Source organism: Candidatus Symbiopectobacterium sp. NZEC127 (genome assembly GCF_025962675.1).
Taxonomy (GTDB): Bacteria; Pseudomonadota; Gammaproteobacteria; order Enterobacterales; family Enterobacteriaceae; genus Symbiopectobacterium.
Map to the genome: position 1 here is coordinate 519,045 of NZ_JAGFPG010000001.1, position 111,217 is coordinate 630,261.

132 protein-coding genes and 2 pseudogenes (2 of these 134 only partly in view) are annotated in these 111,217 nt (G+C 50.8%); 90 read left to right on the plus strand and 44 right to left on the minus strand.

What is annotated here, in order from left to right:
* Positions 1-227: the 3' end of a S9 family peptidase gene (locus J5069_RS02305; protein WP_264642327.1), read on the plus strand. 1,807 nt of this gene lie to the left of the window's left edge; 227 of the gene's 2,034 nt are visible here — the last part of the coding sequence; its start codon lies beyond the left edge, outside the window; it ends in the stop codon at positions 225-227.
* A 284-nt stretch (positions 228-511) separates the two neighbouring features.
* On the opposite strand, the gene J5069_RS02310 is transcribed toward J5069_RS02305, so the two are convergent.
* The gene (locus J5069_RS02310) at positions 512-742 is read right to left on the minus strand and encodes a DNA polymerase III subunit theta (RefSeq protein ID WP_264642328.1); all 231 of its coding nucleotides are present in this window, start codon (positions 740-742) and stop codon (positions 512-514) included.
* 364 nt (positions 743-1,106) lie between these two features.
* Between J5069_RS02310 and ftnA the strand changes: the two genes are divergently transcribed.
* Positions 1,107-1,613, plus strand: coding sequence for a non-heme ferritin (gene ftnA / locus J5069_RS02315; RefSeq protein ID WP_264642329.1), 507 nt, complete (start codon positions 1,107-1,109; stop codon positions 1,611-1,613).
* 57 nt (positions 1,614-1,670) lie between these two features.
* On the opposite strand, the gene J5069_RS02320 is transcribed toward ftnA, so the two are convergent.
* Positions 1,671-1,850, minus strand: coding sequence for a DUF2158 domain-containing protein (locus tag J5069_RS02320; RefSeq protein ID WP_264642330.1), 180 nt, complete (start codon positions 1,848-1,850; stop codon positions 1,671-1,673).
* 26 nt (positions 1,851-1,876) lie between these two features.
* A complete protein-coding gene (locus J5069_RS02325) occupies positions 1,877-2,827 on the minus strand; it encodes a YrzE family protein (protein WP_264642331.1) in 951 nt (316 codons plus the stop codon).
* 485 nt (positions 2,828-3,312) lie between these two features.
* Here J5069_RS02325 and J5069_RS02330 point away from each other — a divergent pair, with 485 nt between their 5' ends.
* Positions 3,313-3,693: a DUF4354 family protein gene (locus J5069_RS02330; RefSeq protein ID WP_264642332.1), complete on the plus strand. Its 381-nt coding sequence runs from the start codon at positions 3,313-3,315 to the stop codon at positions 3,691-3,693.
* A 315-nt stretch (positions 3,694-4,008) separates the two neighbouring features.
* Here J5069_RS02330 and J5069_RS02335 read toward each other — a convergent pair whose 3' ends face one another.
* Entirely contained in the window at positions 4,009-4,536 is a 528-nt protein-coding gene (locus J5069_RS02335) for a hypothetical protein (RefSeq protein WP_264642333.1), read from the minus strand.
* Positions 4,537-4,616: 80 nt separating this feature from the next.
* Positions 4,617-5,474: a phage repressor protein CI gene (locus J5069_RS02340; RefSeq protein ID WP_264643702.1), complete on the minus strand. Its 858-nt coding sequence runs from the start codon at positions 5,472-5,474 to the stop codon at positions 4,617-4,619.
* Between the two features lie 116 nt (positions 5,475-5,590).
* On the opposite strand from J5069_RS02340, the gene J5069_RS02345 reads away from it, so the two are divergent.
* The 12 genes from J5069_RS02345 to J5069_RS02405 all read left to right on the plus strand — a co-directional run bounded on the left by J5069_RS02345 (position 5,591) and on the right by J5069_RS02405 (position 13,953).
* Positions 5,591-5,995, plus strand: coding sequence for a hypothetical protein (locus J5069_RS02345; protein WP_264642334.1), 405 nt, complete (start codon positions 5,591-5,593; stop codon positions 5,993-5,995).
* 33 nt (positions 5,996-6,028) lie between these two features.
* Positions 6,029-6,538 carry a phage regulatory CII family protein gene (locus J5069_RS02350; RefSeq protein WP_264642335.1) on the plus strand — a complete coding sequence of 170 codons (510 nt, stop codon included), beginning with the start codon at positions 6,029-6,031 and terminating at the stop codon, positions 6,536-6,538.
* 12 nt (positions 6,539-6,550) lie between these two features.
* Positions 6,551-6,955: a hypothetical protein gene (locus J5069_RS02355; RefSeq protein ID WP_264642336.1), complete on the plus strand. Its 405-nt coding sequence runs from the start codon at positions 6,551-6,553 to the stop codon at positions 6,953-6,955.
* Positions 6,956-7,292: 337 nt separating this feature from the next.
* On the plus strand, positions 7,293-7,727 hold the full coding sequence (locus J5069_RS02360) for a tellurite resistance TerB family protein (protein WP_264642337.1): 435 nt from the start codon (positions 7,293-7,295) through the stop codon (positions 7,725-7,727).
* A gap of 237 nt (positions 7,728-7,964) precedes the next feature.
* Positions 7,965-8,141: a hypothetical protein gene (locus J5069_RS02365; protein WP_264642338.1), complete on the plus strand. Its 177-nt coding sequence runs from the start codon at positions 7,965-7,967 to the stop codon at positions 8,139-8,141.
* Positions 8,138-8,638: a replication protein B gene (locus tag J5069_RS02370; protein ID WP_264642339.1), complete on the plus strand. Its 501-nt coding sequence runs from the start codon at positions 8,138-8,140 to the stop codon at positions 8,636-8,638. Before J5069_RS02365 ends, J5069_RS02370 begins: the two co-directional genes overlap by 4 nt.
* Positions 8,639-8,704: 66 nt before the next feature.
* The gene (locus J5069_RS02375) at positions 8,705-8,947 is read left to right on the plus strand and encodes a DUF2732 domain-containing protein (RefSeq protein ID WP_264642340.1); all 243 of its coding nucleotides are present in this window, start codon (positions 8,705-8,707) and stop codon (positions 8,945-8,947) included.
* Positions 8,947-9,249, plus strand: a complete 303-nt coding sequence (locus J5069_RS02380; RefSeq protein ID WP_264642341.1) for a DUF5405 family protein — start codon at positions 8,947-8,949, stop codon at positions 9,247-9,249. The genes J5069_RS02375 and J5069_RS02380 overlap by 1 nt, the downstream gene beginning before the upstream one ends.
* Positions 9,250-9,252: 3 nt before the next feature.
* Complete coding sequence (locus J5069_RS02385; RefSeq protein ID WP_264642342.1) at positions 9,253-9,477, plus strand: TraR/DksA family transcriptional regulator; 225 nt, start codon at positions 9,253-9,255, stop codon at positions 9,475-9,477.
* A complete protein-coding gene (locus J5069_RS02390) occupies positions 9,474-11,738 on the plus strand; it encodes a replication endonuclease (protein WP_264642343.1) in 2,265 nt (754 codons plus the stop codon). The genes J5069_RS02385 and J5069_RS02390 overlap by 4 nt, the downstream gene beginning before the upstream one ends.
* A gap of 530 nt (positions 11,739-12,268) precedes the next feature.
* Positions 12,269-13,312, plus strand: coding sequence for a ParA family protein (locus tag J5069_RS02400; RefSeq protein ID WP_264642345.1), 1,044 nt, complete (start codon positions 12,269-12,271; stop codon positions 13,310-13,312).
* Between the two features lie 8 nt (positions 13,313-13,320).
* The gene (locus J5069_RS02405; RefSeq protein WP_264643703.1) at positions 13,321-13,953 is read left to right on the plus strand and encodes a HEPN domain-containing protein; all 633 of its coding nucleotides are present in this window, start codon (positions 13,321-13,323) and stop codon (positions 13,951-13,953) included.
* 88 nt (positions 13,954-14,041) lie between these two features.
* On the opposite strand, the gene J5069_RS02410 is transcribed toward J5069_RS02405, so the two are convergent.
* The gene (locus J5069_RS02410) at positions 14,042-15,052 is read right to left on the minus strand and encodes a phage portal protein (RefSeq protein WP_264642346.1); all 1,011 of its coding nucleotides are present in this window, start codon (positions 15,050-15,052) and stop codon (positions 14,042-14,044) included.
* Positions 15,049-16,818: a terminase ATPase subunit family protein gene (locus tag J5069_RS02415; RefSeq protein WP_264642347.1), complete on the minus strand. Its 1,770-nt coding sequence runs from the start codon at positions 16,816-16,818 to the stop codon at positions 15,049-15,051. The genes J5069_RS02410 and J5069_RS02415 overlap by 4 nt, the downstream gene beginning before the upstream one ends.
* A gap of 139 nt (positions 16,819-16,957) precedes the next feature.
* Between J5069_RS02415 and J5069_RS02420 the strand changes: the two genes are divergently transcribed.
* The 11 genes from J5069_RS02420 (at position 16,958) to J5069_RS02470 (ending at position 22,835) form a co-directional block, all read left to right on the plus strand.
* Positions 16,958-17,812 carry a GPO family capsid scaffolding protein gene (locus J5069_RS02420; RefSeq protein WP_264642348.1) on the plus strand — a complete coding sequence of 285 codons (855 nt, stop codon included), beginning with the start codon at positions 16,958-16,960 and terminating at the stop codon, positions 17,810-17,812.
* A 49-nt stretch (positions 17,813-17,861) separates the two neighbouring features.
* Positions 17,862-18,989 (plus strand): phage major capsid protein, P2 family, encoded by a 1,128-nt coding sequence (locus tag J5069_RS02425; protein ID WP_264642349.1) that lies wholly within the window; start codon positions 17,862-17,864, stop codon positions 18,987-18,989.
* Positions 18,990-18,992: 3 nt separating this feature from the next.
* Positions 18,993-19,655 (plus strand): terminase endonuclease subunit, encoded by a 663-nt coding sequence (locus J5069_RS02430; RefSeq protein WP_264642350.1) that lies wholly within the window; start codon positions 18,993-18,995, stop codon positions 19,653-19,655.
* A 91-nt stretch (positions 19,656-19,746) separates the two neighbouring features.
* Positions 19,747-20,250: a head completion/stabilization protein gene (locus tag J5069_RS02435; protein WP_264642351.1), complete on the plus strand. Its 504-nt coding sequence runs from the start codon at positions 19,747-19,749 to the stop codon at positions 20,248-20,250.
* On the plus strand, positions 20,250-20,453 hold the full coding sequence (locus tag J5069_RS02440) for a tail protein X (protein WP_264642352.1): 204 nt from the start codon (positions 20,250-20,252) through the stop codon (positions 20,451-20,453). The genes J5069_RS02435 and J5069_RS02440 overlap by 1 nt, the downstream gene beginning before the upstream one ends.
* Before the next feature lie 3 nt (positions 20,454-20,456).
* On the plus strand, positions 20,457-20,750 hold the full coding sequence (locus J5069_RS02445; protein WP_264642353.1) for a phage holin family protein: 294 nt from the start codon (positions 20,457-20,459) through the stop codon (positions 20,748-20,750).
* Positions 20,737-21,225 carry a glycoside hydrolase family 104 protein gene (locus tag J5069_RS02450; RefSeq protein ID WP_264642354.1) on the plus strand — a complete coding sequence of 163 codons (489 nt, stop codon included), beginning with the start codon at positions 20,737-20,739 and terminating at the stop codon, positions 21,223-21,225. Before J5069_RS02445 ends, J5069_RS02450 begins: the two co-directional genes overlap by 14 nt.
* A complete protein-coding gene (gene lysB, locus J5069_RS02455; protein ID WP_264642355.1) occupies positions 21,222-21,668 on the plus strand; it encodes an Rz-like lysis system protein LysB in 447 nt (148 codons plus the stop codon). The genes J5069_RS02450 and lysB overlap by 4 nt, the downstream gene beginning before the upstream one ends.
* Positions 21,553-21,795 (plus strand): Rz1-like lysis system protein LysC, encoded by a 243-nt coding sequence (lysC, locus tag J5069_RS02460; RefSeq protein ID WP_264643704.1) that lies wholly within the window; start codon positions 21,553-21,555, stop codon positions 21,793-21,795. Before lysB ends, lysC begins: the two co-directional genes overlap by 116 nt.
* A complete protein-coding gene (locus J5069_RS02465) occupies positions 21,758-22,213 on the plus strand; it encodes a phage tail protein (protein WP_264642356.1) in 456 nt (151 codons plus the stop codon). Before lysC ends, J5069_RS02465 begins: the two co-directional genes overlap by 38 nt.
* On the plus strand, positions 22,206-22,835 hold the full coding sequence (locus J5069_RS02470; RefSeq protein ID WP_264642357.1) for a phage virion morphogenesis protein: 630 nt from the start codon (positions 22,206-22,208) through the stop codon (positions 22,833-22,835). Before J5069_RS02465 ends, J5069_RS02470 begins: the two co-directional genes overlap by 8 nt.
* 38 nt (positions 22,836-22,873) lie before the next feature.
* Here J5069_RS02470 and J5069_RS02475 read toward each other — a convergent pair whose 3' ends face one another.
* Both J5069_RS02475 and J5069_RS02480 read right to left on the minus strand, forming a co-directional pair.
* Positions 22,874-23,191, minus strand: a complete 318-nt coding sequence (locus J5069_RS02475) for a BrnA antitoxin family protein (RefSeq protein ID WP_264642358.1) — start codon at positions 23,189-23,191, stop codon at positions 22,874-22,876.
* On the minus strand, positions 23,154-23,429 hold the full coding sequence (locus J5069_RS02480; protein ID WP_264642359.1) for a BrnT family toxin: 276 nt from the start codon (positions 23,427-23,429) through the stop codon (positions 23,154-23,156). Before J5069_RS02480 ends, J5069_RS02475 begins: the two co-directional genes overlap by 38 nt.
* 159 nt (positions 23,430-23,588) lie before the next feature.
* Between J5069_RS02480 and J5069_RS02485 the strand changes: the two genes are divergently transcribed.
* From J5069_RS02485 to J5069_RS02555, 15 genes are all read left to right on the plus strand, one after another.
* Positions 23,589-24,230, plus strand: a complete 642-nt coding sequence (locus J5069_RS02485) for a phage baseplate assembly protein V (protein WP_264642360.1) — start codon at positions 23,589-23,591, stop codon at positions 24,228-24,230.
* Positions 24,227-24,568: a GPW/gp25 family protein gene (locus J5069_RS02490; protein ID WP_264642361.1), complete on the plus strand. Its 342-nt coding sequence runs from the start codon at positions 24,227-24,229 to the stop codon at positions 24,566-24,568. The genes J5069_RS02485 and J5069_RS02490 overlap by 4 nt, the downstream gene beginning before the upstream one ends.
* Before the next feature lie 4 nt (positions 24,569-24,572).
* Positions 24,573-25,481, plus strand: coding sequence for a baseplate assembly protein (locus J5069_RS02495; RefSeq protein WP_264642362.1), 909 nt, complete (start codon positions 24,573-24,575; stop codon positions 25,479-25,481).
* Positions 25,474-26,085 carry a phage tail protein I gene (locus J5069_RS02500; protein ID WP_264642363.1) on the plus strand — a complete coding sequence of 204 codons (612 nt, stop codon included), beginning with the start codon at positions 25,474-25,476 and terminating at the stop codon, positions 26,083-26,085. Before J5069_RS02495 ends, J5069_RS02500 begins: the two co-directional genes overlap by 8 nt.
* The gene (locus tag J5069_RS02505; protein ID WP_264642364.1) at positions 26,082-28,037 is read left to right on the plus strand and encodes a phage tail protein; all 1,956 of its coding nucleotides are present in this window, start codon (positions 26,082-26,084) and stop codon (positions 28,035-28,037) included. Before J5069_RS02500 ends, J5069_RS02505 begins: the two co-directional genes overlap by 4 nt.
* A complete protein-coding gene (locus J5069_RS02510) occupies positions 28,037-28,666 on the plus strand; it encodes a tail fiber assembly protein (protein WP_264642365.1) in 630 nt (209 codons plus the stop codon). Before J5069_RS02505 ends, J5069_RS02510 begins: the two co-directional genes overlap by 1 nt.
* 163 nt (positions 28,667-28,829) lie before the next feature.
* The gene (locus J5069_RS02515) at positions 28,830-29,999 is read left to right on the plus strand and encodes a phage tail sheath protein (protein ID WP_264642366.1); all 1,170 of its coding nucleotides are present in this window, start codon (positions 28,830-28,832) and stop codon (positions 29,997-29,999) included.
* A gap of 14 nt (positions 30,000-30,013) precedes the next feature.
* Complete coding sequence (locus J5069_RS02520; protein WP_264642367.1) at positions 30,014-30,535, plus strand: phage major tail tube protein; 522 nt, start codon at positions 30,014-30,016, stop codon at positions 30,533-30,535.
* 59 nt (positions 30,536-30,594) lie between these two features.
* Positions 30,595-30,891 (plus strand): phage tail assembly protein, encoded by a 297-nt coding sequence (locus tag J5069_RS02525; RefSeq protein ID WP_264642368.1) that lies wholly within the window; start codon positions 30,595-30,597, stop codon positions 30,889-30,891.
* A 14-nt stretch (positions 30,892-30,905) separates the two neighbouring features.
* Positions 30,906-31,025: a GpE family phage tail protein gene (locus J5069_RS02530; RefSeq protein WP_264642369.1), complete on the plus strand. Its 120-nt coding sequence runs from the start codon at positions 30,906-30,908 to the stop codon at positions 31,023-31,025.
* The gene (locus J5069_RS02535; protein WP_264642370.1) at positions 31,018-33,843 is read left to right on the plus strand and encodes a phage tail tape measure protein; all 2,826 of its coding nucleotides are present in this window, start codon (positions 31,018-31,020) and stop codon (positions 33,841-33,843) included. Before J5069_RS02530 ends, J5069_RS02535 begins: the two co-directional genes overlap by 8 nt.
* Positions 33,844-33,845: 2 nt before the next feature.
* Positions 33,846-34,331: a phage tail protein gene (locus tag J5069_RS02540; protein WP_264642371.1), complete on the plus strand. Its 486-nt coding sequence runs from the start codon at positions 33,846-33,848 to the stop codon at positions 34,329-34,331.
* On the plus strand, positions 34,328-35,485 hold the full coding sequence (locus J5069_RS02545) for a phage late control D family protein (protein WP_264642372.1): 1,158 nt from the start codon (positions 34,328-34,330) through the stop codon (positions 35,483-35,485). Before J5069_RS02540 ends, J5069_RS02545 begins: the two co-directional genes overlap by 4 nt.
* A gap of 83 nt (positions 35,486-35,568) precedes the next feature.
* The gene (locus J5069_RS02550) at positions 35,569-35,787 is read left to right on the plus strand and encodes a DNA-binding transcriptional regulator (protein ID WP_264642373.1); all 219 of its coding nucleotides are present in this window, start codon (positions 35,569-35,571) and stop codon (positions 35,785-35,787) included.
* A gap of 139 nt (positions 35,788-35,926) precedes the next feature.
* Entirely contained in the window at positions 35,927-36,982 is a 1,056-nt protein-coding gene (locus J5069_RS02555) for a tyrosine-type recombinase/integrase (RefSeq protein ID WP_264642374.1), read from the plus strand.
* 314 nt (positions 36,983-37,296) lie between these two features.
* Here J5069_RS02555 and J5069_RS02560 read toward each other — a convergent pair whose 3' ends face one another.
* Entirely contained in the window at positions 37,297-37,641 is a 345-nt protein-coding gene (locus J5069_RS02560; protein ID WP_264642375.1) for a YebY family protein, read from the minus strand.
* 217 nt (positions 37,642-37,858) lie between these two features.
* On the opposite strand from J5069_RS02560, the gene J5069_RS02565 reads away from it, so the two are divergent.
* Complete coding sequence (locus J5069_RS02565; protein WP_264642376.1) at positions 37,859-38,548, plus strand: DJ-1/PfpI family protein; 690 nt, start codon at positions 37,859-37,861, stop codon at positions 38,546-38,548.
* Positions 38,549-38,595: 47 nt separating this feature from the next.
* On the opposite strand, the gene J5069_RS02570 is transcribed toward J5069_RS02565, so the two are convergent.
* Together J5069_RS02570 and J5069_RS02575 are read right to left on the minus strand one after the other, a co-directional pair.
* A complete protein-coding gene (locus J5069_RS02570; RefSeq protein ID WP_222160882.1) occupies positions 38,596-38,769 on the minus strand; it encodes a hypothetical protein in 174 nt (57 codons plus the stop codon).
* 168 nt (positions 38,770-38,937) lie between these two features.
* Positions 38,938-39,273 (minus strand): hypothetical protein, encoded by a 336-nt coding sequence (locus tag J5069_RS02575; protein WP_264642377.1) that lies wholly within the window; start codon positions 39,271-39,273, stop codon positions 38,938-38,940.
* Between the two features lie 396 nt (positions 39,274-39,669).
* On the opposite strand from J5069_RS02575, the gene J5069_RS02580 reads away from it, so the two are divergent.
* Entirely contained in the window at positions 39,670-40,734 is a 1,065-nt protein-coding gene (locus J5069_RS02580; RefSeq protein ID WP_264642378.1) for a malate/lactate/ureidoglycolate dehydrogenase, read from the plus strand.
* 39 nt (positions 40,735-40,773) lie between these two features.
* On the opposite strand, the gene J5069_RS02585 is transcribed toward J5069_RS02580, so the two are convergent.
* From J5069_RS02585 to yebS, 4 genes are all read right to left on the minus strand, one after another.
* Complete coding sequence (locus J5069_RS02585) at positions 40,774-40,965, minus strand: YebW family protein (protein WP_264642379.1); 192 nt, start codon at positions 40,963-40,965, stop codon at positions 40,774-40,776.
* A 74-nt stretch (positions 40,966-41,039) separates the two neighbouring features.
* Positions 41,040-42,518 carry a 16S rRNA (cytosine(1407)-C(5))-methyltransferase RsmF gene (rsmF, locus tag J5069_RS02590; protein WP_264642380.1) on the minus strand — a complete coding sequence of 493 codons (1,479 nt, stop codon included), beginning with the start codon at positions 42,516-42,518 and terminating at the stop codon, positions 41,040-41,042.
* Between the two features lie 108 nt (positions 42,519-42,626).
* Positions 42,627-45,254, minus strand: a complete 2,628-nt coding sequence (locus J5069_RS02595) for a PqiB family protein (protein ID WP_264642381.1) — start codon at positions 45,252-45,254, stop codon at positions 42,627-42,629.
* A complete protein-coding gene (gene yebS / locus J5069_RS02600; RefSeq protein ID WP_264643705.1) occupies positions 45,202-46,515 on the minus strand; it encodes a membrane integrity lipid transport subunit YebS in 1,314 nt (437 codons plus the stop codon). Before yebS ends, J5069_RS02595 begins: the two co-directional genes overlap by 53 nt.
* 368 nt (positions 46,516-46,883) lie before the next feature.
* Between yebS and J5069_RS02605 the strand changes: the two genes are divergently transcribed.
* The 7 genes from J5069_RS02605 (at position 46,884) to J5069_RS02635 (ending at position 53,699) form a co-directional block, all read left to right on the plus strand.
* Entirely contained in the window at positions 46,884-47,390 is a 507-nt protein-coding gene (locus tag J5069_RS02605; protein WP_264642382.1) for a GAF domain-containing protein, read from the plus strand.
* Positions 47,391-47,474: 84 nt separating this feature from the next.
* Positions 47,475-48,176: an RNA chaperone ProQ gene (gene proQ, locus J5069_RS02610; protein WP_264642383.1), complete on the plus strand. Its 702-nt coding sequence runs from the start codon at positions 47,475-47,477 to the stop codon at positions 48,174-48,176.
* A gap of 20 nt (positions 48,177-48,196) precedes the next feature.
* A complete protein-coding gene (gene prc / locus J5069_RS02615; protein WP_264642384.1) occupies positions 48,197-50,248 on the plus strand; it encodes a carboxy terminal-processing peptidase in 2,052 nt (683 codons plus the stop codon).
* 261 nt (positions 50,249-50,509) lie between these two features.
* Positions 50,510-50,758, plus strand: coding sequence for a FeoA family protein (locus J5069_RS02620; protein ID WP_264642385.1), 249 nt, complete (start codon positions 50,510-50,512; stop codon positions 50,756-50,758).
* A gap of 60 nt (positions 50,759-50,818) precedes the next feature.
* Positions 50,819-51,046, plus strand: a complete 228-nt coding sequence (locus J5069_RS02625; protein ID WP_264642386.1) for a FeoA family protein — start codon at positions 50,819-50,821, stop codon at positions 51,044-51,046.
* 79 nt (positions 51,047-51,125) lie between these two features.
* Positions 51,126-53,447, plus strand: a complete 2,322-nt coding sequence (gene feoB / locus J5069_RS02630) for a Fe(2+) transporter permease subunit FeoB (protein WP_264642387.1) — start codon at positions 51,126-51,128, stop codon at positions 53,445-53,447.
* Between the two features lie 30 nt (positions 53,448-53,477).
* On the plus strand, positions 53,478-53,699 hold the full coding sequence (locus J5069_RS02635; RefSeq protein WP_264642388.1) for a FeoC-like transcriptional regulator: 222 nt from the start codon (positions 53,478-53,480) through the stop codon (positions 53,697-53,699).
* Between the two features lie 45 nt (positions 53,700-53,744).
* Here the strand turns inward: J5069_RS02635 and potD are convergent, their stop codons facing one another.
* Genes potD through potA form a run of 4 tightly spaced genes read right to left on the minus strand, consistent with a single transcriptional unit; the run spans position 53,745 to position 57,562 of the window.
* Entirely contained in the window at positions 53,745-54,788 is a 1,044-nt protein-coding gene (potD, locus tag J5069_RS02640) for a spermidine/putrescine ABC transporter substrate-binding protein PotD (RefSeq protein ID WP_264642389.1), read from the minus strand.
* 11 nt (positions 54,789-54,799) lie between these two features.
* Positions 54,800-55,600, minus strand: a complete 801-nt coding sequence (potC, locus tag J5069_RS02645) for a spermidine/putrescine ABC transporter permease PotC (protein WP_264642390.1) — start codon at positions 55,598-55,600, stop codon at positions 54,800-54,802.
* On the minus strand, positions 55,597-56,457 hold the full coding sequence (potB, locus tag J5069_RS02650; protein ID WP_264642391.1) for a spermidine/putrescine ABC transporter permease PotB: 861 nt from the start codon (positions 56,455-56,457) through the stop codon (positions 55,597-55,599). The genes potC and potB overlap by 4 nt, the downstream gene beginning before the upstream one ends.
* Positions 56,441-57,562 carry a spermidine/putrescine ABC transporter ATP-binding protein PotA gene (gene potA / locus J5069_RS02655; protein WP_264643706.1) on the minus strand — a complete coding sequence of 374 codons (1,122 nt, stop codon included), beginning with the start codon at positions 57,560-57,562 and terminating at the stop codon, positions 56,441-56,443. Before potA ends, potB begins: the two co-directional genes overlap by 17 nt.
* Before the next feature lie 434 nt (positions 57,563-57,996).
* Between potA and pepT the strand changes: the two genes are divergently transcribed.
* Positions 57,997-59,232: a peptidase T gene (gene pepT, locus J5069_RS02660; protein ID WP_264642392.1), complete on the plus strand. Its 1,236-nt coding sequence runs from the start codon at positions 57,997-57,999 to the stop codon at positions 59,230-59,232.
* A gap of 99 nt (positions 59,233-59,331) precedes the next feature.
* On the opposite strand, the gene J5069_RS02665 is transcribed toward pepT, so the two are convergent.
* From J5069_RS02665 to rluE, 9 genes are all read right to left on the minus strand, one after another.
* Positions 59,332-60,699, minus strand: a complete 1,368-nt coding sequence (locus tag J5069_RS02665; RefSeq protein ID WP_264642393.1) for a hypothetical protein — start codon at positions 60,697-60,699, stop codon at positions 59,332-59,334.
* Between the two features lie 251 nt (positions 60,700-60,950).
* Positions 60,951-62,072, minus strand: a complete 1,122-nt coding sequence (locus tag J5069_RS02670; RefSeq protein ID WP_264642394.1) for a cupin domain-containing protein — start codon at positions 62,070-62,072, stop codon at positions 60,951-60,953.
* Between the two features lie 95 nt (positions 62,073-62,167).
* Positions 62,168-63,619, minus strand: a complete 1,452-nt coding sequence (phoQ, locus tag J5069_RS02675; RefSeq protein ID WP_264642395.1) for a two-component system sensor histidine kinase PhoQ — start codon at positions 63,617-63,619, stop codon at positions 62,168-62,170.
* A gap of 2 nt (positions 63,620-63,621) precedes the next feature.
* Positions 63,622-64,302, minus strand: a complete 681-nt coding sequence (gene phoP / locus J5069_RS02680) for a two-component system response regulator PhoP (RefSeq protein WP_195313029.1) — start codon at positions 64,300-64,302, stop codon at positions 63,622-63,624.
* Positions 64,303-64,519: 217 nt separating this feature from the next.
* Entirely contained in the window at positions 64,520-65,890 is a 1,371-nt protein-coding gene (gene purB, locus J5069_RS02685; protein WP_264642396.1) for an adenylosuccinate lyase, read from the minus strand.
* Positions 65,891-66,037: 147 nt separating this feature from the next.
* Entirely contained in the window at positions 66,038-66,664 is a 627-nt protein-coding gene (gene hflD, locus J5069_RS02690; protein WP_264642397.1) for a high frequency lysogenization protein HflD, read from the minus strand.
* Positions 66,665-66,667: 3 nt separating this feature from the next.
* Positions 66,668-67,774, minus strand: a complete 1,107-nt coding sequence (gene mnmA, locus J5069_RS02695; protein WP_264642398.1) for a tRNA 2-thiouridine(34) synthase MnmA — start codon at positions 67,772-67,774, stop codon at positions 66,668-66,670.
* A gap of 106 nt (positions 67,775-67,880) precedes the next feature.
* Positions 67,881-68,348 carry an NUDIX hydrolase gene (locus J5069_RS02700; protein WP_264642399.1) on the minus strand — a complete coding sequence of 156 codons (468 nt, stop codon included), beginning with the start codon at positions 68,346-68,348 and terminating at the stop codon, positions 67,881-67,883.
* Positions 68,341-68,967, minus strand: coding sequence for a 23S rRNA pseudouridine(2457) synthase RluE (gene rluE / locus J5069_RS02705; protein WP_264643707.1), 627 nt, complete (start codon positions 68,965-68,967; stop codon positions 68,341-68,343). The genes J5069_RS02700 and rluE overlap by 8 nt, the downstream gene beginning before the upstream one ends.
* A 131-nt stretch (positions 68,968-69,098) precedes the next feature.
* Here rluE and icd point away from each other — a divergent pair, with 131 nt between their 5' ends.
* Positions 69,099-70,352 carry an NADP-dependent isocitrate dehydrogenase gene (gene icd / locus J5069_RS02710; RefSeq protein ID WP_264642400.1) on the plus strand — a complete coding sequence of 418 codons (1,254 nt, stop codon included), beginning with the start codon at positions 69,099-69,101 and terminating at the stop codon, positions 70,350-70,352.
* 135 nt (positions 70,353-70,487) lie between these two features.
* On the opposite strand, the gene J5069_RS02715 is transcribed toward icd, so the two are convergent.
* The 11 genes from J5069_RS02715 to J5069_RS02765 all read right to left on the minus strand — a co-directional run bounded on the left by J5069_RS02715 (position 70,488) and on the right by J5069_RS02765 (position 77,525).
* Complete coding sequence (locus J5069_RS02715) at positions 70,488-71,627, minus strand: phage integrase Arm DNA-binding domain-containing protein (RefSeq protein WP_264642401.1); 1,140 nt, start codon at positions 71,625-71,627, stop codon at positions 70,488-70,490.
* Entirely contained in the window at positions 71,617-71,853 is a 237-nt protein-coding gene (locus J5069_RS02720; protein ID WP_264642402.1) for an excisionase, read from the minus strand. Before J5069_RS02720 ends, J5069_RS02715 begins: the two co-directional genes overlap by 11 nt.
* 131 nt (positions 71,854-71,984) lie before the next feature.
* Positions 71,985-72,734 (minus strand): hypothetical protein, encoded by a 750-nt coding sequence (locus tag J5069_RS02725; RefSeq protein ID WP_264642403.1) that lies wholly within the window; start codon positions 72,732-72,734, stop codon positions 71,985-71,987.
* Between the two features lie 329 nt (positions 72,735-73,063).
* Positions 73,064-73,477, minus strand: a complete 414-nt coding sequence (locus J5069_RS02730) for a hypothetical protein (protein ID WP_264642404.1) — start codon at positions 73,475-73,477, stop codon at positions 73,064-73,066.
* A 1-nt stretch (position 73,478) separates the two neighbouring features.
* Entirely contained in the window at positions 73,479-73,745 is a 267-nt protein-coding gene (locus tag J5069_RS02735) for a hypothetical protein (protein ID WP_264642405.1), read from the minus strand.
* A gap of 22 nt (positions 73,746-73,767) precedes the next feature.
* Positions 73,768-75,354 carry a YqaJ viral recombinase family protein gene (locus J5069_RS02740; RefSeq protein ID WP_264642406.1) on the minus strand — a complete coding sequence of 529 codons (1,587 nt, stop codon included), beginning with the start codon at positions 75,352-75,354 and terminating at the stop codon, positions 73,768-73,770.
* A complete protein-coding gene (bet, locus tag J5069_RS02745) occupies positions 75,351-76,190 on the minus strand; it encodes a phage recombination protein Bet (RefSeq protein ID WP_319801655.1) in 840 nt (279 codons plus the stop codon). Before bet ends, J5069_RS02740 begins: the two co-directional genes overlap by 4 nt.
* A gap of 12 nt (positions 76,191-76,202) precedes the next feature.
* Positions 76,203-76,349 carry a hypothetical protein gene (locus tag J5069_RS02750; RefSeq protein WP_264642407.1) on the minus strand — a complete coding sequence of 49 codons (147 nt, stop codon included), beginning with the start codon at positions 76,347-76,349 and terminating at the stop codon, positions 76,203-76,205.
* A 139-nt stretch (positions 76,350-76,488) separates the two neighbouring features.
* Positions 76,489-76,809 carry a hypothetical protein gene (locus tag J5069_RS02755; protein WP_264642408.1) on the minus strand — a complete coding sequence of 107 codons (321 nt, stop codon included), beginning with the start codon at positions 76,807-76,809 and terminating at the stop codon, positions 76,489-76,491.
* 65 nt (positions 76,810-76,874) lie between these two features.
* A complete protein-coding gene (locus tag J5069_RS02760; RefSeq protein ID WP_264642409.1) occupies positions 76,875-77,129 on the minus strand; it encodes a KTSC domain-containing protein in 255 nt (84 codons plus the stop codon).
* Positions 77,130-77,255: 126 nt separating this feature from the next.
* On the minus strand, positions 77,256-77,525 hold the full coding sequence (locus J5069_RS02765; RefSeq protein ID WP_264642410.1) for a hypothetical protein: 270 nt from the start codon (positions 77,523-77,525) through the stop codon (positions 77,256-77,258).
* Between the two features lie 90 nt (positions 77,526-77,615).
* On the opposite strand from J5069_RS02765, the gene J5069_RS02770 reads away from it, so the two are divergent.
* Positions 77,616-78,146, plus strand: a complete 531-nt coding sequence (locus tag J5069_RS02770; protein WP_264642411.1) for a hypothetical protein — start codon at positions 77,616-77,618, stop codon at positions 78,144-78,146.
* A 548-nt stretch (positions 78,147-78,694) separates the two neighbouring features.
* On the opposite strand, the gene J5069_RS02775 is transcribed toward J5069_RS02770, so the two are convergent.
* Positions 78,695-81,196: a toll/interleukin-1 receptor domain-containing protein gene (locus tag J5069_RS02775; RefSeq protein ID WP_264642412.1), complete on the minus strand. Its 2,502-nt coding sequence runs from the start codon at positions 81,194-81,196 to the stop codon at positions 78,695-78,697.
* 356 nt (positions 81,197-81,552) lie between these two features.
* Positions 81,553-82,266 (minus strand): XRE family transcriptional regulator, encoded by a 714-nt coding sequence (locus J5069_RS02780; RefSeq protein WP_264642413.1) that lies wholly within the window; start codon positions 82,264-82,266, stop codon positions 81,553-81,555.
* 100 nt (positions 82,267-82,366) lie between these two features.
* Between J5069_RS02780 and J5069_RS02785 the strand changes: the two genes are divergently transcribed.
* The 19 genes and pseudogenes from J5069_RS02785 to J5069_RS02875 all read left to right on the plus strand — a co-directional run bounded on the left by J5069_RS02785 (position 82,367) and on the right by J5069_RS02875 (position 92,953).
* Entirely contained in the window at positions 82,367-82,612 is a 246-nt protein-coding gene (locus J5069_RS02785; protein ID WP_264642414.1) for a transcriptional regulator, read from the plus strand.
* Positions 82,613-82,628: 16 nt separating this feature from the next.
* Complete coding sequence (locus J5069_RS02790; RefSeq protein WP_264642415.1) at positions 82,629-82,985, plus strand: hypothetical protein; 357 nt, start codon at positions 82,629-82,631, stop codon at positions 82,983-82,985.
* The gene (locus J5069_RS02795) at positions 82,982-83,197 is read left to right on the plus strand and encodes a hypothetical protein (RefSeq protein ID WP_264642416.1); all 216 of its coding nucleotides are present in this window, start codon (positions 82,982-82,984) and stop codon (positions 83,195-83,197) included. Before J5069_RS02790 ends, J5069_RS02795 begins: the two co-directional genes overlap by 4 nt.
* The gene (locus J5069_RS02800) at positions 83,175-83,351 is read left to right on the plus strand and encodes a DUF4222 domain-containing protein (protein ID WP_264642417.1); all 177 of its coding nucleotides are present in this window, start codon (positions 83,175-83,177) and stop codon (positions 83,349-83,351) included. The genes J5069_RS02795 and J5069_RS02800 overlap by 23 nt, the downstream gene beginning before the upstream one ends.
* Positions 83,348-83,638, plus strand: a pseudogene (locus J5069_RS02805) (helix-turn-helix domain-containing protein); the annotation flags it as partial. The gene J5069_RS02800 and the pseudogene J5069_RS02805, both read left to right, overlap by 4 nt.
* A gap of 47 nt (positions 83,639-83,685) precedes the next feature.
* Positions 83,686-84,669 (plus strand): replication protein 15, encoded by a 984-nt coding sequence (locus J5069_RS02810; protein ID WP_264642418.1) that lies wholly within the window; start codon positions 83,686-83,688, stop codon positions 84,667-84,669.
* Positions 84,666-85,418: a replication protein P gene (locus J5069_RS02815; protein WP_264642419.1), complete on the plus strand. Its 753-nt coding sequence runs from the start codon at positions 84,666-84,668 to the stop codon at positions 85,416-85,418. The genes J5069_RS02810 and J5069_RS02815 overlap by 4 nt, the downstream gene beginning before the upstream one ends.
* Before the next feature lie 9 nt (positions 85,419-85,427).
* Positions 85,428-86,327 (plus strand): annotated as a pseudogene (gene rdgC / locus J5069_RS02820) (recombination-associated protein RdgC); the annotation flags it as partial.
* A gap of 9 nt (positions 86,328-86,336) precedes the next feature.
* Positions 86,337-86,576 (plus strand): DNA translocase FtsK, encoded by a 240-nt coding sequence (locus J5069_RS02825; RefSeq protein ID WP_264643708.1) that lies wholly within the window; start codon positions 86,337-86,339, stop codon positions 86,574-86,576.
* On the plus strand, positions 86,573-87,238 hold the full coding sequence (locus J5069_RS02830) for a phage N-6-adenine-methyltransferase (protein ID WP_264642420.1): 666 nt from the start codon (positions 86,573-86,575) through the stop codon (positions 87,236-87,238). The genes J5069_RS02825 and J5069_RS02830 overlap by 4 nt, the downstream gene beginning before the upstream one ends.
* Positions 87,235-87,882 carry a DUF1367 family protein gene (locus tag J5069_RS02835; protein ID WP_264642421.1) on the plus strand — a complete coding sequence of 216 codons (648 nt, stop codon included), beginning with the start codon at positions 87,235-87,237 and terminating at the stop codon, positions 87,880-87,882. The genes J5069_RS02830 and J5069_RS02835 overlap by 4 nt, the downstream gene beginning before the upstream one ends.
* A gap of 5 nt (positions 87,883-87,887) precedes the next feature.
* On the plus strand, positions 87,888-88,187 hold the full coding sequence (locus tag J5069_RS02840; RefSeq protein ID WP_264643709.1) for a DUF1364 domain-containing protein: 300 nt from the start codon (positions 87,888-87,890) through the stop codon (positions 88,185-88,187).
* Positions 88,188-88,258: 71 nt separating this feature from the next.
* Complete coding sequence (locus J5069_RS02845; RefSeq protein WP_264642422.1) at positions 88,259-89,179, plus strand: hypothetical protein; 921 nt, start codon at positions 88,259-88,261, stop codon at positions 89,177-89,179.
* A 49-nt stretch (positions 89,180-89,228) separates the two neighbouring features.
* A complete protein-coding gene (locus tag J5069_RS02850) occupies positions 89,229-89,984 on the plus strand; it encodes a toll-Interleukin receptor (protein WP_264642423.1) in 756 nt (251 codons plus the stop codon).
* A 201-nt stretch (positions 89,985-90,185) separates the two neighbouring features.
* Positions 90,186-90,995, plus strand: coding sequence for a TIGR02642 family protein (locus tag J5069_RS02855; RefSeq protein ID WP_264642424.1), 810 nt, complete (start codon positions 90,186-90,188; stop codon positions 90,993-90,995).
* 1 nt (position 90,996) lies between these two features.
* Entirely contained in the window at positions 90,997-91,392 is a 396-nt protein-coding gene (locus tag J5069_RS02860) for a DUF6979 family protein (protein WP_413542195.1), read from the plus strand.
* Between the two features lie 166 nt (positions 91,393-91,558).
* Positions 91,559-91,771 carry a class II holin family protein gene (locus tag J5069_RS02865; protein WP_264642426.1) on the plus strand — a complete coding sequence of 71 codons (213 nt, stop codon included), beginning with the start codon at positions 91,559-91,561 and terminating at the stop codon, positions 91,769-91,771.
* 2 nt (positions 91,772-91,773) lie between these two features.
* Positions 91,774-92,325: a lysozyme gene (locus J5069_RS02870; protein WP_264642427.1), complete on the plus strand. Its 552-nt coding sequence runs from the start codon at positions 91,774-91,776 to the stop codon at positions 92,323-92,325.
* Positions 92,326-92,425: 100 nt separating this feature from the next.
* The gene (locus J5069_RS02875) at positions 92,426-92,953 is read left to right on the plus strand and encodes a hypothetical protein (protein ID WP_264642428.1); all 528 of its coding nucleotides are present in this window, start codon (positions 92,426-92,428) and stop codon (positions 92,951-92,953) included.
* A 14-nt stretch (positions 92,954-92,967) separates the two neighbouring features.
* On the opposite strand, the gene J5069_RS02880 is transcribed toward J5069_RS02875, so the two are convergent.
* Entirely contained in the window at positions 92,968-93,180 is a 213-nt protein-coding gene (locus J5069_RS02880; RefSeq protein ID WP_264642429.1) for a KTSC domain-containing protein, read from the minus strand.
* Positions 93,181-93,391: 211 nt separating this feature from the next.
* Here J5069_RS02880 and J5069_RS02885 point away from each other — a divergent pair, with 211 nt between their 5' ends.
* The 3 genes from J5069_RS02885 to J5069_RS02895 are packed head-to-tail and all read left to right on the plus strand — an operon-like array spanning position 93,392 to position 98,030.
* Positions 93,392-94,228 carry a terminase gene (locus J5069_RS02885; RefSeq protein WP_264642431.1) on the plus strand — a complete coding sequence of 279 codons (837 nt, stop codon included), beginning with the start codon at positions 93,392-93,394 and terminating at the stop codon, positions 94,226-94,228.
* Positions 94,229-94,242: 14 nt separating this feature from the next.
* Positions 94,243-95,907 (plus strand): terminase, encoded by a 1,665-nt coding sequence (locus tag J5069_RS02890; RefSeq protein WP_413542214.1) that lies wholly within the window; start codon positions 94,243-94,245, stop codon positions 95,905-95,907.
* Positions 95,907-98,030 carry a portal protein gene (locus J5069_RS02895; protein WP_264642433.1) on the plus strand — a complete coding sequence of 708 codons (2,124 nt, stop codon included), beginning with the start codon at positions 95,907-95,909 and terminating at the stop codon, positions 98,028-98,030. Before J5069_RS02890 ends, J5069_RS02895 begins: the two co-directional genes overlap by 1 nt.
* 2 nt (positions 98,031-98,032) lie before the next feature.
* Here the strand turns inward: J5069_RS02895 and J5069_RS02900 are convergent, their stop codons facing one another.
* Entirely contained in the window at positions 98,033-98,290 is a 258-nt protein-coding gene (locus J5069_RS02900) for a hypothetical protein (protein WP_264642434.1), read from the minus strand.
* A gap of 308 nt (positions 98,291-98,598) precedes the next feature.
* Here J5069_RS02900 and J5069_RS02905 point away from each other — a divergent pair, with 308 nt between their 5' ends.
* The 15 genes from J5069_RS02905 to J5069_RS02975 all read left to right on the plus strand — a co-directional run.
* Positions 98,599-99,654 carry a hypothetical protein gene (locus J5069_RS02905; RefSeq protein WP_264642435.1) on the plus strand — a complete coding sequence of 352 codons (1,056 nt, stop codon included), beginning with the start codon at positions 98,599-98,601 and terminating at the stop codon, positions 99,652-99,654.
* Between the two features lie 60 nt (positions 99,655-99,714).
* Positions 99,715-100,938 (plus strand): N4-gp56 family major capsid protein, encoded by a 1,224-nt coding sequence (locus J5069_RS02910; RefSeq protein WP_264642436.1) that lies wholly within the window; start codon positions 99,715-99,717, stop codon positions 100,936-100,938.
* A gap of 55 nt (positions 100,939-100,993) precedes the next feature.
* Complete coding sequence (locus J5069_RS02915; RefSeq protein ID WP_264642438.1) at positions 100,994-101,377, plus strand: hypothetical protein; 384 nt, start codon at positions 100,994-100,996, stop codon at positions 101,375-101,377.
* Positions 101,378-101,442: 65 nt separating this feature from the next.
* Positions 101,443-101,880, plus strand: coding sequence for a hypothetical protein (locus tag J5069_RS02920; RefSeq protein WP_264642439.1), 438 nt, complete (start codon positions 101,443-101,445; stop codon positions 101,878-101,880).
* Positions 101,880-102,461, plus strand: coding sequence for a hypothetical protein (locus tag J5069_RS02925; RefSeq protein ID WP_264642440.1), 582 nt, complete (start codon positions 101,880-101,882; stop codon positions 102,459-102,461). Before J5069_RS02920 ends, J5069_RS02925 begins: the two co-directional genes overlap by 1 nt.
* Positions 102,461-103,123, plus strand: coding sequence for a DUF6682 family protein (locus tag J5069_RS02930; protein WP_264642441.1), 663 nt, complete (start codon positions 102,461-102,463; stop codon positions 103,121-103,123). The genes J5069_RS02925 and J5069_RS02930 overlap by 1 nt, the downstream gene beginning before the upstream one ends.
* 241 nt (positions 103,124-103,364) lie before the next feature.
* Positions 103,365-105,029, plus strand: a complete 1,665-nt coding sequence (locus J5069_RS02935) for a colicin-like bacteriocin tRNase domain-containing protein (RefSeq protein ID WP_264642442.1) — start codon at positions 103,365-103,367, stop codon at positions 105,027-105,029.
* Positions 105,016-105,345 carry a colicin transporter gene (locus J5069_RS02940; protein ID WP_264642443.1) on the plus strand — a complete coding sequence of 110 codons (330 nt, stop codon included), beginning with the start codon at positions 105,016-105,018 and terminating at the stop codon, positions 105,343-105,345. Before J5069_RS02935 ends, J5069_RS02940 begins: the two co-directional genes overlap by 14 nt.
* 118 nt (positions 105,346-105,463) lie before the next feature.
* Positions 105,464-107,086, plus strand: a complete 1,623-nt coding sequence (locus J5069_RS02945) for a hypothetical protein (RefSeq protein WP_264642444.1) — start codon at positions 105,464-105,466, stop codon at positions 107,084-107,086.
* Complete coding sequence (locus tag J5069_RS02950; RefSeq protein WP_264642445.1) at positions 107,083-108,747, plus strand: phage tail tip protein; 1,665 nt, start codon at positions 107,083-107,085, stop codon at positions 108,745-108,747. Before J5069_RS02945 ends, J5069_RS02950 begins: the two co-directional genes overlap by 4 nt.
* Positions 108,748-108,795: 48 nt before the next feature.
* Positions 108,796-109,155, plus strand: coding sequence for a hypothetical protein (locus J5069_RS02955; RefSeq protein WP_264642446.1), 360 nt, complete (start codon positions 108,796-108,798; stop codon positions 109,153-109,155).
* A gap of 8 nt (positions 109,156-109,163) precedes the next feature.
* Positions 109,164-109,826 (plus strand): hypothetical protein, encoded by a 663-nt coding sequence (locus tag J5069_RS02960; RefSeq protein ID WP_264642448.1) that lies wholly within the window; start codon positions 109,164-109,166, stop codon positions 109,824-109,826.
* Positions 109,827-109,836: 10 nt separating this feature from the next.
* On the plus strand, positions 109,837-110,217 hold the full coding sequence (locus J5069_RS02965; RefSeq protein ID WP_264642449.1) for a hypothetical protein: 381 nt from the start codon (positions 109,837-109,839) through the stop codon (positions 110,215-110,217).
* Positions 110,217-110,597 (plus strand): hypothetical protein, encoded by a 381-nt coding sequence (locus J5069_RS02970; protein WP_264642451.1) that lies wholly within the window; start codon positions 110,217-110,219, stop codon positions 110,595-110,597. Before J5069_RS02965 ends, J5069_RS02970 begins: the two co-directional genes overlap by 1 nt.
* Before the next feature lie 9 nt (positions 110,598-110,606).
* Positions 110,607-111,217: the 5' end (the start) of a hypothetical protein gene (locus J5069_RS02975; RefSeq protein WP_264642452.1), read on the plus strand. The gene runs 682 nt beyond the window's last position; the window shows 611 of its 1,293 coding nt (coding positions 1-611); its start codon is at positions 110,607-110,609; its stop codon lies beyond the right edge, outside the window.

Consider the following 111,217-nt stretch of genomic DNA (forward strand, 5'->3'; position numbering starts at 1 on the left):
AAGCCTACCCGCACCTGTTGATTACCACCGGACTGCATGACTCGCAAGTTCAGTATTGGGAACCGGCCAAATGGGTGGCTAAGTTGCGTGAGCTGAAAACTGACGACAACCTGCTGCTGCTGTTGACGGATATGGATGCCGGGCACGGGGGAAAATCAGGTCGATTCAAACAATACGAAGACATTGCGCTGGAGTACGCATTTTTGCTGATGGTTGAAGAGAAGTAAAATACAGGGCTCGCGACTGGAGTAATCCCGCTGAGTGCGGGATTACCCGTTCAGCGTACTAAGGCATCAGCTCACCGTATCGGTTTGCTGGGCGCGTTTTGACCGTTTATCCGCCCGTTTTTCTGCTGCGGTCTTTGCCGGTTTTTTCTTGCTGTTCTTCTTGCTGTCCATGCCTTTACTCATTTGATTTGCCTCTCTCGGTAAAAGGTGGTGTGCCTCACCATTAACCGCCTGTTGGGCATAACATGCAAGCGAAAAAAGTGTTTTGGACAGCAGATTTCAGGCTATTTTGTCTTGGGTTCGTAGGGGAGGCGGGAGAACTGCAACGATCGTTGGCGGTAGAATGCGATGCGTTCACGAAAATAGTCACGCAGATGCTCCGGTTGCTCTCTTTCCACGATGTCTGGAATGACCGGCATATTGTACCGTTCCTTGAACGCCACGCCAGAGGCTGCGAGATCAACATTCACTCTATCCATCTCTTGCGCAGAAAGAGTAGCCAGATTATACGCCATTGTTCTTATCCTCAGGGCCGTCAGTGAGCGCGCATGATAGCATTTTTAGCCCAGCGGGCATACGCCGGTATTGCTCCACGACCTAATGCTAAAAAAGAATGATTATTTTTTATAAAATTAAAATGAAGCAGCGTTTTTTATAAACTGCCTGAAATGCACTAAGAGGAAATAAAAACCATTCTCAGATGAATGAAATGAATAACTATTTGATGAAATTGAAAATCGTTATCAATTAACTTATCTTGATGATTAATAATGATTTATTTTTTATGTTAATTATATTGATAATAAAATGTTTTTTATTTTTTAACAGCAAGGCATAATGAAAAAAATTGACTCACCTGCCAATCAGAGGGAATGAAAGATGCTCAAAAAAGAGATGATTCAACAATTAAACGACCAGCTAAACCTGGAGTTCTATTCTGCTAATTTGTACCTGCAAATGAGCGCATGGTGTGGCGATAAAGGTTTTGAAGGTGCGTCAGCATTCCTGAAAACACATTCGCAAGAAGAGATGGAACATATGCAACGCCTCTTCAACTATCTGGATGATACCGGCAGCATGCCCGTACTGGGCGCTATCGCTGCGCCGCCGGTCGATTTTGCTTCACTGTCTGACGTATTTGAACAGACCTATGAGCATGAGCAATTAATTACGCAAAAAATCAACGAGCTGGCTCATGCAGCAATGACGCAGCAAGATTATTCAACGTTCAACTTCTTGCAATGGTATGTTGCTGAGCAACATGAAGAAGAGAAACTGTTTAAATCCATTCTCGACAAGCTGGCATTGGTCAGTACGGCGCAGGGGGGTCTGTTCTTTATCGATCAGGACCTGAAAAAAATGACGACTGCACCGACCCAACAGTAACGCGTTATTACGTTCCCTTCAGGCTAAAAGAAGTCGTCAGCCTGAAGGGAATGGGCATTAACAGACGCCGAAATTGCCCTCCTCGCGGTAAAGCGAGACGCTATCAACGCTGATTTCTATTTCTTTCTCAACAGGATCGTCAATTCTCGCGCAGTAAAGCCTGCTGTCCTCTACGCTAAGCACTCGCATTCTTGGCCCACCGGTTTTACTTTGAACGATATCCCCTGGTTTAAACATCGCAGCCACCTTTTGCCTGAGTAATACTACACATGGCGCTTACTTTTCGCTCCCCAAGCGCCTGCAAGGGTACTGATTACGGCACCGAGCAGCAGTGCAAAAAATGACCACAGCGCGGCTTTTGCCGCTGCTTTTGACATTTGGTCAGCCTGCTCGACGGCCTGCTTTTTCCAGTCCTCATAACGCTGCTGAGCCTGCTGTATATTCTGTTGTGCTTGAGTAAGGCGCTCGCTCACTTCTTTCACCATACGATCGCGGGTACTGATAATGTTTTCGACCGCCCGGTCAGCCTCAGTTGGCGTGAGATCGGTGTTTTGCGTTAACGCACGCTTGATATCATCACGATTGATGCTGGCTGCAATCGTTTTACTTCGTTGCGCAAGTTTCTCGGTTAATTGGGCTGCAACCTGCTCACTCGGTTCTGTGCCAACGGCCATACGGCGCGCAGCCAGCATGATATCCTGTTTGGCACCTTGTAATTGCTGCTTGAGATAATCGGGTTGTAATGTGGGGATACCGGATTTAACTAACGCATTTTCCACTTCACTCTGCAAGCCATCACTTGAGAGGTGCGTATCAAGCATGATCTCTTCAAATAAATTTTGCCCCGCATCCCCCATGCGAGAGAGCCCATGCCCCAGCGCTTCGCCACCGCTGGAAATCATCGAACCTGTCGCAGATGCGATTGAGCCTAACGCACTTCCCGCTGTTTTTATTGACGAACTCACCAGCATGGCACCCAATACTGAAGCCACCAGTAACGCGCTGGCCCAATTCAAGAAGCCGTGAATCATACCATCGTAACCCGCCAATCGGCCTGCGATAAACGATCCTGCAAATAAACTGATGACAATGGAGAACACCGTCCATAGACCGACGGCCATACCTGCGCCATTTACCGGATCGTCTGACTTCGGCTCGACCATTGCAAAACCTAAACTGCTGCCCAGGGTAGACAATAATATAGATACGGCCATAACCGTCACTATACCTGCAATGATACTGCCCCATGATATTGTTTTAATGTCTTTCGCTTCATATGCAACGCTCATGATTTCTCCAGGATAGTGATGACGTTTTATGGATAAATATCAACGAGTATAGGTGAGGACAAATGAGGGCTAACGCTTTGGATTGAAATATGAAACTTCAGCGAAAATAAATAATTAGTTGGCTGCTTTAATTAACAGATGATCATCGCATGGTGCAAAGGTAGTAAAGTCCTGAGCGTAGACTGACGATTGCGCTAAGTAGCACCAGATTACGAACTTAACACTGAGATCGCGTGAGTGGTTTTTTCTATTTTCTATAAAAATTAATGGATTAGATTCGAAGCCCCGTATTCTTCAAATAGTAAAACATCCCTTTAATAATGGTTTAGGTTCGCTGATGTACTATTTCAATAGGCTGTATCTTGTATATGTACAGTAATCAAGACTAAAACCTACTGAAAGGATTGGATATGAAAGTTTCAATGATTGTTGCTTCTTTGACTCTGGCGGGCTTTAGCTTTTCCGCAAATGCATCGACGCCTGATAATATGGCAGTATATGCAACAGCACAGTCTAATGGTTCAATCTCCGTTGGGAATAAAATGGCTTACACCAAGAGTTTCGAGGTGGCAGTGGTTAAGCTATTTGGTGATGGTGTCGATTTGTCGAAGCTTTGCTTAAAAGCGTACTCTCCTGACAACAAGGCGTTCAGGCTCGATACGGTGGATGAGGCATTGACCACCGGTATCTTAAAAGAAGGCAAGTCTGTCAAAGGCATTGCCATGTTTGCCTCTGAAAACGCTGCTGTGTTCAACGCGGCTGTTGTGAAAATAACTGATGATTGTAAATAATCCGTATAGATGGCCGGAATAGATTTTTTTTTGAAAGTGTCTTTTCAGATTTAAAAGATAGCTTGTGAATTAACACACCAAAAAAAGACCGAATACTTGTCGGTCTTTTTAAAATCAATGAGTTAGGTTTGTTGGTGGCGATGGGGTGGCGGCATGATACGGATAGTGACGATAATCACCTTTGTTTATGTGTATTCGTTCAGGCTTGAGCTCGCCGTATTCTGTATTAGAACACAATTAAGCCTGATAGCTGGGACGGGTACGAGCGAAAAACGAGCCTGACAGTGTGTAGAGTAATTCATTATCCAATCACTATTAAGCTACGAAGTCAGGGCGCTGTGTTTCAATGCACTCAGAGACTTGTTTAATTAGTTCTAGACAATTTTTAATGAAAGTATCATCAACTTTTATAAGCCCCTCGATACCAGTAACATCACCTACTTCAAAGATTGGTGCAGTTGGAGTTTCTACCACGAAAGTAAGTGTATTAATGTTACTTACAAGATTATTGTAGCTTGCCCCGTCACCATGTTTCAATGCATTGATGGCAAGGTAACAATTATGAAAATCTTCTTTTAACGCCTGCTGGCCTGCCTGTTCAAGTATACTCTCAGCTTCTTTGAAACCATTCCCGCAATTAAGTCTTCGTTGTAAGTGTGCTTCAAAAATTGAAAACATTCCTACTGCATGAATCATTTTTTGTAGATTTAGTGCTTGTAGACTTTTTACGGAGGATGTAGAGCCGGTTTCCGACAGATCAGCCGCTATTATTTCATAAGCCTCATTTATTTTCATTAACGAAAAATGAGTACATCTAAGTGCAATTTCATGGAATTGGTGCATCTTTTAGTTCCTTATTGTAAATGCATTTAAGTTTTTTCGCATTGATATAAACGAAACTCATATCCATTGTCATCAACTCCCTAAATTATTTTTTTCAATACAACTGCAACTAAACCTTTCGCAATAACTTCATCCGCAGCGCAATCAAATTCACTATCATGACCGATGATTCTTAACTTATTGCCGGGGCGTCGTGATACTGAATACACATCTAAAACACCGTCGATATCTAACAACCATACTCCATTAGATATTTCAGACTCACCCATCTCTACCAACCACGCATTTTTACCAGACTGTACATAACACAGCTTTTCTACATTGACGTTTTGCGGTAAAAATGACCTATCGATAGAGCACGACATGCTCCCTTCCAATTTCCCTGCCAGAAGCGTTTTTTTATCAATCACTATTGAATCAGATGCATCTACTACTGAGTGATGATCGACGCTTGCTGTCCCTTTCCCTGTCGCCAACCATTCCAAAGAAACACCCGTATCGAGCGCACAAGCAATAACCACATCGCCAGGGAAGAAGTCACGACGCACCCAAGTGCTGATTGTAGCGGTTGATATTCCGAGTAAATCGCTCAGCTCTTTTTGTGTGCTGAATCCATAAGCATCCAACATCCTACGCAGAACAGCCTTTCCCCCGGAAGAGAGGATCTGATCGTATAGCGCCTTGCCTTTCAATCGTGTGTCTCGAATTTGCAAATTCGAATTTTCGAATTCACCTGTCACTAACCAATGAAGGTCAGCACCCGTATCAAGAGCGCATTTTATGATCGCGTTACCAGACACGCTGTCACGCTTGAGCCAGCCGCTTATATTGTTAGGAGCCATCTCAAGCAGTTCGGCTAACTCCTTCTGCGATGTAACCCCATAAGAAGAAAAGAGTCTTTCTAAAATTTCTGTGGCACTACTTTTAGTTGGGGTCATAAAAATTACCGAAAAGTCTAAAAAGTTATTTACCAAATAACCTTTGCGATCTACAGTAACTACACACCACATGTAACACCGTAGAACACAACCCGATTAACAGGAGATATTGCGTTATGTCTCAGGAGATTGCAAATGCATCCCCGCAATTTGATTCTGCAATCAGTCCAGAACTGGTTGCGGAGCTGGTGAAGGCACTGGCTCCAGAGTTTAATCGTGCCATCAAAGACGCTATCGAGCAGGTTGTATCGGTGCAAATGGCACCAACAATGACGAAACAAGAATTCGCCCGAATCAACAACCTAAGCCCTTCATTGCTGGAAAAATGGATTGCTAACGGCGTTGTGTTGCTGGCCCCGACGCCGACCAGTACGGTGACGCGAGCCAAGAAAGACAAGCAAACCGGGGAGGTCATCGGCAAAACTGTCATGACTAAACACGGCAACCCATTAATCAATCTTGAGGCTTGGCGTGAAAAGAACCGCCAACATGCTATCAAGTGTCGCTATATCAAACCCTGAATTCGATTATTCGAATTTTGAGAGATCCTAGCCATGTTTGATTACCAAATCGCTAAACACCCGCACTTTTACGATGCCTGCCGTGCGTTTGCCACCAAGCAAAATCTGGCCGAAGTAGCAAAAAGGGCAGGGATGAACCATCAGATGCTGCGTAACAAGTTGAACCCGGAACAGCCGCACCGGCTGACCTGTGATGATCTGTTAATTCTCACCGATGTAACTGAGGATTCTGCGCTGATTGATGGCTTACTGGCACAGCTTAAGTGTTTGCCAGCCGTTCCTGTGAATGAAGCGAAAGTGGAACGGTTAACCACCTATGTATTGCAGGCCACTGCCGCTGTGGGCGCGGTTGCTGCTGAAAGCGTATCTGACGAGCGGATGACATCGACCCGACGCAATAATGTTATTGAGAGTATCAACGCGGGTGTGCGTTACCTGTCACTTGTCGGCTTAACGTTGCAAACGCGTATTCAAGCTAACCCCGCGTTAGCGTCAACCGTCGATGCACTTAGCGGTATCGGTGCGTCGTTGAATATTGGGTAATTCGGAGTTCATATGTCATCAATTGTTTCTTATTTATACAACAGTCAAGAAGTGGATAGTATCAAAATTAGAAATCCCTCATCACCAATAGTTTATCGGGGTGATTTAGATGATGCAGATTTTATTGCATGGTTAAGGGAAGTTGCATCAGCTATTGAAGGAAAACAACGGTATGAGGTTGAAATTAAATTAGCGAAAAAATCTTTAAGAGATAAAGAAAATGAGCAAAAAAACGCATACGAATTTATCAATAGATTCGTTTATTTAGCACATGAAGATGTGGAGCTGGATAAGGGAAGATACAAAGCAGAGATAAATCACAATAAAAACGGCATGTCTATGGATGCCGTTTTATATTCAAATAAACCAATAGATGCTGATGATATAGATAAGGTTATTCAGCGTTACGTAGATTGATTTGTGAGCCTAATATCGAATGAAGCTCCTTAGCTTGTTCTAACGTTATTTGCAATGAAAGTATATCGTTAGTATTTAATTTCGTTTCAGCACTAATTGATATATGGATGTTAAAGAAATTGTCATTCTTAAGTCCATCAGATGTGATCTTTTCGGGGTGGATCTGAATAACGTTTCTTGTCATTAGTACGCTCCTTGAGTGGTTGGTTGTTTTTGGCGATTCAATCCTACCACAACACCATGCGCCGGGCATGGCTAAAACCCGGCATCTATTCGCAATCGTCTATCCGTGGGCGATTACTAATAGGCAATTTCATCAACAACAGGAGAGTTAAAAATGGCATTTTTCGGATTTGGAAAGAAAGTGGCAGCGGCAAAAGTTGAGCTGAAAAAGGTTGAGAATCGCGATCTGATGGAGGCCATCGTGGGCGGCTGTTTGTTGGTTGCTGCGGCGGATGGTGAAATTGAGAAAGAAGAGACGGATAAACTGGATCAGTTGCTGCGCTCTAACCCTCAGTTAGGACATTACGGTAATGAAATCACTCAGACTATCAGCCGATTCACGGAACAGCTTCAAGCCGGCTTTCGCGTTGGCCGCATGAACATTTTGCGTGAAATCGACGATATCAAAAATTCGCCAAAAGACGCCGAAGAGGTTTTCGTTAATATGCTGACGATTGCCGAAGCGGACGGGGAAATTGAGCCGGAAGAGCAGAAAGTGCTGGAAGAGGTAGGCCGTCGTCTCGGTCTGCGTATTGAAGATTATCTGTGATGAATAAGTTTCGTTTGGCTGTGGTTCTACTGTTGGCGTTCATGACCGTTGCAGTGGATTTTTCAAGTTACCTGCTTTCAGTTGTCAGTGACGCGTTATTCATCGGTGCATTGGTCTTTGTCATCTGGTCGCCGCTAACGGCTAGCACAGCAAAGAAATAAGCAGTAATGCCGGGTTCACCCGGCACTTATTCGCAACCGCCTATCCGTGGGCGGTTACTAATAGGAGGAGGAAACCATGCAAAAACCTATCTCAATCGCGCCGTTCCTCTGGTATCAGCAGGAAGAACAACGGCCTGATTTCACCATCACTCACGGCAAAGGCCGTAAAGGGATCATTATCCGCACTCGCCCGGTAAGCCTTACCCGTCGAGCTGTCCTGTTCATCAAATCAGCATTCAGGGGGAAAGCATGACCGCCTTTACTGTCAGCAGTATGCAAAATCTTCCGGTTGGCTTGCGTAGCGTGATCGGCAAACACTTTGCTGATAGCCGTTGGAAATCGACTTGTGATTACTTTAACAACCTGAGCGAGCGTTATCGCTTAACGCTGTGCTTTCATGCTCAGCTTAAGAAACGCCATTCGGTTTTCCGTCTGGAAGAAATGGACACCGAAGCGCGGGGCCGTATTGTTTGTGCAATGGATGAATTGCGTAGCGCGTTTTCCCGTCTGCGCAAACAAGGGGTAAATCATTCCACCTTTTTAAGTTGGCTTAATCTCAGTGAGCGCCGCACGTTATTTATGCATGCGGGACTATCCGAAGCTGAATTTAATCAGCCTTATTGGCGTATTGATGATGAATCCTGCCAATGGCGAGATAAGGTTATCAAAGCCATTAATGAATTAGTCTGCCTGTTTAACGATGCGCCGGAAATACTGACCGCCGTTAAACCCGAAGATTATCTGAATTAACTAACACCACTCATTTTTCAGGCGCTTTGTTGCGTCGGGGATTCTTTTATCTGGAGTTTACCGAGTATGTATAAAACCGTAGGGCAAGAAATTCGCCAAAGAGCAGAAAACGAGAGCATTCAATTGATGCTCAGTGAGGCACGCAATCAGGCAAAAGCGGATGCGCACTGCGCGTTTTCCTCCCGTCTGGACAGGCTGGCGACCGAAGCCAGTATCAACGAATTATCCAGCGTAGAAATTATCGAATTACTCCGTCAAGAGTCAGTAGCGTTTAATCATTCCAGTATCGATATTAAGGCGGTGATGTGATGGATAATCCCACTTATAACCGCGTCGATATCAATAGCAATTATGCCATTGCCAAAATTGGCTATGACTTTGCCTTGGGTGAAGTCAAATGTGAAAAAGAGGACGGTGCTCAACCTTACCTTTCAACGATGGCGGTTTATCAATCGCCTATCAAATTAATCAACGATTTTATTCACCGCTCAATCAGCACTGAAATCTGGCGCGGGAATATCACCGACACCACAACCCTGTTAACCGAAAGTCAGCGCTTTGCGGATATGTGCCAACGCGCATTTGACCGACTCAACAACATCAAGGAATAACCCATGCCGGATTTAATGGATCTGGTGCAACAGCGCCAGCAAGAAATGTTAGAGCACCACATTGCCAACGCCCGGAACACTCAACGCGGTGTTTCGGCCTTTGAGTGTGAAGACTGTGATCAGCCAATCCCCGAAGCGCGGCGCTTGGCTATTGTTGGTGTCACTCGCTGTGCTACCTGTCAGGATATTCACGAGCTTAAAGGTAGACATTATCGGGGTGCAGTGTGACCCCAACGCTACGGGGGCCATCCGCCCCCAGTTCCCCCGCCTATAAAGACACTCAATGGGCCTACCCATGGAACGCTCCACGCCCGGCCATCGTACCGGAAGAAAGACAGCTTACCCGTGAGGAATGGACTCAGGGGCAAACCGTTTTAGCGAAGATTGACCAGCAACCGCGCTTCCTGCGTGAAATCTGCCTGAGCCGCTACACATACCTGAAAAAGAACAAAGGCCAGCTAAGCGCCAATCGTTTTCTGGTTAACAGCTTTATGCAGCGCATGTGGCCGCGTATTGAGGCAATCAATACGCGCCATGCGATGAATCGCACCGCCTCCGAGCGTTTCCTGTCTGAATCTGACGCCTATCAATCGCTGCCCGGCATGAATGACAAGGCGCTGGGGCGCATGGCTGCGCGTATTTCCGGCCAGATATTCTTTGCCTATGAAGAACTCAGCGATGCTTTGATAGCGCAACACGATGGCAAGCAGGATGTGCTCTTTACTGATGCTGCACAGGCCGAGCTTTTCGGTCAAGTCGCCAGCATGGCACGCGCGTTCAACATCACCCCGCTTTTCTGGAAGAAATACCGCAAAGGTAAGCTGGATATGCGCAAAGCGCTATCTAGTATTCGTCGTCTGGTTGATGAGGCGTGGTGGACACGGCAACTAAAAGCACAGCGTACACGCTGGCGCGAAGCGCTAATGATTGCCGTTGGTCAGGTCAGCAAAAGTGCATCACCTTACGCCAGCAAGATGGCGATCCGTGATGTTCAGGCGCGCCGCCTCGCCAATATGGACTACCTGAAAAACTGCGAGTTGGAGAACGTCGAAACGGGCGAGCGTATCGACCTGATCGATAAGGTGATGGCCAGCATTTCTAACCCTGAAATTCGGCGCATGGAGCTGATGAGTACTATCGCCGGGATTGAGCGTTACGCCAGCGAACAGCGAGACGTAGGGATGTTTATCACTATCACTACCCCGTCGAAATATCACCCGACTCGCACTATTGGTAAGCGCGACAACGAGAAAGTCCAGTTTAATAGAAAATGGGACAATGAAGCCTTTACGCCCAAAGACGGTCAGCGTTATCTGGTCAAGATATGGGGCAAGGTGCGCACGGCGTTTAAAGATAACGATCTCAAGGTTTACGGCATGCGCGTTGTTGAGCCACATCACGACGGCACACCTCACTGGCATATGATGCTGTTTTGTAAGCGCGCACAGCGCCAATCGGTGATCGATATCATGCGCCGCTATGCCCTGAAAGAAGACGGCGACGAGCGCGGCGCGGCAAAGTATCGCTTTGAATGTAAGCACCTTAACAAAGGCGGTGCGGCTGGCTATATCGCTAAGTACATCGCCAAGAATATCGATGGCTACGCGCTCGACGGCCAACTGGACGATGAAACAGGAAAGCCGCTGCGTGATATGGCCGCAGCCGTCACCGCGTGGGCGTCAACGTGGCGTATCCCTCAATTTAAAGCCATTGGTATTCCCACCATGGGCGCTTACCGTGAGTGCCGCAGCGGCACGTTACGCAGCGTTAATCTTACTGACCAGTTCGATGAACAGGTCGAGGCGGTTCGTTGTGCCGCTGATGCTGGACAATTTGACGCATACATTACCGCACAGGGTGGCGCGAATGTTTCCCGCGAACTGCAAACGGTGCGTGTTGCGCGCCGGGTTTCGGACAAGCTCAACGACTATGACGAGGAAGTGCAAAAGGTTGTCGGGATTTTCGCCCCGCATCTGGGCGCAGGGCATGTTTTTGAAACCCGTACAACCGAATGGCGCATTGTTTCCAAGGTCGTTGACGTTGAGCCTTTGACCTTAAAAAGCGCCTCCGGCGCGCCTCGGAGTCCTGTCAATAACTGTGGGTTGCGTTCTCAACGGTCGAGTGAAAATGTCAAAAATCAGGCCGAAAACAACGCCGTAGCGACCACGTCAGAAACGTATAACCCACTGATTGACTGGAATGACGACGCGGCTGTCAGGGCGTTAGGAATGCGTCTGCGTGAGCAATCCGTCAGGAAAAACCATAAGCAACGTAATTTTGACCCCAATGCATTCCGCGATCCGGCACCGTCGGCTAGGTTGACGGGCGAAGAGCGGGAATGGATGCCCCGTATTCAGCGTGATTTGTCCCAGCGCGGTATCACCGCTCAACGCTGGGAGCTGGAAGCGCTGGCGCGTGGGGCAAAGATGAAGATTGATGGGGTTCAAGTTGAATACCCTATGGATGATGATTGGTCGACAGGGTGGTGATGAATTGGTAAGCGTTTGGTACAGAAGCGCTTACCTGTAGATTGACTCACATGTCATTTTGTAAAATACTGTATTTATATACAGCAATAGATGAAAGGGATACAACGTGGAAAGTGAGGAGTACCTACAGACAATTTTGTCTCGGGTTCAGTTTATTGCTGACGTTTCGTTAGTCGCTCAATGTGATGCGGATGAGTATAAAACAGCCCTGTCGTTAATCGCCGATTTGACTCATGGCACAATACCCACCACAGAACCGCACGAGAGACTTGAGGTGTCGGAATTACTGGAGTACCTTAAAAACTGTCTCGAAAAGAACATCTTGTAGCTATGCATGCATTGAGTGCATGGTTTTGCATGATGATCCTGCCCTCATTTTTCTCTGGAGACGTCAGCACCGGCGCGGATCGCGCCGGATCATGCGAGTGCATGAAAAGCGACACACAAAGCGGGCAGGCGTGGCGGGGATAGCATTGCGCGCGTTAGAAATTATCGTGTTCGATGACGCTAAACTTATATAAGGAATAATCATGGCAAAAATAATTTGTTTATTTAACCACAAGGGAGGTGTTAGCAAAACGACAACCACCTTTAATCTTGGTTGGAAACTTGCCGAAAAGGGATATAAAGTATTACTCGCAGACTGCGATCCACAATGTAATCTGACAGGAATGATTTTAGGCTACAAAGGTGTTGATGATTTAGACGGAATATATAAAGAACAACCAGCGAACAATATTAAAGATGCTTTATCTCCTGCGTTTGAATCAAAGCCTAAAGCTTTAGAGCCTGTTGAGTTGTTTCCTGTAAGTGGAAATGAGAATTTATTTCTGTTAGCTGGAAATATAGGGTTATCAGAATATGAAACAACATTGGGTGTAGCCCAAGAGTTAACCGGGTCGCTTTTGCCCTTAAGAAATCTTCCTGGCTCAGTGCGGTTTTTGTTAGATATTACGGCGGAATCCATTCAAGCTGATTATATATTGGTGGATATGAGTCCTAGTTTGGGGCCGTTAAATCAAAATTTATTGAGTACATCAGACTACTTTATTGTCCCATTACACCCTGACTATTTCTCTTCAATGGCGCTTAGGTCGCTGTCTAGAACCCTTCCCAGATGGAAGAAATGGGCTGATATGGCATATAAAGAAGATGTATTGAAGAACGCAAATTATCCGTTCCCCGAACCTAAGGCTCAGTTCATTGGTGCTATAGTACAAAAGTATAGACCACGGAATGGAAAAGCGTCTGGAGCATTCCAGAAATGGATTTCCGAATTGCAAACAGCGCTTGAGGAAGAGTTAATTCCTAAGCTTATTGATATTAAAATGCTCATGAAAGATAAGTTTATTTCTACGATTGGTATTGAACCTTCAGTTCCAATTATGGAGGTTTCTGACTTCAATAGCCTTATCGCATTATCCCAAGAGCATCAGGTGCCAGTTTATAAACTAACGCCAGAGCAAACACAGCAAACGGGAGCTGTTTGGGATCAAACACTAGAAAGTATGGGTGTTTTTTCTACGGCATTTGATGAATGTGCTAATAAAATAATTTCTCTTACTCAGGATTAAGGGTGGCCATGTTTTCCCCTAAACTCGTGTTTGATAATGCATGGTTAAGATGTGATGTGCTAGCAACCACTTATGCTTTTTCTTCTCGGCATATGACGAGGGTTTTTGAATCGGAGGAATTACTTAGAGCCGAATGGGTTGCTCGAATATCAGCTTTGGATTTGTATGTTCATGAGTTAATTTCACAGCAAATGTTGGAGGTTTTTAAAAACCAAAGAGCTATTACTCCTGCATATGAAAAATTTTCATTGCCCTTTAGAGTTATTGAGTCAATAAAAAACTCAGCTAATGATACAGAGGCAAACTCTTTTTTTGATCTAGAAGTTAGACGACAGCTTGGTTTTTTGACATTTCAGAATTCCAAAAGCATAGCTGATGGGATAAGATTGATTTCACAAAAGGAATTGTGGAAGGAAATAGCCATGCATCAAGGTGTTTCAAGAAGTTTGGTTGAAGCCAAAGCCAAGAGTTTAAAATTGCAATTAGATATCTTGGTTGATAGAAGAAATAAGATAGCTCATGAGGGAGATATGCAGCCAGTAACACCTAGAACACCGTGGCCAATTAACTCGGGTGATCTTATTGAGGTTAAGAAGTTTATCGGGGCACTAGTTTCCTCCATTGATAATGTAATTCCTTAATTCTGGGTGATTAATCAATGAATGGGGTTTATTGTAAATAATCCCCCATTCATTTTCTAAAATGTTCTTTCAATTTTTATCGGTAATATCATATAGAATATGATTGAAACGAAATTACCTCCGTCCCAATCCACCCATTAACCTCCCGCATCCGCTCCTGCAACGGTGTCAGCTCATTTTTCACAAACACCTTGCTCGCCTTTTCAACATCCCCAAACCCCCCGGTGTTATTCGGGATAATCCCCATCATCTGCGGCGGCACGCGGTGCGCACTTAACAAATCGTCGCGGCTGGCGTTCTTGATGTTAAAGAAGTCGTCTTTGGTCGCCACCTCGCTAAGCGGCACGATCTTGATGCCGTCCGGTTTACCGTTGGGCGCGTAGAAAAACAGGTTCTTAAAATTCCCCAGCCCTTTCGTATTGCTCATCGCAGCGCGTAGCTTATCAACGTCGGTGCCGCTTTGCGCCGCGTCGGTCACATACATGATGTAACCCGCGTGCGCGCCGTTCTGGTAATACTTGCGCCGGAACAGGGTCGCCGACTCGTTCAGCCATGCCGAGTTTAACGAGCTGATATATTCCGGCAGGCCGTACATTTCCTGATTGATATCCGGCTCAAGCAGATGAAACACGCTACCCGGTTCAAAGCGGTGCGGCTCCTTGAATGACTGCACGAACCAGTAAACATCATCTTCTACCCCGCGTCGGGTATATTTGGCCGGGCTGGAATCCAGCCGTAAGATGCCGCCGGTTCTGTTCAACCGCTTTTCCAGAAAGGCATTGCCAAATACCAAATAATCCAGCACAAAGCGGCTAAAATCCTGCTGACTTAACAGCGGGTGGGGGATAAAGGTACTCACCAGAATGTTACGTTTCACGTAGATCGGTGAGCTGTGGTGCACGGCGGCACGCAGGCTTTTTGCCAGACCGCTAAAGCTGATCGGCGGCTCAATCCATTTGCCGTTATGGATACACTCGGCATAGTCCAGAATATCGCGGCGATCGAGAACGGCGGACGGCTCACCGAAGGTGAATGCCTGCATCGGCTGTGGCTCATTGGCTGGCGCGGCTGTTGACTGGCGAAACTTACGTTTTTTCATTCGTTAATATCCAAAATGCTGACAGGGACATGGCCGTTAATCGCGGTCAGGGGTTCGTTTAACAGCGCGTGCATGGTGGCCCATGCCACATCGGCGTGACTGATTTCCTCGCTGCGACTCGCTTCATAGGTGGTGCGGTTACCGCTGGCCGTCATGGTTTTGCGGATCGCCATAAAAGACTGCGTGATGTCGGTGTGACTGGTGTCGTACTCCAGCCTTCCGCTGGTGATGGTGTTTTTCGCTTTCAGCACCATGGCGGTTTTAATTTCCGGTGAGTATTTGATCTCACGCGCTGCCGGGAAAAATCCGCGTACCAGTTGGTAAACACCCTGGCCGATGCCGGTGGCGTCAATGCCGATGTATTCGACGATGTATTTTTCCGTCAGCAGCTTGATGGCGTCGGCCTGTGCCTCGAAATCCATGCCTTTCCACTGGAAGCGCTCAAGAATGCGAAATTTACCGCCCGGTGCCTGTGGCGGTGCCAGCACCACACAGCCTGCGCTGTCGCCCGTGTGTGACGGGTCGTAACCAATCCACACCGGCTTATAGGCAAACGGGCGCATCGCGTAGGGGTTGAAGTCTTCCCATTCTTCCAGCGCATCGACCATGCAGCGCTGCAATTCCTCAAACGGGAATACCGACGCCTTATCATCAACAAACTCACACATCAGCAGGTTCTGATACTCTGCCGGGCTGTATTCCAGCGTGAGCTGGTCAAGGTCGAACAGGTTACAGCCTCCGGCCAGCGCATCTTCCACCGTGACTATCTGCCGCCACTGACCATCCCCGCACAGCACACCGCCGGACAGGTTCGCGTGGCTTAAATCCAGATGGATATGGTCGTCCTTGTTGCCCCGCCCCTTGTTGAACAGTTCACCCGACCAGAACGGATAGGCACTGTGTGCCAGACTCGACGGCGTGGAAAAATAGGTTGATCGCCATTTCTTGTGCAACGACATGCCGCTGGCGACCTTGCGCAGTTCCTGAAACTTGGGTATCCAGAAATATTCATCCAGATACAGATTGCCGGTGTAGCTCTGCGCGGTACGAATATTGGTGCCGAGGAAGAACAGGCGCGCGCCGTTGGGTAACACCATCGGATCGCCTTTCAGGTCAACGTCAACCAGTCGGGCAAAGTCGATGATGTAGTTTTTAAACACATGCGCCTGTGCCTTACTCGCTGACAGGAAAATCTGATTACGCCCGGTGGTCAGCGCATCAATCAGCGCCTCGCGTGCAAAATAGAACGTTGCGCCAATCTGGCGCGATTTCAGGATATTGCGGATACGGTGCTGTAGCCCGGCCTGATGCCAGCCGCGCTGGTAGTCAAAAATTTCACTGAGGAAAATATCGTTCAGCTTCTCAATGGCGGCGTCACTGAACAGGTTCTTTTCAGGTGCCTTGCGCTCGCCCTTGTTACGGTTGCGCACGTTGGGATTAAGATCCGCCTCATTGCCTGTCTGGCTGTAGCGGTTCACCCGCGCTAAACGCTCAATCTGTCGGCCTAACAGGTCAATCTCTTTGTAGTCGTGCCCCTCCTTTTTGGTCTTCATGATGAGCTGAATCAACCGTGCTTCCAGACTGGCTTCAACACGCGATACCGGGGCGATAGCGTCCCAGCCGTCGCGCTGTTTCCAGCTCTGCACGGTCGGCGTTTTCTGGTTCAGCATTTCCCCAATCTGACGCACCGAAAAGCCCTGCCAGTAGAGCAAAGCCGCCTGTCGTCGTGGGTCGCTGATGATAGTGGTATCGATGGCTGTATTCATGGCTGCAAGGCTACGTCACCGCCGCACCTTCCTGCCTTAAGTGCCTGTTGTGCCAGCGGTTAGCAAACCGTGATTGATGGCGCGCCGGATGTTCACGCCGGATACTCGCCCCGACTTCCCGCAAACAACGGACGAAAAAATGGCAAAGAAAGTTTCGAAGTGGTTCCGCGTTGGTGTTGAGGGCGACACCTGCGACGGGCGTGTGATTGACAGCAACGATATTCAAAACATGGCGGACACCTTTGATCCGCGTGTCTACGGTTGCCGCATCAACCTTGAGCACCTGAAGGGCATGCTGCCTGACAGCCCGTTCCGCCGCTATGGCGATGTGGTCGAACTGAAAGCGGAGATGATTGAGGATGACTCTGTGCTCAATGGCAAGCTGGCATTGTTTGCCAAAATCACCCCAACCGATGATCTGGTGGCGATGAATAAAGCCAGCCAGAAAATCTATACCTCCATGGAGATCCAGCCCAATTTTGCCAACACCGGCAAAGCCTATTTGGTCGGTCTGGCGGTCACCGATGACCCGGCCAGCCTTGGCACGGAAATGCTGGAGTTCAGCGCCAAAGCCAAACACAACCCACTGGCAACCCGCAAAGCCTCCCCGGAAAACCTCTTTTCAGTGGCTACCGAAGTGATGCTGGAATTTGAAGACCTGCCGGACGTTGAGCCAACCCTGTTAACCCGCGTGAAAGCCCTGTTTGGCCGCAAGCAGTCCAGCGACGATGCCCGTTTTAATGATGTGCATGAAGCGGTGGCCGAAGTCGCCGGACAGGTGCAGGCCAACGCCGACAGCGTGGAGCAGCGTTTTACCCAGCTTGAGCAGCGCCGACAACAGGACATTGCCACCCTGACGCAGAAGCTGAGCGCCAGTGAGCAGCAGTTCACCGACCTCAAAGCCACGCTTGACGGCACCGAAAGCCTGACCCAGACGCGCCGCCCGGTGGCGACAGGTGGAGACGGTGAAGCCTCATTGCTGACCAACTGCTAACCGGGGCGCGGCCCCGCTATACCCTTTTTCAGAAACAACAGGAAAACCCATGCGTAAAGAAACCCGTTTTAAATACAACGCCTACCTGACCCAGCTTGCCGCCCTCAATGGTGTTGACGTCGAAACGCTGAGTAAAAAATTCAGCGTCGAGCCGTCGGTCACGCAGTCGCTGATGGAAGTGGTGCAGGAGTCCAGCGACTTTCTGACCCGTATCAATATGGTGCCGGTGGCCGAGCTGACCGGGGAAAAAATCGGCCTCGGCGTGTCCGGGTCGGTCGCCAGCACCACCGATACCTCAAACGGCGATGAGCGCGAAACCGCTGATTTGCTGAGTCTGGAAGCGCGGCAGTACAAGTGCGAACAGATGAACTTTGATTTCCATATCCGCTACAACACCCTCGACCTGTGGGCGCGTTTTCAGGATTTCCAGTTGCGCTTGCGTAACGCTATCGCCAAACGTCAGTCGCTGGATTACATCATGGCCGGATGGCACGGCGTGAAACGTGCGGCGACCTCTGACCGCACCAAAAATCCACTGTTGCAGGATGTGGCGGTGGGCTGGTTGCAGAAATACCGTAACGAATCCCCTAAGCGTGTGATGAGTAAAGTCGTTGGTGAAGACGGCGCCGTGATTTCTGAGAAAATCCGCGTCGGTGAGAACGGCGATTATTTCAGCCTCGACGCGCTGGTGATGGACGCGACCAACACCATGATCGCCGAATGGCATCAGGAAGACCCGGATTTAGTGGTGATTTGTGGCCGCCAGTTGCTGGCTGACAAATATTTCCCGCTGGTCAACCAACAACAACCCAACACAGAAACGCTGGCCGCTGATGTGATTATCAGCCAGAAGCGCATCGGCAATCTGCCTGCGGTACGTGTGCCGTATTTCCCGGCCAATGCGCTGATGATCACCCGCCTGGATAATCTGTCGATTTACTACATGGACGACAGCCATCGCCGTCACATTGAAGAAGTCGCTAAGCGTGACCGTATCGAAAACTACGAATCCATTAAACAAGATTACGTGGTGGAAGATTACGGCTGCGGCTGCGTTATCGAAAATATCCAGCTCGGTGAATTCCCGAAACCGCCGGAAGTGAAGAAAGGCGCTGAGCCTGCCGCATCCGGTGATGAAAAACAGCCTGAAACCCCAGCCAATAACACCGGAGCCTAAACCATGTTAAGCCCCGCCCAGCGTCACATGATGCGGGTGTCGGCTGCTGAGGCATCGCAGCGGGAGAATGATCCGCTGCGACAGGCCACCGGGTACGAGCAGATGCTGTTCCGGCTTGCGGCTGACAAACGCACGTTAAAACAGGTGCGCTCAAAAGAGCGTAAGGCCGAGATAAAAAGCGGACTACTGCCCACGTATGCGCCGTGGGTGGCGGGTGTACTTGCCAACGGGCGCGGCGCACAGGATGCGGTACTGATGACCGTCATGGTGTGGAAGCTCGACGCCGGAGACATGCCCGGCGCGCTGGAGATTGCCCGTTATGCGCTGGCGCACAAACTGGTGATGCCGGAGGGCTACACCCGCCCGACGCCGTACCTGTTAGCCGAAGAGGTGGCCGATGCCGCGACCCGCGCCCATACCGCCGGGCAGGCAGTCACTATTGACCTGTTGATCGACACGCTGATGCTGACCGATGCGGAGGACATGCCCGACCAAGTGCGCGCCAAGCTGCACAAAATCATCGGTCTGGTGCTGCGTGACAGCGGCAAGCCCGAGCAAGCCCTGTTTCACCTGAAACGCGCCTTTCAGCTTGATAGCCGAAGCGGCGTTAAAAAAGACATAGAGCGGCTGGAAACGGCGCTGCGCAAAGCAGCGGCCAGCCGTTAACCCAACGCGCCCCGCGCCGGGCGGCACACAGGCCGGAACGGTTACCCGTTTTCTGTGCCTGTGTCCACCGCCCACCTATTCAGAGGTTGTCATGACGACAATGATTTTCAACGCGAACGCGGAGCCACGCCCGGATGCGGTGGTTATTCCGGTGCCTGCGGAACAGGAAGCCGTGATCAAAAATACCTTTTTTTGGCCGGACGTCGAGCTCGCAGCACTGCGCAAATTGATGCGACTGGAGAACACCGTCACGCCAGAGCGCCTGCGCCATGCGGCATTAACCGCGATTTCAGAAGTGAATGCCGAGCTGTTCGAGTACCGGAAAATGCAATGGGGGGCCGGATTTACCACGCTGGCCGAGGTTCCCGCCGAGCAGATCGACGGCCAGAGCGAGAAACTGCATCACTATCTGCGTGCGGTCAGCACCATTACCACGGCGACCCTGTACGAGCGTTACCGGGGCTATGACGCCAGCGCCAAAGGCGATCGTAAAGCGGATGCGCTCGACGGCACGATTGATGAGCTGTGGCGTGATGCGCGCTGGTCAATCAGTCAGTTACAGGATAAGCCCCACTGCATCATCGGGCATATCTGATGGAGGTTATCGCGCAGCAGGGCGACACGCTGGACGCCCTTTGCTATCGCCACTACGGACGCACACGGGGTGCGGTTGAGGCGGTGTTATCCGTTAATCCGGGTCTGGCCGACTACGGGACCATTCTGCCCCATGGCACCGCCGTGACACTGCCCAATATCGCTACCGCCCCGGTGCGTGAATCCGTTCAGTTATGGGAGTGAATCGTGAACGAACCCGATAAAAGCGTTTTGTCTCTGTTTTTGATTGGTGCGCTGATCGTTGTCGGCAAGGTGCTGGCAGGCGGCGAACCCGTCACGCTGCGCCTGTTCATTGGCCGCACGTTGTTAGGTGGCTTTGTCTCGATGGTGGCGGGGGTGGCACTGGTGCAGTTTCCCAACCTGTCGCCCGTCGCCATTAACGGCATCGGGGCCGCGCTCGGCATCGCCGGTTATCAGGCCATTGAGTTGCTGATTAAAAGCCAGTTGGATAAGCGGAGGAAAGATCATGGCGAACAATAAAAATCTGACCGCCTTTCTGGACATGTTGGCATTTTCTGAGGGAACGGCGACGCACCCGCTGACGCGCAATAACGGCTATGACGTGGTTGTCACCGGGCTGGATGGCAAGCCGGAGATTTTCACCGACTACCGCGATCACCCGTTCGCGTCAGGTCGCCCGGCCAAGGTGTTTAACCGTCAGGGTGAAAAGTCCACCGCGTCCGGGCGCTATCAGCAGCTTTATCGATTCTGGCCACACTATCAGAAACAGATGGCATTGCCAGATTTTAGTCCCGCTTCACAGGACAAACTGGCGGTGCAACTGATTAGCGAACGCCGGGCACTGGCGGACATTGAGCGCGGCGACATCGAGAGGGCAATATCGAAATGCCGCACTATCTGGGCCTCGCTGCCGGGTGCGGGTTACGGCCAGCGGGAACACCGCCTTGATACGCTGATTCAGGTGTACCAGCAGGCAGGAGGAACGCTGGCATGATGAGCCCATGGCTAAAGTTTATGGCGCTGGTCATTGCGTGTTTGCTCTGCATCGTGGCCGTCAATAAATGGCAACTTTCCCGCGCAGAGCGCACGGTAAGCCAGCAGGGGATCGCCCTGAGTCAGCAAAAAGATACGCTGCTGGCGCAGTCCGCCGCGATCGGTACGCTGCAAAGCAACGTCCGGCGTAATGAACAGGCGCAGGCTGAACTGCGCATCAAACTCTCGCAGGCCGGGCAACTGGCCGCTTCCCGCGATAACACCATCACGAGGTTACTCAATGAGAATGCCGATCTACGTCGTTGGTATGGCACTGCTTTGCCTGACGATATTAAGCGGCTGCACCGCCGCCCCGCCTTTGACGGCCCCGACGCTTATTTACGTTGGCTGTCCGAAAGTCACGAGTTGCCCGATACCGGGCAGCAACCCGCAAACCAACGGTGACTTGAGCGCCGACAATCGCCAACTGGAAGGTGCACTGGTGAGCTGTGCGCTACAGGTTGAAACCGTCAAACTCTGTCAGGAGAAACACGATGCTGAAACCCAGCAGCTTGCGCCGCGCCCTGAGTGATGCGGTGCCGGTACTGAAAAACAACCCGGACATGCTGCATATCTTTATCGACAGCGGCGCGGTGGCGTCAACCCTTGCCCGGTCGCTGTCCTTTGAAAATCAATACACGCTGAATTTGGTTATCACCGATTTTACCGATGATATTGACTGGTTACTGGTGCCGATCAACGCATGGCTGCGGGAGAATCAGACGGATATCACCAATGACCCTAAAGGGTTTACCTATCTTGCGGATATTAATGATAACGGCAGTTGCGATATCAGCATCAGCCTGAAACTGACCGAGCGGGTGATCGTTAAAGAAGTTGATAAGACATTGCATGTGACCCATGCGCCAGAGCCACCTTTACCAATCCCTGTCGAGCGCCCGGTGTCACTGTATATCAATGACAAGCTAGTGAGCACATGGCATGAATGAGCTGAAACCCTTTGATGATGAACTGGCGGGATTACTGGCTAAAATGTCTCCCGCTAGTCGCAAGGCGTTAGCAAGAGATATTGCTAACGATTTACGTAAAAACAATCAGACCCGTATCCGTAAGCAAAAAAGCCCAGACGGGACGGCGTTTACCCAGCGCAAAGCGCAGGTCATCACCGTTCAGCGGGGAATGAAAATCCTGTGGAACGGTGAAGTGCGAAGTCTGAAAAACTGGCGCAAGCGTAAGGCCCGATTCGGCACCTTATTTACCGGATATGACACGGATAGGAAAGCCATCCGCTCATTTTACATCAGTGATATTCAGCGCTTTATTGAAGTGAAAAAAGAGCGGGTAAATACCCGCTCAGGTAAGGCCAAAGCCCGGATGTTTCAACAGCTTGTGAAGAATAAATACATGCTGGCCGTAGCATCGCCCAACGATGCAACGATAACATTTGCTAATAAAGCGCGGCGGGTCGCTGAGATCCATCATTATGGACAAGCAGATAAACAGCGCGGACATAATAAAGAAATTCAGTATCCTGAGCGTCAGCTTTTGGGGATAACGCGCGCGGATAAAGAACGGGTGAGTGATTTAGTGATTCAGCATTTGAGTAAATAAATTCGGCCCCGCGAGAGCGGGGCGACAATAGGGTATTTTTATCTGCGAAAATCAGGATGAGCAGCCAGCCATTCTTTTAATGCCTCATTCATTCGCGTTTGCCAGCCGGGGCCGCTGGCCTGAAAGCGTTCAATCACATCAGCATCATAGCGGATGGTTTTAGCGATTTTTGTTGGTGCTTTCTGTAGTCCCCGTGTTCTCCCAATCACTTTACCGCCCACTTTCATCACCGCACCTGACCAGTCATCGGCGGTGGTGAGTGGGTTATCATCGTCATGGGCAATATCGCTATCTTTTATCGCCTGTAGACGTTTCAGATCAGTTTGGATAGTGGTTCCAGTAGAATTTTTGCTCATGTTTATCCGCCTTTCTCATTGAAATGATATGGTCATCGTCACCGCGTGGCGTGTGAGCAACCATCACAACCACCACGCCACCCAGCAGGCCAAGCGTCTGATAACGCAATTCGCCATACTCATAGCGGGTATCTTCACGGGTGATCGTAAAACCCTCAAACACATGGGGCGCATCCCTGAAATCAATGCCATGTTTTTCCAGATTAATTAAACGCTTATTCTCGTCGTAGCTGACCATCACCCCTCCCTTTATGATTAAATTGTAGTTACGATATAGTGCGGCGTCAACTTTTTTTGTAACTACAATATAAGGCGTACTATAACGCCTGTGTTGTCTGGCAGACCAGCAAACCGCATTGCATTGCCGCGACTTGTCCCCGGCGGCATCCTTTCCCTTATGAAAACACAAGCCACCCTTACTGAACTCCAGCGCCTGCTGCGCAATCTGATCCGTGTCGGCGTCGTGACACACGTCAACACCAAAGACGCCCTGTGCCGGGTGCAGACCGGAGACATGACAACTGACTGGTTGAACTGGCTGACCCGTCGCGCCGGACGTTCCCGCGACTGGTGGGCGCCGTCTATCGGTGAGCAGGTGTTAATTCTGTCCATCGGCGGTGAACTGGATACCGCCTTTGTGCTGCCCGGCATCTATTCAGACGATAACCCGGCGCCGTCGGCCTCTGCCGATGCGCTGCATATCAGCTTTCCCGACGGCGCGGTGATCGAGTACGAACCCGAAAACGGCGCGCTAACCGTCAGCGGCATCAAGACTGCCGACATCACCGCCTCTGAATCCCTTACTGCCACGGTGCCGTTGGTACTGGTGAAAGCTGATACCCGCATCACGCTGGATACGCCGGAAGTGGTCTGCACCAACAAGCTGACGACGGGCACGCTGGAAGTGCAAAAAGGCGGGAAGATGCACGGCACCATTGAGCATAGCGGCGGCGCGTTCACCTCCAACGGTGTGCAAATTGATGATCACGATCACGGTGCAGTACAGCGTGGCGGAAGCTGGACAGAGGGGACACGATGAGCAGTTACATCGGCATGAGCCGTGACAGCGGCCAGACCCTCGGCGACCTTGAGCACATTCGCCAAAGCGTGCGTGACATTCTGATCACACCGATAGGCTCGCGCGTGATGCGCCGGGATTACGGTTCGCTCTTGTCCGCCCTTATCGACCAGCCGCAAAGCCCGGCGGTGAAATTGCAGGTGATGGCCGCGTGTTACATGGCGCTGCTGCGCTGGGAACCCCGCATTACGCTGACGGGCATCACGCTTGAATCGACCTACGACGGCAAGCTGGCCGTCGATCTTGTGGGGGTGCTGACCGATGGCCCTGCCTTTTCTCTTTCTGTTCCTGTGAGCTGACACCATGGCGACGATTGATTTAAGCCAGCTTCCCGCCCCTGACGTGGTGGAAGCACTGGACTACGAGACGATTTACCTCGAGCGCAAAGCGGTGCTGCTGTCGCTCTACCCGGAAGAGGAGCGCGCCGCCGTTGCGCGCACGCTGACGCTGGAATCGGAGCCACTGGTCAAGCTGTTACAGGAAAACGCCTATCGTGAACTGCTGTGGCGGCAGCGCGTCAATGAAGCGGCGCGCGCGGTGATGGTGGCGTTTGCGCAGGGGGACGATCTCGACCAACTCGGCGCTGATTTTAGCGTTACCCGTCTGGTGATCACCCCGGCTGACGATTCGACCTTGCCGCCGACACCTGCGCTGCTGGAGTCCGACAGCGATTTTCGGTTGCGTATCCAGCAAGCTTTTGAAGGGTTAAGCGTGGCCGGGCCAGTGGGTGCCTACCAGTACCACGGACGCAGCGCCGACGGGCGCGTCGCCGATGTCTCGGTTATCAGCCCCAGCCCGGCCTGCGTCACTGTGTCGGTACTGTCACGCGAGGGGGACGGCAGCGCCAGTACCGAACTGGTCGCCATCGTCGACGCTGCCCTGAACGCTGAGGACGTGCGCCCGGTGGCTGACCGGGTGACAGTGCAATCCGCTGAGATTGTGCTTTATGAGATTGACGCCACGCTGTACCTGTATCCGGGGCCGGAAGCAGAGCCGGTACGCGCTGCCGCCGAGCAGAAGCTGAAAACCTATATCAGCGCGCAGCACCGATTAGGGCGGGATATTCGTCGCTCAGCCATTTACGCCGCGCTGCACGTCGAGGGCGTGCAACGGGTTGAGCTGACGAAACCCGCCGCCGATATCGTACTGAATGAGGCGCAGGCGTCTTACTGTTCCCGCTATCAATTAGGGGTGGGCGGTGCCGATGAGTGATACCCGCCTGTTGCCTGTGGGCTCGTCCGCGCTTGAGGTCGCCGCCGCCACTGCCTGCGCCGAGATCGTCCGCGTACCGGTTCCCCTGCGTCTGCTGTGGAACCCGGATACCTGCCCGGTTCACCTGTTGCCCTATCTGGCGTGGGCGTTCTCCGTCGACCGCTGGGATGTGGCATGGCCGGAGAGCGTGAAACGGCAGGTGATCCGTGATGCGTTCTTTATCCATCGTCACAAAGGCACCATTGGCGCGCTGCGTCGTGTGGTGGAGCCGTTTGGTTATCTGATCCGCATCATTGAATGGTGGCAGAGCGGCGGAGAGCCTGGCACCTTTCGGCTCGATATCGGTGTGCAGGACAGCGGCATTACCGAGGAAACTTTTTACGAGCTTGAGCGGCTGATCGCCGACGCGAAACCCGCAAGCCGTCACCTGTTGGGCCTCAATATCACGTTAGACACACAAGGCGCGGCGTATGTGTCTGCCACGGTCTACGCTGGCGATGATCTGACGGTGTACCCCTATTTTCCCGAAACCCTCACCGTGTCCGGTCTGGATGTTCTCGGGGCCAGTATTCATTTCATTGACAACATGAGTGTAACCGCATGAGCGCAACCTATTTTGCCCTGTTGACCACCATTGGCGCGGCCAAGTTAGCTAACGCCACCGCGTTAGGTAGCCGTCTGAACATCACCAGAATGGCGGTGGGGGATGGTGGCGGAGCCTTGCCCACCCCTAACCCGGCACAAACCAAGCTGGTGAATGAAAAACGCCGGGCGGCACTCAATAACCTGCTGATTGATCCAAAGAACCCCAGCCAGATTATTGCCGAGCAGGTTATTCCCGAAAATGAGGGCGGTTGGTGGATACGTGAAATCGGTCTGTTTGACGATGACAACAACCTGATCGCGATTGCTAACTGTCCGGAAACTTACAAGCCGCAATTGCAGGAAGGCAGCGGCCGCATTCAAACCGTGCGCATGATTTTGATTGTCAGCAGTACCGATGCGGTCACGCTGAAAATCGATCCGGCGGTGGTGCTGGCAACGCGCGGTTATGTGGATGAAGCGATTGAGGTGCACGAAAAAAGCCGTAAACACCCGGATGCCACGTTGAAAGAAAAAGGTCTGGTGCAACTGAGCAGTGCCACCGACAGCGCCAGCGAAACGCTGGCCGCCACGCCCAAAGCCGTGAAAGCGGCAAACGATAATGCCAATGGGCGCGTGCCGTCTGGCCGCACGGTAAACGGTAAAGCGCTGTCGGCAGATATCGCGCTGGGTGCCGGGGATGTGGGCGCGTACACCAAGGCGGAAACCGACACCAAAGTCAGCGCAGCGACTACCGCCGCCAGTAATGCCGCCACCGCTGCGGCCAGCGCCAACACTAATGCTGAAAGCCGTGTGCCATTGGTTCGCAAGGTGAACGGCAAGCCGCTGAGTGCAGATATCACGCTGGGTGCTGCTGATGTCGGTGCCTATACCAAGGCGGAAACCGACACTAAAGTCAGCGCCGCTACGACCGCTGCCAGTAATGCCGCAACGGCGGCGAGCAACGCCAACACCAATGCTGAAAGCCGTGTGCCATTGACGCGCAAGGTGAACGGCAAGCCGCTGAGCGCCGATATCACGCTGGGTGCCGGAGATGTAGGAGCCTATACCAAGGCAGAAACCGACACCAAAGTCAGCGCAGCAACCACCGCTGCCAGTAATGCCGCAACGGCGGCGAGCAACGCCAACACCAATGCTGAAAGCCGTGTGCCCTTGGCGCGTAAGGTGAACGGCAAGCCGCTGAGTGCAGATATCACGCTGGGCGCGGCTGATGTCGGTGCCTATACCAAGGCGGAAACCGACACCAAAGTCAGCGCAGCAACCACAGCCGCCAATAATGCCGCGACGGCTGCGGCCAGTGCTAACACCAATGCTGAGGGCCGAGTGCCCGCCGGACGCAAGGTGAACGGCAAGCCGCTAACGGCAGATATCACGTTGGGCGCTACTGATGTGGGGGCGTTGCCGGTATCGGGTACTGCTGCCACCGCCAACAAACTGGCATCGGCGCGCACGATTAATGGTGTAGCCTTTGATGGCTCAACCAATATCACCTTGCCGCTCGATCTCCTTGTTGGTACCCCTGTTCCCTATCCCTTATCCACAGCACCTACGGGCTGGTTGAAATGCAATGGACAAACATTCAATAAAGCTACCTATCCACAGCTTGCGCTAGTGTATCCATCCGGTGTACTGCCGGATCTGCGGGCCGAGTTTATTCGGGGGTTTGATGATGGACGCGGGGTTGATACGGGGCGAACGTTGCTGTCAGCTCAGGGGGATGCCATTAGAAACATCACCGGAAAGTTTGCAAATAATGGCTTGGCTTGGGCAGAGGGCACTACATCGTCGGTGGGGGAAGGCGCATTTACCCGATTAGAGGGCAATATCCTATCTAATAATAATCTTGGGTCTGTTGGGTGCCAGTATACCTTCGATGCATCAAAAGTTGTCCCCACCGCAAACGAAAATCGTCCGCGCAACATCGCCTTTAACTACATTGTGAGAGCAGCATAATGAGCAACTATTCCACCACTATTGAAACTGCCGAATTAGGCGAAAACGGACTCAGCAAAAAGGCCGGATGGATCACTGTCTATCATGTCAATCAAGACACCGGTGAATACCAAAGCGCCAGCATGGAATATCTCATGTTTGGCGTGGGGCTACCCGCATACAGTTATCCCGATGAACCAGAGTTACCCGCAGCGGGGCAAGCACTACGTCGTGCGGCAAATGGCAAGTCATGGGAGTTCGTGCCAGATCATCGCGGTCAGATGGTTTACAGCATAGAGACGCGCGAGCCCTCGCTTATCACCACTATCGGTGAATTGATGGAAGGATTTACGCTACTTGAACCGGCAACCGAATTTGATGGCTGGAACGGTAAGCGATGGGTGACAGATGCAAAAGCCCAGCAGGCAGCAGAATTACAAGCTGCGCAGCAGGCGGCACAACAGGCGTTAACCTCACGACTTACCGTGGCAAATGCCCGTATTCAAACGCTGAGCGATGCGGTTGATCTGGATATGGCGACGGATGAAGAGAAAGCGGCGTTAACGAAATGGAAAACCTATCGGGTAATATTGAACCGTATTGATGTCAGCGCAACCCCAGATATCGACTGGCCTAAAGCGCCGGAGTAATCACCTTTTTGAAGCGAATACCCCACCTATACGGTGGGTTTTTTCTTCCCTTCTCTGTTGTGTCAGTTCCCAACATACCAGAATGACTCGCCTGTTACCGGGTGGCACCAGACAATAACGGCTCCCAACACGGCAATGTTGCCATTTGCTGGAGCCTGAATTTATGAGTGATTACCACCACGGCGTGCAGGTTGTTGAGGTCAACGACGGCACGCGCGTTATTTCCACGGTATCCACCGCGATTATCGGTATGGTGTGCACCGCACCGGATGCCGACGCGGCAACCTTTCCACTCAATACCCCGGTATTGATCACCAATGTTCTGTCGGCTGTCGGCAAAGCCGGAAAAAAAGGCACGCTGGCCGCTGCCCTGTCGGCGATTGCTGACCAGTCCAAACCCGTTACCGTCGTGGTGCGCGTGGCCGAGGAGGAAGATGAGGCCGAAACCCTCAGCAATGTGATCGGCGGCAGCGACGAAAACGGCAAATACACCGGGATGAAAGCCTTGTTAGATGCACAGGCGGTGACGGGGGTTAAGCCGCGCATTCTCGGTCTGCCGGGACTGGATTCGTTACCCGCTGCCACGGCGTTAGCCTCCATCTGTCAGTCGCTGCGTGCCTTTGGTTATGTCAGCGCATGGGGCTGTAAAACTCTGTCGGACGCCATCAACTACCGCGACAATTTCAGCCAGCGTGAACTGATGGTTATCTGGCCGGACTTTATCGCATGGGATACCACCGCGAACGCCAGCACCACGGCTTACGCTACCGCCCGTGCGTTAGGGTTGCGCGCCAAGATTGACCAAGAGACCGGCTGGCATAAGACCCTGTCTAACGTCGGGGTCAATGGCGTGACGGGGATCAGCGCCTCGGTGTTTTGGGATTTGCAGACACCCGGCACCGATGCGGATTTGCTGAATCAGGCGGGCGTCACCACGCTGGTACGCAAAGACGGTTTCCGCTTTTGGGGCAACCGCACTTGCTCTGACGATCCGCTGTTCCTGTTTGAGAACTACACCCGCACCGCGCAGGTGATTGCCGACACCATGGCAGACGCGCACATGTGGGCCAACGACAAGCCGATGACCGCGACGCTTATCCGCGACATTATCGATGGCATCAAGGCCAAGTTCCGCGAACTGAAAAGCAACGGTTACATCATTGATGCCGATTGCTGGTATGACGAAAGCGCCAACGATAAAGAAACCCTCAAGGCCGGGAAACTGTATATCGATTATGACTATACCCCCGTCCCCCCTCTGGAAAATCTCACCCTGCGCCAGCGCATCACCGACAAATATCTGGTGAACCTGTCCGCGTCAGTTAACAGCTAAGGAGCCGCAACGCTATGGCACTGCCTCGCAAACTTAAATTTATGAACCTGTTCAATGACGGGATGAGCTACATGGGGATAGCCACCGCCGTCACGCTGCCAAAGCTGACGCGCAAGCTGGAGAACTATCGCGGCGGCGGCATGAACGGTGCCGCGCCGATTGATTTCGGGCTGGATGATGATGCGTTAGCCATGGAGTTTACGCTGGGCGGTCTGGCTGATGAAACCCTGTGGAGCCAGTACGCCGCGCCGGGTGCCGATGCAGTCATGCTGCGCTTTACCGGGTCTTACCAGCGCGATGACACCGGGGAGATCGTTGCGGTCGAAGTGGTAACGCGTGGGCGTCACAAAGAAATCGACGGCGGCGAGAGTAAGCCGGGGGAAGACACCGAAACCAAGATTTCGACCCCATGCACCTATTACAAGCTGACCGTGGACGGCAAAGAGATGATCGAGATTGACATCATCAACATGATTGAACGTGTTAATGGCGTTGATCGTCTGGAGCAACACCGCCGGGCGATTGGTCTGGTGTAACCCTGTGCGGCCAGCACGGTGCTGGCCGTCTTTCTTCACCCTGAACACAGAGAATTATCATGAATCAACACGACAACGTTGTAACGCTGGAAATCCCAATTAAACGCGGTGACACCCTGATCGAAACGGTCACGCTGATTAAACCCAACACCGGCACCCTGCGTGGTGTGAGTCTGGCAGCGGTAGCAAACTCAGACGTCGACGCGATGATTAAAGTGCTGCCGCGTATGACGGTGCCGGCACTGACCGAGGCCGAAATCACCCGCATGGAACTGCCGGACATGATTGCCATCGCGGGCAAGGTGATCGGTTTTTTGACGCCGAAATCGACGCAGGAAACCTCCTTCGAAGCCTGACCGTCGATGACCTGATGGCGGATATTGCGGTGATCTTTCACTGGCCGCCCTCAGAAATGTACGCGATGAGCCTTACCGAATTGATTCTATGGCGCGACAAAGCGCTGAAACGCAGCGGACATGCCAATGAGTAATAATCTACAGCTCAGTGTTTTGCTCAAGGCGGTGGATAATGCCACCCGACCGTTTAAGGCGGTGCAAACCGCCAGTAAAAAACTGTCGGGGGATATCCGCGACTCACAGGGCCAGCTTAAAACCCTGAACGCGCAGGCCGGGCGCATTGAGGGCTTTCGTAAAGCCAAAAGCCAGTTAAGCGAAACCGGGGCGGCACTCAAACAGGCGCAGGCCAAAGCCGCAGCCCTGTCGGCGGAACTGCGCAACAGCGAAAATCCCACCAAACAACAGGTAAAGGCGCTGGCGAATGCGAAACGTCAGGCGGCCACGCTCAAAACCGAATACGGTGAGCTGCGCCAGTCGCTACAGCGTCAGCGCGAAGCGTTGCAACAGGCGGGTATCAGCACGCGCAGCCTGTCCGGCCATGAGCGTAAATTACGCAACGATATTTCCCAAACCACCGCCACGCTGGATCAGCAGCGTGCCGCCCTTGCGCGCGTCAGAAAGCAACAGGAAAAGCTGAACGCGGTCAGTCAGCGCTACGAGAAAGGCAAAGCCATCACCGCCGGGGTACGCAACGGCGGCGCGGCGGCGTTTGGTCTCGGCTCGGCGGCGTTGTATGCCGAAAGCCGCCTGATTGCTCCCGCCGTTGAGGCCAACGGGCAAGGCGCACGCATCGCCGCGCAGACGGGCGGGAACAGCGCCGACGGCGAACAGTACACCCGCGTTATCAAAGAGATTAACGCCGCTGGCGTCAGTGGCGATCTCAATCAAATCGCGGAGGCAGTCGCCGCGGTGCGCAGCACATTGGGCGCGCTGGGGAATGTGGGCGAAACCGAACTGACCCGCATATCGCGTAAAGCGCTGGATATGCAGGCGGCACTCGGTGGCGACGCCGCCGAAAGTATCCAGATAGCGGCCATCATGATGAAAAACGGCCTCGCCAAAAACAGCGATGAGGCGTTTGATTTGATGGTGTCCGGGATGCAGCGCGTCTCCGCACAGATGCGCGGCGAACTGCCGGAGATCCTGCACGAGTATTCGACCCACTTTCGCAATATGGGATTCAGCGGCTCGGAAGCGATGACGCTGTTATTGGAGATGGCACAGCAGGGCAAATTTGCGCTGGACAAGACCGGCGATGCGGTGAAGGAATTCAGCATTCGCGGCTCGGACATGTCCAAGTCAAGCATTGAAGCCTATGACGCCGCCGGGCTCAATGCCGCCAAAATGTCTACCGCCATTGCCAGCGGTGGCGATAAAGCGCGTGCCGCCATGCAGAAAACCGCACAGGGTCTGCTGAAAATCAAAGATCCGGCAGAACGGGCCAACGCGGCGATTGCGCTGTTTGGTACACCGATTGAAGACCTGTCGATAGACCAGATACCTAAATTCCTGTCGGCACTGGCCGGAACCAAAGACAAGCTGGGTGACGTTTCCGGGGCGGCTGACCGCATGGGCGATACCCTGCGCGATAATCTGCAAGGGGATATCGGGCGGCTGCAAGGCGCAATGGCTGGCCTGCGTTTTAACCTGTTCAATGACGACGGCGGGGCATTGCGTAAGCTCACGCAAAGTGCGACGGCATGGCTTAACCGGGTGAATGAATGGGTGACGGCTAACCCTGTACTGACACGGCAGATTGTCATGCTCGGTGGGGCAGCAACCGCGTTAATCACGGTGCTCGGCGGGATCGGTCTGGTTGCATGGCCGGTGTTAAGCGGGGTTAATGCGCTGGTTGCCGGGGCGGGATTGCTGAATGCCGGATTCAGGTTTGCCGGAACGCAGGGCGTGACCTCACTGAATGGGGGATTACAGCGGCTCGGCGGTGTTTTTACGTGGCTGGCAAAATCGCCGCTGATGCTGTTACGCGCGGGCATGTCGGGGTTAACGTCCGTATTCGCGGCGGTCAGCAATCCGTTAGCCGTTATCCAAGGCGCATTGTCAGGCTTTGGCCGGGTACTCATGGGGTTAGTGACCTCGCCCTTGTCGCTGTTGCGCACCGGGATCATGTTTATCGGCAGCGCGTTAGGTGTGCTGTTATCCCCGGTCGGGCTGGCTGTTGCGGCAATGGTCAGCGGTGCAGTGCTTATCTGGAAATACTGGGAGCCTATCAAAGCCTTTATTGGCGGCGTGGTTGAGGGATTTGTTGCCGCCAGTGCGCCGATTATTGCGGCTTTTGAACCGCTGCAACCGGCCTTTACATGGATAGGCGACAAGGTAAAAGCCCTGTTTGGCTGGTTCGGTGATTTGCTGGCCCCGGTGAAATCGACCGCTGCCGAGCTGGACGGTGCAGCCAGCGTGGGGAAACGCTTTGGTGAAACGCTGGCTAACGGGCTCAATGCCGTGATGCATCCACTGGACTCGTTGCGATCCGGTGTGTCGTGGCTGCTGGAAAAGCTCGGGCTGGTTGATGAGAAATCGAAAAACCTGCCGGGCGCGGATAAGCTCATGCCGCCGCAAGAGGCCGCAGCCTTAAACGCGGGGGTTATCAACGCGCCTGCCCCGCAAGGCAATGACGCAAGAGCGATTGCCGCCCGATACAGCGGCGGAGGCACCCAGCAAGGCGTGACAGCGTCGGCCAACGTTCCCCCTCGTCAGGATACTGCCGCTATGGCGTCCGCAACGATGAATATGTCAGCTTATCGCCCGATAGCGCCCACGGCTCAGGCCAGCGCCGCGCCATCCCCCGTCAGCATTCATGCGCCGATCAGTATTGTGGCGCAGCCCGGCCAGAGCGAGCAGGACATTGCACAGGAAGTGGCGCGCCAGCTTGAGCAGCGGGAACGCTCGGCGCGATCGCGCGCATTCAGTCAATACAGTTATCAGGGAGGTTGATCATGATGCTCACGCTCGGGCTGTTTGTGTTCCAGCTCCAGACCCTGCCTTACCAGAACATGCAGCGCAACGTGGAATACCGTTGGCCGTCAAACAGCCGCGTCGGCCAGCGCCCGGCGTTGCAGTTCTTAGGCATTGAAGAGGAAAAAATTACCCTGTCGGGCGAACTGTTGCCGGAAATCACCGGCGGTACGCTGTCATTATTGATGCTGGAAACCATGGCCGATCAAGGGCGCGCATGGCCGCTGATTGAGGGCAGCGGCACCATTTACGGTGTGTTTGTGGTGAACAGTATCAGCCAGACAAAAACCGACTTTTTCCCCGATGGGCGCGCCCGGCGCATTGAATTTACCGTGATGCTGACCCGCGTAGACTCGTCGCTGTCGGCCATGCTGGGCGATTTACGCCAACAGGCTGAGGGCTTGATCGGCAGCGCCGGAGCCCTTGCCAATAAGGCACAATCCACCATCGGGGGATTATTCGCATGATTAACCCGTTAACTGTGCGTGCAGGCAGTAAGACCGCCCCCGCTTACCTGCTGCGCCTGAATGAGCAGGACATTACCACCATCATTAGCCCACGCCTGCTATCGCTGAACCTGACCGACAACCGGGGCTTTGAGGCCGACCAACTCGATATCGAGCTGGACGACAGCGACGGGCAGGTACAGTTACCCCGACGGGGCGCGGTGTTGTCGGTGTTTTTAGGCTGGCAGGGAGAAGCGCTGATCGGCAAAGGCGATTTTACCGTGGACGAAATCGAACACCGGGGCGCACCGGACACAGTGACTATCCGGGCGCGCAGCGCGGATTTTCGCGGGTCGCTTAACTCGCGCCGGGAATTGTCGTACCACGACACCACGCTGGGGGCAATTGTGGCGCAGGTGGCAACGCGTAATAACCTTGTGCCGATGCTGGCCGACGGGTTCGCCGGGATAAAAATCCCGCATATCGACCAGACGCAGGAAACCGATGCGGTATTTATTACCCGGCTGGCCGAGCGCAACGGCGCGATTGCCGCCATCAAAGCCGGGCGTTTGCTGTTTATCCGCCCCGGAACGGGAAAGACGGCCAGCGGTAAACCCATCCCGCAACAGGTAATTGAACGCAGTGACGGCGATCGTCACAGTTTTAGCCTGGCTGACCGGGGAGCTTATACAGGGGTGACGGCAAGCTGGCTGCACACCAAAGAACCAAAGCCTGCGAAGCCTAAAACGGTGAAGGTAAAACGCCAAAAAAAGGTGTTGCTGCATCAGGGGCCACAACCAGAAAAGACGCACCCTAAAGCCAAAAAAGCTAAAAAGGTGCCGGAAGCCCGTGAGGGAGATTATATGGTCGGCACGGATGAAAATGTGCTGGCACTGACCACGGTATTTTCCACCAAGGCACAAGCCATGCGAGCCGCGCAGGCGAAATGGGACAAATTACAGCGCGGTGTCGCTGAGTTCTCTATTGCACTGGCGATGGGACGCGCTGACCTGTTCCCGGAAACCCCGGTTCAGGTTAGCGGCTTTAAGCAGGTGATCGATGAGCAGCCGTGGACAATATCAAAAGTGACGCATGCCCTCAGCAATGGCGGCTATACCACGCAGTTAGAGCTGGAAGTGTTGTTGTCTGATGCTGAGTTAGAAGTTGAAGAGTAGATTCAATTTCGAATTTTTATTTTCAAATGCAAACTCGATGATAGAATAATAACCACTGAATGCCCTATTGAGGTGACAACATTATGATGCACTGCCCATTGTGCCTGCATGCAGCACATGCCAGATCCAGCCGTTACCTGAGCACCAAAACCAAAGAACGCTATCACCAGTGCACCAACATCAATTGCGGCTGCACGTTTAAGTCACTGGAGACCATCGCCGATATGATTATGACGCCGGGAGATGTAAAACCTGTGCCGCCACATCCTACCCGCTCAAATCAGGGTACGCTCTGGATATAGTTGTTTCGCTGCGCTTCACTCTATTTTCCCACCACCCGGTGGGTTTTTCATATTCCACTTGTTTGAATTTATGACGAATAAACATTTATACTGTTTAAATGTACAGTTATGTTGTATGTATTTGTTTTGGATTCGAGCAATGAGTATCAGGAAACTCCCTACAGGAAAATGGTTATTTGAGTATTACCCTAATGGTCGGGACGGCAAGCGCGTTAGAAAGCAGTTCACCACCAAAGGAGAGGCGGTAGCCTATGAGCAGTACATGGAGAAACAGGCCAAGGCAAAACCTTGGTTAGGAGAGCAGGAAGACCGCAGGAAACTTAGTGAGTTGATCGATCTCTGGTACAAGCTCCATGGCTGCTCGCTTAATGATAAAAAGGGTCGCTTAGGTAAATTGAAAATTATATGCGGCGGGTTAGGTGATCCCGTTGCGGTAACCTTGACAGCAAAAGATTGGGCACATTACCGGGATTTGCGATTGCAAGGAGCAATAGATAACGGCTATAGCACCAGTCTGGAAACGCGAAAAGTCTCAACCGGTACAATCAACTGTGAACATGCGTTTTTACGCGCTGTATTTAATGAGCTAAAAAGGCTAGGGGAGTGGAGCTTACCCAACCCATTAGAGAATATCCGCGAGTTTGACCAACCAGAACGTGAAATGGCCTGGCTGACGCCGCAGCAAATTACACGCCTTTTGGCTGCTTGTATTAAACATGGCAATGAAGAACTAATGCTCATTGTTCGGGTGTGTCTTTCGACCGGGGCGCGCTGGAATGAAGTAGCAAAACTCAAGGCTTCTCAACTCTCACCTTATAAAATTACCTTCATCAATACCAAAGGTAAAAAGAATCGGACAGTCCCCATTTCACAGTCACTTTATCAAGAGTTAATCGAACGCGAGGGCAAGCCATTTGAACCCTGTTATAAGCAGTTCTATCGGGTGATAAGGTTGGCCGGTATTGATTTGCCTGAAGGGCAAATGACCCATGTGTTACGCCACACGTTCGCCAGCCATTTTATGATGAACGGCGGCAACATCATCGTATTGCAGCGCATTCTGGGTCATTCAGATATCCGCATTACCATGCGCTACGCCCATTTTGCTCCCGACCACTTGGAAGACGCGATCCACCTAAACCCGTTAGCTAAAGTCAGTGGCGACAAAATGGCGGCAGAGAGTGTAAAAGGGTGATATGGGGTAGAACTGAATAGAGAATAAGTGCTTGATTTAAATCTAACTCATTGTATTTAAATGAGAACCAAAAAAAGACCGAATACGATTCCTGTATTCGGTCTAGGGAAATGGCTCTTGGGAGAGAGCCTTGCGCTAAAAGTTGGCATTTGTGCAAGCTGAATCAGCCTTGCACTTTAAAGCGTAGCCAACTTCTCACTGATTACCAGTGTTGCAGCGGAGTTCGTTTCATAACTGGAACAGCTTTCACACCGCTGGGTAACGTAATATTATCCATGCATTAACATGTGGCTGAAATGTGGTCAGTTTTTAAATCACCCAGCGACACAAAGTTGTTCACCGCGTTCGATGAAAGGCTGTAAATCTTTCTTCTTGCCCGGTGCATCGGGGTCGTCCAGCCAGATGACATCAATCGGTTGCGCATTCACCTGGCCATTTTTCATCTGGGCCTGTGCAGCCGCGTTAAGCGGATATTGCATCAGCGTTCCGGTGTTTAACGCAAAAACAGCCTTACCAGAGCGGCAAATCAACTGGACCTCTTCACGAGTGAACGCCCAACGCTCGCCATATTGCTGACGGCTTAACGTCACCAACTGGGCGGCGGCAACGGCATCGGTGCCAAGCGTGGCAAGGGTAAGCGCTAAAATGATCTTTTTCATCGTGGTATCTCTGTGCTAAGCCGATAACGTGGCAAAATTACCTATCGTTAATCAGCGAGTTACATAAATGAATCTGAACGCGATCATAAGGGCTGCGCGCGGTGAAGTCGAGTCATGGATACCATCGGCATGGCTGTTCTCGTTGATATTCTGATTGAATCCCCGATAAAAACCTGCGCATGCTAAGCAACATCACCTAATCACAGAGGACGTTGTCATGGCTGATTCTCCTGTACTTTCCATAGGTTTTCTCCTTTTTCCCGGTGTAACCCAATTAGATTTGACTGGGCCTTACGAAGTATTGGTGCGTGCGCCGGGTGCTCAGGTGCACTTGATCTGGAAACAGATTGCACCGGTGACCTCCGATCGCGGTCTGGCTATCCTGCCTACCGTCACCCTTGAGGAATGTCCGGCGTTAGATGTGATTTGTGTGCCGGGTGGGCCGGGACAGATTGATCTGATGGAAGATGATGAGGTGCTAAACTTTCTGCGTCAAAAAGCGAAGGAAGTAAAACTGGTTACCTCGGTCTGCACCGGATCGCTGGTGTTGGGGGCTGCGGGTTTACTGCAAGGCTATAAGGCAACCACCCACTGGGGCTCGCTCGATCAATTGGCGCTGCTGGGGGCTCAACCGGTTGAGGCGCGTGTCGTGCACGACGGCAACCGTATCAGTGGTGCTGGCGTGACCTCTGGGATCGATTTCGCACTAACCGTGGTGGCAGGGCTGTACGGCGAGGCGGTTGCGCAGGAGATTCAGTTACAACTGGAGTACGATCCCGCGCCGCCATTCAATTCGGGTTCTCCGCGATCGGCTGCGCCAGAGCTGCTTCAGGCGGTGCGTCTCAAGCAGGCCGCGTTTATTGAAAAACGCAGGCAAGCAACGCAACGCGCTGCGGCAAAATTATAGATCTTTCACCTCAGGGCGGCAAAGCGCCCGGAGGTTCATCCTATCAACTATCCGCGCCCACCGTGCCCGCCATAGCCGGGGCCGCCTCCACCGCCACCCGGACCCATCGGCCCTTGCATTGGGCCACCGCCGCCATGTCCGCCACCGGGACCTGGCCATATGCATCCGCTTAAGGATGTGGTGATGACAATCGCCATTAATACGCAGAGCATTTTTTTCATGATTCACCTCTCAGTAGACGGAGGGATTTTGCGTGGCGGTCATACAAAGCGGAATAGGGCTAAGGCGGATTTTCGATTTTTTAACGCTTGGTAAATATCTGGATACGTCTTACCAGACATTACAGAATTCTACGAGAAGAGGAGCGATGCCATCACCGCCGTTTGCGGTTATTGGCATTGGTAAATGGTGTACTCGTTTTTTTGCGGATCGATAATGCAGAATCGGTTACCGGAAAGGCGCTGTGCCAGATAGCCTTCTTTGGTGACAGCAGAAGGCACATAGCGTGAGCTGTCAGCCGAGTGTAACAGACCGCTTTCAATGCGTTGTTTGGACATCAACACGCTAAACGCCACGGTGTTATCGACAATCACGGCAGAAGTCATGCCAATCGGATGACCCGGCAGCGTTTTCACTTCACCCTGACAGTTCATGCCTTGTGGCGAGGAGCAACCCGCGGTAAGCAACAGCAGGAGCGATAGAGGTATTACAGCGCAGTAGTTCATGGCGATCCTTGAATGATCACGGCGTACTCTTCCTATTATAGCGCAGTCAGGCACGGGGCTGAGGGCGCGAATCGTGCTGCTAACACTAGACCATGGTTTTGATCTTGATTAACGCAATAGTGCGCCAGGCGCGATGAGGCATTTAATCCCTGCGCTTTCAGCGGTAGGATAATGAGGCAAACACAATAATCATCTATACCCGTCATACTTCAAGTTGCAGATGCGTTGGCTGCGTTCGCTCACCCGAATCACTTACTTGTGTAAGCTCATCGGGATTCACTCACTTGCCGCCTTCCTGCAACTCGAATTATTTAGGGTATATAACTCCCTCTTTTTCATGATATTAGAAAATCTGATATCTGAAGTCGGAAGGGAAATAATCAAGGAAATTGTCCTATGCTAATCTCCGAGCGTCAGCTTCGAGACGTTACGCGCCTTTTATTGCAAAAGGCAGGCTCACAGGCTGATGAGGCACGCTGTGTTTCCGATCATCTGGTGAATGCCAACCTCAAAGGCCATGATAGTCACGGTGTCGGAATGCTGCCGCACTATGTGGCGTTTATCGCTAAAGGCATCATGCATCCGAATACGCCGGTGCGTTTATTGCGTGACGGTGGCGCGGTATTGCAGTTTATCGGCGATCGCGGCTTTGGTCAGCGCACTGGCAAAGAAGCGATGGAGCAGGCGATTGCCAGAGCAAAAACCACCGGCGTGTGCCTGATGACGCTGGCTTCCACGTGCCACCTCGGGCGGATTGGTACCTACGGTGAAATGGCGGCAGAGGCGGGGATGGTGGCGATTCATTTTGTCAACGTGAACGATTTGGATCCGATTGTGGCACCCTGGTGCGGCCGTGAGGCGCGTTTTGGCACCAACCCCATCTGTATTGCCTTTCCCAAAAGCGACCATAACGCCCCGTTTGTGCTCGATTTTGCCACCAGCATTGTGGCGTTGGGGAAAACCCGTGTCGCCTATCTGGCTGGCAAGACGTTTGATGAAGAGGTGATGCTTGATAGTCAGGGCGTTTCTACCAACGATCCCAAAGTGATGTGGGAAGCTGAAAAACAGGGCGCGCTGAAACCCATTGCGCGCCATAAAGGCGGGGGGCTGGTGCTGGCGGCAGAGATGCTGGCGGGGCTGCTTTCCGGTGGCGGTACTATTCAGCCGGAAAACGAGCGCAAAGGGGCGATCATGAATAACATGACCACGATTATTATCGACCCGGCGGCGATGGTATCGATGGACTGGCTGCAAAAAGAGTATGACGCCATGCTGGATTACGTGCGCACCTGCCCGGCGGCGGATGCTGAACAGCCGGTGCTGATTGCTGGTGAACCGGAACGTATTGCTTACGCGCAGCGTCAGGCTAACGGGATAACGCTGTCCGATCAGGAGTGGGCCAATATCGTTGCTGCGGGCGTGTCATTAGGGATGACGGAGCAGGCGTTTGCTGTCATTTGATGCCCGTATCATGGCGCGTATGCCTGTTATGCATACGCGTCAAAACTCGGCGCGTTCATGGGCCGGGATCCAGTAACCGTCGATAAAATCCTCTATCGGAAAACATCCCCCACGGCGTAAATGCTGCTCATCCATCGCACTCAGGCATTGTGCTTCGTTAAGATAGGCATCAACGACCAGATTTTCACAGCCTTGACCGAGATAACAGATAAAGACAACCAGTGCGTACATAGGCGTTTACCCTCCCAGACAGTGGCAGTAGCCCTAGCGAGAGTGTAGATGAAAATGAGGCACTGGTGGGGCAACTATCCCTGTTTAACGAGCTGGTTGCAGGCTCCATCACGCACCAGTTCGCGCGGAAGGTTGTTTTTTATACGGCTGCCGATGCGTTTGGTTAACCCGACAGGCGTGTGTTGATAGGTAAGCACCATTTCATCGCAAGTGGGGAGATCGTCTGGATAACTGTCGCGACCCTGATACCATTCACAAGCCAGTGCGTCGCTGAGTGCATAAGCGTGCGCTGCCTGCGTGTCCGCCAGCGCAACAATAGCCTCATGTTGCCAGCGAAAACCTTTGGCATAGCGTTCCGCCAGTTTGAGACCGATGCGCGAGAAGCGTATCTTGCCAAACAGCGCACTGAGTGCGGTGGGAAACAGCCAGATCTCATTATCCCGCTGCCAGAGCTGTTGCTGCTCTGGGTCCCAGATCAGGCCTGCCTGATTGGCCGAAAGCGTCACCGCTTGTCTGTCTTTGCCGGTTAATGGCGTGAAGGGAAACTTACCCACGTTAAAACGCGGTGCGGGCAACGGGGCGATGGCCGCGGTTTTGCGCAACCGCGCGACAAAGAAGCCTTCACTGTCGTAAATTTGCGGGAATACGTGAAGATACCCTTCTTCGGTGAGCGCATCTTGCGCGCCGGGAAAGAGGTCACCTAAGGCGTCAATCGCGCAAGCTTCTGGGAACGCATCAAGCAGATGCTGACACACCTGCTGGTTTTCCTGTGCGTTGAGCGTACAGGTTGAGTAAATCAGCACGCCGCCGGGCTTTAACGCATGAAACGCGCTGAGGATCAGTTCCTTTTGGGTCTGCGCCAGCTCCGTCGTACTTTCCGGTGACCAGTGGCGCATTGCATCAGGGTCTTTGCGCACCACCCCTTCGCCGGAACACGGGGCATCCAGCAGGATGGCGTCGAACATTTCAGGCAGGGCAGCGCCAAACACCCGGCCATCGAAGTGCGTCAGCGCGGTATTGTGTACCCCGCAGCGACTGATGTTGGCATGCAGCACCTTGACCCGGCTGGCTGAGTATTCGTTAGCGACGATACCGCCGTTATTGCCCAGGTGTGCGGCAATTTGTGTGGTTTTCGAACCCGGCGCAGCGGCGACATCCAGCACCAATGGCGAGGGGGTTGCCTCATGGGATAATAAGGACGTTTCCTGCGCGTAAAACAATGCGCTGACCGGCAGCATTGAGCTGGATTCCTGCAAATAAAACAGTCCGCTCAAATGACCCACCGTGTTGCCCAATCGCAACTGCGTTTCATCAGGGCTGACCACCCAAAATCCTTCTTTACACCAAGGGATGGGCGCCAATTGCCAGCCCCAATCCGCCGCCAGTGCCGAAAAGTCATCCACGCTAATCTTCAACGTGTTGACGCGCAGACTGCGCCTTAACGGGCGCTGGCAGGCAGCAATGAATTCATCAAGGGACAAGTGCGCGGGCATGATGTCTTGAATTGCCTCGAGAAACGCGGAGGGCAAAGAAGGAGAGAGGGGTTTCACCACGGTGGTAATATCTCGTTACAATAGCAGGAAAATATGAATCAGATTCTGATAGTGTAACACGGCACGTGGCTGCCGTCGCTTATCCGGCGACGGCAGGATTAATGCAGGCTATTCAGGAATGGCGGTGCCCCATTCGCGCCACTCTTTAGGTTCTTGCCCTAATAGCAGGAAATGCTTACCGGGCGTAGCAATCGGCGCTAAAGGGATAGCGGGCGGGGTGGCAAAGGCGATGCCGCCGCGAATAAATTGTTGGAAGGTGCCGGTTTTCAGCAAACCGCCGCCCAAGCCGAATTCCAGATTGTAGCCGGATGCCAGCCAGAATACCGAGTTGCTGCGCACCAGATGCTGGTGTCGCTTACTGATGCGCAGTGCCACCATCACCCTGTCGGACAGCGGCCCCAGCGACAGGCCAGTGACGGTTCCCACTTCAACGCCGCGAAACAGCACCGGCGTTCCCACCTGTAACGCACCGGCTTCCGGCGCATCCACCACGATATTCAGTCCATCCTGATAACGGGAATCGGAAATGGTAGCCTGTTGCAGCTCGAATTGACGCTGTTGCGCACCGTTGCCCGGCTCGACGTTAATGTAGGGCTGGAGCAAGGTTTCCAGATGATCGACACCGGCCGCCGAGATCTGTGGTGTCACCACCGAGAAGCGCGTACCCGCGCGGGCAAACGCGTTAACGTATTCAGGGTAGAGCACCGCTTGCGCCAATACATCGTTGCGCTGCTCTGCCAATTTAAGGGAATCCAATCGCCCGATCTCAATACCAAGGTAACGAATCGGCATGCCCGCAGAGAGCGAACTGGCGTCATAGGTCCGCAGTTCAATACGGCTACCAATGGCGCGTGCAGCGGTTTCGGTGTTATACAGCAGTCGCTTTCCACCTTTGGTTTCAGGGGCACCTTCAAGGTTATCGAAGCTGATGGCACCTTTGATCGCCCGGTTAAGCGGCGCTGCCTGAACCGTTAGCCCTGAGGTGCTCAATTGCACGCGCGCACCGCCTTCGGCCCAGAACACGCTGCGTTCGGTCAGCAGTTTGCGATATTCCGGATGCAGGTAAACCTGGACTTCGAACGTTTCTGCACCGGGGCGAATACGCATGATTTCGCCGACCTGAAACTTGCGATACAACACGATCGAGCCTTCCTGGATGTCCGGCAGGCTCTCGGTGACCAGCGTTAAGGTCGGGCTGGGCGTGTTGCCTTTGATGCCCTCCTGCGCATTATCCCGATCGCTGAACAGGGTATAGCGAGCCAGCGGCTCCCCGTGCGTGCCGGGTAACACCATCACGCCGCCGCTGAGCCACTCCTGCGGGCTGGCCCCGATCATTTGCACACCCTCCAGCCCCAGCTTGACGTTCAGCCGGCTGTTGATGATAAAGGTGCTGTCTTTGTGCAGCAGTGCGCGATATTCGGGTTCAATGGTGGCATCGAAGGTGACGCCCTTTTCGGTCAGCGTGCGCTGAATGATCTGTCCGATTTGTACGCCGTGCAGCAGCACGGGTTGGCCGACATCAATGCCATAGCTCTGTGCGGCAGATAACTGAACGGTGAGCGTATCGGGACGTAATTCCTGCGTGCCATCAATCAGCGGGAATGTCTGACGAGGCTCCCCGTCGCCGGGAATTAACGTCAGCGTTGGGCCGGTGAGCAGGCGAGAGAGGTTAAGATCGTTCAAGGTCAGACGTGGTTTGGTCAGCTCAATGCGCGTGCCTTCCCGCATCAGCGATACGACAGAGGGATCGATAATCAGCTGTCCGGTGACATTACCGTTGCTGGGATCCAGCACCAGTTTTTGCACACTGCCCACTTCCAGCCCCTGATACAGCAGCGGCGTCTGCCCGGCTTTCAGCGTATTGGCGGAAGGAAGCGTCAAGGTAATCGCCACCCCGCGCTGGCTTTGGGCCAGATTAGGGTAGAGTCGATAAGCTTGTTCCGCGCTGGCGTTATCGCTCTCATCCGGTGAATCAAAGGCGATGGCGCCATTGACCAGCGCCGCCAGACTTTGCATTTCCACTTTGGCACCGCCCGGGCTGATATCCGCCTTGATGCCGGACACATTCCAAAAGCGGCTCTCTTTCTTGATTAAATGGGTAAAGCGGCGCTCAATCAGGACATCGACCGTCACGCCCTTATTATCGGGGGTTACAGTGTAGTCGTACACTTTCCCGACCGGGATCTTGCGGTAATACACCAGCGAGCCCGCGTTGAGCGACCCTAAGTCATCAGCATGAAGATGGACCAGCAACTCCCCGCTGTTAACCCGGTATTTCGGCTGGGTATCCAGCGCAGAAAAGTGCGCCTGCGGCTCGCCGGGACCGGGCATCATACCGATATAGTTACCGCCAACCAGAGCGTCAAGGCCGGAAACGCCAGCTAATGAGGCTTTGGGGGTTACCAGCCAGAACTGTGTCCCGCTGCGTAACGCCTCTTTCATGTCGCTTTTAATGCTGGCTTCCACCTGGATGGTGCGCAGGTCTTCGCTCAGCGAGATGTTTTGTACCGTCCCGATTTCAACCCCTTGATAACGAACGGGGGTTCTGCCAGCCACGATGCCGTCAGCAGAGATAAAATCAATGGTGACAGTGGTGCCGCGCTCTTGCTGGTTGGTGTAGAGCAACCAACCGGCAATCAGCAGCGCAATAAAGGGCAGCAGCCAGAACGGCGATATACGACGCTTATGCTTGATCGCGGTTCGCGTTGGCTCGGGTGTTGCTGAATCGTGTTCCATGGGTATCCCACATTAATCGGCTATCCAGCCATTCCGCAGCGAGAATGGTCAAAATAACGGCCGCACCAAAATAAAAGGCCGCTGGGCCTAAGGTAAAAGCCAACAGTTGGTCGCGGTTGACCAGCGACATCATTAAGGCGATGACGAACAGATCCAGCATTGACCAGCGGCCAATCCAGATCATGGCACGTAACAGGCGCATGCGCGTCATGATAGCGCGTTGTGTGCGCAGATGTATGCTCAACAGCAAGAGGCTAAGCACAATAACCTTGGTGAACGGCACCAGTATACTGGCGACAAAAACCACCGTTGCGACGGGAACATTGCCGTTTGCCAGTGAGATAATGCCCGACAGGATAGTGTCCTCTTTGCGCGCGCCATTGACGTAGAGAATCGAGATGGGCAGCAGGTTGGCGGGCACCAGAAGTACGATGGCGCTGATCAATGCCGCCCAGGCTTTTTGCAGGCTGTGGCGTCGGCGGGCTCGCAACGGGGTATGACAACGCGGGCAGCGACCCCGTGCGTCCGGCGCGCTGGTAAAATGGCAGGCCAGACACAGGCGATAACGTTCCGGGTTGATCACCGGATGCAGCCGTGGATAGAAACGCAGCCAGAGCTGATCCGGGTTAAGGTGAATCAGCGTTAATAAACTCAGCAGGGTCAGGGTTAAATAGGCCACCATACCGTGGCCTAACTGAATGTCGGAAAACTCGCGGATCTTGATGGCAGCAACGGCCAGCCCGACCAGATAAATGTCCAGCATCATCCAGGCTTTCAATTTTTCCAGTAACAGCAGAATAGGCCGCAGATTCATGCCAATGCGTGGGGCAAAAAACAGATAAAGCAGTGAAACCATTAGCGTAACGGGCACGCCGACAGTACAGAACGCCACCATACTGGCGGTAACCGGGTGTCCTTGCTTGGTCATCTGCCAGATGCCTTCAAACAGGCTGGCATTGATCGCCACCCCCAGCAGTCGGATATCGAGCAGGGGAGCCGTATAGGCAAAAGGCATGAGTAGCAGCATCGCCGTGGCCATCGCGGCCAGTCGTGTCATCGACCAATCACGCCCGGAGCCGACGCGGGTCGCACATTGCGGACAAGTGGCATATTCCCCTTTGTTCATTGCCGGAAGCAGGAACAGCATGTCGCAGCCATGGCAGCGGTGATAGCGTCCATAGGCAACGACAGCGCGTGCCTGGGTGACGGGCGGGCGCGGAGCGCTGTGCGTGGCAGAACCTACTATGCTGTATATTCTCATTACGCCGGATTGCACTGTGAAGGTCGTCAGCATCATAGCCTACTTCCGAGCGCGCACGGTAATTGAATCTGTGTGCCTGATTTCAGGAAAATGGGATGTCAGGTCGGAGGGAATGAAATGTGCGCAATACGCTGACGAGGCGAAGGTTGTTGTGGCATGCTGTGCTGTGTGTCTCAATTCATCCTGTCACGTTTATGTGAATAAAAACGCAAAAGCGTATATCCTTCTTCTCTTGGGGGAGACGTTGCCAATGTTGTCAGGCAGGGTGATTGAAATCATGGGATGATGCCTCCTTGCTATCGATGCGCTTCGCGTCAATAGGCTAGGGGCGACGGACTCGGATATTTGGAACAACTGAATTATTATTTATGAACAAACCATCATTTTATAGGGATCTTGTCAGCGATCTTACCGCTCTGATTACGGGTGAACGCCGCTTTATCACTATTTTGGCCAATAGCAGTGCGCTTCTGTTTGAGCGCCTGGAAGGCGTTAATTGGGCGGGTTTTTATCTTCTGGATGATGACACGCTGTTTCTCGGTCCCTTCCAAGGGCGAGTGGCCTGCGTGCGCATTCCTGCGGGCAAAGGCGTTTGTGGGCGCGCGATAGCGGAGAACCAAATTCAACGTGTCGATGATGTGCATGCATTTCCTGGTCACATCGCCTGCGATGCCGCCAGTAATGCCGAGATCGTGTTGCCGCTTTCGGTGAACGGGCAACTGATTGGCGTGCTGGATATTGATAGCACGTCCTATGCGCGTTTTGACGCGGAAGACGAAGAAGGTCTTAACGCGCTGGTCGCCGTGCTCTGCGCACAATTGCAACAGAGCGATGTGCTGATTTTTATCAATTCTCTCACGCAGAGAGAAGGATAACGTAGCAATTGCTGATGGCGTCATTATAATGTCGCCTGTTCATGCCTGCGCTGGTTGGCAAACCCGTTGTAATCAGGAAATTTCATGGAAAATCAACCTAAGTTGAACAGTAGTAAAGATGTCATTGCCTTTTTGGCAGAACGGTTTCCGCTTTGTTTCACCACTGAAGGTGACACGCGGCCTTTGAAAATCGGTATTTTTCAGGATCTTGTCACTCGTGTGTCAGAGACTGACAGTGTGAGTAAAACGCAATTGCGCTCTGCGTTGCGCCTCTATACCTCCAGTTGGCGTTACCTGTACGGCATCAAGCTGGGTGCGCAACGTGTGGATTTGGATGGCAATCCGTGCGGTGAACTGGAACAGCAGCATGTCGATCACGCTCGCAAGCAGTTGGAAGAAGCGAAAGCGCGCGTTCAGGCGCAGCGAGCTGAACAGCAGGCGAAACGTCGCGCAGCGGGTGAAACCACCGATCAACCTGCGCGTCAGCGTAAACCGGCCCCGCGCCGTGAGCGCCCCGCAGCCGACAGCGCTCCGCGTCAACCTCGAACCTCTGCGCCGCGTGCTTCTGCACCTCGTCCGCCTAAAGCGGCTACCGAGCGTGCGCCGCAACCGCAGCGTGTTAACGTGACGGATATTACTGCCCTGAAAATTGGTCAAGAGATCAAAGTCAGAGCGGGTAAAGACGCCATGGATGCTACGGTGCTTGAGATTGCCAAAGGTGAAGTTCGGGTTCAACTGGCTTCCGGTCTGGCGATGATTGTGCGCGCAGAACACTTGCAGTTCTGATACGGAGGGCCAACCAGGGCATGAACACATTAATCCGAATGACGGTGCTTGTCGCCGCATTGCTCGCAGGCGCGAGCGTGGCCAAAGAAGCACCCGTTTCGCGCAGTGAAGCGATTGCGCGCAGTGAGATGATCACGCGTGCAGATCAGATCCCACAACTGCACCAGGAACTTCAGCATGCCACCGAGAGCGATCGCATCACACTGCGTTTCTTACGCTCTCACTACCGGCAGATAGCGCTCGATGAGCAATTTTCCGAGAAAATTTTCAACCGCTATCTCAATATGCTGGACTACAGCCATAACGTGCTGTTGGCCTCCGATATCGCCGAATTTGCCAATCAAAAAGGGCAGTTGGGCGAAGATCTGAAAGGCGGCAAACTGGACGTGCCCTATGCGCTCTACAATCTGGCGCAAAAACGCCGTTTCGAGCGCTTGCAATATGCCCTGTCCGTATTAGAAAAACCCATTGATCTCACCGGAACAGACACCATCGAGCTGGATCGCAGCAAATCGCCGTGGCCGCAAAATGTTGGTGAGCTGAACCGCCTGTGGGATGCCAAAGTAAAATTTGACTGGCTGACGTTAAAACTCACCGGTAAAGACGACAAAGAGATCAAGGAGACGCTCACCAAGCGTTATCAGTTTGCCATTCGTCGTTTGGCGCAGAGCAACAGTGAAGACGTTTTCCAACTGGTGATGAATGCGTTTGCGCGAGAAATGGATCCCCACACCAGCTATTTATCGCCGCGCAATACGGAGCAGTTCAACACCGACATGAGCCTTTCTCTGGAAGGCATTGGCGCGGTGTTGCAGATGGATGACGATTACACGGTCATCAACTCCATGGTGGCGGGCGGCCCGGCGGCAAAAAGTAAAAGCATCACCGTTGGCGATCGCATTGTCGGCGTTGGGCAAAACGGCAAACCGATGGTGGAAGTGATCGGCTGGCGGCTTGATGACGTGGTGGCGTTGATTAAAGGCCCCAAAGGCAGCAAGGTGCGGCTTGAAATCTTGCCCGGTGGCAAAGGCACTAAAACCAAAACCGTTACCTTGACCCGTGAGCGTATCCGTTTGGAAGATCGCGCGGTGAAAATGTCGGTCAAAACCGTGGGCAAAGAGACCATCGGTGTGCTGGACATTCCCAGTTTTTACGTTGGCTTGACGGATGACGTCAAAGTGCAACTGCAAAAGCTGGAAAAACAGAATGTGAGCAGCATTGTCATCGACCTGCGTGGCAACGGCGGCGGTGCGCTGACCGAAGCGGTAGGGCTTTCCGGTCTGTTCATTCCCAGCGGCCCGGTGGTGCAAATTCGTGACAACAATGGCAAGGTGCGCGAAGACAGTGACACCGATGGCGTGGTCTACTACAAAGGCCCACTGGTGGTGCTGGTTGACCGTTTCAGTGCGTCGGCCTCAGAGATTTTCGCCGCTGCCATGCAAGATTATGGCCGTGCGTTGATTGTGGGTGAGCCGACCTTCGGTAAAGGCACGGTGCAACAGTATCGCTCTTTGAACCGTATCTACGATCAGATGCTGCATCCGGCGTGGCCGGGATTAGGCTCCGTCTCCTACACCATTCAGAAGTTCTACCGTATTGATGGCGGCAGCACGCAGTTGCGCGGTGTTACGCCGGATATCTTGATGCCAACTGGCACTGAAGCGGTTGAAACCGGTGAGAAATTTGAAGACAACGCCCTGGTCTGGGACAGCATCAATGCGGCACGCTACGGCAAACTGGGGGATCTGAAACCCTACATTGGCGCACTGAGTGAGCAGCACCAGTCACGTGTTGCCAAAGATCCTGAGTTCCAATATATCATTCAGGATGTTGCCCGTTACAACGCCAACAAAGAGAAACGTAATATCGTTTCCCTTAATTACGCGCAGCGTGAAAAAGAGAACAACGACGATGAAGCATTACGCCTGAATCGTCTTAACGAACGCTTCAAACGCGAAGGTAAAAAGCCGCTGAAATCCCTGGATGATTTACCCAAGGATTATCAGGCTCCGGATGCCTATCTGGAAGAAACGGTGCATATCGCCAGCGATCTGTCGCACAGCGTAAAGTAATCTCATCTCACGCAGTAAAGCCCCCTGTCAGCCTCGCGGTTGACAGGGGGCTTTTTTTTGGCGTTTCCTGAGACTTTTATCCGCCACGGCAGAGGGAATGAGCGATATTTAATTTTTGTTTGATATGTATCAAGTAGACTTATACCCGTGCATTTATTATTGATAATCGTTATTACTTTTGTTTGTTTTCTGAGCATTTACAGCAATTATACCGCGTGAATTCACTCACGGGTTCAGCGGTTTCTCTTTAAGAGCCCAACTATGACGCCAGGTCTATACACTCTTCTTGATATTCCCCTCAATGTCAGCGCCGTGGTTGCGCGAATTCGTCTCAGCGGTGAGTACCACCAACGTTTAATGGAGTTAGGTATTCGCGTCGGAGGCGAAATTCGGGTTATTCAGCGCGAAGTAAACCAGCCGTTGATGCTGGCTGCGGGCGACGGTCGTATCGCGATTAATTGGGATATGGGCAAGCAGGTTTGGGTGGCACCGCAGGTTACACAAGGTTGATGCCCTCGGGTAGCAACAGAGCGGCGTAACGAGGCGGCAATTCAGCGAGGAGGAGTATTCATGGCAGAGGCCGTATTTCCGGTAGGCAGTTCCTGGCGTGTGCAAGGTTATCAAAAAGGATCGGCGGATTACCGCAAGCGCTTGCTGGCATTAGGGGTTACGCCGGGCGTGACCTTCACCGTCACCCGGGTAGCACCGTTGGGTGACCCTATCGAATTGCGTTTGCGCGGTGCTGCTATCAGCGTGCGCAAGAGTGAAGCACAGATATTGATCCTGGAACCCTGTTGATTTTCAGGATCTGGATTTGCCAGGCAGGCTTGCAAGGCATGCCTGCCTGATAAAAAGCCCGTTCGAGTAAGGAACTGTTATGGTCGCACATCCCGTCATTGGTGTTGTTGGCAACCCCAATTGTGGCAAAACCACCCTGTTCAACCTGTTGACAGGGGGGAAACAAACGGTGGGGAATTGGCCCGGTGTCACCGTCGAGAAAAAGGTCGGTCAGTTCCTCTACAAAGGTCAACGCTTCACGCTGGTCGATCTTCCCGGCGTTTACTCGCTCAATCCAGCCTCGGAAAGCGCTGAAGATGAGCGCGTCGCGCGTGATTATATCCTCTCCGGCGAAGCGCACTTGGTGCTGAACATTCTTGATGCGGCCAACCTTGAGCGCAACCTGTATCTGACGGCACAGTTGCTGGACATGAACGTGCCCATGATCGTTGCGGTCAACATGATGGACATCGCCTCTTCGCGCAAGCTGGAGATCGATATCGCCGCTCTGCAAAATCGGCTCGGTTGCCCGGTTATACCTATTACTGCCAGCCAAAACAAAGGTATGGATGTGCTGCGGCAGGTCTGCCTGTCCGCGCTGGCGGACATTCGCTCGCCCAACGTTGAGGTGCCTTACGATGCGCCGCTGAAAAACGCTGCGGTGCAAATGGCGTTGCGTTTGACGGATATTCCAAGCGTGACGCATCCGTATTGGTTGGCGCTGCAATTGCTGGAAGGGGATACCACGGTGCGTTCGCGTTTGCCGGCACCGCTGCTGGCAGAGATGGATGCTCAGGTCGCTATACTGACAGAAACCTATGACGATGAACTGGATATCTTCCTTGCCGATGGGCGTTATCAGTTTGTCTCCTCCATCGCCAATCAGGCGGTGATTCGCCGCAGCAATGTCTCCGCGACGCTCACCGATAAAATTGACCGTGTGGTGCTGCATCGCTTTTTCGGTATTCCGATCTTCCTGCTGGTGATGTACCTGATGTTTATCTTCACCATCAAGGTGGGGAGTGCCTTTATCGACTTTTTCGATCAGTTTGTCGGCGCACTGCTGGTGGATGGACTAGGAACGCTGCTGCGCACTATCAACACGCCAGAGTGGCTGGCGACGCTGGTGGCCGATGGCATCGGCGGGGGTATCCAAACGGTCTCTACGTTTATTCCGGTGATTGGCTGCCTCTATCTGTTCCTTTCCTATCTGGAAGACTCCGGGTACATGGCGCGTGCGGCGTTTGTTATGGACCGCTTCATGCGCAGCATTGGGTTACCGGGTAAAGCCTTCGTGCCCTTGATTGTCGGCTTTGGCTGCAATGTGCCCGCCGTCATGGCCACGCGCACCATGGAAAAGCACAGCGATCGCATTGTCACGGTAATGATGGCGCCCTTTATGTCATGTGGCGCGCGCTTGCCCGTCTATGTGCTGTTTGCCACGGCATTGTTCACCAGCGGTGGGCAAAATCTGGTATTCGGACTCTATCTGGTGGGTATTTTTGCCGCTATCGCCACCGGCTTTATGCTGAAAAATACCGCGTTACAGGGCGATGCCTCTGCGTTCGTCATGGAGATCCCTCCGTACCATTTACCGGGGCTGCGCAGCGTGATGATTCGTACCTGGGATCGACTCAAGGGGTTTATTCTGCGTGCAGGCAAGCTGATTGTCGTAGTCGTAACTGTGCTCAGCTTTTTCAACTCCATGGGCACCGATGGTTCGTTTGGCAATCAGGACAGTGACAAATCGGTGCTTTCTTCAATCGGGCAGAAAATTGTGCCGGTGTTCGCCCCGATGGGGATAAAAGCGGAAAACTGGCCTGCCGCTGTCGGTGTTTTCACCGGCATCTTTGCCAAAGAAGCGGTGGTGGGCACGCTGGATTCACTGTATGGCGCGATGGATGACAGCCAGTCCGGCGAGCCGGAAGAAGACGCAGCGTTTAATCTGGTAGACAGCGTGGTTGCCGCGCTGGCTACCATTCCGGAGAATTTTGCCAAACTCGGTGCCGAGCTTCTCGATCCGCTGGGCATCAACGTTGGCGATTTGAGCGATACCGCCACCGTGGCAGAACAGAACGAATTTTCCGTCTCATCGCTGGATATCATTGTGCACCTATTCGATGGGCGCTTAGGCGCAGTGGCTTACTTACTGATGGTTTTGCTGTATGTGCCTTGCGTCGCGGCATTGTCGGCCATCTGGCGCGAAGTGGGCACGGCATGGGCCCTGTTCTGTTTCGTGTGGACGATCGAGTTGGGCTATGGCGCAGCGGTACTGGTGTATCAGGTGGGTCGGTTTGCTAACCATCCCCTTTATTCTGCCTCTGCTATCGCGGCGGTGCTGGCCGTGTGGGCGCTTACCGTGTTTTTCCTGCGCCGCAACGGCAATTTGAGGCAGCAATCTGCGGTGGTGCGAGCAGCGTAAACCCATGGCCGTGCGGGTCAGGAGGATGAAATGACACTGATTGAACTGCGCAATTTCGTTAAGCAAAGGCAACGCGTTTCGTTGCAAGAGATCAGCCAACGCTTCCACGTTGAAACGGGTGTGGTTGAAGGCATGATTGCTATCTGGGTCCAGAAGGGAAAGATCAGCAGCCACGAGAACGCCAGTGGTGGCTGTAGCGGATGCTGCTCCTGCGAGAAAGGGCTGCGGCTTTACTACGAATGGGTAGGGTAACCCTTGATAAAAGGCTAGCCGCGCGATGCGGCTAGCCTTTGCGCATTAACGGCCGGCTTTCAGCTGTTGAAAATAGTTTTCATACAGCGTGCTGGCGCTGCCCACGTCGTTTTGCCATTCCCCTTTCTGAATCGTCTCTTCATCAGGGTAGAGCGTCTTGTCACTTGCCACTTCGGCGGGCAGTAATTTCTTCGCGGCCAGATTGGGTGTCGGGTAGCCGATGGTTTCGGCAACCTTTGCCGCCACTTCCGGGCGTAACAAGAAGTCGATGAGCTTCATAGCGCCCTCATTATTCTTGGCATTGGCCGGGATCGCCAAACTGTCCATCCAGAAGATTCCACCCTCTTTCGGCCAGATAACGTCGAGCGGTGTACCCGCCTGACGGGCTACGTAAGCAGAGCCGTTCCAGACCATACCCAGATTGACTTCGCCTTCGATAAACGGGTTACCGGGGTTATCTGAGTTAAAGGTCAGCACGTTCGGCATCAGTTTCTTTAATTCGCTGTAGGCGGCTTCGATCTCTTTCGGATCGGTGGTATTGGCTGAGTAACCCAATTTACGCAGCGCAATCTGGAACACTTCACGGGCATCGTCGGTCAGTAACAGGCTGCCTTTATATTTCGCATCCCAAAAATCACTCCAGCCGGTTACCGTTGCCGGATCGATGGCATCACGGTTGATGCCAATGGCGGTAGCGCCCCAAATGTAAGGAATGGAATATTCGTTGTTCGGATCGAAAGATTTATGCAGCAGGTTAGGGTCGAGATTGTGGAAATTGCTCAGTTTGCTGGTATCAATCTTTTGCAGCATCCCTTCTTTGCTCATCTTGGACACGAAATAGGTCGAAGGCACTACCAGGTCATAAGCGCCATCCTGATAAGTCTTCAGCTTGGCATACATGCTTTCGTTGGATTCGTAGGTGGAGTAAATCACCTTGATGCCGGTTTCTTTGGTGAACTGTTCCAGCAAACCGGGCGGCACGTATTCTGTCCAGTTGTAGAAATAGAGCGTCTTGTTATCCTTCGCATTGGCGGCATTTAGGCTGAGTGCCATGGCGCACGCGGCCAGCAGGTAGGGCAATTTTTTCACAATAAACCTCCTTAACGTCCCAAAGGTTGGAATGATGATTTTTTGGTGCGATCGCGCAGTATTAACTGACTGCTAAGCACCAACAGTAACGATAACAACAACAAAATGGTGGCCAGCGCGTTGACCTCGGGCGAGACGCCAACCTTGACCATGGAATAGATTTTTAGCGGTAAAATTTCATAAGAGGGACCGGTGACGAAGGATGACACCACCACATCGTCCATCGACAGCGTGAAGCTCAGCAGCCAACCGGCGGCAACGGCAGGCATTGCCAGGGGCAGAATGATCTTACGTAATATGATGATTTCACTGGCACCTAAATCTCGAGCCGCTTCCAGCATCCGAATATCAAACCCTTTCAAGCGCGAATACACCGTGACAACCACAAACGGCAAGCAGAACGTAATGTGCGAAAACAGCAACGACCAGAACCCGAGTGAGATCCCCAGCAGCATAAACAGCACCAGCAGCGAGATGGCCATCACGATATCTGGCGACATCATCACCACAAACAGCATGCCGCTGACAAAGGGCTTACCGCGAAAGTGATAACGATAAAGCGCCACGGCGGTGAGGGAGCCGATCGCCGTGGCAAACGTGGCGGAAAATACCGCCATCGTCAATGAATGGCTGGCAGCCTGGAGCAGGCTGTCGTTGTTTAACAGCAGGCGATACCACTCAAGGGTAAATCCCTGCCAGTTGATGCCGAAGCGCGCCTGATTAAACGAATTCACAATCAGAATAAGGATCGGAATATACAGATAGGCGTAGATCAGGCTCATAAAGCCACCGCGCAACAAACGTCCCATCATTCCAGATCCACCTTTTTATTCAATAAGCGGGCTGCCCGGTAGTACACAAACAGCATCAGGCCCATCACCAGCGTCAGACAAATGCTGGTGGCTGCGCCAAAAGGCCAATCGCGAATATTCAGGAACTGGCTTTTTATCACGTTGCCAATCAGCAGGTTTTTCGCACCGCCCATCAGGTCAGCCACGAAGAACAGTCCCATCGCGGGCAGCAGTACCAGCAGGCAGCCTGCAATAATGCCGGGCATGGTCAACGGGATCACGATGCGGATGAACGACTGCCACTTGTTGGCCCCCAGATCCCGCGCCGCTTCCAGATACGCGTTGTCGAGTTTTTCAATACTGGAGTAGAGCGGCAACACCATGAACGGCAGCAGAATATAGACCAGGCCGAGCACCACCGCCTGCGAGGTGTACATAATGCGCAGCGGATCGTCGATAATCCCAGCCCATAACAGAAACTCATTCAGGTAGCCGCGCGTGCTCAGGAAGATTTTCAGTCCATAGATACGAATCAACGAGTTGGTCCAGAACGGGACAATCAGCAGAAACAGCAGCAGTGGGCGTATCTTTTCCGGCAGTCGCGCCAGGATGAAGGCAAACGGATAGCCAATCAGCAGGCAGCATAACGTCGCGATGACCGCCATATTCAACGAATGCAGCAGCACCGAGGCGTACAGGGGATCGCTCAGTCGCGTATAGTTTTCCAGCGTGAATACCAGGGCGATCAAGTCGGCGTCATCGCGCGTCAGAAAACTGGTGCCAATGATCATCAGGTTAGGGATGAACACAAACAGCATCAGCCAGGCAACGATGATGGTGATAACGATGTTTTGAAAACGTTTACGCGGTGGCTTCATCGTGCAGCACGACCTCCCAACTCTCGACCCAGGTGATAGCCACCTTCTGATTGAGTGAGTGATCGACATCGGGGTCATCTTCATTGAAGAATTCACTGACCATCACCATTTTGCCGTTCTCCAGCTCAATGGTGGAGTCCAGCGTCATGCCCTTGTAGTTACGTTCACGCACATAACCGATCATGCCTTCGACCGCGCTGTCATCGTTAATTTCCTCTACGCGCAAATCTTCAGGGCGCAGCAGGACTTTTAACGACTGTCCTGCGCTCACCGGAAAGTTGACGGTGATAGGGCAGGCGCGGCCTTCGACCATCGCCTGTACGCGATTCCCTTGTTCGGGGGCGATCACCGTGGCATCAAAAATGTTGATTTCACCAATAAAGCTGGCAACGAACAGATTACAGGGCTCTTCGTAGATTTCTCGCGGGGTACCGTCTTGTTCGATTCTGCCATCGCGCATCACCACGATGCGGTCTGACATGGTGAGCGCTTCTTCCTGATCGTGGGTGACAAAGATGAAGGTGATACCCAACTTACGTTGCAGCGCTTTTAGCTCGTTTTGCATCTGCTTACGCAATTTGTAATCAAGCGCGGAAAGCGATTCATCGAGCAATAATACTTTGGGCTTGTTCACCACGGCGCGGGCAATAGCAACGCGTTGTTGCTGCCCTCCGGACAGTTGATGCGGGCGACGCATGGCAAACTCGTCCAACTGAACCATTTTCAAGGCGTCCATGACGCGAGGGGCGATCTCGGCAGACGGGGTTTTCTGCATTTTTAGCCCGAAGGCGACGTTGTCAAACACGCTAAGGTGGGGAAATAGCGCATAGCTCTGAAAGACCGTGTTGACGTAGCGCTGTTCGGCGGGCTGATGGGTAATATCCTGCTGCTCAAGTAAAATAGTGCCGTTATCGACATTTTCCAATCCGGCGATCAAACGCAGTACCGTGGTTTTTCCACAGCCGGAAGGGCCAAGAATGGTCAAGAACTCACCGTGATTAATGGTGAGATCGAAATGGGAGATGATGTCTTTGCCATCAAATCCTTTACGTACATCGCGCAGTTCAACAACCGGTACGGATGCGGGAGAAAGGTTTTCATTCATGGTGGTCTGGCTCAGTTTCCATCGTTGGTGCATGCATTTTGTGTAAAGCACTGCATGACCAGGGTTATCACCTTTGCGTGTATAGCGGTCGTTAGGGGGGGCATTCTACGGGAAACCCCAGTGTACGCCAACTTATACGCGCACTCCTGCGATGAAGAAAGCTCGTTAATCATGATATTAGCGATTGTGGGGTAACCCCTAAGCGCTGAGGGATGAGCCTGTAAATATTATGCGTTATTGATGTTAAAAAAATGCGACTGTGGCGCGAACAACATTGCATCGTAAAGCCCTGGTTTCATGAATCAACGGATTTGTCCGTCCGCAAAAGGCGGTTTTAACGCATTCGGTGGCTAAGATGGTAAAAACTGACCTGACGCAATATTTGCCGGGAAAGCCATCCGCATAATACCCCTCAGGGTTCAGGGGGCTGAAATATGGAAAAATTACTCGATCGTTTTTTAAATTATGTCACTTTCGATACGCAGTCTAAGTCGGGCGTCAGGCATGTGCCGAGCACGGATGGTCAGCTCAAGCTGGCACGCGCCTTACAGCAGGAACTGATCACGCTCGGATTCGATCAGGTTACCCTGAGCGAGCATGGCTGCGTTATGGCGACGCTGGCCTCGAATGTGGCGTGGCAAGTGCCTACCATCGGTTTTATCTCTCATATGGATACGTCGCCGGATTACAGCGGGAAAAACGTTAACCCGCAGATCCTGGAAGATTACCGCGGTGGCGACATTGCTCTCGGTATCGGGGATGAAATCCTGTCGCCCGTGATGTTCCCGGTGCTGCATCAACTGCTGGGTAACACCCTCATCACCACGGATGGCAAAACCCTGCTGGGTGCCGACGATAAAGCCGGTATTGCCGAAATCATTACGGCGATGGTGCGGCTGAAACACCATCAAACGCCACACGGCACGGTGCGCATCGCGTTCACCCCTGATGAAGAAATTGGTAAAGGCGCACAATTCTTTGACGTCGCGGCCTTTGGCGCGCAGTGGGCTTATACCGTTGATGGTGGGGGGGTTGGCGAACTGGAGTTCGAAAACTTCAATGCGGCATCCGTTGGCATCAAGATTGTGGGTAATAACGTTCACCCCGGCAGTGCCAAGGGCGTTATGGTCAACGCGTTGGCGCTGGCAGCACGTTTCCATCAGGAAGTGCCTGCACAAGAAGTGCCGGAGCAGACCGACGGTTATCAGGGTTTCTATCATCTGCACAGTATGAAAGGGACGGTAGAACGTGCCGAAATGCACTATATTGTGCGTGATTTCGAAAAGCAAGGTTTTGAACTGCGTAAAAAGACGTTGTTTGATATCGCTGAAAAAGTGGGTCTTGGATTGTCGCCAGACTGCTATATCGAGGTGACCATTACCGACACCTATTACAATATGCGCGAACAGGTTGAACAACATCCGCACGTTATCAGTTTGGCGCAGCAAGCGATGCGCGATTGCGATATTGAACCTTGTCTCAAGCCTATTCGCGGTGGCACGGATGGTGCTCATCTTTCTTTCCAAGGGTTGCCTTGCCCCAATCTGTTTACCGGCGGCTACAACTTTCATGGCAAACATGAGTTCATCACGCTGGAAGGCATGGAAAAAGCCGTGTCGGTGATTATGCGCGTCGCAGAGTTGACGGCATTGCGCGCAAAAGCGTTATAACGCGATTAAATAGGTCAATGATGATTTGATGCTGGGAACGGTTCCCAGCATTATGTTTAACCATGACAACAAGCTTTATCACACCGAGTTTGCTCATTCCTATTGGTTCGTTGTCAATTGTACGGAATCACTCGCATAAGGAAATGAAGTAAGAATGTTTGATACTATATGATCGCCAACGTTATTCCTTTCTTTAATGAGAGACAGATCCGTTGAGGTCTCTGTGATGGAGTCATAAAGCTGGGGTAGGATAGTGAGCCGCAAAGAAGCTGCAAGCAATTGTTTTTTATTGAAGGTTGAAGTTGTGTTATCGTCTGCACTCCGATAAGCATCAGAATAAAACTCCAGGACAATTAAAAAAAGATTTTTCTCCTTGGGGTCCAATGCATTGATTCTTTCATGGAAAATCTCGGTGGCGTTATTCTGGTTTTTCATCATTTTTGAAAGCACTTTTTCATTTATTGGGTTTATTTTTGAAAAATTATGCTTTAGAACATAAAGCAACGCTTCTCTGTTTATATCATTAATGTCGAGAGAACATTTCTCAAGATTAACTAATGCAGTGTCATTTTCAATTTTGTTACCTGACATCCTGAATAAACCATCAGACTCAGGATTTCTTCTTTGATCACTGTCTTTACTATAAGTTTTTTTCAATTTTTCAATTATTTCGCAAATTTTATCTTTCAGATACTTTTCTTTTGACGTGTAAATTATTTTTTTTAATGACTCGTCTCCTCGATTAATCGTACTGTTATCGTGAGATGTTTTTCTCGATAACTGGCGATAAAGAAAGGATGTATTTCGCTTCAAAAGGGTAGGCTGTGCAGGGTGACAGCTTTCACTTAGCGGTATTGAACACGCAGAACTGCTGGGCTGGACATGTTTATGAGCGTCATTTTGTAATGTGTTTTCTAAAGAATCTACATCTAAAAGAATGTAGGCAAGTAATGATTCCGTGGCAGCATCCATTTTGCTTGAATCAGGCTTGCCTTCCGCAGTGAAGCTAATTTCCTCTTCAGTTAAAATGTTGCGATCGATAGCTAATTGTATTCTGCAAAATTGTGAAAAAATTTCAGTGCTGAGAGTGTTGCAAGACGTTTCTCCCTGTTGCGTTGCAACCGTGAGTTTTGTTATTTGTTTTTCTTTAGTATTTTTATCATTGCTTTCGAAAAGAATTTTGTTATTTAAGTACTCAAATTCAATACGATGTGGAATATGATAGGAGTTATTCCTACTGTGTGTTTTTTGAATCTCATGCAATAGATTAAATGTAAAGCCTAGGGCGAATTTTTTGTAATCATCATCCTTGTTTTTTTTTAAGAAGTCGAGGGTGATGATGTTTATGATTTTGACCAAGAAGCAATTTAGGCAAGAAGGCGTTTGCGCTACATTCCCGCTGACATGGTTTTGAATGTATTGGGCTATATGGTTAGTACCAGATGTGACATGCATTGGGTTATTCATAACGCTTCCTTCGGTTATAAATAAAGCTAGGTTGGTTTTTATTATATTCTTGTGAGGAAAATCATGAATACATTGTTCACCTTGTATTACTGTAGGAATATTACAGCTTTAAGGAGGGTGTTTTTATAGGTGTATATTAGTTAGATAGTAATACTGTGATATTAAACAAATGGTTGACGGTGAGAATGTAAGGTTTATATCGATACCGGTCATTAAAAATGACCGGTATCAAGTGAGGATAACGGTATTAGTTAATCCATAAAATACCAATAACCGCTGTTAATGAACACGGTCAGTTTGGCCAGAAATGAAGGATCCTCCAGTGCTTCGCCCAACACACTGCCTTCAAACGTCAATTGCTCTGACAGGGCGAGCGCAGCGCTACGGTGTGGGGTATCGAGGCACTCACCATTGACAAAGCACTGCTCTGCGACGCAGAGCACCCGCAGTCCGTTTAACCGGCGTAAAGCGGCCCCTTGCTGAAGTAACTCATAAACTTCGCCGGGTTGATACGGCGGTTCCGGCGGCGCAATATCCAGCTCATGGCGGGATTGCGTAATAAACTCACCAAACCAGCGCTGGAAGTGTTCCGGTTGCTGTACCAGTTCCAACATCATTTTTTGCAGCGCATCCAGCTCTTGGGGCAATACCGTGGCCGGGTGTTCACGTTCAGGAATATCGGGATCGCTATAACGATAGCTCCCCAATTCACGAGCCAGTACATAATCGGCAAAACCGCTGACTAATTCACGCCCGTTAGGTGACCGAAAGCCGACTGAGTAGTTAAGCGCATTTTCCAATGAATAGCCTTCATGGGGAAATCCGGGCGGAATATAGAGAATATCACCCGGAACCATCAGCTCATCAATGATCGGCTCGAACGGACCAACCTGTAACAGATCCGGGTGAGGGCAGTGCTGCTTCATGGGAATTTTTTCCCCAACGCGCCAGCGGCGCTGACCGGTGCCCTGAATGATGAAAACATCATATTGGTCGATATGCGGCCCTACGCCGCCGCCCGGTACGGAGAATGAGATCATCAAATCATCGGTGCGCCAGTCAGGGATGTGACGAAACGGGCGCATCAGTGCCGCTGAGGCGTCATGCCAGTGGTCAACGGCCTGCACCAGCAATGACCAGTTGTGTTCACCCAAATGGTCAAAGCTATCGAAAGGACCGTGGCTGACGTGCCATTGGCCTTCATCGTGGCTGACTAAACGGCTGTCGACTTCGTTTTCCATTGCCAGCCCGGCAAGTTCATCGGGCGATATGGGATCGATGAAATCGGTAAAACCCTGCTTGATCACCACAGGGCGTTTTTGCCAGTAATTCGCCATGAAAGATGGCCAATCGAGATTCAGTTGATAATCCATACCATGTGTTCCAACAAAGGGAGGCTGTATGAGTATAACCATTTCAGCGTCGGAGTTGCAGCGCTGAGCGGCTTGCGGTTATAACAAGACCGACGTTAATCAGGGTGCGAATGCTGGCGTCCGAAAATGGTTTCAACGCGGGCACCACCAAGGACGCTGTCGGTGATGATAATTTCCCCTTCGTATTGCTCGATGATATCCAGCGCGACGGAGAGCCCAATGCCCTGACCGGGGCGCAGCGTATCCGCCCGTTGACCACGTTGGAAAATCATTTCACGTTGGCTGCGCAGTATGCCTGGGCCGTCATCGTCGATCAGTAAATGCAGGCGATGGTCCGAATACTGGGCGCTCACTTCCACAAATTCAAGGCTGTATTTGCAGGCGTTATCGAGCACATTGCCCAGCACTTCCATAAAGTCATTTTTCTCGCCAACAAAGGTCAATTCCGGGGAAATATCCAACGTGATGACGACGCCTTTACGCTGATAGACCTTGTTCAGCGCGGAACACAGCCCATCAAGCAATGCCGGGACGGAGTGTACCTCACGCAGCAGCAGGTTGTGTTCATAACGCATACTCGCGCGATGCAGATAGTAACCGATCTGCTGTGAGATACGGCTGATTTGCGCCAACATCACGGGTTCTGCCTGCTCGATATGCACTTCTTTATCCGTGCGCAGCGCACGTAATGTGGTTTGCAGCACGGCAAGAGGGGTCTTGAGGCTATGGGTTAAATCCGTTAACGCCGTGCGGTATTTCTGATAGCGCTTACGTTCGTTATTCAGCAGGATGTTGAGGTTACGCACCAGGCTGTAGAGTTCACGCGGTGGGTTCTCATCAAGCTGTTCGCGGGTGCCATTCTCCAAATCGGCCACCTGTTCTGCCAGCGTCTTGATCGGGTGCAAACTCCAGTGGGCGGCGAGCCAGAGTAACGGCAGCACCAACAGTAAATTGGCGATAAAAACATAGCTGAACCATTCCCAGACCATATCTGCCTGTTGCAGCTCCTGGGGGATTTTATCAATCACCACAATGGTTAACGCAGGCAAATTCTCTGTGGCCGGGTAGGTATTGACGGCGATGGAGTGGGTGAACGGTGTTTCTTCCGACTTGCTGCTAAAGCGGGTCAGTTTGCTGAGAACCTGAGCATCGCCCTTGAGTACCGCGCTGCTGGTCTGGGTATTGGTATCAAGTTCGTGATAATCGGTCTTTGTCAGCCATTCGGGTTTGATCAGCGCTTCCAGTTCCGGGACTTCGCGTTCACGCCAGAGAATTTTGCCGTCCTGGTTGTAAATCAGCACCAGCGTGGGGTAGCTGATATCCATGTCAGACAGCATGGTGACGCTAAGCTGATGGTCTTTCCACTGCGCCAAACGGTAAAACAGGTTGCTTTCACCGCGCAACAGACGGAATGACGTTTTATCGAAACTGACGCTGTAGCCAATAATAGCGACGGCCCCATAAGACAACGACAGGGCCAGCACTATAGCGACAGCAGCAAGCAGAAAACGAACACGTAAGGAGAATGGCAGTCTTTTTACACGCATAGCTATGATGAGGCGACCAAATCGAAACGATAGCCTTGGCCTCGTACGGTAGTGATGACGTCGGCATCATACACCAGTTGTAATTTTTTGCGCAGACGTCCCATCAACACATCAATGGTGTGGCTTTCCCGCAATTCTGCATCAGGGTAAAGTTGCAGCATCAGCGACTCCTTGCTGACCACCTTCCCGTTGTTACGAATCAGCGTCTCGATAATCGTGTATTCAAATGCCGTAAGTTTAATCGGCGTCCCCGCCACCATGAGTTCTCGACGCGACAGATCGATTTCGAACGGTGGCAAACTGATCAACTGGGATGCCAGACCGCTGTTACGTCGCATCAGCGCCTGCATTCGGGCAACGACTTCCTCAAGATGAAAGGGTTTCGTCACATAGTCATCAGCACCGGCTTCAAGCACGGCGACTTTATCCTGCCAGCTTTCTCGTGCCGTCAGCACCAGAATGGGCAGCTTCACTTGCTGATTGCGCCAACGGCGAATCAGCGTCATACCATCTTCAACGGGCAATCCCAAGTCCAGAATAGCGATGTCAGGGGCATGTTCATGCAGGAAATAATCCGCTTCTTTAGCATCGGCAGCCGCATCAACCTGATGGCCCATTTCTTTCATCTGAACGGTGAGGTGATGGCGCAGCAACACATTATCTTCAACAACCAGTACGCGCATGACTTTATCCTTCATTGAACTACAGACGATCCGGGCTATGCCCCCTAATTCTAACAAAAAAAGCAGAATCGAGCATCGGCGGTGGCGATGTGAATTATCCACAATCGCAGTAAACTAAATGTAAACAAACGTCGAGGGAATGGAGAAAAAGCCTAACGTGAACTAATAATCAATCGCAAAGACAGGCACGGGGGCTGTTACCCCCCGTGCTTACGCATTACTTTAACGTGTCTACCAGCGTTACCGCGTGACCGATGTAACTGGCCGGCGTCATCGCTTTCAGGCGTGTTTTTTCTTCTTCAGGCAGCGCCAGACCATCGATAAAAGCCTGAATGCCTGCACCGTCAACGCGTTTTCCCCGCGTCAGTTCTTTCAGTTTCTCGTAAGGCTTCTCAATGCCATAACGGCGCATGACCGTTTGGATAGGTTCTGCCAGTACTTCCCAGTTGTGATCCAGCTCGTCCAGCAGACGATCGCGGTTCACTTCCAGTTTGCTGATGCCCTTCAGTGTCGCTTGATAGGCAATCAGCGCATAACCGATACCGACACCCAGGTTACGAAGTACGGTAGAGTCGGTCAAATCGCGCTGCCAGCGTGACACCGGTAACTTGGTCGCCAAATGGCCCAGCACGGCATTGGCTAATCCCAGATTGCCTTCGGAGTTTTCGAAGTCGATAGGGTTCACCTTGTGCGGCATTGTGGAAGAACCAATTTCACCCGCGATGGTTTTCTGCTTGAAGTGATTCAGTGCGATATAGCCCCAGATGTCCCGATCAAAATCGACCAGAATGGTATTGAAGCGGGCGATGCAGTCAAACAGTTCAGCGATGTAGTCGTGCGGCTCGATCTGCGTGGTGTAGGGATTCCACTGGATACCCAGCGAGGTGACGAAGCTTTCGCTGAACGCGTGCCAGTCCAGTGTCGGATAAGCGGCCAAATGCGCGTTATAGTTACCCACTGCGCCATTGATTTTGCCAAGAATCTCGACCTGTTGCAGTTGGCGATATTGGCGCTCCATGCGGTACACCACGTTAGCGAACTCTTTGCCGATGGTCGACGGCGTTGCGGGCTGGCCGTGGGTGCGGCAGAGCAGGGGAATATCGCGATACTGCTGTGACAATGTTTTAAGGGCATCAATAATTTGACGCCAGAACGGCAGAATCACATCACGACGCGCGCCATCCAGCATCAAGGCATGGGACAGGTTGTTGATATCTTCTGACGTACAGGCGAAATGGATGAATTCATTGACCGCATGCAGGCTGGGTACTGCTGCGACTTTTTCCTTCAGAAAATACTCTACCGCTTTCACATCGTGGTTGGTGGTGCGTTCGATGGTTTTGATACGCGCGGCGTCAGTTTCATTGAATTCTGCGACAATTTTATCAAGGAAAGCGTTTGCGTCGGCGTCAAATGCAGGAACTTCCTTGATTTCTGCACAGGCTGCCAATTTTTGCAGCCAGCGGACTTCAACCTGCACACGGAATTTCAGCAAACCAAATTCACTGAAAATAGCGCGCAACGTGCTGACTTTATCACCGTAACGACCATCAATGGGGGACACGGCGGTCAGTGAGGATAATTCCATCGCAAGCAACTCCTGGGGTGTATTTATCAAAGTATAGGTTTAACAACGCATAAATTAAAAAAGATAACATCAGCAACGTTCAGGTGTCGTGATGATGCATGAGCGGCCGCAGCGCTTCGCTTTGTGTGGCAATCGGCCGCGCATGGCTTAACAACGGGCCAACATCTGTTTGGCTTCTTTCACCAAACGGGCGCGAGAAAACATCAGTTGTAAACGTCCGCCGCCGACCTGTTGCCACAGCACGGCGGCACGGATCCCCGCCAGCAGCGCGGCGCGTACTTTGGCCTGCACCTGCGTGTTTTTCAGCACTTCCGGGGAACCGGTTACCTGAATTCGCGGGCCGAGGGCGCTGATGACATCGACATAAATCCCTGCCAGCGCGCTGATAATCGTCTCTGACATCAGCTCGAAATGTTCGAGTTGGCGTGATAATTGGCTAATACGGTTACCCAATTCGTCGAGCGCAGCACTATTACCGCTTAACTTGCGCTCCAGGGCAATCAAACTAAAGGCGTAGCGGGATAATTCTGCGCCTACGCCCTTGGCGCTGCTGTTTAAAATCCCCAGCAGGGTTTCCAATCCAACTTTTACGTTGCGCTCATCGCCACCGAATACCGCCACGGTAGAGCCTGGGTTCATATCCAACAGGCTGTTGAGCGAGGTTTGCAGTACGTCATTATCACAGTGGCCGTGATTCGCCAGTTGTTGAACCAGATGGGCAGATTGGCAAACGCCCGCCAGCGCCAGCGTGATGTCCTGATAATTTTTAGCCACAGGCTACTCCTGAACTCGTTCTTCGATGATGCCGCCGCCAAGACAAACCTCTCCCTGATAAAACACCGCGGATTGACCCGGCGTTACCGCAGCAACCGGCGCATCAAAACGAACGCTGATACGCTCGCTATCCAGCGGAGTCACCGTACAGGGAATATCTTCCTGACGATATCGCGTTTTCACGACACAGCGGAAAGGATCAAGACGCGGTTGGCGATCGACCCAATGCAACTGTTGTGCGATAAGCCCCTGCGACATCAGACGCGGATGATTATGCCCTTGCGCAACATACAGAATATTATTCGCGACGTCTTTATCAACCACATACCAGGGGTCTTCACTGCCTTCTTTGACACCACCGATGCCTAGCCCTTTGCGCTGCCCAAACGTGTGATACATCAAGCCTTGGTGCTGCCCCATGGGTTTGCCATCGTCAACGGACAGGATAGGTCCCGGTTGTGCAGGCAAGTAACGCGCCAGAAAATCTCGGAATTTGCGTTCACCGATAAAACAGATACCGGTAGAATCTTTTTTCTGCGCGGTTGCCAGCCCGAGACGTTCTGCGATACGGCGTACTTCAGGTTTTTCCAGCTCGCCTACCGGGAACAGGCTTTGCGAGATTTGCTGGTGGCTGAGCGTGTAAAGGAAATAGCTCTGATCTTTGTTACCGTCTTTTCCACGCAGCAAACGCGTGGCGCAGCCGCTGTCATGGCGGCGCACATAGTGGCCGGTAGCGATATAGTCGGCCCCTAAATCTTCCGCGGCAAATTCCAAAAACGCTTTGAACTTTATCTCTTTGTTACACAGAATATCAGGATTGGGCGTGCGACCGGCACGGTATTCCGCCAGAAAATGTTCAAACACATTATCCCAATATTCCGCAGCAAAATTGACGGTGTGTAGCACAATGCCCAATTTGTCGCATACGGCTTGCGCATCGGCCAGATCGGTAGCGGCTGAGCAATACTCCGTGTCATCATCTTCCTCCCAGTTCTTCATGAACAGGCCTTCAACCTGATAGCCCTGTTGCTGTAACAGGTAGGCGGAAACGGAAGAATCGACACCGCCGGACATCCCGACAATGATTTTTTTCTGGCTGTTATCTGACATGGGCGTCTCACGAACTGAAGTGTTGACGCGCGACTCAAAGGACTTCAGCGCGTCAGCATGAAAAACAAGCGGCATATTTTATCATGATGTTGTCACGGCTGCATGGCTAATCCTGCGCATTGGGCATTTCGAAAGGCCAGTTAAAGGCCCCCAACAGGCTGAGCGGGTAGCGTTCTGCCGTGCGATAGCAGCGAATACTTTCTGCCACCAACGGCGAGCGCAACTGCGTGGAATGCAGAATCTCCTCGGCGGTGAGCCAGTGACAACAACTGATATCGCTGTCATGCGGCGTGGTTGGGAGTCTTGCAGGGAGATCAATGGCAAAGCAAAAACGCAGAAACGGGGTGTGATCGGGGGCAATCCACTGGTGAAGACGCAGAAAAAATTGCGGTGCTGCGCTGATGCCGGTCTCTTCCCACAGTTCGCGTCGAGCCGCCTGAATCAGCGTCTCGTCAGCCTCAAGATGCCCTGCGGGCTGGTTCCAGGTAGCTTTGCCGTGAATCTCTTCTTCAACGATTAAAAAATGGTTTTCAGCCTGCACCACACAGGCCACGGTTACATGCGGTTTAAACATCGAGAATCTCTCTCCAGGTGCCAGGCGGTAAATGGTCCAGTGTCTGATTAGCCATACCGTAACGTATCAGGCGTAGGGTTGGGTAGCCTATGTGCGCTGTCATGCGACGAACCTGACGGTTCCGCCCCTCATGTAGCGTGATTTTTAGCCAACTGTCAGAAACGGTTTTTCTTTCGCGAATCGGCGGCACACGTGACCATAGCCAATCCGGGGGCGCAACAATTTCGGCCCCGGCGGGCAACGTCATGCCATCTTTCAACGACAAGCCGCGACGAAATTGCTGCAAATCTGCCTCTGTCGGGGTGCCTTCTACCTGAACATAATAGATTTTCGCGGTTTTTTTCCCCGGTTGAGTGAGTCGGGCTTGCAGTTTTCCGTCATTAGTGAGAATCATTAGACCCTCGCTATCACGATCCAACCTTCCTGCGGCATAGATATCAGGAAAAGGGATATAGTCTTTCAGGGTGGTGCGGCCTGCTTCGTCGGTAAACTGCGGAAGCACGTCAAAAGGTTTGTTGAACAGAACGATGCGGCGTGGCGCAGTGGAAACCGCGCGTTTACGCGAAGTTTGCGAGCTGAATCGCTTAAGGTTGTGATTTTTAACCGAGAATTTATTCATCATCTTTATAGCCGAGAGTTACAAAGGCATTATACTCGAAATGGTTTGCGATTGGCGCGGGCAAAATATTCAAGTAGTATTGACGCGCATCTTACAAATCATTAACAAAATTGCGCTCGAAGGAGAGGTTAATGGAAAGCAAAGTAGTTGTACCAACAGACGGACAAAAAATCACTGTCGATGCCCAAGGTAAGCTGAACGTTCCTAATAATCCGATTATCCCCTTTATCGAAGGCGACGGTATCGGCGTGGATGTGACTCCTGCGATGATCAATGTTGTTAATGCCGCAGTGAAAAAGGCTTACGACGGCAAACGCGCTATCTCATGGATGGAAATCTACACCGGTGAAAAATCCACCCAGGTGTATGGCAACGATGTGTGGTTGCCGGAAGAGACGCTGGATTTGATTCGTGACTACCGCGTCGCTATCAAAGGCCCATTGACTACGCCTGTCGGCGGCGGTATCCGTTCTCTGAACGTAGCCCTGCGTCAACAACTGGATCTCTATATCTGTCTGCGTCCGGTTCGTTATTACGAAGGTACACCTAGCCCGGTTAAACAGCCTGAGCTGACTGACATGGTGATCTTCCGTGAGAACTCTGAAGATATTTATGCGGGTATCGAATGGAAAGCCGGTACCGCTGACGCTGACAAAGTGATCAAATTCTTGCGTGAAGAGATGGGTGTTAGCAAGATCCGCTTCCCGCAACAGTGTGGTATTGGCATCAAGCCGTGCTCTGAAGAGGGAACAAAGCGTCTGGTCCGTGCAGCCATTGAGTACGCTATCGTCAACGATCGTGAATCCGTGACCTTGGTCCACAAGGGCAACATCATGAAATTCACCGAAGGCGCGTTCAAAGACTGGGGCTACCAGTTGGCACGTGACGAATTCGGCGGCGAACTGATCGACGGCGGACCCTGGGTTAGCATCAAGAACCCGAACAGCGGCAAAGACATTATCATCAAAGATGTGATTGCTGATGCCTTCCTGCAACAGATTCTGCTGCGCCCGGCGGAGTACGACGTTATCGCCTGTATGAACCTGAACGGTGACTACATTTCCGATGCACTGGCCGCACAGGTCGGCGGTATTGGTATCGCGCCCGGAGCCAATATTGGTGATGAATGTGCGCTTTTCGAAGCGACTCACGGTACAGCACCGAAATATGCCGGTCAGGATAAAGTGAACCCTGGTTCAGTTATTCTTTCCGCTGAAATGATGCTGCGTCACATGCACTGGTTCGAAGCGGCCGACCTGATTGTTAAGGGAATGGAAGGCGCGATCAAGAACAAGACCGTGACCTACGATTTCGAACGTCAGCTCGAAGGCGCTAAGCTGCGGAAATGTAGCGAGTTTGCTCAGGACATCATCGATAACATGTAATTGTATTATTGCGATAAAGATCGGCGGTGGCGCTTTGCTGCCGCTGACTTTTAACATTGAAAAATCATTCAGTAAAATCTCAGTAAAACGCCTCAGTAATATAGATTAAAATATCACCTACGTGATAATCACCTTTCAACCCGACTTAACCTGAATTGTTAACCAATCTTTACCGCGATCGTCGTTATAGGTATCGGTTTGATGCTGCGATTTATGCCCTAACAAATGCCGGGTATCGACATCACCCTGTTCACGGTAAAGCCGTTCTGCCAGTGAGCGCTGTTCATGAAACGTGGGTGGCGTGCCATTCTCCCAACACAATCCTGTTTTGTCTCTGGCCTTGCTAAAACGCAAGGTGAGGGTGCGTGGTTTGACGCCATCGCCGCGTTTGGCCTGGGATGTGGTGTGAAAAAAATGAACCAGATAAGGACTGACAACGTAATCACGGCAGCGCTTAACAATATCCTCCAGGCTCCAGTCGATGGCGTTACATCGCAGCGAGAGAGGGAGCGCTAAGCGTGTTCCGGTTTTCTCCTGCACTATGTGTAGATGGTCATTCCAGATGTCGGAGAATTTCATGTTGGCGATGTCGCCCAGGCGCTGCCCGGTGACCAACGCCAACAACATGGCATTGCCCATATAACGGTGCCTGGCATCCGCTACGGCAAAGATGGCCTGCCACTCATCCAGATCGAGTCGTTGGCGCAACACCTTTTTGCGTGGCTGCTTGGTTGCCAACGCAGGGTTGTAGCCTGGTGGCACTTCCCCCGCATGCTGCGCCTCTTTGAACACATCGATCAGCACCGAACGTACTACCTGCGCCATCCGTGGCTGCCCGTTTGCCTTATAGTCATCCAGGATTTCCGCGATATCCTTGGCGCCCACCTCGGCCAGCATCTTCATACCGGCGTGCTGGTTGAGCAGGGCGATAGGCTTATTGCGCTGCTTATAGGTATTGGGGCGAATATCACCTGACTTCAGTCGCTCATCCTGAATGGCTTTGTATCTCTCCAGCCAGCCGGTAACCGTGATGCCTTGACCGGCGATGGCCAGAGAACGCTCACGAATCACCGACACCTGATTGGCCTGCTGCGCACTGATACGCAGATTGGCTTCTATCGCAATGGAGGTGGCTTCGGTTTCATCTGTTCCCAGACCATGACGCTTGCCTGTTAACGGATGCTTGTATTGCCAATAGATCCGCTTAGTGCGCGGATCCGCAAAACAAAAGAGATTGGGAACGTTGATATTGTACTTCCGAGGTCTACCGGCCATCTGACAGGATCCTTTTTAATACCGGGCTATCATTCCGGTTAATTGTAGGCGTGGCAATCAGTCCGACAAAACGAGCATCTTTCTCTACCATCCATTTACGCCCGACTTTTTTTGGCGGTGGTGCGATCATGTTGTGCTTGGCGTAGTGATTCAATGTGTTATTCGATGGCGCAGCATCACCGAATTCGTCAAGTGCCCATTGCTTGAGCGGTAACATACGTGGCATTGGTCAATCCTCGGATAATAGGCGTGCGAATGACACGCCCGTAGTTTGGTCGTTTGGTGTGGAGGTGGGTAGGGGCTTTGGTTTAATTAGACTTTAGAGTATTGGTCTAAAGTTGCTATTCTATTTGATACTTAGACCGAATTAATAAGTTTTTTACATACACATATAGCATCTTCTATAAAATTCATTACGTCAATTTCAGCATAACTATTATCGCCTGTCATTTCTTTGAAATTGGTTGTTACATTAGTTATGATAGATGGCTTATTAATCGTATGTGCTAGCGTGGTTGGGAATGACATTATTCCACGTTCATCGCCAATAGCATATTTATGACTCATTGCGATACGTATATTTTTTGTCCATGGAGTGTTGAGTGGGCCTGTAGTACTTATACCCGCTGATGTAAGTCTTTTTCTATGCTTTGTTGTGTTATTGTATTTAAATAATTCCCACACATAAGAACCGCTTTTTTTTATTGGACGAGTTGAAAGTAATAGGTTTTTATCTTCCTCTGATCTGTCTAATGTTATCTTTTTGATTTTATTATTCAGTTTTTCACTACTTTCGCCTGTTGGGAAATCTATTTTCCAAAGCTCTTCACTGTTTACTCCATTTCGCTTTGCAATATAAATAGCTATGTAATTATAACTGCTTCTAATGTGGTTTATTATGTCAGATAATTTAAAGTCTATCTGTACAGGAATCTCTTTTGTTACTTTTATCTTCAATAAACTTGTTCTAGGATCTTTTTTATCAAGTTGTAAAACAGTATGTACTGGTGCTGATAATATGTAATCTCCGATCAAAATCTTTAGCTCTGGTTTTAAGGTGTTTTCCACATATGAAATGGTTGCTTTTGCATCATCTAATTCACTCATTTTGATACCTTATAGTTAGATGGAATTATGACTAAAGGTCTTGGGCTGAGAATGGCTGTATTTTATCTATCATTATGTATAACAAAAATGCATGTTATTAGATGAAATGTAGTATAAATACTAAACTGTTATAACAGCAACCAATTTCGTTATCAATTTTGAACCTTGTGAGAATAAGGAAAGTACCAGCAGAGAAAATCAGATAGGTTGAAAATAGTCTAATGTTTCGTTTACCGATCTCGCAAATTTTCTGGTTAGACAAAACTCATCCCTGAGTCGGTCATACCGGGGTTAGAATGCTCAATAAAACTGTAGAAATAGACTGAACATTACGCCTCCTTACCCAATCGCGCCAAAATCTCCCCTTTAGGTGGCAGCGGCAACTGCTGCGCCAACTGCCACTGTTTGCGCTGGGTCTGGGTGCTATGCGCCAGCAATTTGCGGATATCACCAATCGGAATACTGGTATCCTTGGCGATCAGGTTTTCGTTGATACCTCGGCGGTGCAGTTGGTACACGGCCAGCATGATGGTTGATGAGTAACAACGCCGTGCGCCAATACGCGGCGCGCTGGTCATTTGTCGTGGCAGTGCGTTGCCGACATAGATCGGTTTGGGCTCTGGCCCGTAGGGAATACCCGTGCGTATCGATGAACGCACACGCATGCGATGCAAAATCACTGGCAACCAATTGCAGTGGTCATCTTCTGGCTTAAACAGCACACCCAATTGTAATTCTTCCATATTAGGCGGCCTCGCTACGTTTTTGTTGCTGTTCCCAATCCTTTGCTGACCCCATGCAGTTGGTAGGCACCCTGCGAGCGGTGACAAGCAAGAATCCTTTAACGCGTTTGACTAACGTTTCAGGCATGCCAGGTATGATGTCAAAAAGCAAAGTGCTGACCGCGTGTTGAGTGATGCCAGAAGTTTTCAATATTTCTAGAGCAATCTGCGCCCGAACGAGGCGCAGGGATGACTCCAACACGTCGGCGACGGTTGTTGCGGTGGTCATAAAGTATTTCCTGAATTGGGGATTATCGGAGCGAGAATACGCGGATCTGGTTGTTAGCTACGGCGGATAAGAGTTTCTTGGCGATGCCATTGGCGATTTTGATCTGGGCTTTGGTGAGGTCTGCCGATAACGACTCCAACAGCGCATTAAAGTCAGGCTGTGCAGTGGCTGTAGGAGGCTTTTCTCCTAATTTTTCCGGCCATGTGATTGTTCCTGCCGGATATAACGGTGCGCGTGCTGTTTGCGGTGTTGCATCTGGTTCGGTTGCCTGCTGTGCCTGTGCCTGTGCCTGTGCCTGTGCCTGTGCCTGTGCCTGTAGCCGTTCCTCATCAATGCGTTTTTGCTGCGTGATGCGTTGATCGATCAGTAACTTCAGGTGCTCGCTGTCGTTACCGATGATGAGATTCAGATCGGCAAAAAGGCTACGATACTCAGTCGGAACTGTGTCAAACAAAGCGAGGTTTTGCTGATATTTTTCAGCTAACTGATTGGCTTCAATTTTTGCCCGCGCCAGTTCATCATTTGCCGCACTGTGCAGCGAAACCAGCGTTTTCTTGCCCTTGATGGCGCTGACAAAATCCGCTGGGATGCTAGGCAAACGCACGGTGACCAACTCGGCATTGAGTGCAGTGATATGTTGCTCCAAATCGGCTTTGGCCTTGCTGATGATCTCAGCGCGAATCTCGTCCTTGCGAGATTTGACCAGGCGGGTAAGTTCCAAACGTTTACCGCGCATTTCTTCGCGTAGCGTGTCGATGGTGCGAAACAGGCGGTCGATCTGCTCAGTTTGGGACAGTGCTTGCTGCTTGATCAGGTCCAATTCTTTTTCTGCTTTTTCGCAGAATTTAACCGTCTCCTCGGCATCGGCGAAATCCTGATCGGTAGTCAACGAGGTGTTAATGGCACGAATAAAGGCCAGTGCCTGTCCCTCATAGACCGCGAGGTTGGATTGCTTCACAGTCCCCTCGATTTCAACCAGGAGGGCAGGGAGACGCGCGATCGCCTTGGCATGAGGCAACTCAGCAATCACAGGGGCCGCGTAGTTTTGCAAATCGGTTTCGAATTGCTGCCAACCCGCGAGAAGGGCATCGGCGCGGCCAGTTACCGCGCGGTACTCCATCCAAACGAAATTATCTTCTGTGCCATCGGATACCACGAAAATGACGCGTTGTGCACCGCTAACCAGCAACTGCTGTTCCAACTGCCAGTAATATTCCGGTGGCAGATCCTGATTACGAACATGTTCGGCCAGCGTGGCATTCCACATTTTATGCTCGAACAACGTTTCTTCGGTCATGGTGATGCCGTCGAACGAGGCCAGCAGACGATCATCGTCATCAACGGCGGTAGCGGGGAATAACTCATCACCGATCATTGTTTCGACGATAGTGCGCGCCGAGGCTTCCTGCGCATGCCCTTTATCAAACAGATGGGTTTGCACCCAATCGCTTACCTCACGCTCGCTGCCAGTGGCCTTCATGCGCAGCAACTCATCACGGCGCATTTTGCTGGAGACTGCCATCATCACCGGCGCTTCACTGGCGGTGAAGTGTTTGGCACGTAGTGCGTGCCAGGCGTCTGTACCTTGCTGGATATTCTCGAGGATCATTGAATTGGCTCCAAATCGCGGATGGCGAGGATTTGTTCTTCTGAAAGGGTGTATTTGCTGCTGGCGGTGGCGATGATCTGCTGCGCGGTTTTCTTGCCGCTTTCCATCAGTTTCTGCCAGGCTTCCAGGTTGGCTGCAAAGCGTTCTGGCGGGTAATAGGCAATCGCTGGCGGCTCAGGTGTGGCTGCGGCTTTAGGCGTGACATCTTTTATCTCGCCAAAATCCAGATCTTTGCCTTCCATTTCTTCGGCGGTGGGCTGCTGCCCGATCTCCGGCCAGCCTTTGCGTAAGGCCTGACTCTCAGAGCACTTACCTAATTGTCCGTAGGGGCGCTTTTTCCACATGGCATTTGGTGCGCGGCTGTCGCGCCCGGCGGTGGCGTAATTCTCGAGCCAATACTCTTTCGCGCTGAACTCTACGATGGTGCCATCAGCGAGGCGTTTGAAAACGGTGTATTTGCACCAGGAGGGGAAGGTGATCTCGACGCCATCCAAGGTCTGGGTAACGTCTGGGCCATATTCTGGCTCTTTAGCACCCGCGTAACTGCCAGACCGATCGGCTTGGATGCGGTACAGGCCAACGCCGGGCATCACTACATCGCGCCATTCATTTTTACCGGTTTGCGAATCTTTGACGTTCATTGGCACCAGGTGAACCGGCTTCATCAGCGGATCCAGATTGCGCGCACGGCAATAGCTCACCGCCATCACAACGGAGTCATCTTTGGCTCCCGGGTAGATGCTGTTTTTCAGCGCGTTCCAGGTGGGCTCATCGATACCCAGATTTATCACCGCCGGCGGCAGTGCCGACGTGGCTAGGGTGTTGCTGGTGGTCATGGTCAGTCCTTATTACAGAATCAGTGACAGGGCAGAAAACGCGGCTAGCACGATAACGAGCGGGAACATCAAGCCGTGTTTATGCTGCGGATAGTGGCGAATATTGTGGCTACCAACGCGATGTTGGTATTGGATGTGTTTAACGGAACCTGTTGGCATGGTATTCTCCTTAGCGATCGGGTTGGTCCCCGATCAACTAACCGGTGGCCTTTATGGTCATTGGTCAGTCCTCAAAGGTTGTGCGGTTTGGTCGCTGCACAACCGGGATAGCCCCGGCGCAAGCTGGGGCTTTTCTCTTTCAGGCGCTTGTGCTTAAACCTGATAACTCTATCGCGCGCTCAATCACGGCGACACGCCGGAAGATTTCTTCCTGTATGGTGAGTAGGTAACTTTCAGTTTTAGGGGACGCGACGAGCGTATCCACCGGGCGATTATCGGTGCCCGCCACATAGCAACGCTTACTGACGATGGTTTTCATGTCGCCAGTAAGTCCAGATGCGCGGCGCAGATAGGCAATGCGTTCCTCCAGTTTTTGCCGCTCCTCCTGGCTCTGCGCCAATGTGGTTTCGTACTCCTCCAGAATCTCTTCAACCATTCGCTGATAGTTGCTGTCGTTCATTTCTGCCTCATTGTCAGTGGCTTCACGCCTGCGCCCGCCGAAACGGACGCAGGGAGAAAAGCCGCTTATTGCTGTTCTTCGTTGATGCGCTCATAGGGGAAGCGATCGGTATGCGGTTTGATGTTGCGGTAGAAGTGAGAGCCAACCGAGTCGGCACCAGAGAACGCGGCGAAATCCTCCGCGTTTACGTTGCTGTAGTGATACAGGCTGCCCGGCGAGTTATTGCGCCCGTTGAAACGGATAGCCAGCGTGTTAGTTGCCGCATCGTGGCCGATGCTGTGGATCTGGGATGATTTAACGGGGGTCATGTTGATGGTCATTGGTAAGTCCTCAGTGGATAGAAATAAAAAGGCCACCCGAAGGTGGCCGATGGATGCCCTGGTGAGGCGTAAAACTCGTTTTTTAGGTGAAAAAAAAGCTCACCGAAGTGAGCTTAGATGAAATATTCAGTACACGCCGCGCGGGATAGTGCTACTGCCGCGCACCTTCTGGCGACCGACGGCGGTATAGCCAACGTAGCGATCTGGCTCTGTGCCTTCAGGCGTTTGTTTTGCTGAGCGGCCTGGCGTTTTGGGCATATCCGGTATCGGTTTGCAGCGAACGGTAACAAGCACTGCTTTACTAACACGGTCGCTTTTACGTTGGGTGATGCGCTGGATGTTTTCTACGCATTGACGCAGGTTCGCGGAACGGCGTTTTTTACGTGGTTTGGTCATGGTCAGTCCTCAGTGGTCAGTCTGTTTCCGGGATATTTAGGCACGCCCGGCCGTGCTATCCTTGATGTCGCCACAACAAGTAAGGATTCGATGATGTCAGAAGATAATGGTTTGCTATCGAGAATATCTGGCGCTGTTTCAAGCACTACAGGAGCTGTTAAGTCAGCGTTAGATGCGGCGAAAGAGGTTCATCAACTTACCGTGGATTACCAGGTAAAAGAAAAAACCATTGATCTACTGAATAAAATTTTAGATGTACAGTCTCAGCAGATAGATCTTAAAGACTTACTGGCATCTGCGAAGCAACGCATCATTGAGCTGGAAGATGATAAAAAACAGCGTGAGCAATGGAATGCAGAAAAATCCTGCTACCTTCTTTGTGAGGTTGTTTCGGGTACATATGTCTATCGAGTAGATCCGGCGAAGAAGCCAGACGCACCCCTTCATTACATATGTCCCGCCTGCTATGAGAAATCGGTAAAATCGATCCTTCAAATGGAAGGGTCTACGACGGTTCAAGATACGCATTTTTGCCCGACCTGTAAGGTTGAGTTTCGTTTTCCCAGCACTGTAAAACGCATGGAATGCCCTAGACCGCTGAATTATTACTCGGGGTCATGATCTGATTTATCACCGCTGTGCCCTCGCAAAGACGCACAGGTGATAAGCATGGTTTAGCCGTAGCCGTCGCACCGGTACATGCAGACCGTTGGTGTGTGCAACTTAACCTGATTGTTAAAGAGCGATCCCGGTTGGGATATGTCAATTAAAAACTATAGTTGTTTTTATGTCAACATCTTTGGTTTTTTTATTGCAAGTGTAATGGTTGTGTTAGACGTGGATGTTGGTGTGAGGTTAGAAAACGCACAAATTGCATAAGATGAAATTGAATTTTCGGATAGATATCCATAATGGGATTGGTGAAAGATATGCAGAGGGTATCAAAAATTACTTGTATGATTTATACCTGAAAAGATTCGTTAGCAGCTTTAGGCTAAACTTAATTTCATAGTTGATTTTATGCCAACAATCAGACATTTCTATTATCATGGAGTACTAGTTCATAGGGAGCAGATCACTTACGCCAACATTAATAAAACCAGTAGTTAAATTAGTAGTAAAAAAGGTAAGAGGGTTTAAAGAGTATGCTAAACCCTCCTTGCCTGATATTAGTTCATCAACTCCATCCATGAGTTTACTACATCTTTGGAATCGAGTTCAGAGTTAAGTCTCGAAAGGTTTTCAATATATGCGATTCTTTGTTGATCTGTTAATGAACTCACTTTCAACTCCCCAGCTAGCGCATCTCGCTCCATAGCCTTGTAAACTAATAAATTTTTATTTTTTATGCGCGAAAGGATTTCTAGTGCTAAAGAATAACGTCCTTTTTCTATTTCCAAGCGGCACTCTAAACCTAACCTTATATCGTTTTTCTTATTGTCAAATTGTCTGGATAAACGATTTATAATCTCCTCTGCTTCCGGAAATGCTCCTGTTCTAGTGTAACAAGTTGCTAATTGGGATAGGATTCCAAAAGTTGGTCGTTCTCCTTTAAAAGATGATAAAGCTTTTTGGGCAGCACTCAACGCTGCTGGTACGTTTCCAAACCTTAATTCAACGGTTGATAATCTATGTTGTACAAAGGAACTTGTATCAAGTTGTTCAAGTTTAATCAACCCTTCTCTAGCCCGTGGTTCATCGCCTTCACGTGTGGAAATCTGAATAAATAGATCAACGACATATTTTGTTTCGTTACGAGACATTGCATCTAAAACATAGCTTTTGGCTTCTGGAATCTGATTATTCAAGTAGTAACACATAGCTAGTTCCCGTTTAACAGCAACACCTCTGTGCCCACTTCTCTCAGATTCAAGGAATGAATTTATCGCATCACCCAGCTCACCTCTTTTTCTATGATAAAAACCACGAAGGAACGCTATATTTCTTTTAACTGCATAGCGAGAATAAATCTCGATATTCTTTAATGCGGGTTCCCATTGCTCATCTTGTATTAAGCTTCTAATAAGCAACTCTGTAGAACTTTCATTATTAGGAACCTCTGCGAGAGATAACTCAGCAAATCGGATACATTGCTTGTAGTCTCGATTATGGTAATGGTCTTCAGCAAGTTTTATTAAATCATTTGACATATGAAATATTTCGTCTAATGGTTGCCCGCTTCTTGCGGCTGCTTTAAATAATAATCTCATTAAATCTAATCTAGGCAACTCCTCATTTTGAGAGTCCAGATGTTTTTTCAAAGAATTGTAAGTGGCTATATGGTCAACATCTTCTTCTTCGCGGAATAAACTAATTACTGCGTCTGCAATAGGCTCTGAAATTGCATATAAGCTGTTATCATTGAATATAACCAATGAGTGCTCAATTAATTTAATTATACTGCGTGCAACCTGATCAGTGTCCATGTCCACTACATCAGCTATAATATCTATAGGTATAGGGCTATATTTCCCTAACATGTTCAGGATTTTTTTGTCAGTTGAATCAAAAACATGCTTGGCCAAAAAATCAACAAAAAAAGAAACTTTAAATTGAACAAGTTTATATTTATCAGCCAGTAATGCACTTATCCCATATGTTTTTATTAATTGAACTGCATAATGAACAGATGGTGGAAAACCATTTATATACTCACTTAGCTCTGAGATTTGAACTGATGTTAAGTTAATTTCGGCATCAGATGCTACTTTTGATACCAAACGTTTAACATGATCTGTTAATAATGGTTTTAAATATAATGAATTTTCTAATTCATTAGTTTTTCTGTTGGTTATAATAAATAAATATATTTCATTTTTTGATGTTATACTTGTTAAAATTGTACGTATCGGTTCCCTATGATAGCCATCTGATGTAAAGAGACCACCATCATCTATCAACGTTGGTAGTTCTTTATTAGTTATGGCAGTGTTTAAAAGATTTATTATCCTTTCAATTAATTTACTTTCGGTTTCAGCTCTGATCGTTTTAATGATATATTCAAAACCATCTTTCGTTGAATATGGCTCTAACTGAGTGGAAAGTTTTACAGCAACATCAACTAACTCATCTCCATCAGAGACTGTTATAGGTAATAATCTGTTAAAAGATAGTGTAAGATTTGCTGCATGGGTCAAAAAAGTTCGACGGCCTATATGTGGGAGTCCATATATAGAGGCTACCTTAGGGGCAGGTAATCCTATAGGCGTCATCATAATTTGAAACTTCTCAAGATCAGCAGTGCGCCCCTCAAAATATGGTTTATGAGTAACCATTATATTTCTATCAATTTGATATCTTATTTCTCTAGATGCTACTTTTGGAATATTAGTAGATAATACTTTGGCACGGGCCAACCATGGAGGTAAATCTTCAGGTTTTACTTCTGAATTAATAATGAAAACCATTGCTTTTTGGATGTTTTTTAATAAGGTTTGATATCTGGCTTCCGTAATTTCAAAATCTACCCATATGCTATCAAGCGACGCCTTGCTAGCAAAAAATACGAAAATAGAGCTATCTGATAAATACTTTTCAATTGAGTCTTTAAAGCTTTCCGAAGTATCAAACATTTGCTCATCAAATACACAATACTGTCTTCCTAAATCATGTGCAACCGATCTGACAAATTCTTTATCAGCCCATGAGTGTGAAAGGAATGCTTTACTCATATATGCCCCTTAGAATATATAATTTACTATTAGAGTTTGGTATTCAGTAAAGATTTTCATAAAATTCTCATCAAGACGTAATTTAATGCTTCTAATGTAAAGCAGCGCCACCAGCATCAATACTGTAATAAGCGCATAATTGAAGTATGTTCATAATGGCACCGGGATTAAGGTATCTAAATAACAGGCGAAATTGGTGAAACTACAGTACGTCAGTTTCTCGCTCACAGTGGCCAGTCCCATCCACAGGCAGCTTCGTGTCTACTCTATACAAATATTCTTGTTCACTTTTTGATCCTTGCTACCGCGCTAGCAGATGTGGTTATTCATATAATTGCAATTCGGAATAATGGAAATTAGATCAACACCGAATACCAAAACACCCGCCCAATGATTTCAACATCTGACTCATAGGCTTCTTCATCTGCATCGCGGTTAAAGCTGTGTATCACCAATAGCCCACCCGGTTTGCGGTAAAGTTGCTTGATGCGCTTCAACTTATCGTTGCCGCCACCTTCTTGGGCGATGGCGTAAAGCTTACCGTCAACAATGCGCTTGTTGGTGGTGTCCACTGCCACGGTGGTGCCATCAGGAATGATGGGTTCCATGCTATCACCGGTAACTGGAAAGCACAGCACGCCAGAACCATCCGTACTTGCGCCGACTTTACGCAGCGTTGATTTGGAAAAGCGCAATTTAAAACCGTTATGGTCCTCACTTTGAATACGCCCGTCTCCGCAAGCGAACTCAATATCCTTTAAAAAGGGCACTTCTACCTCATCCTCTGATAGCGCAGTCTTACTGTCCCACGATGCCACCGAACCCCACTGTGATTCATGTGGGATATTGGATTCTGGCGCGCGCATGGGTTCTTCACCCGTGGCAAGCCACTCAGGGCGAACGTTGAGAATGTTAGCCAATTCAACCAGTCGTGTCGTTTGCGCCGCTTTTCCGGTTTCAATCTTCTGGATGGCGGCTTGCGATACACCGATTTTTTCACCGAGTGCCTTTTGGCTGATCCCCAGTGATGTTCTGGCGCTTTTTAGTCTTTCTGCGAGTGTCGTTTTCATACCTTCAATTTACAACTACGGTTGTCATTCATCAAACGAATATAGTTTTGACAAAATAAAAACTATAGTTGTAATATTTGTCAAAATAGACGGAGGCTCCATGAATGAAGTAATCAAAACCGCCATCGCCGTTGTTGGATCACAACGTAAATTGGGCCAAGCCTGCGGGTTGACGCAAGCCGCTGTCCAAAAGTGGTTATACAACAAGGCAAAGGTGGCACCCGAAAATGTACAAGCGGTTGTTACCGCAACCAACGGCGTGGTGCAGGGCTATCAGTTGCGGCCCGATCTACCACACCTGTTTCCGCACCCTGACCAAGTGCCGGAAATAACGGAAAAACAGTAAAACTGAGGACCGACCAATGACCACAATACATCGACCTGCCGGTGACACGGCAGGGGCTGCGATCGCCTCTGGCGTGCGCAAAGAGTTACTTTCCCGCAAACGGGTGGGCAAAAATGGATTGCCGTTCCATGTAGTGCGGGAAGACCAGATCAAAACCCGCTGGACGGAAAGCGAAGCCGCCACCATCAAAAGTGTCGCTGGCGCCATGTCGTCCAATCCTGCCGTTGAAACCAACACCGCCGCGATCCGTGGCTTTCTGGCAATGTTCGCCGAATCCCCTGAAATGCTTGCTCATGTGTATCGAGAACTGACCGCCGCTGGATTGCCTATCCCCGATTGGTTGCCGCCGTTGCCGGGGAGGGCATCACGATGAGAAAAACGCCTGAATCCCACATCAGCACCACGCAAAGCGTAGACCTGATCGCCAGCATCGTTGGTGACAAGTTGGATATTGCCGGGGAAGAAGCCCGGCGTCTGGCAATCACAGGGGCTTTGCCCCAGGTGACGCGAGCGTTTTATTCGCGTCAGCAAGTGAGCGGGGAAACGATCGCGGCGGTGAACCATGGAAATAACCAAACAGCTTGACCGCCGCTACCGGGATAGAAACGGCGTGATTGTGCATGTCACGGGGTACGAACCCGCCACCAAGCGGGTGATCTTTATGCGCCCCGGATATGAGCATCCATGCGCGCGCCCGTTGTGGCAGGTACAGCAGCATTTCACGAGGCTTGATGTATGAGTAGCAAGTTACTGGGCCACGTATGGGAGGCCTGCGCGGCCTCCGGCATCAAAGGGACCAAGTTGATGATCATGGCGCGGCTGGCGGATTACTCGAATGACGAGGGTGTATGCCAAATCGAGATTGAGACAGTCGCACGGCAACTTGGGGCAGGTGAGAGCACCATTTATGGCGCCCTTGCTGAGTTGGAAAAATCTGGATGGCTCTTGCGTCAGGGTATGCGAGATGGAAATCGCAATGCTGCGAATCTGTATTACTTGAATGTTGCGCGACTTAAGCAAGCTGCGTTGGCACTTCGCGGATGTCCTTCATCCGCAAGATCGAGAGGGACGCCATGAGCAGAATCTTTAACATCGTCAGTGAATTGACTGGCCAACGTAATAGCCTTGTTATCCCGAGGCCATTACTGCGGTTCTTTTCGCTCAAGGGTGAACAACAAGCGGCACAACTGGCCATGGTGCTTGGGCAGCTAATTTTCTGGTCTGGTAAATCCAAGCTGGCGGATGGCTGGTTTTACAAAGAGCACAGCGAATTAGGTGAAGAGCTGGAGCTTAGCGCCCGGCAGGTTCAACGCATTGTGGAAAAGTTGGAGCTTCACATGCCTGGCGTTCTGACAACAGAGACTCGCCAGTTGCCGAGTGGAAAGACAGTAAAACACTACCATCTGGATGGTGAGGCACTGATAGGGCTGATTTTTCCTGAGCAAAATGTCGCCAATACACCGGACGAAAATCCACCGACATTGCCGGTTGGGAATTCCGAAGATGGAAATCCGGGAATTCCGAAGATGGAACTGGGCGATTCCGAAGTCGGAATTCCCTATCTCTATGCAGTTAATTACATACAAAGAGATGATCTAACGATCATCTCTAAATATTCGTCTCAGCGTTTTTCACAAGCGGATGAGGCGACGAAAGCGAAAGCCAGTAAGTTTGTCTCACATCATCCAGACGCGGTGATCTTCACACCAGCAGGGAAAGCATGGGGAACATTTGAAGATGTCAAAGCCGCCGTCTGGATGCACGAAAAAATTCTGACCTTGGACGCCTCTGCGAAAACGCCCAACTGGCCTGAATGGGCTAACACCATCCGCCTGATGCGGCAACAGGACGGGCTTACACACAGGGAAATCTGCGAAGCCTTCCGTTGGGCAAATACGCATGAATTCTGGCAAAGCAACATCCTGAGCCCCGGAAAGCTGCGGGTGCAATGGGGCACGCTGAAAATCCAGCGTACAAACCAGATCGGTAAGCAGCATCGTGAAGAGCTCGATTGGGATAGTACCGATTGGGCTGACGGGTTGGGAGGGCTGATATGAAAGGGATTCAGTCAATCCAGCGACATATCGGTAACCGTAACGGCGCAGCGCTGGCGGCGATGTCGGCACCACAGCAAAACGCAATCTGCTTTGAACCGGATGCCAATGTACGCCAGCTATTCAACGGCCTGTTTCAGCAACTGCGGGTGATTTTTCCAGCGGTTAACGCGCATATCAAGACGCAAGCCGAACTTGACGAGTTGCGCCAGCAGTGGACGCGAGCATTTGCGGAGAACGGCATCAACAGCCCAGCGCTGATCCAGATGGGATTGCAGCGAGCGCGCCTGAGTGAGAGTCCATTTTTGCCATCGCCAGGCCAGTTCATCGCCTGGTGTCGTGAAGGCAGTAGCCAACTGGCAGGGTTGCCGGATCTTGAGTCGGTGATGGCGGAATTTCAGCACTACAGCGCCCAACGCGGATTCTACGCAACACCAGAATGCTTTCCCTGGTCGGCACCGATCATGTTCTGGCTGGTGACGGATATGCGCCGCGCCATGCTCCAGTACAACCACACCGCAGGTGAGCTGCGCAAAGTGGCCGAGCGCCTGTTGAAGCAGTGGGAAAAGAAAATTTTGGCGGGGCAGCCCATTCCAGCCCCGAAGACGCAACTTGCCGATTTACGACGACCGCCAACCATAGGGACTGAGCAGGGCATCGCTACGGCAAAGACCGATGCAAAAGGACAGGAATTTTTAAACGCGATCCGGGCGCGTCACTCCCGGGGAAATACAACGACCAATGAGGACTAACCAATGACCATGAATTTCAAAAATGCGCTGATTTATCGCCTGACCCGCGATATCGCATTCGACACGTTGCCGGACCAACTGGCGGCATTCGCGTTTATGCCCTGTGGCAGCCAAGACAGAACCAAAACTGGTTGGGTATCACCGCTGGGGGAAGGTTATAGCGAGTTAACTCATCAGGCTAACGGGCAGATTCTTCTCACGTTGCAGCGTGAAGAGAAAATACTGCCAGCACCGGTGATTGCCCGTGAACTGGCGGCGAGAGTGGAAAAGCTGGAGGCGGCACAACATCGCAAGCTGAAAAAAACCGAGAAGGACACGCTGAAAGACGACGTTATCCAGACTCTACTTCCGCGCGCGTTCAGTAAATACCATACCACCCAGATCTGGATTAACGCAGGGGCTGGGCTAATCGTGGTGGATGCATCCAGTGCCAAAAAGGCCGAAGACGCGTTGGCGCTGCTGCGCAAATCTATCGGCTCTCTACCGGTTGTGCCACTGACGCTGGAGAGCCCGATCGAGTTAACGATTACCGAATGGGTACGCAACGGCAAGGCACCGGCAGGGTTTGCATTACAGGACGAAGCGGAACTGAAAGCGGTGCTGGAAGAAGGCGGTATTTTGCGCAGTAAGCATCAGGATCTGGTTACCGACGAAATTGCCGGGCATCTGGCGGCAGGTAAGCTGGTAACAAAATTGGCACTGGAATGGCGCGAGCGCATCAGCTTTGTGTTGAGCGATGACGGCAGCCTGAAAAAGCTGAAATTCTCCGATACGGTGCTCGAGCAGAATAACGACATCGATCGCGAAGATGCTATCGCGCGCTTTGATGCGGATTTTGTGCTGCTGGTGGGCGAAGTCGCTGCGCTGATTACCGATTTGGTTGCGGCGCTGGGTGGGGAGAGTCAAAGAACTTCCACGGTGTCGGCTGAACCTAATCCGCAAAGCGAAGATGAGCAGTGCGCTGATCCCCTTTACGCAGAGGCTGCAAAGTTTGTGCAATCAACTGGCCGCACAACGATATCAGGGCTCCAGCGTCATTTTCGCATCGGCTACAACCGTGCTGCCCGGCTAATTGAAACGATGGAGGCACAAGGGATTGTTTCTGCGCCCACGCATGATGGTGTGCGGCATGTGCTGGTTGGGGAGGTTGTCGAATGACTGACTTTTCCCAAACGGAGTACGTACAAGCACTGAGCGCCTATAAGGCGGAGGTTGTCCACGAATTAAAGGACGTTGGCGATCAGTGGCGCACTCCCGACGCTATTTTCTGGGGCGTTAATGCCATGTTCGGTCCGTTGGTGCTGGACCTGTTCAGTGACGGCGAAAATGCCAAATGTCCCGCGTATTACACCGCCGAAGATAACGCGCTGGCGCAAGACTGGTCCGCTCGCCTGGCTGAGTTGAACGGTGCAGCATTCGCCAACCCGCCATATTCCCGCGCTAAACAGCATGAAGGGCTGTACATCACCGGCATGCGTCACATCATCGATCACGCGATGGCAATGCGCGAACGCGGTGGGCGCTATGTCTTTTTCATCAAATCAGCGACCTCGGAAGTCTGGTGGCCTGAGCTGGCGGATCATATTGCGTTTATCCGTGGGCGAATCAGTTTCGAGTTGCCAACCTGGTTTAAGCCAAAAGACGCGTCTCAGACCGCAAGCAGTGCAGGTTTTGGTGCTGCAATCGCAGTATTTGATAAAACCTGGCGTGGTCCAGCGATGGGCTATATCGAGCGGGATCAGCTATTGGCACAGGGCGAAGCGTTTTTGGCGCAGATTCGTCGTGAGGCTGAACGCTTTGCAAGGAGAGAAGCCGCATGACAACTGCTACCCGAGCCAAATCGTCCAAAAAACACAAAACCGAAGCGCTGGGCGTTCTGCTGCCCGGCGGCGGCATCAAGTACGCCACTGACCACGACAAGGAAACGATGAAAGGGGTGCCGATCGGCACTCCGATCGCACTGACGCCGGTGGGAGACCGACGCAACCTCAAACATCACCGCAAATTCTGGGCGTTGCTCGATCTGGGCTTTTCCTATTGGGAGCCGGATTGGGCATTTGTCAGCGCCCCGGAGGAGTGGATTGCGCACCGGGTAGCAAAACGTCTGGCACAAGTTGCAGGCGACCCGGCACTTTACAGCAACGTGACGAAAGAAATTGCCGATCAGGTATTAGGGGAAGTCGCTGGCGAACGTCAGCGGCGCTTTGATGCCGAGGCAGTGAAAACCAAGGATGCCTATCTGAATCACGTCATGATCAAAGCAGATTTCTACGACCTGGCACCGAACCCGGACGGCGGCACGCTAAAACAGCGCTGGAGCATTGCCTTCGCCAACCTGAGTCAGGAGAAGTTCGACAAGGTGTATCACGGTGTGTTTGGTGTGATCTGGAATGAAACCCTGAGCCAGCATTTTGCCGATCAATATGAAATGGAACAAGCTGTTAGCCAACTGATGGGTTTTTGATTATGATAAGAAAATCTCCTGCATTCCGAAGCAAAGCGTTACGTGAGTCTGCCCGTGGGCGGGCTTGTACCTTGCAGATCCCGGGCATCTGTAACGGCAATCCAGAAACGACAGTATTGTGTCATCTGCCCAGCCCGACACATGGCATGGGGTATAAAGGGGATGACTTCTGGGCGGTGTATGGCTGTTCGTCTTGTCACGATGTGATCGATGGACGGGTACCTTATGACTGGCGAGTGGGGGAAAAAGAAGAAGCTTTGTTGCAAGCCATTTATATGACATTTGGTAACTTCTTTAAATCATGATCTAACTAATTGTATTTCAGGATATATTAAGTTATAGAGGAAAAGAAAATTCTTATCTGTGAGGTATGCAAATGGAAGATGAGAGTACCTTTAGAATAAAATTTGCCTTCTATCATTCTAATTGGGAGTTTGGTCGCGATTCAGTACCTGAGTTAAAGGCAACTGGAAGGCGAGTGTTGCCTAGCGAATTTACCATGGAAATGAGGCATCATATATTTTGTCCAGAATGTTCTACTCCGTTATCAAGACGACCTCAAAATAAAGATAAAGCAACGGACGGTAGAAACCCTAGTTTTGCGCACCTACCATCTTTTATCTCTATTCCTTGTGGCCTCCGGGCAAAAACAGCAATCGGAAAGCAGTATAAAACAGAAGAAGATGCTAAAAAAGCGATTGAAGACGAAGAGTTGGCTATTATTGACTCTTTTATGAAAGATCCCCCTGAGATTCCTAATGAGGCTGGTGGTATTTATGATCAAAATCATGTTGAAGATATTGATGGTGAGATAAGTGATGTTCCTATTGGCCGCCATCGGGGGGAGAGTTTTAAACTACCATCTAAAATAACAACTGTAGCTGGCATGTGTCGTAATTTTGATAAAAATTATTATAAATATTTCGTATTTCCTGGCGAAAAAAATGCAGAAAGGCTAGATAGAATAATAAAAAATATAAATGAAATAAATGATGTAACACATACACCAAGATTATATTTTGGAGTCATTAAGTTTATACGTTTTTTAGGTGAAAGATACAACTCTTTATCAACAGTAATGTTGAAGTGGGATGGGAATGAAAAATATATTGATTTATCTTTGAAAATGCCAAAGGAACAATTGGATAAGAAAAATATAACGGATGATAAACGTAAACGCATTATATTAATTTATGGTATTGTAAATAAAAATGGGAAAGGTCTTTGTTTTGAACACTTGGGATGGGGGGAATATGCTCTACTACCACAAGTATACGATGATATAATTATTGATTGATTTGTTTACTTTGAATATTTGATGATTTTAACTAGCATAAGGAAACTGTATGTCAGTAAAACTTTTTCTAAGTTGGTCAGGAGAAAGAAGTCGTAAAGTCGCTGAATTACTTGATGAATGGGTGCAGTGTGTAATTCAAGCATGTGAACCATGGATGTCAAGTAAAAATATCGATCGCGGAGCATTGTGGTTCACAGAAATATCGTCTCAATTACATACGTCGACAATAGGTGTGATCTGTCTGACAAAAGAAAATAGAGAAAAACCATGGATACTATTTGAAGCTGGTGCTTTAGCAAAAGGATTGTCATCAAATAGAGTTTGCACTTTTTTAATTGATTTAGAACCAACTGATGTGGGTAACCCATTAGCACAGTTCAACCATACTTTACCAACTAAAGACGGTATATATAGCTTAATTAGCACAGTTAATTCGTCGTTAGGAGAGCTAAGATTGAAAGACCAAGTAATTGAAAGTGTTTTTGAAACTTACTGGCCTCAATTTGAAAGTAAATTTCAAGATATACTTTCTTTTACGGATGACAATACCAGCTCAACTCCAGTAAGAACAGAAAATGATATGCTATCTGAAATTTTGCAAACAATGAGGAACATAGATCGTAGAGTTAGGGAAATAGAGTCTGTAACAAATAAAGATGCTTCGGTTAAACCGTTTGATCTTTCTAAAGAATGGGATGAATTTATGAATAATCGAAAATTGAAAGTTAAAGTTGGTGACTTTATAAAATTCAATGCTGCAGTTCATGATTCTGATGACTCTGATAATTCTGTGAAGATAATATAGATAATTGAGTCATGACTTAATTTTTAGGATTTTTGTTACGTGAATTTTAAGTAATGGAAGCTTAGATTTTATGTTGTTTACGGGTGGTGAAAATAAATAATATATAACTTGTGCCTTAAGATGAAATTTTTATATTGAATATTTGCAATACAAAAATATAAACATAAAATCAGTCCTGTGAATTTTTACCGGACTGACCAAATGACCATAGCCATAGAACAACTTATCAAGATGCACGATCCGCGCTGTATGAGCATTGAATCACTGAACGTAGGGCGCGGGCAAGGTATTCTTTCTAAAGATCAGATCGTTGGGTCGTTTGCCTCGGCGCAGCACCAGCATGCCGTTGGATTTGATTTGTTGATGGCGAAATATCGCCATGATGTCCAGGCAGAGCAACGAATTAGGGACGCTATCGCCATATGGGCACGGAACAAATCAAGCAGACCGCTCAGTGTGCAGGCGTGCCAACTGGCATTATTGATGGTACTCGAGCGTAATCTGCCTGCCCAAATCGAGGATGTCGCCAAACTCTTGCGTCGCTACAGCGCCAAAGCAGGGCAAACGCGAAAAAATACCGACGGGTTAAGAGCTGAGATTAAGCAACTGGAAAGGCTGCGCTGTCGGGATCGAGTTACTGATGATGAATATCAGCGTGTTGGTGAGCAGATAGAAGGGCTTGCCGCTCGGATTGAGGCAGAACGCTCAGCGCTTCGCACCTGGTCACAGCAGCACGCGATGCACAGCAATGTATGCCCACGTTGTAACGGAACGGGTAAGACGCTGCGGCCATCAATAGCGATATGCAATGAATGTGGCGACCGTGGGCGCATAACGGCGACGTTCGAGCATTTGCGCAAATCATTGGCGATCACAGGGGCTGTGATGCCTGCGGGTGAATGGCCGCAGTATTTGGGGCTGGTTAAGCAGTGTATGCAGTGGCTGTATATCGAAGAGTCAGCCACATCACAGATGCTCGGAAAGCAAATTCATAACGAAATAGAGGCGTGATATGGGGGTTTACGGAAAAACGGCAGTCGCAGTGGCACAGCGTTATTCTCATGGGCAAGATCCTAAAGACTGTTGGGACCGAGAAATAACCCTGTTTACCAGTAGTCATGAGAGTAGAAAAAAGGGATGCCCTAAATCTGCATTTCTTGGCTTGTGCCAGGATGGTTTTGTAAAAGGCATACCGCAGGGCAGTTATGTTCCGGTAGATAGCCCAAATAAAAAATACGCAACCATTGCGGCTAACGTGGTATTAGATTCTTCTAGTCGTCACTATTCCAACGCTGAGTTATGGCACAAAGCGACGACTGGATTTTCCGGTGCTGCGAAAAATCAAAATGGTCAAATGGATGTCGTGTTGGCATTAAAAGAAGCCGGGCTGTTAAAGAAACCCAATTGACCTAACCCCCTGATACGCGCTACATTCCAGAAAGATACCGGAGTATGCCTTAAAAAGCTGCTCCGGTTTTTTATTGGTCAGTCCTCAAGCCGCATGGTTCGCCCAGCGGCTTTTTCTTTTTCCCGAAAATCTCACATAGCGCCACGGCAGTGCCGGAGTTGAGGTCATGCGTATGTCAAATTTTACTACAGGCGTTTCCTACACCGCGTCGGGTGGGAGCGCAGTGTTTTGGTTCGAACAACTGCTGAACGGATACACGCCGGAACAGTGGGCCGCAATAGGTGTGCTTGGAAGCCTGGCATTTGCTGCGCTCACGTTTCTGACCAATCTATATTTCAAGGTCAAGGAAGATCGCCGCAAAGAAGCGCGGGGTAAGTGAGCATGAGCAAACGCAAAATTGCCGCGGGCATGATTTGTTCCGTGAGCCTGATTATTGGCATTGTGCTGAGCAATGCCGATCACTATAAATCGGCTTCAGGAAACAATTTGCGTTTCAGCCAGGATGCTATGGAAGTGATGGGGAATGCGGAGGGCTGCCAACGAGATCCGTATCTTTGTCCGGCTAACATTATCACTCAGGGTATCGGCCATACCGGAAAAGGAACTGGCCTGGTGGCGCGAGCTAGCGATCAGCAGATTGCGCAGTGGTTCGCAGAAGACCAGATCGATGCGCAAAACTGTATTGAGCAGAATGTTGAACGCAAATTGGGTAAGCAGGTGCCGCAAGGTGTTTTCGATGGCATAGGTAGCTTTGTGTTTAATGTTGGTTGCTCGAAGTTCCTGCAATCTACGATGTACAGTTTGCTGATTAGAGAATCATATATTGCTGCTTGTAATCAGTTACCTCGTTGGGTTTATGCAGGAAATGAACTTCTTGATGGGTTGATTGTTCGGCGTGAAAAAGAGAGAGGCCTTTGCCTACGTATCAAATAGATATCCAAATGAGTATTTATTAATGGGCTGTTTCGATAGCGCTACGTGAAATCTGGGTTACTCAATCTTATCAATGCCTTTACTTATTAATAGAGGAACCATGTTAATCGCGAAAATTAAAGTAGTGCTATTAGGTGGTGCGTTGGCTGCTGCGTTTAGTGCTGGCTGGTATGTACAGGGATTGCGTTGGGATGCGGATGTCGCACCGCGGGATAAGAAGCAGTCTGAGGATATCAGCACAGGGCAGCAGGCGATCATTGCAGGTCAGGCACTGCAATTTCAGCGTTACAACGAAATCGCCAAGCAGGCCAACCAGTACGCCATCAACATTAAAGGGCAGTCAGATGAAAAACAGATTGTTTACCGCACCATCATCAAGAGTGATCCGGCTGGCCGCCAGTGCGTGCCTGATGATGTTGCTGGTCGGTTGCTCGAGTACGCGCACCGTTTACATACCAGCGCAAGGCATCCCGCTACCAGCGGAAATCACGCAACCAGTGCTGGTACCACTGCCGCCGGCTGCCGATTAACGTATGGGCAAGTGGTGTATTGGATTGATCCTTTATTAACGGCGCTTGAATTGGCTAATAAGAAATTGAAGGGAATAGAAGAAGTGCGGGGACGGTGATCCCCGCTGGACAGCTATCTAATCCTACGGGTCGCGTAACGATTTTTTATTGCTCTATCGAAATATCTGCCTTTTGATGGTGCGCTCATAAGCGTTTGATAAACAATATCAGGAACTCCTAGATAGTGATAAATCCCACCGCTACGAAAAGCAATTTCCAAGGTGTGGATGACGGCATCATATCCAACAGATTGGAGGTTTGAAGATGCAACAGGTTGTCGAATCAATTATCTATACCTCCGGTATTTGGCAAAAATACTGAGGAGATAATGGAATATTTCAAACGTTATAACTTTGTCGATGATCATGGTCACCGCTTGGACATGTGTATTGATTTTATTGAGCTGGTTGAATTGACTACCAAACGGGGTAATGAGAGGTGACATTCCCAAACCACTTCCCCGAGGTGGCTCGCTAATGCTCACTCAGTAGGACGTTATGGCAAAGCACGATTGGAAAACATTGCTGGCTGCCTTTCTGGCAGATAACGCGGAGACGGGAATCACGGCGCAGCAATGGTGTGAAGAACATGGGTTGAACTACCAGTCTGCTCGTCGTTACATCAAACCTCGTGCTGCGCAATCTGCGCAAAAACCAGTGCGCAACACTGCGCAGAATGCGCAATCAGAGAAAAGTGCGCAGAAGTGCGCAAAAGACGATAAAGCGACGGCTAATGAAGATGATGGTGCGACGGACGCAGGTGGCACCAATAATTCCCCCTCCGAAAAAGACGCGAAACTGAAAGGCCGTGATTCCTCTGGACGTTTTAAAGAGGGCTACGCGGGGAATCCCAATCCGGTTAGCCCGTTTGTCGCTGGCAACCAATATGCGCGTAAACACTCCGCCTACGCCAAATACCTGGACGCTGATGAACTGTTCGATGCCGCCAGAGAATCCGATCTGCGCGATGAACTGATTTTCACCCGCGCCCGCGCGCTGTCAGTCACCAAGACGCTGAACAAAATCATGGAGGATTTGCAGAACGCCGAATCGGTTGAGGCGCGCATTGAGCTGTATGACAAATTCATCAAGGCCGAAGCGGGGCTTGATCGAAATATTGCGCGCATCGAGTCGATCGAAAACAGCCTAAGTAAGTTGCAACTGGATGCGGTGAACGTTCCGCGTCTGAGTGCAGATACGCTGCGCATTAACGCGGCCACTGCCAAGCTGAAGGCCGAAACGCAGAGACTCACCGCTGAAAATCAGGGTGTGGAAACGCCGCTTTCTAACGTTGTAGGTGAAGTACGCGGGAGCGTTAAGAATGGTTTGCTATGAGTATTGAACAGGAAATGACAGAACAGGAGCAACTTGCCTTTATCAAAGAGCATCTTGCCGATCCTTGGTGGCGGCTCAACAATCTGTACAAAATCGAGAATGAGAAGGGACAACTGGTAACCTTCCGCATGCGCCCGGCACAGTTGCGTTTGTTTAAGGCGATGCATTATCGGAATATCATTCTCAAAGCGCGCCAACTCGGGTTCTCAACCGCGATCGATATTTATCTACTTGACCAGGCGTTGTTTGATAACAACCTCAAGTGCGGGATCATTGCGCAGGATAAGCAAGCGGCGGGCGAAATTTTCCGTACCAAAATCGCGGTACCGCTTGATAACCTGCCGGGTTGGTTGCGCGGCATATTCAAAGTCACCGAACGTCGCAGCGGCGCCAACGGCGGCTATATCCTGTTTTCCCATGGCTCCAGCATTCAGGTGGCTACGTCGTTTCGTTCTGGCACCGTTCAACGTTTGCATATTTCCGAGCACGGCAAAATTTGTGCAAAGTATCCGGCGAAAGCTAAAGAGGTGCGCACCGGCACACTCAATGCGATTCACGATGGATGTATCACCTTTATCGAATCCACGGCGGAAGGTGTCGGCGGTGATTTCCACACCATGAGTACGCGCGCACTGGAACTGTCGCAGTCGGGTATTGCGTTGACCCCGCAGGATTACAAGTTCCATTTCTACCCGTGGTTCGATGATCCGAAATATGTGGCGTCCGTACCTGCCGGTGGTCTGCGACTCAGCAAGTATCATCAGGACTATTTTGCCTCTGTCGAAGCCGTTAACGGGGTATCCCTCAGCGACGAACAAAAGCAGTGGTATATCCGCAAAGAGATCGAACAGGGCGAAGAGATGAAACAGGAGTTTCCTTCTACGCCGCAGGAAGCATTTCTAACCTCTGGTCGTCGTGTGTTTCCAGCTATTAACGTGATGAATGCTGAATCTGGCTGCCGTGCGCCGCGTATTGTTTACGATATGGATCCGGTGACAGGTAAACGTGAGAAAGTCCAGGCGTTACGCGCTGGCGGTCAAGATGAACTTCAGCGCACGTTGTTGAATCATCTGCTGGTGTGGGAACTGCCGGACGCGGATGAGGATTACGCCATTGGCGCGGATATCGCCGAAGGGTTGGAAAATGGCGACCGATCATCGTTTGATGTGATTAAGCGTTCTACTGGTGAACAGGTGGCGCACTGGTTCGGTCATCTGGATGCGGAACTGTTCGCACAACTGCTGGCGCACGTCGGCAAATGGTACAACATCTCCTACATCGGGCCAGAGCGAAACAACCACGGTCATGCCGTGTTGCAGAAATTGCGCGACATTTATCCGCAGCGCGCCATCTATGCCGAACAGTATTTGGATCGTGATAACGATGATGAAACACCAAAACTCGGTTGGCTTACAACCAAACAAAGCAAGCCGGTTGTTACCGAAGGGCTGAAAACGCTATTGCGTGAAAAGGCCAGCGGCATCCGCTGGATCGGCACCATCAACGAATTGAACACCTATGTCTATGACGCCAAGGGCAGCATGGGTGCACAAACCGGCTGCTTTGATGACCAGGTGATGAGCTATGCCATTGCCCAAGAAATGCGTGCCCGCATGCCAGCGCGCCCCAAACTGAAGCCTATTGATCGTTCGAAACCCACTCACTGGATGTCACACTGATGAATACAGCCGCTATTGATGCTGAGGTTCGCCCGCAGCAGCAGGATAACCGCGATCGTTTTACCCAGCGCCAACTGCTGGATATCTCATCGGACATTGACGCCCAACCGGACTGGCGCACCACGGCGAATAAATCCTGTGCGTATTACGATGGCGACCAGCTTGAACCTGAATTGGTAGCAAAGCTGCGTGAGCGCGGGCAGCCGCTGACCATGCACAACCTGATTGCGCCAACGATTGATGGTGTGCTCGGCATGGAGGCCAAGACGCGCACCGATCTGATGGTGATTGCAGACGATCCGGACGAAGAAATGGAGCAATTGGCCGACGCGGTGAATGCCGAGTTTTCCGATGTATGTCGCCTGGCAAGCATGGGAAAAGCACGTTCCGATGCCTATGCCGATCAGATTAAAGCGGGGCTGGGATGGGTAGAGGTGCGTCGCAACGGTGATCTGTTTGGTTCACGCTATAAAGTCGGCACGGTACATCGCAATGAAGTGTTTTGGGACTGGCACAGCCGTGAAGCCGATTTGAGTGATTGCCGCTGGCTGATGCGCAAGCGCTGGCTGGATGTGGACGAAGTGAAAGCCACCTTTCCCAATATGGCAGAGGTGATCGATTACTCGATCAACGAGTGGCGCGGCTTTGTGGATACGGACATTGCCGAGGGCGAAGAGTCGGCACTGATCAGCGCCTATGAGGAATACCAGCAATGGAGCCGAAAAGAAATGGAATGGGTATCGGCCAACCGTAAGCGCGTAATGCTTCAGGTGGTCTATTACCGCACTTATCAGCGTGTGCCTGTGCTGGAGTTGGCGAACGGTCGCGTTATCCAGTACGACAAAAACAATGTGATGCACGCCGTGGCGCTGGCGGCCGGGCGAGTAACCGTGGTGATGTCGCGCGTGAGCCGGATACGTGAAGCGTGGTTTGTCGGGCCCCATTTTCTCGGTGACCGTCCCTGCACCGCGCCGCAGGGCATGTTTCCGCTGGTGCCATTCTGGGGATATCGCAAAGATAAATCCGGAGCGCCCTATGGGCTGGCCTGTCGTGCCATCCCCGCGCAGGATGAAGTGAATTTCCGCCGTATCAAACTGACCTGGTTGTTACAGGCCAAGCGCATCATCAAAGATGAAGACGCGACCAATATGTCGGATAAACAGTTGGTGGAGGAAGCGGAACGCCCGGACGGCGTGATTAACCTTAACCCTACGCGGCAGAATAAAACCACGGCATCTGATGCACTCAATATCCAGCAGGATTTTCAGGTCGCGCAGCAGCAATTCCAGGTGATGCAGGAAAGCATGAAGCTGATTCAGGACGGCATGGGCGTCTATTCGGCGTTTCTTGGGCAGGAGTCCAACGCGGCCTCTGGCGTGGCGATCAGCAATCTAGTAGAGCAGGGGGCGACCACGCTGGCGGAGATCAACGACAACTACCAGTTTGCCTGCCAGCAGGTGGGCCAGTTATTGCTGTCGTATCTGCTGGAGGATTTAACCCGTCGCCGTAATTACAGCATCGTGGTGAACCGTGACGATCCGCGCCGCCGCAAACAGGTCACCATCAACCAGGAGTCGGAAGGTGGCATGACCAATGATGTCTCCCGCTTGCGTGCGCATATTGCGCTGGCACCGATTCAACAGACGCCGGCCTACAAATCGCAACTGGCAGAACGTATGTCGCAGGTGATCGCCGGGCTGCCGCCACAGGTACAGGCAACGGTGCTGGATATGTGGGTGGAACTGCTGGACGTGCCGCGTAAGGCGGAATTTATTGAACGCATCCGTAGCGCGTTGGGTACGCCAAAAGCGCCGGATGAAATGACGCCGGAAGAGCAGCAGGCTGCCCAGCAGCAACAGCAGATGCAAGCCCAGCAGCAGGAATTGGCGATGCGCGAGATTGCGGGCAAAGTGGCGAAGCTGGAGGCGGAAGCTAAGCGGATCGGAGCCGCGGCACAGCGAGAACAGGTGCTGGCAAACAGCCAACGCTTTGACGATGCCAAGACTCAAGCCGAAACTGGCCGTATTCTTCAGGATATGGAGAACACGACCCGAGAAGTAGATGCGTTACGTGGGCAGATGATGCAGACAATACAGGGAGAGATTGATGCTATTACGCTATAAATCTATCTTTTTTCAGATTTAGAAGGAAAAGGCATAGTCCCAAATCGTTTGTATCGATAAATGAGCAACATACCTGCTGCCCAGGCAAATAAAATTTTAACCACCCCAAATATAATTGTTAAAACTGAAATCCCTAAAATTTGCTTTTCAGAAGCATAACCAGAAAAAAGGAATCTCACAGTTTCTACGTTCGTCATTACACCAAACAATTCATTACCAAATGTGGCATATATTCCGCATATAAAGATTGCTGCAGACATTACCCGTTCTCGGGGTTTCAATAGGAACGTAATAAATATAATCGTTGAGTTTAACAAATTCATGGTGAGTCCTGAAAAATTATTGAGTTGTGCAAGTATTCGCGCTACATTCCCCAAAGATACCGGAGTATGCCTTAAAAAAGCTGCTCCGGTTTTTTTATACCACAAGTTCAGCGCCCGCCACTATTGGTGGGCGTTTTTGTTTGTGCCGCTAAGCGTTTTGGTCACAGAGCGCTTATTCGCATGGGCAGCGATACGCCTTAACACTCTTCGGACCTATCCGACAAATAGACATGCAGGAGTCAACAGTGGAATTGAATTTAACCGGTAACGAAACAGCGGAAGAGCTGGAAGCGATGTTAGAGCGCATCGGTGATATTGATATCGAAGGGCAGGCAGCAACGGGTGATGCATCGTTATCTGTCGATGTACCGCCGGTATCGGCAGTCGCAACGACACAACAAAATACGGGCGATAGCAGCAATCTCACGCCGACGCCGGACGTGGTTGTGGATCAACAGCAGTCTACCGAGCCCAACCCTGCACTTGATGCGTTGCAAACTGAGCCGGCCAAAAGCATTCTCAGTCGCGACGGCAAACACGTTATTCCGTATGACGTGTTGGAAGCAGAACGTGCCGAGAAGCGCCGCTTGTCGGATGCCAATCAACGCACAGTGGCCGAACTGGCTGAAACCAAACGCCAGCTTGAGGTGTTCACGCGTCAGATCAACCTGGCAGGTTTACAACCCGCACAGTTACCGGAAAAAGCGCAGATCACGCCGGAGCAAATTGCCGCGTTGCGCGATAGTTTCCCCGAAGTGGCGAGCGTCATTGATGTGTTATCGCAGAAGGTCGATCACCTGCAATCAGCACAGCCGGTGGCCGCGCCAGCACCGCAGGTCGAGGAAAATCCAGCAATGACCGCGTTGGATGCCACTCCCGACCTGAAAGCCTGGCAAAGCCAAGATCCGGACCGCTTCACGCTGGCGGTGCATATCGACGAAGCACTGAAAAATGACCCTGTATGGAAAGATAAATCATTAACTGAGCGCTTCGGTGAAGTGGTGAAACGTACCCGCGCCGCTTATGGTGAAGCTGATGAGCGTGCACCTCAGCAGCCAGCACCGACTCCAGCGGCACAGCAACCATCCACCGATGCTATTCAGCAAAAAGCCGCAGCGGTTGTGGCGCAAGCCTCCGCTGCAACACAGTTACCTGCATCACCTTCAGATGTCGGCCAGACGCCAACGCAATCAGCATCGCTGCTTGAACAGGCCGCCAACGCCAGCCCGGAACAACTGCAATCGCTGTTCTCCGGGATGACGGACGCGCAGATTGATGCGCTGCTGGAACAGGCCATCTGAGCCTAAACTTCAACTATCCAACCCGCCATTGTGCGGGTTTTTCATTTTTAGGGAGTCAACATGACAACGATTACCGCGGCCCAGGCGAATAAGCTGATGCAGGTTGCGCTGTTTACCGCAGCCAACCGCAACCGTTCATTCGTCAACATTCTGACCGAGCAGCAGGAGGCACCCAAGGCCGTCACGCCGGATCAAAAAGGTGTGAAGCAAACTCTTTACACCGCGCCGGTGGTACGTATTACCGATCTGCAAAAACAGAAAGGTGACGAAGTGGATATGCAGATCGTCCACAAACTGTCTAAGCGTCCGACCATGGGCGATGAGAATTTGGCGGGGCGTGGTGAGAACCTGGCGTTTGCCGACTTCTCGCTCAGAATCAACCAAGGCCGCCATCTGGTGGACGCTGGCGGCAAGATGAGCGAGCAGCGTTTCAAGCACAACCTGAATAAAACGGCGCGCACGCTGCTAGGCACTTACTTCAACGACCTGCAAGACCAGTGTGCAACCGTTCACCTGGCGGGGGCGCGTGGTGATTTCATCGCCGATGACACCATTCTGCCGCTGGCGAGTCACGGTGAGTTCGGCAAAATCATGATCAACGATGTGCTGCCGCCGACCTACGACCGCCATTTCTATGCCGGTGATGCAACCAGCTTTGAAGGGCTGGATGCGGCCGACCTGTTCACGCTGGGCGTGGTGGATAACCTGTCGCTGTATATCGATGAAATGGCACATCCCATTCAGCCGATCAAAATGTCGAAAGACGAGATGGCGAACGAAGACCCGTACTACGTGTTGAATGTCACGCCGCGCCAGTGGAATGACTGGTACACCTCAACCTCTGGCAAGGACTGGCAAGCGATGCTGTCGCGCGCCATTCAGCGCTCCAAGGGCTTTGACCATCCGCTGTTCAAAGGTGAGTGCGCCATGTGGCGTAACATCCTGGTGCGCAAGTACACCGGCATGCCGATCCGCTTCAATACCGGCTCTCAGGTTGCTGTATCCAGTAACGACCTGGTGGCGTCTATAGCGTTGAAGGAAGCGCAAACTACCATCGACCGGGCGCTACTGCTTGGGGGCCAGGCGTTGGCGAATGCCTATGGCACGGGTGATGGCGGCGGTCACTTCGGATACCGCGAGGAGAAGGTAGACCACGGTAACAGCACCGAAGTGTCTATTCGCTGGATCAACGGTCTCAAGAAGATTCGCTTCCAACAGAAGGACGGCCGTGTCAACGACCACGGTGTGATCGTGGTTGACTCGGCGATCTCAACCGGTCGCTAATTCCCTTCCATCAGCAGGCTACGGCCTGCTTTTTTCATTTCAGGAGAACGTCTATATGGCAACGATTCAGGCACCGTCCATGCGTGACGCCGTTTATCAGGGGCCGCAGGGCAATCTGTCCATTGCGGAAAGCCGCGTAACGCTTAATGCAGCAGAGGTGGGGGATGTGGTCGAACTGCTCGATATGCCGATCGGCATGCGCATCCACGGTGTCGATGTGATTAGTGATGCGCTGGGCGTAGATGTCACTGTGGCGATCAACAGCGGTGATCAATCGCTGGTTGCGGCGGCGAGCCACGCTGCGGCCGTGGCAAAATCTGTCCCTGTCGTACCGTACAGCACGGTAGCAGATGGCGAGAAGATCACCGCCACTATTGCTGGTGGTGCCGCCACGGGCAGCCTTATCGTACTGTTTAAATACACGGCGGTGGGCTACTAACCCCGCGCGATTAACTCAATGTTACCCGCCGTAATGGCGGGTTTCGTTTATCAGGAGCTATGTCTATGGCTGAATCTATTTCGATTGTGTATATCGGCGACAAGGACAAAAAGCGCGACACCATCACGGGCAGTCGCATTGTCTTTCCCCGTCTTGTTCCCGTTGATGTCGATAGCGCAATGGCGCATCAGTTGCTGGCTTTCCCGACGGTGTGGGTGCGAACAGAGCAAGCGGAGGCCGTGTTACAACAAAACGCAGAGGCTGATGCAGTGAAAGCGCAGCTTGCACAAGATGCATTGGCAAATCAGTTAGCAGCAGACGCCGCCAATAGCTGGGTAGTAAAGGTCGGTAATGATGATGTCGATCTGGCAAAACTGACTTCGGCACAACTGTTAACGCTGGTGGAAGCGGAAGATCTGGATCTAAAAAAAGGCGCACAGGAAAAGGTTGATGATTTCCGTGCTCGCGTTCGTTCCGCTATCAATGGTGAGGCTGTCGTCTAATGGTCGCGCTTGACGCTTTTCTCCCCGGGATCCGCAAACATATCACCGGCCCGCTCGATATCATGATGCGACAATCGGTGCGCGAGGCGGCGATTACCTTCTGCCGTGAATCGTTGCTATGCCGCGATACACTTGCGCTAACGGATGTGGTGCCGGGCGCGACGCATGCGCTGACAGAAAGCCTGCTGGTGAAATGCGTCAAGCGATTGCGGGTGACGGATATCAGCAATCCCGATGATGTGCGCCATCTGACCGCCGGTGTTGATTTCACTGTGATCTCTGCCAACCATCTGGCGTTTACCCGGGAATACGCGCACGTCACTGTTTTATTCGCGCTGGAACCACGGCGTGATGCCGAAACGTTGCCCGATGCACTGGCCGATGACTATACCGATGTGATTGCCGCCGGTGCGTTGGAAGATTTATACCTGATGCCGGGTAAGTCGTGGAGCGATCCGCAACGTGCAGTGTATTTCCGCGCGCTATTCACTGAGGGTTATCGCCGGGCTTACCGCGATGCGCTCGATAACTCTCCCATTACCGGATTTCAAAACCCGGTACGCCGACACGAATTCTACTGATGACCACAATTAACGATGTTATTGGCCTTGCCAATGCCCAACTGGTCGATACGCATTGGCTACGTTGGTCCAAGTCAGAACTGCTGGATTACTTCAACAGCGCGCTCAATGCCATCATCATAATTCGTCCTGATGCCGGGGCAACGATTGAGACGTTCGATTGCGTAGCGGGAACGCGGCAAAGTCTGCCAGAAGGCGCACTGCGTTTACTGGATGTGAACCGCGTTGTCGATGGCCGCGCCATTCAGCCGGTCTCGCGCGAGGTACTCGACTATCAATTTCCTGATTGGCATACGCTGACGGGGCCGGTTGAGCGTTACATTTACGATGAGCAAACACCCCGTATTTTTCACCTTTTCCCTGGCGCAGTGTTCGGCACTTCGTTGGAGATTAGCGTATCGCGTCTACCTGATACAGCCACCATCAATGACCTGAAGCCAGGGGTTAACCGTTCATTCCCTTTGGATGCGCTTTATATCAACCCGGTGCTGGAGTGGATTCTGTTCCGCGCTTTCGGTAAGGACAGTGAAAACGGCAATTACGCCATGTTGTCATCGCAGCATTATCAGACCTTTGTTGATCTGCTGGGTGTGAAATCGCAGACCGACCAGGCGGCAGGGCAGAAAAAACAAATGCAATCCAATGGAGGGGCAGCTTCGTGAAATGGTATTTGAGTGGATTGTATATTTCCTCGAAGCATGAAATTGAAAGCTGGATAGGCGTGTTCTATTAACTTTGATGTATTTACTTGAATAGCTGTAATCTTATTTTTTTTAAAACTTAATTCCCATTAATACATAAAAACGCCTCTTTAGTTTTTTTTAATTTGCTTTGCGATAAGAGTTGAATAGCATTGGAATGATGCTGTATATCCATACAGTATTTGTGAGAGGGATATTATCGATGACTAAATATAATTTATGTGCTCCGAATGGCGGAGATACGATGACAGTCAGTGGCGGTGGTGGTTGGAGTTCGCCCGTTAATGATCGAGGGAAGGGGGGAGGCGATGGAGGGAGTAAGGGGAATGGTGGTAAGACTGCGAAAACTGACTTTGGTAAGAACCCTGAGAAGCAAGCTACGGTTAGCCCCTATTTGGCGATTGCTCTCCCCATGCCGGTTTACCCTGTCGCAGGAACGTGGGGATTTACGTTAAATCTCAGCGTTATCGATGCTGGGTTGGGGAAAGTTGCGGGATTACTCGCAGACGCACTGCCTGTTGCAGGACGTTTGGTTGGTTTCACTGCGGGAGCTCTGTTCCCATCCAGTATCGCCCCAGATAGCCTTGATCCTACCTATGGAAAAATTCAGCAAAACCTGATGAACCAGGTGGCAAGGCAAGGTTTGTTAGAGCAAGGGTATAATGTCACGGCTATGCCAGCAGGGATTGTGAGTGATATTCCCGTCAGTGAGATTGGGAAAGCGCCAACAGCGGCAGTAGGTCTTTTAGCTGAGTCAGTCGTCAACGTTGAGCGAAACGTTACCCAGCTTGCGCTTATACAACCGAGGGTAACGACGACTATTCCTGTTGTGAAAGCGAAAGAAACAAAAGTACCGGGCATCTATTCAGTCAATGTTATCCCGGGAAAACCGGCACTCCAGGTCAAGATTGATATGACCCGGCCTGCTGTGGTGAAAAACCCGCCCAAGGTTAATGAAAAACCCGATCTTTCAGCATTCCTTGCAACGCCTTCATCGGATACGCATCATGCCTTTGTTGATTTTGGCGGCGGCCGTGAACCCGTCTATGTATCAGTTTCAAAGAAATTGACCAATGAGCAGGAAAAACAGCAGATTGAGGAAGCACAAAAACGAGAACAGGAATGGCTGAAAAAACATCCTGAAATTGTTGCAGAACGTGCATTAAGCGAAACTCGTAGAACTATCGCAATAACCGAACAAGCAAAAGAGATTGCTATTGCCACAATCGATGTGAAGACAGAGGCAATTCCTTTTCTTGAAGAACAAACGAGTACGGCGAAAAAATTCCATGAGGATTTTTATAATCCACGCAAGGGGCTTTTGGATTCTAATATGCAATCTGGGCCTGGCTACTATATATACCTATCACTCAGAGAGGAAATGTATCGTCGCTATTACAGATATACGAACCTAAATAATGCACTAGAACGAGACAGAGTGATGCTCGCGCAAGCGCAGGCAGATCTGGCTAAAGTGTCTCAGCAGTTGACAGAAAATAATATTCTTGCTGAACAGCAAGAAAAAGACCTAGAGAATAAGCAAAAAGAGGCGCAAACCAAAACCCCTGAGTTGAAGTTTGATGATAAGATTAAAGGGCAAATGGGTGTTCGTGGGTGGACCGAAGCAGATGTTAAAGATATCGTCGCTAAGGGAGCCAAGGGGCGTTCTGAAGATAAACGAAGCCCTGAAAAGACGCCGCCTGATTTTTTGGGGCGAAATGATCCGGCAACGGTTTATGGTGGACCTGGCAAACATGTAATAGTCAATGATCGTACTGGGGAAGTAGTTCAAGTTAGTGATAAGACTGATAAAGATTGGGTTGATGATTCGCGTATTGCGTGGGAGAAAAAAAATGAGGAAAAATAAAAAGGGTTTTTTTAAAGAAGGAAAATTCTTCTTTGAACTTGGTGGTAATGCTGTAATGAAGTTATCGCCAACAGCGGCCATCGAAGTATGCGAGGAAGCGACGAAGAGAAATCTTTCTATTGGCATGATTGAGGGGGGCCATTGGCTCAATCCAGGGTTTAGACCAGACATGCACACTCGTTGGGATGGCTTTGATAGACTGACGGATAAAAACGAAATCCAGAAGAATAACAACAATGCCATTGAGAATATCAAGGAAGATGCAGCTAAAGGTTATGATGCATTTATCATTACGATTGTAACGCTTTTTGTTTAGCATCCAATAAATGATTTTCTCTATGCTTTTACTTGCATGATACGCGCAATATTTTCCCCAAGATACCTAGCCTCGCCTTAAACAGCGTGGCTTTTTTATTTATATTCCAGAGAGTCTCATGGCGACCATTGATATCACTATGATGCGCGGTGTAATGCCACGCGTAGTTGATCACCTATTGCCCGAAGCTAATGCTACGCTGGCGCAGGATTGCCATTTCAGGCACGGTGTCATTACACCGATGCAAAGCGATAGCGATCAGCGTTACAAATTTACTTTCCAACCTCAAACCATTTTCTACTATCAGAATGGTCTCTGGTTTGCCTGGAACAAGGTTGTTGATGCTATCCGTAGCCCAGTGGTTAATGATGACTATGGCCGAATTTATTACACCGATGGTGAATTTCCCAAGGTAACAGGCATAGAGAGTGCGACCGTCGGAACGGGCGGTTATCCCGTCGCATTTTTCCGATTGGGGATCCCTGCGCCAATCAATCCGGTTGTGGTTGGTAGCGTCACGCCTCCCGCAGAAGTGGGAAAGGATGATCCCATTGATGATGAGACTCGCTACTACACAGAAACCTATGTCACGGCATATGGTGAGGAAGGGCCACCGGGGCCCGTAACGAAAGAATTGACGATCCCCTATCCGGGTAGTTCGGTAAAGTTGCACTTGCAGCCGCCATACCAGCAGAACAACAACATAACCAAGCGGCGAATTTATCGTTCAGCAACCAGTAGCCAATCAGCAGATTTTTTACTGGTGGATGAACTGAATATTGCCATCGGGACATTTGTTGATGACTTCTCAGAGGCTAAGTTAAGCGCATCACTGGAAACATACGACTACTTTATGCCACCCGATGGCATGATCGGTTTATGCATGATGTCGAATGGCATCGCTGCGGGATTTAAGGGCAATCAGGTGATGTTCAGTGAGGCTTACTTGCCTTATGCCTGGAAGGACAGTAATAAACAAACTACACAGGATGAAATAGTCGCTATTGCCGCAGTGGGGACGACGTTGGTCGTGGGCACTAAAGGCATTCCCTATATCTTTTCTGGCATTTCGCCATCAAACATCACCTCGACCCATTCACTTATCGCACTCTCATGCGTTTCACGCCAATCAATGGTGACCATGGATGGTTTTGCACTTTATGCCTCACCCAATGGACTGGTTTCTATCAGTGCATCCGGGGCGGCGGAAATAGCCACGGCAAGCATTATCGAGGCCAAACAGTGGCGCTCGATGTTTAACCCGTCGTCTATTCGTGCCTGGCGAGTGGAAAATGAATATCTGGCGTTGTACGACACCGATGATGGCGTGGCCGGTTTTATTTTTGATCCGGTCAGTATGGACATTCGTCACATCACAGCCAGTTTTGATTGTGCTTATAACGATGAATCGAGCGATACGCTGTACATCACGAAAGGGAAGGCACTGTACGCGTGGGGCGATGGCGAATCCTTAAATTGCCGTTGGCGCTCAAAAGTATATCTGGCGCCGGAAAATGCAGCCTTTTCATGTTTGCGCATCATGTCTGATGCTCCTGCGGAAGTGGGCGTAATTCTGTATGCCGATAAAAAAGCCGTGTTGGATTTGCCCCCAGGCAGTTTGCGAGATTCTACCGTGAAATTGCCTCCCTTACGCGGTAAATGCTGGCAAATTGAAGTCTATGGCAGCGTACAAGTTGACCGCATCACACTCTCTACATCCATGTTGGAAATGCCCCCATGAGTACAAAATTTAGAGCGGGTAATGATCAGCCGTCTCTGGCTGAGAACGTTGAAACGTTAACTGGACAACGCGGAGATGGAAACAACCGCGCGGTGACGTATAGCGATCTTGTTAAACTCAATTTGGCGAATATACGGCGTTTATCCGGCGGCAAAGTAATGCTGGTGCCGAGAAATGGCATTGGCGGCGGTTTTTCTAAAGAAAGCCGGGGACAGAAACCAACCAGGCCCACCAGTTTCAAAACAACAGGGGGTTTTGCGTATGTGCTCCTGGAGTGGGATATGCCTAACTATCGAGGGCACGCGCTAACAGAGATTTACCGCTCCTCAGAAAATAACCTTGCCAACGTGATACTGATAGCCAGCTCAGCCGCTGGGGTGTATGGCGACCCAGTAGATCCTGGCTGGAAAGGGTATTACTGGATCCGCCATATCAATACTCAGGATGAACCCGGGCCCTATAATGATGTACATGGCTGCTTTGCGCAGACGCAATCCGATGTTGGCGCCGTTGTGAAGCTGATTAATGAAGAGATAAATGCTTCACCACTGATAAAAGGGTTGAGTGCGAAAATAGATGTCGCTGAAGAAAATATCGACAGCGTTAGCGTCGAGGTGGATAAAGAAACCCAAAAACGGATTCAGGCAGATAAGGCGCTAGGAAAACGTGTTGATAGCGTCGGGGTGACGTTAGATAAAAACAGTGCCGCAGTCCAGTTAAATACGGAAGCAATTGCACGCATAGATGACCATGGTTCCGCCGCTTATCAAGCACAATGGAGTGCTAAGGCGCAGGCAGGTGATATTAAGGCGGGTATTGGTATTGTCGCTCGCAAAGATGCCAACGGTTATTTGCTAAGCCAGGTGGCGGTTTCAGCCTCTCAATTTTTTGTCTTTGATCCCAATAATCCCCATGAAGATGGTTCTTATACATTTCCCTTCATAGTGAACGATAGCGGGAAGGTCGTCATTAATGAACTGGTCGCTAAAGATGCGGTAATGAAAACTTTATCGGCGCAAAAAATTACAGCTGATAGTCTAAAGGCTGGCATAGAAATCAAATCGCCTTTGATTAAAACCGCAAGAATCGAAAGTGGCAATTTTACGGTTGATGCAAATGGGAATGTGGTGGCTAAAAATGCGAAAATTGAAGGGGAAATAATCGCTACTTCAGGTTCATTTACGGGGAAAGTTAATGCTGAGAGTGGTGTGTTTCGTGGGACGGTTTATGCCAAGGATGGTGAATTTAGCGGGACCGTGTATGCCGATCGGATAGTCGGTGATATTTGTTCAACTTATGTGGTTCCGCGTGGCAGCTTCTTTGTACCAAGACGACAATCGCGACAAATAACACTTTATTATGACATGGATAGTCGGGAGGATATGATTATAAGTCTCTTAGGAATGTATTTTGACAATGCAGCTTTTGCAAAAGCACGACCTAAGCAAAACTGGTTTTCAATCAAAGTGGGTGAGGAATACATTGTTCATACTAATCATCCAACCCCTCCCTATACCGTTTCATGCAAAATAACGAAGGGAAAAAGAACCATACCTATTGTGATAAGTGTCTCTGCCGGCGAAAGTGGTGCCGGTTATGAATTTTCTCACAAGGGGGTCGCGGTTATCGTTAATCGTGAAAAAGGGATTTTAAGAATGTAATTCGTTATTTTTTCTAAATAACCATCTTGATAAGTTCTGGTTTTATATATGCTGAGTTTAATTGAGCGTGTCGCAAAAGATGTCGGAGAGACCAATTTATTGGACCGTATCCAGGATGCTTGCAGAAAGCAACAGGCATTTTGTTTTGGAACGGAGGATACGCGCATTGTGCTTCGACCTGACTCTATGTGCGGTACTCCTTACGTTTTGGTGTGGCTGGGCGTTAGTACACGAAAGGATGCCTTGGCTCACTGGTTACCGCATGTTCAGGAACTAACGCGTATGGCCGGCGGTCGCTGGCTTGAGTTCTACACGGCGAGAAAAGGCTTTATCCGGGTGGCGGCGCGTTTAGGTTGGGAACGCCTACCGAATGAAGAAGGGCTTATGAAATTTAGGATACCAATGTGAGGTGATCAATGGGGGGCGGTGGGCGTAGTTCAGAAGTAAAAGAAACGTCGCAGCAGCACGCAGCGGCTGATGTTGCACGACAACAATGGAATTTATATCAAAATGAGCTGAAACCTTATGAAAACCTGTTTATGGAAAAGGCTGAGGGGCTCAACGATAAGCAGAAATACGATGGCATAGCAGGGGACGTAAACCTTGGTTATCAGCAGGAGTTTGGTAAAGCGCGGAGGCAAGCCGCTGATGGTCTTGTCTCGGCGGGTGTTGACCCCAGTAGCGGTAAATTTCAATCGACCATGAACGACCTGGCAACGGACCAGGTAGCTGGCACTATCGATGCAACCAACCGGGCGCAGACGGATCAGCAGAATAAGTATGTGGCTGGATTGCAGGATGTTCAGGCTATGGGCTCTGGCCAGAAAGCAGAGGCGTTACAGGGCTATCAGAACATAGCATCCGCATCTCAACAAAAAGCTACTTCAGATGCGCAAACCTCATTAGCAAAAACCCTGGCGACGCAGGGCGCTGTTGGTGCTTTGGGCGGCGTTACCGCAAGAACCTATGGGTTATCCAGCATAGCGGCCAAGACACCTACACCAACCAGTGGCAATACCAGTGGTGTATTTAGTATTTCCGATACGCCATTCATGAGCAGCAACTACCGAAATTTATAGGAGGGCATTTATGGGCTACGCCTCTGATACTTTCGCTGACATTACGCGCAAGCAGTATGCAGATTGGATGGATCGCTACTACCCCAAATTGCAGAACTTGATGGCGTTATCGACGAGTGGGCAGTTGATGAACAACCAATTGGCGCGAGCGGACTCGGTCCAACAGCAGGCGCTGAATACAGCAACCGTCGGAGCCGCGAATCAGCAGGCCCGTTATGGTGCAACCCAGCAAATTAACCAGGAGGATAACAGCCAGGGGCTGAAATCGGCACTGGCAACCGCAGGGGCAAAAAACGGTATTCGTGAGGCGGAAACGGATCGGCAAATGAGTATTTTAACGGGCGGCTCTACCGGGCTGCGCGAACTCCTAAAAATAGGGAGTGATAAATAATGGGCTATGGATTGATCGATGTCGCTGCACAAACACGCCAGCAGGCGCTGCAAGGAATGCAACAAGCGGCGGATCTGGAACTGGGGCGTGAAAGCGCCAATGAGCAGCTTAAGACCGCGAAGAAACAAGGCGAAATGCAGATGGTCGGCATGGGCGCGGGGGCAGGTGCGGCGGTAGGGGTGGGTTACGGTGCAGCCGCTGGAGCAGGTACGGCAGCAGGTGCTGCTGGAGCGGGTACAGCAGCGGGGGCCGGTACCGCTGCCGCAGCAGGTGGTGCCAGTGCCGGAGCGGCTACAGGGGCAACGGCCGGTTCGTGGGGTGGTCCTATCGGCATGGGTATTGGTGCAGCCATTGGGTTGCTGGCAAGCCGACTTTTTTAAGGGGACGTTATGGCAGATGTACGTGGATTGGCCGATGGCTTTATGGCTGGGTTCAATACTGTAGATAGTGCGCTTAGCCGCCGTCAAGAATCGGAGTTGCGCCGGATGCAATTGCAGCAAAGCCAGCAAAATGCAGATCGTAGTTTTGGTTTGGCCCAGGCGAAATATGATCATGATAAAGATCGGGATAAGGTACAAGATGAGCAGTGGGGTTTAGCTCATGCGTTAAGTGCAAAAAATGCTGATCGCTCATACGCCTTGCAAGCACAAAGTAATCATTTGGCACAACAGAAGTTTGGTTTTCAGGTTGATGAAAAAAAACGTTTGCAGCGCATGCAAAATGAAATGCCAGTTATCAAAATGTTTGCTGATCAGTTGGATAAAACAGGGAATGTTGATCCGGAGCTATTTAAGCAAATATCACCAGATAACCCGCTTCACCCCAAGCGCTTTATTGGAGAGCAAGCCATTAAGAACGTTACGGAAATTAACCGTATCATGCCTGCTGTTCTCAGTGGTGACATGGACTATAACGATCCTGCCGCAATCCGTGTGATGAATAGCGTGCTATCCGGGCATATTCAACGCGGGATTGGCGATAAGGATAAAGAAACTGGCAA

Bases quoted from the DNA above. Each gene is read 5' to 3' on its own strand.
- J5069_RS02415 (WP_264642347.1), bottom strand. From the start codon at position 16,818: ATGAATACAGCCATCGATACCACTATCATCAGCGACCCACGACGACAG.
- J5069_RS02480 (WP_264642359.1), bottom strand. From the start codon at position 23,429: ATGGTCAGCTACGACGAGAATAAGCGTTTAATTAATCTGGAAAAACAT.
- J5069_RS02370 (WP_264642339.1), top strand. From the start codon at position 8,138: ATGACCGCCTTTACTGTCAGCAGTATGCAAAATCTTCCGGTTGGCTTG.
- bet (WP_319801655.1), bottom strand. From the start codon at position 76,190: ATGACCACCAGCAACACCCTAGCCACGTCGGCACTGCCGCCGGCGGTG.
- proQ (WP_264642383.1), top strand. From the start codon at position 47,475: ATGGAAAATCAACCTAAGTTGAACAGTAGTAAAGATGTCATTGCCTTT.
- J5069_RS02750 (WP_264642407.1), bottom strand. From the start codon at position 76,349: ATGCCAACAGGTTCCGTTAAACACATCCAATACCAACATCGCGTTGGT.
- J5069_RS02335 (WP_264642333.1), bottom strand. From the start codon at position 4,536: ATGCACCAATTCCATGAAATTGCACTTAGATGTACTCATTTTTCGTTA.
- J5069_RS02540 (WP_264642371.1), top strand. From the start codon at position 33,846: ATGATGCTCACGCTCGGGCTGTTTGTGTTCCAGCTCCAGACCCTGCCT.
- J5069_RS02755 (WP_264642408.1), bottom strand. From the start codon at position 76,809: ATGAACGACAGCAACTATCAGCGAATGGTTGAAGAGATTCTGGAGGAG.
- J5069_RS02855 (WP_264642424.1), top strand. From the start codon at position 90,186: ATGACCATAGCCATAGAACAACTTATCAAGATGCACGATCCGCGCTGT.
- J5069_RS02575 (WP_264642377.1), bottom strand. From the start codon at position 39,273: ATGAACTACTGCGCTGTAATACCTCTATCGCTCCTGCTGTTGCTTACC.
- J5069_RS02865 (WP_264642426.1), top strand. From the start codon at position 91,559: ATGCGTATGTCAAATTTTACTACAGGCGTTTCCTACACCGCGTCGGGT.
- J5069_RS02760 (WP_264642409.1), bottom strand. From the start codon at position 77,129: ATGACCATCAACATGACCCCCGTTAAATCATCCCAGATCCACAGCATC.
- J5069_RS02410 (WP_264642346.1), bottom strand. From the start codon at position 15,052: ATGAAAAAACGTAAGTTTCGCCAGTCAACAGCCGCGCCAGCCAATGAG.
- J5069_RS02550 (WP_264642373.1), top strand. From the start codon at position 35,569: ATGATGCACTGCCCATTGTGCCTGCATGCAGCACATGCCAGATCCAGC.
- pepT (WP_264642392.1), top strand. From the start codon at position 57,997: ATGGAAAAATTACTCGATCGTTTTTTAAATTATGTCACTTTCGATACG.
- J5069_RS02775 (WP_264642412.1), bottom strand. From the start codon at position 81,196: ATGAGTAAAGCATTCCTTTCACACTCATGGGCTGATAAAGAATTTGTC.
- J5069_RS02380 (WP_264642341.1), top strand. From the start codon at position 8,947: ATGGATAATCCCACTTATAACCGCGTCGATATCAATAGCAATTATGCC.
- J5069_RS02525 (WP_264642368.1), top strand. From the start codon at position 30,595: ATGAATCAACACGACAACGTTGTAACGCTGGAAATCCCAATTAAACGC.
- J5069_RS02900 (WP_264642434.1), bottom strand. From the start codon at position 98,290: ATGTCTGCAGCAATCTTTATATGCGGAATATATGCCACATTTGGTAAT.
- J5069_RS02950 (WP_264642445.1), top strand. From the start codon at position 107,083: ATGAGTACAAAATTTAGAGCGGGTAATGATCAGCCGTCTCTGGCTGAG.
- potC (WP_264642390.1), bottom strand. From the start codon at position 55,600: ATGATGGGACGTTTGTTGCGCGGTGGCTTTATGAGCCTGATCTACGCC.
- J5069_RS02960 (WP_264642448.1), top strand. From the start codon at position 109,164: ATGGGGGGCGGTGGGCGTAGTTCAGAAGTAAAAGAAACGTCGCAGCAG.
- J5069_RS02970 (WP_264642451.1), top strand. From the start codon at position 110,217: ATGGGCTATGGATTGATCGATGTCGCTGCACAAACACGCCAGCAGGCG.
- J5069_RS02555 (WP_264642374.1), top strand. From the start codon at position 35,927: ATGAGTATCAGGAAACTCCCTACAGGAAAATGGTTATTTGAGTATTAC.
- J5069_RS02570 (WP_222160882.1), bottom strand. From the start codon at position 38,769: ATGAAAAAAATGCTCTGCGTATTAATGGCGATTGTCATCACCACATCC.
- feoB (WP_264642387.1), top strand. From the start codon at position 51,126: ATGGTCGCACATCCCGTCATTGGTGTTGTTGGCAACCCCAATTGTGGC.
- J5069_RS02925 (WP_264642440.1), top strand. From the start codon at position 101,880: ATGGTCGCGCTTGACGCTTTTCTCCCCGGGATCCGCAAACATATCACC.
- J5069_RS02850 (WP_264642423.1), top strand. From the start codon at position 89,229: ATGTCAGTAAAACTTTTTCTAAGTTGGTCAGGAGAAAGAAGTCGTAAA.
- J5069_RS02435 (WP_264642351.1), top strand. From the start codon at position 19,747: ATGACGACAATGATTTTCAACGCGAACGCGGAGCCACGCCCGGATGCG.
- J5069_RS02505 (WP_264642364.1), top strand. From the start codon at position 26,082: ATGAGCGCAACCTATTTTGCCCTGTTGACCACCATTGGCGCGGCCAAG.
- J5069_RS02945 (WP_264642444.1), top strand. From the start codon at position 105,464: ATGGCGACCATTGATATCACTATGATGCGCGGTGTAATGCCACGCGTA.
- ftnA (WP_264642329.1), top strand. From the start codon at position 1,107: ATGCTCAAAAAAGAGATGATTCAACAATTAAACGACCAGCTAAACCTG.
- J5069_RS02580 (WP_264642378.1), top strand. From the start codon at position 39,670: ATGCTAATCTCCGAGCGTCAGCTTCGAGACGTTACGCGCCTTTTATTG.
- J5069_RS02670 (WP_264642394.1), bottom strand. From the start codon at position 62,072: ATGGATTATCAACTGAATCTCGATTGGCCATCTTTCATGGCGAATTAC.
- icd (WP_264642400.1), top strand. From the start codon at position 69,099: ATGGAAAGCAAAGTAGTTGTACCAACAGACGGACAAAAAATCACTGTC.
- J5069_RS02770 (WP_264642411.1), top strand. From the start codon at position 77,616: ATGATGTCAGAAGATAATGGTTTGCTATCGAGAATATCTGGCGCTGTT.
- J5069_RS02605 (WP_264642382.1), top strand. From the start codon at position 46,884: ATGAACAAACCATCATTTTATAGGGATCTTGTCAGCGATCTTACCGCT.
- phoP (WP_195313029.1), bottom strand. From the start codon at position 64,302: ATGCGCGTACTGGTTGTTGAAGATAATGTGTTGCTGCGCCATCACCTC.
- J5069_RS02935 (WP_264642442.1), top strand. From the start codon at position 103,365: ATGACTAAATATAATTTATGTGCTCCGAATGGCGGAGATACGATGACA.
- J5069_RS02520 (WP_264642367.1), top strand. From the start codon at position 30,014: ATGGCACTGCCTCGCAAACTTAAATTTATGAACCTGTTCAATGACGGG.
- J5069_RS02345 (WP_264642334.1), top strand. From the start codon at position 5,591: ATGTCTCAGGAGATTGCAAATGCATCCCCGCAATTTGATTCTGCAATC.
- J5069_RS02965 (WP_264642449.1), top strand. From the start codon at position 109,837: ATGGGCTACGCCTCTGATACTTTCGCTGACATTACGCGCAAGCAGTAT.
- J5069_RS02440 (WP_264642352.1), top strand. From the start codon at position 20,250: ATGGAGGTTATCGCGCAGCAGGGCGACACGCTGGACGCCCTTTGCTAT.
- J5069_RS02730 (WP_264642404.1), bottom strand. From the start codon at position 73,477: ATGGAAGAATTACAATTGGGTGTGCTGTTTAAGCCAGAAGATGACCAC.
- J5069_RS02400 (WP_264642345.1), top strand. From the start codon at position 12,269: ATGGCAAAAATAATTTGTTTATTTAACCACAAGGGAGGTGTTAGCAAA.
- J5069_RS02310 (WP_264642328.1), bottom strand. From the start codon at position 742: ATGGCGTATAATCTGGCTACTCTTTCTGCGCAAGAGATGGATAGAGTG.
- J5069_RS02835 (WP_264642421.1), top strand. From the start codon at position 87,235: ATGACAACTGCTACCCGAGCCAAATCGTCCAAAAAACACAAAACCGAA.
- J5069_RS02885 (WP_264642431.1), top strand. From the start codon at position 93,392: ATGGCAAAGCACGATTGGAAAACATTGCTGGCTGCCTTTCTGGCAGAT.
- potA (WP_264643706.1), bottom strand. From the start codon at position 57,562: ATGAATGAAAACCTTTCTCCCGCATCCGTACCGGTTGTTGAACTGCGC.
- purB (WP_264642396.1), bottom strand. From the start codon at position 65,890: ATGGAATTATCCTCACTGACCGCCGTGTCCCCCATTGATGGTCGTTAC.
- J5069_RS02430 (WP_264642350.1), top strand. From the start codon at position 18,993: ATGTTAAGCCCCGCCCAGCGTCACATGATGCGGGTGTCGGCTGCTGAG.
- potB (WP_264642391.1), bottom strand. From the start codon at position 56,457: ATGAAGCCACCGCGTAAACGTTTTCAAAACATCGTTATCACCATCATC.
- J5069_RS02800 (WP_264642417.1), top strand. From the start codon at position 83,175: ATGGAAATAACCAAACAGCTTGACCGCCGCTACCGGGATAGAAACGGC.
- J5069_RS02735 (WP_264642405.1), bottom strand. From the start codon at position 73,745: ATGACCACCGCAACAACCGTCGCCGACGTGTTGGAGTCATCCCTGCGC.
- mnmA (WP_264642398.1), bottom strand. From the start codon at position 67,774: ATGTCAGATAACAGCCAGAAAAAAATCATTGTCGGGATGTCCGGCGGT.
- J5069_RS02510 (WP_264642365.1), top strand. From the start codon at position 28,037: ATGAGCAACTATTCCACCACTATTGAAACTGCCGAATTAGGCGAAAAC.
- J5069_RS02485 (WP_264642360.1), top strand. From the start codon at position 23,589: ATGAAAACACAAGCCACCCTTACTGAACTCCAGCGCCTGCTGCGCAAT.
- J5069_RS02700 (WP_264642399.1), bottom strand. From the start codon at position 68,348: ATGTTTAAACCGCATGTAACCGTGGCCTGTGTGGTGCAGGCTGAAAAC.
- J5069_RS02585 (WP_264642379.1), bottom strand. From the start codon at position 40,965: ATGTACGCACTGGTTGTCTTTATCTGTTATCTCGGTCAAGGCTGTGAA.
- J5069_RS02725 (WP_264642403.1), bottom strand. From the start codon at position 72,734: ATGAGTGAATTAGATGATGCAAAAGCAACCATTTCATATGTGGAAAAC.
- phoQ (WP_264642395.1), bottom strand. From the start codon at position 63,619: ATGCGTGTAAAAAGACTGCCATTCTCCTTACGTGTTCGTTTTCTGCTT.
- J5069_RS02620 (WP_264642385.1), top strand. From the start codon at position 50,510: ATGACGCCAGGTCTATACACTCTTCTTGATATTCCCCTCAATGTCAGC.
- J5069_RS02955 (WP_264642446.1), top strand. From the start codon at position 108,796: ATGCTGAGTTTAATTGAGCGTGTCGCAAAAGATGTCGGAGAGACCAAT.
- J5069_RS02405 (WP_264643703.1), top strand. From the start codon at position 13,321: ATGTTTTCCCCTAAACTCGTGTTTGATAATGCATGGTTAAGATGTGAT.
- J5069_RS02860 (WP_413542195.1), top strand. From the start codon at position 90,997: ATGGGGGTTTACGGAAAAACGGCAGTCGCAGTGGCACAGCGTTATTCT.
- J5069_RS02340 (WP_264643702.1), bottom strand. From the start codon at position 5,474: ATGACCCCAACTAAAAGTAGTGCCACAGAAATTTTAGAAAGACTCTTT.
- J5069_RS02500 (WP_264642363.1), top strand. From the start codon at position 25,474: ATGAGTGATACCCGCCTGTTGCCTGTGGGCTCGTCCGCGCTTGAGGTC.
- J5069_RS02425 (WP_264642349.1), top strand. From the start codon at position 17,862: ATGCGTAAAGAAACCCGTTTTAAATACAACGCCTACCTGACCCAGCTT.
- J5069_RS02765 (WP_264642410.1), bottom strand. From the start codon at position 77,525: ATGACCAAACCACGTAAAAAACGCCGTTCCGCGAACCTGCGTCAATGC.
- J5069_RS02385 (WP_264642342.1), top strand. From the start codon at position 9,253: ATGCCGGATTTAATGGATCTGGTGCAACAGCGCCAGCAAGAAATGTTA.
- J5069_RS02495 (WP_264642362.1), top strand. From the start codon at position 24,573: ATGGCGACGATTGATTTAAGCCAGCTTCCCGCCCCTGACGTGGTGGAA.
- J5069_RS02815 (WP_264642419.1), top strand. From the start codon at position 84,666: ATGAAAGGGATTCAGTCAATCCAGCGACATATCGGTAACCGTAACGGC.
- J5069_RS02915 (WP_264642438.1), top strand. From the start codon at position 100,994: ATGGCAACGATTCAGGCACCGTCCATGCGTGACGCCGTTTATCAGGGG.
- J5069_RS02910 (WP_264642436.1), top strand. From the start codon at position 99,715: ATGACAACGATTACCGCGGCCCAGGCGAATAAGCTGATGCAGGTTGCG.
- J5069_RS02720 (WP_264642402.1), bottom strand. From the start codon at position 71,853: ATGCCACGTATGTTACCGCTCAAGCAATGGGCACTTGACGAATTCGGT.
- J5069_RS02810 (WP_264642418.1), top strand. From the start codon at position 83,686: ATGAGCAGAATCTTTAACATCGTCAGTGAATTGACTGGCCAACGTAAT.
- J5069_RS02360 (WP_264642337.1), top strand. From the start codon at position 7,293: ATGGCATTTTTCGGATTTGGAAAGAAAGTGGCAGCGGCAAAAGTTGAG.
- lysB (WP_264642355.1), top strand. From the start codon at position 21,222: ATGATGAGCCCATGGCTAAAGTTTATGGCGCTGGTCATTGCGTGTTTG.
- J5069_RS02325 (WP_264642331.1), bottom strand. From the start codon at position 2,827: ATGGCCGTATCTATATTATTGTCTACCCTGGGCAGCAGTTTAGGTTTT.
- J5069_RS02490 (WP_264642361.1), top strand. From the start codon at position 24,227: ATGAGCAGTTACATCGGCATGAGCCGTGACAGCGGCCAGACCCTCGGC.
- J5069_RS02595 (WP_264642381.1), bottom strand. From the start codon at position 45,254: ATGGAACACGATTCAGCAACACCCGAGCCAACGCGAACCGCGATCAAG.
- J5069_RS02535 (WP_264642370.1), top strand. From the start codon at position 31,018: ATGAGTAATAATCTACAGCTCAGTGTTTTGCTCAAGGCGGTGGATAAT.
- yebS (WP_264643705.1), bottom strand. From the start codon at position 46,515: ATGAGAATATACAGCATAGTAGGTTCTGCCACGCACAGCGCTCCGCGC.
- J5069_RS02565 (WP_264642376.1), top strand. From the start codon at position 37,859: ATGGCTGATTCTCCTGTACTTTCCATAGGTTTTCTCCTTTTTCCCGGT.
- J5069_RS02545 (WP_264642372.1), top strand. From the start codon at position 34,328: ATGATTAACCCGTTAACTGTGCGTGCAGGCAGTAAGACCGCCCCCGCT.
- J5069_RS02365 (WP_264642338.1), top strand. From the start codon at position 7,965: ATGCAAAAACCTATCTCAATCGCGCCGTTCCTCTGGTATCAGCAGGAA.
- J5069_RS02320 (WP_264642330.1), bottom strand. From the start codon at position 1,850: ATGTTTAAACCAGGGGATATCGTTCAAAGTAAAACCGGTGGGCCAAGA.
- prc (WP_264642384.1), top strand. From the start codon at position 48,197: ATGAACACATTAATCCGAATGACGGTGCTTGTCGCCGCATTGCTCGCA.
- J5069_RS02930 (WP_264642441.1), top strand. From the start codon at position 102,461: ATGACCACAATTAACGATGTTATTGGCCTTGCCAATGCCCAACTGGTC.
- J5069_RS02625 (WP_264642386.1), top strand. From the start codon at position 50,819: ATGGCAGAGGCCGTATTTCCGGTAGGCAGTTCCTGGCGTGTGCAAGGT.
- J5069_RS02780 (WP_264642413.1), bottom strand. From the start codon at position 82,266: ATGAAAACGACACTCGCAGAAAGACTAAAAAGCGCCAGAACATCACTG.
- J5069_RS02515 (WP_264642366.1), top strand. From the start codon at position 28,830: ATGAGTGATTACCACCACGGCGTGCAGGTTGTTGAGGTCAACGACGGC.
- J5069_RS02890 (WP_413542214.1), top strand. From the start codon at position 94,243: ATGACAGAACAGGAGCAACTTGCCTTTATCAAAGAGCATCTTGCCGAT.
- J5069_RS02795 (WP_264642416.1), top strand. From the start codon at position 82,982: ATGAGAAAAACGCCTGAATCCCACATCAGCACCACGCAAAGCGTAGAC.
- J5069_RS02920 (WP_264642439.1), top strand. From the start codon at position 101,443: ATGGCTGAATCTATTTCGATTGTGTATATCGGCGACAAGGACAAAAAG.
- J5069_RS02420 (WP_264642348.1), top strand. From the start codon at position 16,958: ATGGCAAAGAAAGTTTCGAAGTGGTTCCGCGTTGGTGTTGAGGGCGAC.
- J5069_RS02450 (WP_264642354.1), top strand. From the start codon at position 20,737: ATGGCGAACAATAAAAATCTGACCGCCTTTCTGGACATGTTGGCATTT.
- J5069_RS02665 (WP_264642393.1), bottom strand. From the start codon at position 60,699: ATGAATAACCCAATGCATGTCACATCTGGTACTAACCATATAGCCCAA.
- J5069_RS02375 (WP_264642340.1), top strand. From the start codon at position 8,705: ATGTATAAAACCGTAGGGCAAGAAATTCGCCAAAGAGCAGAAAACGAG.
- J5069_RS02870 (WP_264642427.1), top strand. From the start codon at position 91,774: ATGAGCAAACGCAAAATTGCCGCGGGCATGATTTGTTCCGTGAGCCTG.
- J5069_RS02830 (WP_264642420.1), top strand. From the start codon at position 86,573: ATGACTGACTTTTCCCAAACGGAGTACGTACAAGCACTGAGCGCCTAT.
- rluE (WP_264643707.1), bottom strand. From the start codon at position 68,967: ATGAATAAATTCTCGGTTAAAAATCACAACCTTAAGCGATTCAGCTCG.
- J5069_RS02475 (WP_264642358.1), bottom strand. From the start codon at position 23,191: ATGAGCAAAAATTCTACTGGAACCACTATCCAAACTGATCTGAAACGT.
- J5069_RS02715 (WP_264642401.1), bottom strand. From the start codon at position 71,627: ATGGCCGGTAGACCTCGGAAGTACAATATCAACGTTCCCAATCTCTTT.
- J5069_RS02875 (WP_264642428.1), top strand. From the start codon at position 92,426: ATGTTAATCGCGAAAATTAAAGTAGTGCTATTAGGTGGTGCGTTGGCT.
- J5069_RS02330 (WP_264642332.1), top strand. From the start codon at position 3,313: ATGAAAGTTTCAATGATTGTTGCTTCTTTGACTCTGGCGGGCTTTAGC.
- J5069_RS02470 (WP_264642357.1), top strand. From the start codon at position 22,206: ATGAATGAGCTGAAACCCTTTGATGATGAACTGGCGGGATTACTGGCT.
- J5069_RS02940 (WP_264642443.1), top strand. From the start codon at position 105,016: ATGAGGAAAAATAAAAAGGGTTTTTTTAAAGAAGGAAAATTCTTCTTT.
- J5069_RS02785 (WP_264642414.1), top strand. From the start codon at position 82,367: ATGAATGAAGTAATCAAAACCGCCATCGCCGTTGTTGGATCACAACGT.
- J5069_RS02355 (WP_264642336.1), top strand. From the start codon at position 6,551: ATGTCATCAATTGTTTCTTATTTATACAACAGTCAAGAAGTGGATAGT.
- J5069_RS02635 (WP_264642388.1), top strand. From the start codon at position 53,478: ATGACACTGATTGAACTGCGCAATTTCGTTAAGCAAAGGCAACGCGTT.
- J5069_RS02740 (WP_264642406.1), bottom strand. From the start codon at position 75,354: ATGATCCTCGAGAATATCCAGCAAGGTACAGACGCCTGGCACGCACTA.
- J5069_RS02560 (WP_264642375.1), bottom strand. From the start codon at position 37,641: ATGAAAAAGATCATTTTAGCGCTTACCCTTGCCACGCTTGGCACCGAT.
- J5069_RS02350 (WP_264642335.1), top strand. From the start codon at position 6,029: ATGTTTGATTACCAAATCGCTAAACACCCGCACTTTTACGATGCCTGC.
- J5069_RS02530 (WP_264642369.1), top strand. From the start codon at position 30,906: ATGGCGGATATTGCGGTGATCTTTCACTGGCCGCCCTCAGAAATGTAC.
- J5069_RS02845 (WP_264642422.1), top strand. From the start codon at position 88,259: ATGGAAGATGAGAGTACCTTTAGAATAAAATTTGCCTTCTATCATTCT.
- J5069_RS02465 (WP_264642356.1), top strand. From the start codon at position 21,758: ATGCTGAAACCCAGCAGCTTGCGCCGCGCCCTGAGTGATGCGGTGCCG.
- J5069_RS02790 (WP_264642415.1), top strand. From the start codon at position 82,629: ATGACCACAATACATCGACCTGCCGGTGACACGGCAGGGGCTGCGATC.
- J5069_RS02895 (WP_264642433.1), top strand. From the start codon at position 95,907: ATGAATACAGCCGCTATTGATGCTGAGGTTCGCCCGCAGCAGCAGGAT.